General features: G+C 58.8%; 106 protein-coding genes, 5 tRNA genes, 1 other RNA gene and 1 pseudogene (2 of these 113 cut by a window edge). 71 read left to right on the top strand and 42 right to left on the bottom strand.

Annotation, left to right across the window (positions count from 1 at the left end; translation table 11 throughout):
* Positions 1-664, top strand: the 3' portion of a protein-coding gene (locus tag E0502_RS14345; RefSeq protein ID WP_137678653.1) for a type III PLP-dependent enzyme domain-containing protein. It extends 539 nt beyond the left edge of the window; only the last 664 of its 1203 coding nucleotides appear in the window; its start codon lies beyond the left edge, outside the window; it ends in the stop codon at positions 662-664.
* A 2-nt stretch (positions 665-666) separates the two neighbouring features.
* On the opposite strand, the gene E0502_RS14340 is transcribed toward E0502_RS14345, so the two are convergent.
* The 5 genes from E0502_RS14340 to murI form a co-directional block, all read right to left on the bottom strand.
* Complete coding sequence (locus E0502_RS14340; RefSeq protein ID WP_137678652.1) at positions 667-3072, bottom strand: outer membrane protein assembly factor BamB family protein; 2406 nt, start codon at positions 3070-3072, stop codon at positions 667-669.
* A gap of 225 nt (positions 3073-3297) precedes the next feature.
* Positions 3298-3987 carry a nitroreductase gene (locus E0502_RS14335; RefSeq protein ID WP_240049129.1) on the bottom strand — a complete coding sequence of 230 codons (690 nt, stop codon included), beginning with the start codon at positions 3985-3987 and terminating at the stop codon, positions 3298-3300.
* Between the two features lie 60 nt (positions 3988-4047).
* Complete coding sequence (locus E0502_RS14330) at positions 4048-6225, bottom strand: putative bifunctional diguanylate cyclase/phosphodiesterase (protein ID WP_240049127.1); 2178 nt, start codon at positions 6223-6225, stop codon at positions 4048-4050.
* Between the two features lie 101 nt (positions 6226-6326).
* Entirely contained in the window at positions 6327-7547 is a 1221-nt protein-coding gene (hemA, locus tag E0502_RS14325) for a 5-aminolevulinate synthase (protein WP_137678650.1), read from the bottom strand.
* Between the two features lie 108 nt (positions 7548-7655).
* A complete protein-coding gene (gene murI / locus E0502_RS14320; protein WP_137678649.1) occupies positions 7656-8465 on the bottom strand; it encodes a glutamate racemase in 810 nt (269 codons plus the stop codon).
* A gap of 98 nt (positions 8466-8563) precedes the next feature.
* On the opposite strand from murI, the gene plsY reads away from it, so the two are divergent.
* From plsY to E0502_RS14295, 5 genes are all read left to right on the top strand, one after another.
* Entirely contained in the window at positions 8564-9163 is a 600-nt protein-coding gene (gene plsY, locus E0502_RS14315) for a glycerol-3-phosphate 1-O-acyltransferase PlsY (RefSeq protein WP_137678648.1), read from the top strand.
* On the top strand, positions 9160-10275 hold the full coding sequence (gene dprA, locus E0502_RS14310) for a DNA-processing protein DprA (RefSeq protein ID WP_137678647.1): 1116 nt from the start codon (positions 9160-9162) through the stop codon (positions 10273-10275). The genes plsY and dprA overlap by 4 nt, the downstream gene beginning before the upstream one ends.
* Before the next feature lie 19 nt (positions 10276-10294).
* On the top strand, positions 10295-10966 hold the full coding sequence (locus E0502_RS14305) for a hypothetical protein (RefSeq protein ID WP_137678646.1): 672 nt from the start codon (positions 10295-10297) through the stop codon (positions 10964-10966).
* A 108-nt stretch (positions 10967-11074) separates the two neighbouring features.
* Positions 11075-13645, top strand: a complete 2571-nt coding sequence (gene topA / locus E0502_RS14300; RefSeq protein WP_137678645.1) for a type I DNA topoisomerase — start codon at positions 11075-11077, stop codon at positions 13643-13645.
* On the top strand, positions 13645-13827 hold the full coding sequence (locus tag E0502_RS14295; RefSeq protein WP_137678644.1) for a hypothetical protein: 183 nt from the start codon (positions 13645-13647) through the stop codon (positions 13825-13827). Before topA ends, E0502_RS14295 begins: the two co-directional genes overlap by 1 nt.
* 42 nt (positions 13828-13869) lie before the next feature.
* On the opposite strand, the gene era is transcribed toward E0502_RS14295, so the two are convergent.
* The 3 genes from era to lepB are packed head-to-tail and all read right to left on the bottom strand — an operon-like array spanning position 13870 to position 16282.
* Positions 13870-14745: a GTPase Era gene (gene era, locus E0502_RS14290; protein ID WP_137678832.1), complete on the bottom strand. Its 876-nt coding sequence runs from the start codon at positions 14743-14745 to the stop codon at positions 13870-13872.
* A 26-nt stretch (positions 14746-14771) separates the two neighbouring features.
* Entirely contained in the window at positions 14772-15443 is a 672-nt protein-coding gene (gene rnc, locus E0502_RS14285; RefSeq protein ID WP_240049125.1) for a ribonuclease III, read from the bottom strand.
* Positions 15440-16282: a signal peptidase I gene (lepB, locus tag E0502_RS14280; RefSeq protein ID WP_137678642.1), complete on the bottom strand. Its 843-nt coding sequence runs from the start codon at positions 16280-16282 to the stop codon at positions 15440-15442. The genes rnc and lepB overlap by 4 nt, the downstream gene beginning before the upstream one ends.
* Before the next feature lie 107 nt (positions 16283-16389).
* On the opposite strand from lepB, the gene pgi reads away from it, so the two are divergent.
* Complete coding sequence (pgi, locus tag E0502_RS14275) at positions 16390-17925, top strand: glucose-6-phosphate isomerase (protein ID WP_137678641.1); 1536 nt, start codon at positions 16390-16392, stop codon at positions 17923-17925.
* On the opposite strand, the gene E0502_RS14270 is transcribed toward pgi, so the two are convergent.
* Entirely contained in the window at positions 17918-18304 is a 387-nt protein-coding gene (locus E0502_RS14270) for a response regulator (RefSeq protein ID WP_240049123.1), read from the bottom strand. The two genes, pgi and E0502_RS14270, sit on opposite strands and share 8 nt — an antisense overlap.
* Before the next feature lie 86 nt (positions 18305-18390).
* Positions 18391-18666, bottom strand: coding sequence for a hypothetical protein (locus tag E0502_RS14265; RefSeq protein ID WP_240049121.1), 276 nt, complete (start codon positions 18664-18666; stop codon positions 18391-18393).
* Between the two features lie 322 nt (positions 18667-18988).
* On the opposite strand from E0502_RS14265, the gene E0502_RS14260 reads away from it, so the two are divergent.
* The 12 genes from E0502_RS14260 to E0502_RS14205 all read left to right on the top strand — a co-directional run bounded on the left by E0502_RS14260 (position 18989) and on the right by E0502_RS14205 (position 32620).
* The gene (locus E0502_RS14260; RefSeq protein ID WP_137678640.1) at positions 18989-20371 is read left to right on the top strand and encodes a DEAD/DEAH box helicase; all 1383 of its coding nucleotides are present in this window, start codon (positions 18989-18991) and stop codon (positions 20369-20371) included.
* Positions 20372-20484: 113 nt separating this feature from the next.
* Positions 20485-21837 (top strand): glutathione-disulfide reductase, encoded by a 1353-nt coding sequence (gene gorA / locus E0502_RS14255; RefSeq protein WP_137678639.1) that lies wholly within the window; start codon positions 20485-20487, stop codon positions 21835-21837.
* Positions 21838-21888: 51 nt separating this feature from the next.
* Positions 21889-22914: an NAD-dependent epimerase/dehydratase family protein gene (locus E0502_RS14250; RefSeq protein ID WP_137678638.1), complete on the top strand. Its 1026-nt coding sequence runs from the start codon at positions 21889-21891 to the stop codon at positions 22912-22914.
* Complete coding sequence (locus E0502_RS14245; RefSeq protein WP_137678637.1) at positions 22914-23636, top strand: SDR family oxidoreductase; 723 nt, start codon at positions 22914-22916, stop codon at positions 23634-23636. The genes E0502_RS14250 and E0502_RS14245 overlap by 1 nt, the downstream gene beginning before the upstream one ends.
* A 102-nt stretch (positions 23637-23738) precedes the next feature.
* Positions 23739-25271, top strand: a complete 1533-nt coding sequence (locus E0502_RS14240) for an acyl-CoA carboxylase subunit beta (protein ID WP_137678636.1) — start codon at positions 23739-23741, stop codon at positions 25269-25271.
* 8 nt (positions 25272-25279) lie between these two features.
* Positions 25280-25771 carry a hypothetical protein gene (locus E0502_RS14235; RefSeq protein ID WP_137678635.1) on the top strand — a complete coding sequence of 164 codons (492 nt, stop codon included), beginning with the start codon at positions 25280-25282 and terminating at the stop codon, positions 25769-25771.
* A complete protein-coding gene (gene mce / locus E0502_RS14230; RefSeq protein WP_137678634.1) occupies positions 25768-26217 on the top strand; it encodes a methylmalonyl-CoA epimerase in 450 nt (149 codons plus the stop codon). The genes E0502_RS14235 and mce overlap by 4 nt, the downstream gene beginning before the upstream one ends.
* 170 nt (positions 26218-26387) lie before the next feature.
* Positions 26388-28544, top strand: coding sequence for a methylmalonyl-CoA mutase (gene scpA, locus E0502_RS14225; protein WP_137678633.1), 2157 nt, complete (start codon positions 26388-26390; stop codon positions 28542-28544).
* Entirely contained in the window at positions 28541-29401 is an 861-nt protein-coding gene (locus tag E0502_RS14220; protein ID WP_137678632.1) for an alpha/beta hydrolase, read from the top strand. The genes scpA and E0502_RS14220 overlap by 4 nt, the downstream gene beginning before the upstream one ends.
* A 94-nt stretch (positions 29402-29495) precedes the next feature.
* Positions 29496-30227 (top strand): heme-dependent oxidative N-demethylase family protein, encoded by a 732-nt coding sequence (locus E0502_RS14215; protein ID WP_476704104.1) that lies wholly within the window; start codon positions 29496-29498, stop codon positions 30225-30227.
* Positions 30228-32249, top strand: a complete 2022-nt coding sequence (locus E0502_RS14210) for an acetyl-CoA carboxylase biotin carboxylase subunit (protein ID WP_137678631.1) — start codon at positions 30228-30230, stop codon at positions 32247-32249. It abuts the gene before it with no gap.
* Positions 32249-32620 (top strand): tRNA-binding protein, encoded by a 372-nt coding sequence (locus tag E0502_RS14205; protein ID WP_137678630.1) that lies wholly within the window; start codon positions 32249-32251, stop codon positions 32618-32620. Before E0502_RS14210 ends, E0502_RS14205 begins: the two co-directional genes overlap by 1 nt.
* A gap of 269 nt (positions 32621-32889) precedes the next feature.
* Here E0502_RS14205 and E0502_RS14200 read toward each other — a convergent pair whose 3' ends face one another.
* From E0502_RS14200 to E0502_RS14190, 3 genes are read right to left on the bottom strand one after another with little or no spacing between them, the layout of a single operon-like run.
* Positions 32890-33660, bottom strand: a complete 771-nt coding sequence (locus E0502_RS14200; protein WP_137678629.1) for a cyclase family protein — start codon at positions 33658-33660, stop codon at positions 32890-32892.
* Between the two features lie 33 nt (positions 33661-33693).
* Positions 33694-34803, bottom strand: coding sequence for a 3-dehydroquinate synthase (gene aroB, locus E0502_RS14195; RefSeq protein WP_137678628.1), 1110 nt, complete (start codon positions 34801-34803; stop codon positions 33694-33696).
* On the bottom strand, positions 34794-35378 hold the full coding sequence (locus tag E0502_RS14190; protein WP_137678627.1) for a shikimate kinase: 585 nt from the start codon (positions 35376-35378) through the stop codon (positions 34794-34796). Before E0502_RS14190 ends, aroB begins: the two co-directional genes overlap by 10 nt.
* Positions 35379-35578: 200 nt before the next feature.
* On the opposite strand from E0502_RS14190, the gene E0502_RS14185 reads away from it, so the two are divergent.
* The 4 genes from E0502_RS14185 to E0502_RS14170 all read left to right on the top strand — a co-directional run bounded on the left by E0502_RS14185 (position 35579) and on the right by E0502_RS14170 (position 40846).
* Complete coding sequence (locus E0502_RS14185) at positions 35579-37414, top strand: hypothetical protein (RefSeq protein WP_240049118.1); 1836 nt, start codon at positions 35579-35581, stop codon at positions 37412-37414.
* A 24-nt stretch (positions 37415-37438) separates the two neighbouring features.
* Positions 37439-38317 (top strand): tyrosine recombinase, encoded by an 879-nt coding sequence (locus tag E0502_RS14180; protein ID WP_137678626.1) that lies wholly within the window; start codon positions 37439-37441, stop codon positions 38315-38317.
* 10 nt (positions 38318-38327) lie between these two features.
* Positions 38328-39275, top strand: a complete 948-nt coding sequence (locus tag E0502_RS14175; RefSeq protein WP_137678625.1) for an acetyl-CoA carboxylase carboxyltransferase subunit alpha — start codon at positions 38328-38330, stop codon at positions 39273-39275.
* A gap of 110 nt (positions 39276-39385) precedes the next feature.
* A complete protein-coding gene (locus E0502_RS14170; protein WP_137678624.1) occupies positions 39386-40846 on the top strand; it encodes a M48 family metalloprotease in 1461 nt (486 codons plus the stop codon).
* Between the two features lie 77 nt (positions 40847-40923).
* Here the strand turns inward: E0502_RS14170 and E0502_RS14165 are convergent, their stop codons facing one another.
* Positions 40924-41100 carry a Flp family type IVb pilin gene (locus tag E0502_RS14165; RefSeq protein WP_137678623.1) on the bottom strand — a complete coding sequence of 59 codons (177 nt, stop codon included), beginning with the start codon at positions 41098-41100 and terminating at the stop codon, positions 40924-40926.
* A gap of 117 nt (positions 41101-41217) precedes the next feature.
* On the bottom strand, positions 41218-41583 hold the full coding sequence (locus tag E0502_RS15355) for a Flp family type IVb pilin (RefSeq protein WP_240049170.1): 366 nt from the start codon (positions 41581-41583) through the stop codon (positions 41218-41220).
* Between E0502_RS15355 and E0502_RS14155 the strand changes: the two genes are divergently transcribed.
* From E0502_RS14155 to folE, 4 genes are all read left to right on the top strand, one after another.
* The gene (locus E0502_RS14155; protein ID WP_137678622.1) at positions 41485-41907 is read left to right on the top strand and encodes a (deoxy)nucleoside triphosphate pyrophosphohydrolase; all 423 of its coding nucleotides are present in this window, start codon (positions 41485-41487) and stop codon (positions 41905-41907) included. The two genes, E0502_RS15355 and E0502_RS14155, sit on opposite strands and share 99 nt — an antisense overlap.
* 45 nt (positions 41908-41952) lie before the next feature.
* A tRNA-Arg gene (locus E0502_RS14150) sits at positions 41953-42029 on the top strand.
* Between the two features lie 199 nt (positions 42030-42228).
* Entirely contained in the window at positions 42229-42939 is a 711-nt protein-coding gene (locus E0502_RS14145; protein ID WP_338047329.1) for a hemerythrin domain-containing protein, read from the top strand.
* A 104-nt stretch (positions 42940-43043) separates the two neighbouring features.
* Positions 43044-43652: a GTP cyclohydrolase I FolE gene (gene folE / locus E0502_RS14140; RefSeq protein ID WP_137678621.1), complete on the top strand. Its 609-nt coding sequence runs from the start codon at positions 43044-43046 to the stop codon at positions 43650-43652.
* Between the two features lie 61 nt (positions 43653-43713).
* Here folE and E0502_RS14135 read toward each other — a convergent pair whose 3' ends face one another.
* The 3 genes from E0502_RS14135 to E0502_RS14125 all read right to left on the bottom strand — a co-directional run bounded on the left by E0502_RS14135 (position 43714) and on the right by E0502_RS14125 (position 45061).
* Positions 43714-43986 carry a hypothetical protein gene (locus E0502_RS14135; RefSeq protein ID WP_137678620.1) on the bottom strand — a complete coding sequence of 91 codons (273 nt, stop codon included), beginning with the start codon at positions 43984-43986 and terminating at the stop codon, positions 43714-43716.
* Positions 43987-44111: 125 nt separating this feature from the next.
* Entirely contained in the window at positions 44112-44483 is a 372-nt protein-coding gene (locus tag E0502_RS14130) for a hypothetical protein (protein ID WP_137678619.1), read from the bottom strand.
* 98 nt (positions 44484-44581) lie between these two features.
* Positions 44582-45061 carry a peroxiredoxin gene (locus E0502_RS14125; RefSeq protein WP_137678618.1) on the bottom strand — a complete coding sequence of 160 codons (480 nt, stop codon included), beginning with the start codon at positions 45059-45061 and terminating at the stop codon, positions 44582-44584.
* 179 nt (positions 45062-45240) lie between these two features.
* On the opposite strand from E0502_RS14125, the gene ahcY reads away from it, so the two are divergent.
* From ahcY to trxA, 8 genes are all read left to right on the top strand, one after another.
* The gene (gene ahcY / locus E0502_RS14120; protein WP_240049116.1) at positions 45241-46653 is read left to right on the top strand and encodes an adenosylhomocysteinase; all 1413 of its coding nucleotides are present in this window, start codon (positions 45241-45243) and stop codon (positions 46651-46653) included.
* 121 nt (positions 46654-46774) lie between these two features.
* Positions 46775-49114, top strand: coding sequence for a PAS domain-containing sensor histidine kinase (locus E0502_RS14115; protein WP_137678616.1), 2340 nt, complete (start codon positions 46775-46777; stop codon positions 49112-49114).
* Positions 49111-49554, top strand: coding sequence for a tRNA (adenosine(37)-N6)-threonylcarbamoyltransferase complex ATPase subunit type 1 TsaE (tsaE, locus tag E0502_RS14110; protein WP_137678615.1), 444 nt, complete (start codon positions 49111-49113; stop codon positions 49552-49554). The genes E0502_RS14115 and tsaE overlap by 4 nt, the downstream gene beginning before the upstream one ends.
* A complete protein-coding gene (locus E0502_RS14105; protein ID WP_137678614.1) occupies positions 49551-50540 on the top strand; it encodes an aminoglycoside phosphotransferase family protein in 990 nt (329 codons plus the stop codon). The genes tsaE and E0502_RS14105 overlap by 4 nt, the downstream gene beginning before the upstream one ends.
* Positions 50537-51253 (top strand): nucleotidyltransferase family protein, encoded by a 717-nt coding sequence (locus E0502_RS14100; RefSeq protein WP_137678613.1) that lies wholly within the window; start codon positions 50537-50539, stop codon positions 51251-51253. The genes E0502_RS14105 and E0502_RS14100 overlap by 4 nt, the downstream gene beginning before the upstream one ends.
* A 16-nt stretch (positions 51254-51269) precedes the next feature.
* On the top strand, positions 51270-54203 hold the full coding sequence (locus tag E0502_RS14095) for a PD-(D/E)XK nuclease family protein (protein ID WP_240049115.1): 2934 nt from the start codon (positions 51270-51272) through the stop codon (positions 54201-54203).
* Positions 54200-57676 carry a double-strand break repair helicase AddA gene (gene addA / locus E0502_RS14090; RefSeq protein ID WP_137678611.1) on the top strand — a complete coding sequence of 1159 codons (3477 nt, stop codon included), beginning with the start codon at positions 54200-54202 and terminating at the stop codon, positions 57674-57676. The genes E0502_RS14095 and addA overlap by 4 nt, the downstream gene beginning before the upstream one ends.
* A 48-nt stretch (positions 57677-57724) precedes the next feature.
* Positions 57725-58045 (top strand): thioredoxin, encoded by a 321-nt coding sequence (gene trxA, locus E0502_RS14085; protein WP_137678610.1) that lies wholly within the window; start codon positions 57725-57727, stop codon positions 58043-58045.
* Here trxA and E0502_RS14080 read toward each other — a convergent pair.
* Together E0502_RS14080 and argJ are read right to left on the bottom strand one after the other, a co-directional pair.
* Complete coding sequence (locus tag E0502_RS14080; protein ID WP_137678609.1) at positions 58042-58842, bottom strand: inositol monophosphatase family protein; 801 nt, start codon at positions 58840-58842, stop codon at positions 58042-58044. The two genes, trxA and E0502_RS14080, sit on opposite strands and share 4 nt — an antisense overlap.
* Positions 58839-60065: a bifunctional glutamate N-acetyltransferase/amino-acid acetyltransferase ArgJ gene (gene argJ / locus E0502_RS14075; protein ID WP_137678608.1), complete on the bottom strand. Its 1227-nt coding sequence runs from the start codon at positions 60063-60065 to the stop codon at positions 58839-58841. The genes E0502_RS14080 and argJ overlap by 4 nt, the downstream gene beginning before the upstream one ends.
* Before the next feature lie 87 nt (positions 60066-60152).
* Here argJ and E0502_RS14070 point away from each other — a divergent pair, with 87 nt between their 5' ends.
* The 4 genes from E0502_RS14070 to E0502_RS14055 all read left to right on the top strand — a co-directional run bounded on the left by E0502_RS14070 (position 60153) and on the right by E0502_RS14055 (position 64795).
* Positions 60153-60884, top strand: coding sequence for a TonB family protein (locus E0502_RS14070; RefSeq protein WP_137678607.1), 732 nt, complete (start codon positions 60153-60155; stop codon positions 60882-60884).
* 53 nt (positions 60885-60937) lie between these two features.
* Positions 60938-61210, top strand: coding sequence for a hypothetical protein (locus tag E0502_RS14065; RefSeq protein WP_137678606.1), 273 nt, complete (start codon positions 60938-60940; stop codon positions 61208-61210).
* A gap of 98 nt (positions 61211-61308) precedes the next feature.
* On the top strand, positions 61309-64059 hold the full coding sequence (secA, locus tag E0502_RS14060) for a preprotein translocase subunit SecA (RefSeq protein ID WP_137678605.1): 2751 nt from the start codon (positions 61309-61311) through the stop codon (positions 64057-64059).
* Between the two features lie 16 nt (positions 64060-64075).
* Entirely contained in the window at positions 64076-64795 is a 720-nt protein-coding gene (locus tag E0502_RS14055) for an FkbM family methyltransferase (protein WP_161593788.1), read from the top strand.
* Between the two features lie 38 nt (positions 64796-64833).
* Here E0502_RS14055 and E0502_RS14050 read toward each other — a convergent pair.
* Both E0502_RS14050 and E0502_RS14045 read right to left on the bottom strand, forming a co-directional pair.
* Positions 64834-64908, bottom strand: a tRNA-Asn gene (locus tag E0502_RS14050).
* A 92-nt stretch (positions 64909-65000) separates the two neighbouring features.
* Positions 65001-65789, bottom strand: coding sequence for an NAD kinase (locus E0502_RS14045; RefSeq protein WP_137678603.1), 789 nt, complete (start codon positions 65787-65789; stop codon positions 65001-65003).
* A 115-nt stretch (positions 65790-65904) separates the two neighbouring features.
* Here E0502_RS14045 and E0502_RS15480 point away from each other — a divergent pair.
* A pseudogene (locus tag E0502_RS15480) lies at positions 65905-66366 on the top strand (diguanylate cyclase domain-containing protein); the annotation flags it as partial.
* A 21-nt stretch (positions 66367-66387) separates the two neighbouring features.
* The gene (locus tag E0502_RS15345) at positions 66388-67224 is read left to right on the top strand and encodes an EAL domain-containing protein (RefSeq protein WP_240049111.1); all 837 of its coding nucleotides are present in this window, start codon (positions 66388-66390) and stop codon (positions 67222-67224) included.
* Here the strand turns inward: E0502_RS15345 and mfd are convergent.
* The gene (mfd, locus tag E0502_RS14035) at positions 67221-70700 is read right to left on the bottom strand and encodes a transcription-repair coupling factor (RefSeq protein ID WP_137678601.1); all 3480 of its coding nucleotides are present in this window, start codon (positions 70698-70700) and stop codon (positions 67221-67223) included. The two genes, E0502_RS15345 and mfd, sit on opposite strands and share 4 nt — an antisense overlap.
* Positions 70701-70722: 22 nt before the next feature.
* Positions 70723-70989 (bottom strand): FAD assembly factor SdhE, encoded by a 267-nt coding sequence (locus E0502_RS14030; RefSeq protein ID WP_137678600.1) that lies wholly within the window; start codon positions 70987-70989, stop codon positions 70723-70725.
* A gap of 55 nt (positions 70990-71044) precedes the next feature.
* Between E0502_RS14030 and recG the strand changes: the two genes are divergently transcribed.
* Positions 71045-73105 carry an ATP-dependent DNA helicase RecG gene (gene recG, locus E0502_RS14025; protein ID WP_137678599.1) on the top strand — a complete coding sequence of 687 codons (2061 nt, stop codon included), beginning with the start codon at positions 71045-71047 and terminating at the stop codon, positions 73103-73105.
* Here recG and E0502_RS14020 read toward each other — a convergent pair.
* Positions 73102-74283, bottom strand: a complete 1182-nt coding sequence (locus tag E0502_RS14020) for a GGDEF domain-containing protein (RefSeq protein WP_161593786.1) — start codon at positions 74281-74283, stop codon at positions 73102-73104. The two genes, recG and E0502_RS14020, sit on opposite strands and share 4 nt — an antisense overlap.
* An 86-nt stretch (positions 74284-74369) precedes the next feature.
* On the bottom strand, positions 74370-74843 hold the full coding sequence (locus E0502_RS14015) for a low molecular weight protein-tyrosine-phosphatase (RefSeq protein WP_137678597.1): 474 nt from the start codon (positions 74841-74843) through the stop codon (positions 74370-74372).
* 67 nt (positions 74844-74910) lie between these two features.
* Here E0502_RS14015 and E0502_RS14010 point away from each other — a divergent pair, with 67 nt between their 5' ends.
* Complete coding sequence (locus E0502_RS14010; protein WP_137678596.1) at positions 74911-76674, top strand: DUF885 domain-containing protein; 1764 nt, start codon at positions 74911-74913, stop codon at positions 76672-76674.
* On the opposite strand, the gene E0502_RS14005 is transcribed toward E0502_RS14010, so the two are convergent.
* A complete protein-coding gene (locus tag E0502_RS14005; RefSeq protein ID WP_137678826.1) occupies positions 76671-77957 on the bottom strand; it encodes an ABC1 kinase family protein in 1287 nt (428 codons plus the stop codon). The genes E0502_RS14010 and E0502_RS14005 overlap by 4 nt on opposite strands.
* An 83-nt stretch (positions 77958-78040) precedes the next feature.
* On the opposite strand from E0502_RS14005, the gene E0502_RS14000 reads away from it, so the two are divergent.
* The gene (locus tag E0502_RS14000) at positions 78041-78514 is read left to right on the top strand and encodes a DUF3429 domain-containing protein (RefSeq protein ID WP_137678595.1); all 474 of its coding nucleotides are present in this window, start codon (positions 78041-78043) and stop codon (positions 78512-78514) included.
* Between the two features lie 5 nt (positions 78515-78519).
* On the opposite strand, the gene E0502_RS13995 is transcribed toward E0502_RS14000, so the two are convergent.
* A tRNA-Pro gene (locus tag E0502_RS13995) sits at positions 78520-78596 on the bottom strand.
* A gap of 111 nt (positions 78597-78707) precedes the next feature.
* Between E0502_RS13995 and E0502_RS13990 the strand changes: the two genes are divergently transcribed.
* The 4 genes from E0502_RS13990 (at position 78708) to E0502_RS13975 (ending at position 83404) form a co-directional block, all read left to right on the top strand.
* Positions 78708-79664 carry a thymidylate synthase gene (locus tag E0502_RS13990; protein WP_137678594.1) on the top strand — a complete coding sequence of 319 codons (957 nt, stop codon included), beginning with the start codon at positions 78708-78710 and terminating at the stop codon, positions 79662-79664.
* 77 nt (positions 79665-79741) lie between these two features.
* Complete coding sequence (locus E0502_RS13985) at positions 79742-81040, top strand: 3-methyl-2-oxobutanoate dehydrogenase (2-methylpropanoyl-transferring) subunit alpha (protein WP_137678593.1); 1299 nt, start codon at positions 79742-79744, stop codon at positions 81038-81040.
* 59 nt (positions 81041-81099) lie between these two features.
* Positions 81100-82098 (top strand): alpha-ketoacid dehydrogenase subunit beta, encoded by a 999-nt coding sequence (locus E0502_RS13980; RefSeq protein ID WP_137678825.1) that lies wholly within the window; start codon positions 81100-81102, stop codon positions 82096-82098.
* Positions 82099-82102: 4 nt separating this feature from the next.
* Entirely contained in the window at positions 82103-83404 is a 1302-nt protein-coding gene (locus tag E0502_RS13975) for a dihydrolipoamide acetyltransferase family protein (protein WP_137678592.1), read from the top strand.
* A 3-nt stretch (positions 83405-83407) separates the two neighbouring features.
* Here the strand turns inward: E0502_RS13975 and E0502_RS13970 are convergent, their stop codons facing one another.
* Entirely contained in the window at positions 83408-83833 is a 426-nt protein-coding gene (locus tag E0502_RS13970) for a hypothetical protein (protein WP_137678591.1), read from the bottom strand.
* Positions 83834-84033: 200 nt separating this feature from the next.
* On the opposite strand from E0502_RS13970, the gene E0502_RS13965 reads away from it, so the two are divergent.
* A tRNA-Asp gene (locus E0502_RS13965) sits at positions 84034-84110 on the top strand.
* Between the two features lie 27 nt (positions 84111-84137).
* On the opposite strand, the gene E0502_RS13960 is transcribed toward E0502_RS13965, so the two are convergent.
* The 6 genes from E0502_RS13960 to E0502_RS13935 all read right to left on the bottom strand — a co-directional run bounded on the left by E0502_RS13960 (position 84138) and on the right by E0502_RS13935 (position 87493).
* Complete coding sequence (locus tag E0502_RS13960; protein ID WP_137678590.1) at positions 84138-85568, bottom strand: MFS transporter; 1431 nt, start codon at positions 85566-85568, stop codon at positions 84138-84140.
* Positions 85569-85622: 54 nt separating this feature from the next.
* A complete protein-coding gene (locus E0502_RS13955; RefSeq protein WP_137678589.1) occupies positions 85623-85841 on the bottom strand; it encodes a DUF2842 domain-containing protein in 219 nt (72 codons plus the stop codon).
* Positions 85838-86413, bottom strand: coding sequence for a 5-formyltetrahydrofolate cyclo-ligase (locus tag E0502_RS13950; protein WP_137678588.1), 576 nt, complete (start codon positions 86411-86413; stop codon positions 85838-85840). The genes E0502_RS13955 and E0502_RS13950 overlap by 4 nt, the downstream gene beginning before the upstream one ends.
* Before the next feature lie 22 nt (positions 86414-86435).
* A non-coding RNA gene (gene ssrS / locus E0502_RS13945) (6S RNA) lies at positions 86436-86605 on the bottom strand.
* Between the two features lie 10 nt (positions 86606-86615).
* Positions 86616-87302, bottom strand: coding sequence for a cell division protein ZapA (locus E0502_RS13940; RefSeq protein WP_137678587.1), 687 nt, complete (start codon positions 87300-87302; stop codon positions 86616-86618).
* Complete coding sequence (locus tag E0502_RS13935; protein ID WP_137678586.1) at positions 87299-87493, bottom strand: hypothetical protein; 195 nt, start codon at positions 87491-87493, stop codon at positions 87299-87301. The genes E0502_RS13940 and E0502_RS13935 overlap by 4 nt, the downstream gene beginning before the upstream one ends.
* Positions 87494-87701: 208 nt before the next feature.
* On the opposite strand from E0502_RS13935, the gene tkt reads away from it, so the two are divergent.
* From tkt to E0502_RS13910, 5 genes are read left to right on the top strand one after another with little or no spacing between them, the layout of a single operon-like run.
* Positions 87702-89702 (top strand): transketolase, encoded by a 2001-nt coding sequence (gene tkt, locus E0502_RS13930; RefSeq protein WP_137678585.1) that lies wholly within the window; start codon positions 87702-87704, stop codon positions 89700-89702.
* A gap of 15 nt (positions 89703-89717) precedes the next feature.
* The gene (gene gap / locus E0502_RS13925) at positions 89718-90725 is read left to right on the top strand and encodes a type I glyceraldehyde-3-phosphate dehydrogenase (RefSeq protein ID WP_137678584.1); all 1008 of its coding nucleotides are present in this window, start codon (positions 89718-89720) and stop codon (positions 90723-90725) included.
* Between the two features lie 10 nt (positions 90726-90735).
* Entirely contained in the window at positions 90736-91935 is a 1200-nt protein-coding gene (locus E0502_RS13920; RefSeq protein ID WP_137678583.1) for a phosphoglycerate kinase, read from the top strand.
* Positions 91932-92390, top strand: coding sequence for a PaaI family thioesterase (locus tag E0502_RS13915; protein WP_137678582.1), 459 nt, complete (start codon positions 91932-91934; stop codon positions 92388-92390). Before E0502_RS13920 ends, E0502_RS13915 begins: the two co-directional genes overlap by 4 nt.
* Positions 92391-92392: 2 nt before the next feature.
* Positions 92393-93037 carry a 2OG-Fe(II) oxygenase family protein gene (locus E0502_RS13910; protein ID WP_137678581.1) on the top strand — a complete coding sequence of 215 codons (645 nt, stop codon included), beginning with the start codon at positions 92393-92395 and terminating at the stop codon, positions 93035-93037.
* Here E0502_RS13910 and E0502_RS13905 read toward each other — a convergent pair.
* Positions 93034-93792: a flavodoxin family protein gene (locus E0502_RS13905; RefSeq protein WP_137678580.1), complete on the bottom strand. Its 759-nt coding sequence runs from the start codon at positions 93790-93792 to the stop codon at positions 93034-93036. The two genes, E0502_RS13910 and E0502_RS13905, sit on opposite strands and share 4 nt — an antisense overlap.
* Positions 93793-93917: 125 nt before the next feature.
* Here E0502_RS13905 and E0502_RS13900 point away from each other — a divergent pair, with 125 nt between their 5' ends.
* Entirely contained in the window at positions 93918-94808 is an 891-nt protein-coding gene (locus E0502_RS13900; RefSeq protein WP_137678579.1) for a fructose bisphosphate aldolase, read from the top strand.
* Positions 94809-94812: 4 nt separating this feature from the next.
* On the opposite strand, the gene E0502_RS13895 is transcribed toward E0502_RS13900, so the two are convergent.
* Positions 94813-95223, bottom strand: coding sequence for a hypothetical protein (locus tag E0502_RS13895; RefSeq protein ID WP_137678578.1), 411 nt, complete (start codon positions 95221-95223; stop codon positions 94813-94815).
* Between the two features lie 69 nt (positions 95224-95292).
* Between E0502_RS13895 and thiE the strand changes: the two genes are divergently transcribed.
* The 4 genes from thiE to E0502_RS13875 all read left to right on the top strand — a co-directional run bounded on the left by thiE (position 95293) and on the right by E0502_RS13875 (position 98541).
* Positions 95293-95907, top strand: coding sequence for a thiamine phosphate synthase (gene thiE, locus E0502_RS13890; protein ID WP_137678577.1), 615 nt, complete (start codon positions 95293-95295; stop codon positions 95905-95907).
* Positions 95904-96479 (top strand): YdcF family protein, encoded by a 576-nt coding sequence (locus tag E0502_RS13885; protein WP_137678576.1) that lies wholly within the window; start codon positions 95904-95906, stop codon positions 96477-96479. Before thiE ends, E0502_RS13885 begins: the two co-directional genes overlap by 4 nt.
* Before the next feature lie 260 nt (positions 96480-96739).
* Positions 96740-97837, top strand: coding sequence for a L,D-transpeptidase family protein (locus tag E0502_RS13880; RefSeq protein WP_338047328.1), 1098 nt, complete (start codon positions 96740-96742; stop codon positions 97835-97837).
* An 11-nt stretch (positions 97838-97848) separates the two neighbouring features.
* On the top strand, positions 97849-98541 hold the full coding sequence (locus E0502_RS13875; protein ID WP_137678574.1) for a peptidoglycan DD-metalloendopeptidase family protein: 693 nt from the start codon (positions 97849-97851) through the stop codon (positions 98539-98541).
* Between the two features lie 7 nt (positions 98542-98548).
* Here the strand turns inward: E0502_RS13875 and E0502_RS13870 are convergent, their stop codons facing one another.
* On the bottom strand, positions 98549-98932 hold the full coding sequence (locus tag E0502_RS13870) for a DUF4988 domain-containing protein (protein ID WP_240049100.1): 384 nt from the start codon (positions 98930-98932) through the stop codon (positions 98549-98551).
* A 115-nt stretch (positions 98933-99047) separates the two neighbouring features.
* On the opposite strand from E0502_RS13870, the gene efp reads away from it, so the two are divergent.
* The 4 genes from efp to E0502_RS13850 all read left to right on the top strand — a co-directional run bounded on the left by efp (position 99048) and on the right by E0502_RS13850 (position 100946).
* Complete coding sequence (gene efp / locus E0502_RS13865; protein WP_137678573.1) at positions 99048-99611, top strand: elongation factor P; 564 nt, start codon at positions 99048-99050, stop codon at positions 99609-99611.
* A gap of 20 nt (positions 99612-99631) precedes the next feature.
* Positions 99632-99979, top strand: coding sequence for a hypothetical protein (locus tag E0502_RS13860; RefSeq protein ID WP_137678572.1), 348 nt, complete (start codon positions 99632-99634; stop codon positions 99977-99979).
* 17 nt (positions 99980-99996) lie between these two features.
* Positions 99997-100818 (top strand): inositol monophosphatase family protein, encoded by an 822-nt coding sequence (locus E0502_RS13855; RefSeq protein ID WP_137678571.1) that lies wholly within the window; start codon positions 99997-99999, stop codon positions 100816-100818.
* A gap of 43 nt (positions 100819-100861) precedes the next feature.
* A tRNA-Leu gene (locus E0502_RS13850) sits at positions 100862-100946 on the top strand.
* A gap of 12 nt (positions 100947-100958) precedes the next feature.
* Here the strand turns inward: E0502_RS13850 and E0502_RS13845 are convergent.
* Positions 100959-102008 (bottom strand): zinc-binding dehydrogenase, encoded by a 1050-nt coding sequence (locus tag E0502_RS13845; RefSeq protein WP_137678570.1) that lies wholly within the window; start codon positions 102006-102008, stop codon positions 100959-100961.
* A 115-nt stretch (positions 102009-102123) separates the two neighbouring features.
* On the opposite strand from E0502_RS13845, the gene E0502_RS13840 reads away from it, so the two are divergent.
* Positions 102124-103923, top strand: coding sequence for an SLC13 family permease (locus E0502_RS13840; RefSeq protein WP_192895964.1), 1800 nt, complete (start codon positions 102124-102126; stop codon positions 103921-103923).
* 44 nt (positions 103924-103967) lie between these two features.
* Complete coding sequence (locus tag E0502_RS13835) at positions 103968-105302, top strand: amidohydrolase (protein ID WP_420813515.1); 1335 nt, start codon at positions 103968-103970, stop codon at positions 105300-105302.
* Positions 105303-105306: 4 nt separating this feature from the next.
* On the opposite strand, the gene E0502_RS13830 is transcribed toward E0502_RS13835, so the two are convergent.
* The 3 genes from E0502_RS13830 to E0502_RS13825 all read right to left on the bottom strand — a co-directional run bounded on the left by E0502_RS13830 (position 105307) and on the right by E0502_RS13825 (position 107754).
* Positions 105307-105804, bottom strand: a complete 498-nt coding sequence (locus tag E0502_RS13830; RefSeq protein WP_137678568.1) for a hypothetical protein — start codon at positions 105802-105804, stop codon at positions 105307-105309.
* A gap of 140 nt (positions 105805-105944) precedes the next feature.
* Positions 105945-106115, bottom strand: coding sequence for a hypothetical protein (locus E0502_RS15215; RefSeq protein WP_192895963.1), 171 nt, complete (start codon positions 106113-106115; stop codon positions 105945-105947).
* A gap of 40 nt (positions 106116-106155) precedes the next feature.
* Entirely contained in the window at positions 106156-107754 is a 1599-nt protein-coding gene (locus E0502_RS13825; RefSeq protein ID WP_137678567.1) for an isocitrate lyase, read from the bottom strand.
* Positions 107755-107903: 149 nt separating this feature from the next.
* Here E0502_RS13825 and E0502_RS13820 point away from each other — a divergent pair, with 149 nt between their 5' ends.
* The 6 genes from E0502_RS13820 to E0502_RS13795 all read left to right on the top strand — a co-directional run.
* Positions 107904-109283, top strand: a complete 1380-nt coding sequence (locus E0502_RS13820) for a helix-turn-helix domain-containing protein (protein ID WP_137678566.1) — start codon at positions 107904-107906, stop codon at positions 109281-109283.
* 75 nt (positions 109284-109358) lie between these two features.
* Entirely contained in the window at positions 109359-109646 is a 288-nt protein-coding gene (locus E0502_RS13815) for a hypothetical protein (RefSeq protein ID WP_137678565.1), read from the top strand.
* A gap of 134 nt (positions 109647-109780) precedes the next feature.
* Entirely contained in the window at positions 109781-111166 is a 1386-nt protein-coding gene (locus tag E0502_RS13810) for a TIGR03013 family XrtA/PEP-CTERM system glycosyltransferase (protein ID WP_137678564.1), read from the top strand.
* Positions 111145-113286, top strand: a complete 2142-nt coding sequence (gene prsK / locus E0502_RS13805) for an XrtA/PEP-CTERM system histidine kinase PrsK (protein WP_240049099.1) — start codon at positions 111145-111147, stop codon at positions 113284-113286. The genes E0502_RS13810 and prsK overlap by 22 nt, the downstream gene beginning before the upstream one ends.
* Positions 113286-114650 carry a PEP-CTERM-box response regulator transcription factor gene (gene prsR / locus E0502_RS13800; protein WP_137678563.1) on the top strand — a complete coding sequence of 455 codons (1365 nt, stop codon included), beginning with the start codon at positions 113286-113288 and terminating at the stop codon, positions 114648-114650. Before prsK ends, prsR begins: the two co-directional genes overlap by 1 nt.
* Positions 114634-115343: the 5' portion of a tetratricopeptide repeat protein gene (locus tag E0502_RS13795; RefSeq protein WP_161593785.1), read on the top strand. Its footprint extends 1069 nt past the window's final position; only the first 710 of its 1779 coding nucleotides appear in the window; its start codon is at positions 114634-114636; its stop codon lies off the right edge, out of view. Before prsR ends, E0502_RS13795 begins: the two co-directional genes overlap by 17 nt.

Below are 115343 nucleotides of genomic sequence, written 5' to 3'. Positions count from 1 at the left end.
CATCTGCTTCCATGTCGGCAGCCAGGCAATGAGCCCATTCGCCTATGTCACCGCGCTCGACCGCGTGCGCGCTGCCATTGCCGAGGCCAGTGTGGTGATCGACATGGTCGACGTGGGCGGAGGCTTCCCGAGCATTTACCCGGGCATGGAACCGCCGCCGCTGGAAGATTATTTCAAGATCATCCACCAGCACTTCTACGCGCTGCCGATCGCCTACAATGCGGAATTGTGGTGCGAGCCGGGCAGGGCGCTGTGCGCGGAATACAGCAGTATGATCGTGCGCGTGGACAAGCGCCGGGGCGACGAACTCTACATCAACGATGGCGCCTATGGTGCGCTGTATGATGCCGCGCATGTGGCGTGGAAATTCCCCGTCGAAGCACTGGAAGACGATTTGCGCGATGCCGATGCCGATTTCGCCTTCTACGGCCCGACCTGCGACGATGCCGATTACATGCAGGGCCCGTTCCCGCTGCCGTCGGACATTCAGGCCGGCGACTACATCGAGATCGGCATGCTCGGCGCTTACGGCACCGCGATGAAGACCGGCTTCAACGGCTTCGGCGATGCGGAACAGGTGCTGGTGGCGGACGAACCGATGCTGAGCCTCTACGACGGCAGCCGCGTGCGGCCCGAGGCGGACAATGTGGTGAGCTTGCGGTAGGGTTAGTCCTTGCTGATTGGCAGCCGAAAAGCGACGAAGCTGCCTCCGACCGTGACTCGATCATCATAAAGACGCAGAGTTCCGCCCCCGGTCGCGGGAATAAGGATATACTGCTGGCCGCGGTAAACATACGTCATCGGCGGTGCCGAACCGATATTGGGTAGTGAATGGCTCCAGAGCAAGCTGCCGTCTTTCGCATTGAAAGCGTGGATCATGGAGTCCTTGGTGCCGCTAGCGAATACGAGCCCGGAGCCTGTGGTCAACAAACCGCCAAAATTCTCTGTGCCTGTGCCATTTATTCCGCGACTTTCGAGTGTGCGATCAATCCCTAGCGGGACCTGCCAGACAATCCGTCCGGTGCTGAGATCGATGCGAGTCAACGTACCCCAAGGTGGGCGTGAACCGGGAAAGCCCTCCAGATCGTAGAGGCGTTCGTAGTCAGCCCTTCGATAGCGAGGCCATGCACTGTCGGTTGCTGTGCCCGACGTAAGGTACTCAATAACCTCGTTTTGCTTGGCCTTGGTTAGCGCGATCGCCGGCATGGCTTGTTGCCCATTTACAATAATCGCCCGTATTGCATCGCGGTCCATCGCATAGCCAACATCTGCAATCGCTGGACCGACTGACCCGTCGAGGTCCTTTCCATGACAAGCCGAACAGTTCTGGAGATAGGTCTGACGGCCAGGCAAGGATTCATCGAGCCTGACATCTCGTTCTGCTACCAGCCGCAGGATGGAAGGGACGTTGTTTGCTGCGACGAAGAAGGCGCCGGATCGCGGGTCAGTCGACGCGCCAGGCCATTCGGCACCGCCATGTAGGCCGTAGAAGACCAGCGGGCGCTTGTTCGATGGCGGCTCGAAGAAGCCGAACGCGGCACCACTCAAATGCTGGGTCACCGATTGCCGATTGACTTCCGCAATGTCGGTAACGTCAGATTCTGAAAAGACTTGCCGCGAAAATGGCTCGGGCAACACAGGCGAAGGCTGATAATCGGCGGTTCTTTCACCCGGCAGGCTGGAGGTCGGTGCACGTCGCAAACGCCAATCGAAGATTGGTCGACCGGTCAATCGGTCAAGCAGCAGTGTGTTGCCCGTCTTTGTCGGTGTTGCGACCACGTCGAATGTCGAACCGGCAATAGTGACAGTTGAAAGTGCTGGTGGCGCCGGAATATCCAAGTCCCAGAGATCATGCCGGATTTCCTGAAATCGCCAGACTACCTTACCTTTGTCGAGGTCGATCGCAATAACGCTTGAAGTCCCTGGATTGTTACCGGGACGCTCGACCCCCACCAAGACAGGTCCAGGATTGCCCGTGCTGACAAAGGCCATGCATCTTCCGGTGTCGATGGAGAACCCGCCCCACGGGTTGCCGCCGGTTTGCCTGGCAGGGCGACCACCGGTTCCCTGCGGAAGGTCGCGCGGGGTCAGCGGTACTGACCATTTCATCTTGCCGTCGATCAGGTCAAAGCTTTGGACGGTAGGGCTGTCGCTTATGTTGGCAGTGATGATCTGCCCGTTGCAAATCGCAGGAGCGACCTTCGATTCCCCGTCTAGCCTCACCGCCCCGCCAGAAAATCTGGCATCCTCCAAGCCTGTTGCTGCATCGAGCGCGTAAAGCGCATTGCCCGCAGTGAAATAAAGCTTCGGTTTCCCGTCAGTGTCTCGGTGAACGAGCAGCCCTCGCTTCGCTGGCGCTGCTGAAGGCTTGAATTCCCAAAGTTCGCGGCCATTCTCAGGGGAAAGCGCTGCGATCGTTCCGCTGGGTGTCACCAGATAAAGACGGTCGCCATCGAACACGGGCGTTGCTTGGATGTTGCCAGCTTTCGCATCCTTGTATTGCCACGCGATCTCCAACTGAGCGACATTTTCCGGTTGAATCTGATCGGCCAAGGAGAAGCGTGTTGCGCCCATGTCTCCAGTGCTTCTTGGCCAGATGCCGTCCAACAATGGCGGTGCTGTAGTTTGACGGGTTCGCTGCTCCGGAGGAACGGCGCGGATATAGGAATATTCCGGAAGGGTTCGTCGATCCTCCGCGCTCTCAATTGAAAATTCTTCGGGCGTCACCCGAGAGTCATAATAAAGGTCCGAGGCCGCAATATATTGTCTTTTCGTCAGGCGCTTGATGCCGTCCCAATAGTCGGGTGCGAATTGACTGATCAGAATGATCGCGGCGAACAGCAGAAGCGTGGCTGCAAGCAAAACACGGAGGAACAATTTCAGGTTGAGGGCCTGCCGAGCTTGCCTGGGTTTTACGCGCATGGTTATCTTTATAATTCCACAGTTTGAGTCGTTCAGGGGTGCACCATTTACTGGCTGGCAGCGGCCTTGGCATGAATGCCGAAACGAGGCTAGCCAGATGTTGAACCGTAGCTGCTTGTCGCTTAGCAAAGGAAAGCGTCGGCTCGGCATTCGAAGCACACAGGCGCGACGCCAAGACTAGATCCCTGTCCTGCAGACTCCCGCACGACATAATCCATCCGATTCATTCGCAACTATGGAGCAACGGATCATGTCCGCATTCGAGATTTCCCCTGCCACCCCCGAATTGCCAATCCAAGAGGCACAAGCCTCTCCCCGTCACCCCCGCGTACGCGGAGATGACGATGGGGTAAATCGGGGTGCTGACCGCGAAACCTAGTCGAACCCCACGAACCGCGCCGCTTCGCTAACCGCGCGGCGGGTGATCTTCACCGGATTGGCAGGAAAGTCGGGGTCGGGCCAGCCTAGCGCGACGGCCTTCATGATGACCTGGTCGTCCGGAATGCTGGCGTGTTCGCGTACGACGGGTGACTGCATGATGCCCTGCGAGTTGATCACGCAGCCGAGCCCGCGGCTCCACGCGGCGTTGACCAGCGCGGTTGTGACCGCGCCGCAATCGAAGGCGGTGTCGTCGCTGCCTGCCAGCTCCTTGTCGTAAGCGATGATCACGCAGACCGGCGCGTCGAACTGGCGGAAGCCGCGCAGGACCCAGTCCTGCCGCTTCTCCTTGTCGCCGCGTTCGATGCCCATGGCTTCGAACAGCTGCACCGCGCAGCCGATCTGGCGTTCACGGTGGACACCGGCAAAGGGCTCGCCGCGGCGGAACTCACGGCTATCAGGCACACCGGCGAGGATGTTTTCAGTGTTGCCCTTGCGGATCCGGTCGAGCGGTTCGCCGGTGAGCACATGAAAATGATAAGGCTGCGTGTTCATCGAGGAGGGCGAGCGCATGGCGAGCGCGAGGACTTCCTCGATCAGGTCCTGAGGGACGGGTTTGTCGAGATAGCCGCGAATGCTGCGGCGGCCGGTGACCACCTCGTCGAAGTTCATGTCCGTGCCTGTCATGCATGCTCCCAGGTTTCGTTTCGAGACTGGTTAGCATGCACGGGTACTGTGTCGAGTGGGTTAGGAGATTCCGCCCGCCGATACTTCCATGAATTTCGGTTTCGACTGGTCGCGCTTGCCCTCTGTCGGACTGGCGGTACCCGGTTTGGCCGGGAGCCCAGCAGCGGCAATAGCGTATTTGGACACGCGGTGGCGGGTGCACAGCCCGCCGGCTCCGTCATTCACCAGAGGCGTTTCGAATTCGACCGCGAACTCCGACCCGGAGGTGCGTCTGACCGAGCAAACCGCAAGCTGGCCTTCGCCCATATCGAGCACCAGCTGGGTTCCGGATTCGAGCCCGACGATACCTTCAAGTCCGGCACCGTTCTGCGACAGGTCGCGCATTACGGCGTTGTAATAATAATCCTCGTGGATCGCGCCAACGCGGCGGAAGACCGAGCGGCGATCGGGGCGGTAGGTTTCAGGCCCATCCGGCTTCATCATGAATTCGCCGCTGGCGATGTGTGCGTCGACCTGATCTTCGGGCAAGGGGCGCGAATAGATGAAGCCCTGAACCAGCTTGGCGCCCTTTTCCTTGACCACCTCGAGCTGGTCGAAAGCTTCAACCCCCTCGACAGTGGTTTCCATGTTGAGCGCGTTGGACAGGCCCACGATGGCGGCGATGATCTTCGCGCTGTTCTTGTCTTTCTGGGTACAGCTATCGACAAAGCTCTTGTCGACCTTGATCTTGTCGAACGGTGCTGCGCGCAAGTAGCTCAGCGAAGAATAACCCGTGCCGAAATCATCTAGCGCAAGGCGCACGCCTAGACCCTTCAGCGCAGCGAACATGCGCTCGGTCTCGTCGGTGTCGCCGACGAAGATGCTTTCCGTCAGCTCAAGTTCGAGCCGGTCGGGATCGAGGCCGGTGTGCGCAAGGGCGTTGGCGACAACGCTGGGGAAGCCCTGGTTGGCAAATTGCACCGCAGACACATTGACCGCCACGCGGACGCTTTTGGGCCATTTCAACGCGGCTTGGCACGCTGTGCGCAAAGCCCACTCGCCGAGATTGTTGATCAGATCGCTGTCTTCGGCGACCGGTATAAACTGACCGGGGCTGACGAAACCACGATCGGGATGTTCCCATCGCATCAGCGCTTCGAGACAAACCACATGGCCGGTCTTGATGGATACCACTGGTTGATAATGCAGGTAGAGCTGGCCCTCTTCGAGCGCGACCCGCAAATCATCAAGCATCACCTGACGGACTTCTTCTTCGTCCTTCAGATCGGAAGAATAAAACCGGAACTGGCCGCGGCCGCCGTTCTTCGCGGCATAGAGCGCGAGATCGGCGCTGCGGATCAGGGCTTCCCGGCCATCGCCGTCGAACGGTGCGATAGCGATGCCCACCGAGGCCCCGATAATGGCACGTTTGTCATCTTCGAGGGCGTAAGGCTGCGAGAGTATCTGGATGATTTTTTCCGCCAGCTCACCCAGGGCACCGCGGTCATCCTGGTCGGCCAGCATGACCTGAAACTCGTCGCCGCCAAGCCGCGCGACAAGTCCGCGCTTGCCGACAAGGTTGGTCAGCCGCTCTGCGACCTGTTTGAGCAGTTCGTCGCCCGCCTGATGCCCAAGTGTGTCATTGACCCGCTTGAACTTGTCCAGGTCGAGCATCAACAGCGCGCAACTGCGTCCGGATGCCTTGTAGGAGGCAAGCGTCCCATCGAGCGAGCGATTGATGTTGTGACGGTTGGCCAGACCAGTGAGCCCGTCGAATTCGGCAAGTTTGGAGTCGACGATCTTGCGTTCGTATTCGTTTGTGACATCGCTCGCGCTTCCGCGATAACCATCGAACTCACCGCTTGGCGTGTGAACCGGATAGCCTGTCAAATTCCACCAGATCTGGCGAACGTCCTGCGACGATTTGTTGAGTGCAAAGCGCACCACCTGCTCGCGGATCTTCTTGTGGCTCTTGACCTGAAATTTGAGCGGTCGCGCGGTCTGCTGGTCAGGATTGTCCTGGTCGATTTCGAAGACTTCCTCGATCTGGTGACCGAGGATGGAATCCGTTTCCTGGCCCAAAGCGTCGGCGGCCATCGGAGAAAGATAACTTATCCGGCCGTCCCTATCGGTCGCCCAGATCCATCCGATCCCTGCTTGTTCGAACTCGTCCAGAATGCGCTCGCGCAAGCGCGATCCGCTGAAATTGGCGCTGCCCTCTTCAGGGACGGGGGCGCGCGACTTGAGGAAACTCGCCATGGACATGGCTGTGCCTTAAGCCCGCTATGGTTACTTATTTGCTAAGCTTCGTGCGCCTGGCCGCGAAGGGCGGGGCCAGTGACCGGAACGGTTGCTTAGCCTCAAGCCGCTTTGCGCAACTCGAGGTCGAGCCGATCCCAGATTTCAACCAGCGCGTCCGTAACGCTGTCCATCATGGCTTCGGTATGGGCAGGTCCCGGTGTGAACCGCAGCCGTTCGGTTCCGCGCGGCACCGTCGGGAAATTGATCGGCTGCACATAAGCGCCGTATTCGGCGAGCAGTATATCGCTGATTTTCTTGGCACGTACAGGGTCGCCCACCATCAGCGGCACGATGTGCGTGACACTGTCCATCACCGGCAGGCCGGCGTCGCGGAATTTCTGTTTGAGCAAAGCCGCGTTGGCCTGCTGCGCATCGCGTTCTTCGGACGATGCCTTGAGGTGCTTTACCGCTGCCAGAACACCGGCGACAAGGGCCGGGCTGAGCGATGTCGTGAAAATGAAACCCGGCGCGTAAGACCGGATGCAATCGACGATCTTGCGATCGGCCGCAATATAACCGCCCATCACACCGAAAGCCTTGCCCAGGGTTCCTTCGATAATGTCGATCCGGTCGGCCGCTTCGTCGCGTTCGGATATCCCGCCGCCGTGCTCGCCATACATTCCGACCGCATGAACTTCGTCGATATAAGTCAGTGCGTTGTACTTGTCTGCCAAGTCGCAGATTTGGTGGATCGGAGCGATATCGCCGTCCATCGAATACACGCTTTCGAATGCGATCAGTTTTGGCGTTTCAGGATCTTCCTCGGCCAGCAATTCTTCGAGATGCGCCATGTCATTGTGGCGGAACACCCGTTTCTCGCACCCCGAATTGCGGATGCCGGCGATCATGCTTGCGTGATTGAGTTCGTCAGAGAAGATTACGCAGCCCGGCAGCAATTTCGAAATGGTCGACAGGGTCGCGTCGTTGGAAACATAGCCGCTGGTGAACAGCAGCGCCGCCTCTTTGCCGTGCAGGTCGGCCAGTTCGCCTTCCAATTCGACATGATAGTGCGTGTTGCCGCCAATGTTGCGCGTACCGCCCGAGCCGGCACCGACATCATGCAAGGCATCTTCCATCGCAGAGATGACCTTGGGGTGCTGGCCCATCGCGAGGTAATCATTCGAGCACCAGACCGTGATCGGCTTGGGCCCGTTGTGGCTGGCAAAACAGCGCGCGTTGGGGAATGCGCCCTTGTTGCGCAGGATGTCGATGAACACGCGATACCGGCCCTCTTCGTGAAGACGGTCGATCGCCTGGTCGAATACCTGATCGTAGTTCATGCAACACTGCCACTTGGCACCGCATAGGAGCGGCTTCGGATGGCGACGGGATTTAGGGCCGTTTGGCGCGCATTTCCACCGCGATCTTTGCGAACGATTCGCAGGAATTCAAAACCGCTCGATGCGATCGAGGCCATAACGACCCAGCGCATCCGAAAGTGGCATGAAATCATCGAGAAGGCCTGTGGTCACCGCCATGTCGGGTGCAGCGCGCTCAAAGTCCTGGCCGTCGAGCAAGCTGACGATCCGTTGCGCGATTCCGTGCGAACCGTCGATCAATCTGACCCTCTGACCAAATTCCCCCGAAAGCTCTTCGATCAAGAGTGGGAAATGCGTGCAGGCGAGCACGACAGTGTCGATCTTTTCGCCCTGCGGCTTTTCGCGGAGAGCCGCGACGGCGCGCTGGATAATAGAGCGGTCGACCGGCTTGCCGCGCAACTTGGCTTCAGCCGGATCGACCAGTTCCGGCGCCCCGTGACGCAGCAGCGTCTTGCCTTGGGCAAAGCGCGCTTCGAGCCGGTCCACATAGGGCTGACGTATTGTTGCCTTTGTGCCAAGAAGTCCGATCACACCGGTTTTCGTCATTGCTGCTGCCGGTTTGATTGCCGGAACTGTTCCGACAACCGGGATTTCCAGTACGTCTCTCACCATGTCGAGGGCAATCGTACTGGCTGTGTTGCAGGCGATGCAGGCGAGACGTGGGCGGTAGCGCTCGCTCATCCGGCCGAGCAAACCCGATACGCGCGCGGCGACTTCGGCTTCGGTTTTCTCGCCATAGGGGAGGCCGGCCTGGTCGGCGGCGAAAATCACCGGTGCTTCTGGCAGCAATTTGCGCAATTCGGCCAGCACGGTAAGCCCGCCAACGCCGGTATCGAAGATCAGGACCGGGGCAATTTTCTCGCTTCTTTCCAATTCCATCGGTCCCGCGCTTGTCCAACGACTGGTTTTGATACTAGGTGCCTAGATAGGAAAAACCCCGTTTCGACAAGCGCGGGGTTTATTGTGCGAGGGTTGGCATGGGAACCGAACTGACATTGAACGTCCTTTGGGCCGCCTTGCTCGGCTATGGTTTCGGTTCGATCCCGTTCGGCCTGATCCTGACCAAAATGGCCGGGATGGGTGATGTGCGCAGCATCGGCAGCGGCAATATCGGCGCGACGAATGTTTTGCGTACAGGAAACAAGGGGTTGGCGGCTGCGACGCTGTTGCTTGATCTGCTCAAGGGTTTCGTACCGGTCTATATTGCGAGCCAGCTTTTCTGGCAGGATATGGGCTGGACTGCATTGTTCGCAGTGATCGGACACTGTTTTCCCGTTTGGCTCAAGTTCAAGGGCGGCAAAGGGGTTGCAACGAATGCGGGCGTCGCCTTTGGTCTCGCATGGCCGCTCGGGCTGATTTATGCTGGCGTCTGGATCGCTATGCTGGCTATCTTCCGGATCAGTTCGCTCGCCGGAATGACCGCCGTTCTCGCTGCAGCGGTGGGCGCATTTGCGATGGGTTTTGTGACACCCGCTAAAGTGCTTGCGCTTATCGCGGTGCTGATCATCTGGCTGCATCGCGAGAATATCAGCCGCCTGTTCGCCGGGACCGAACCAAAGGTTGGCAACAAGACGTGAAAGCCGCAGCGCTTTCCCAGGAAGAGGCATTTGCTCGCATACGGCTGCTTCGCTCGCCTTACATCGGGCCGGTAACCTATCTTCACTTGCTGCAGCGATTTGGTGATGCGCGATCGGCGCTTGAAGGATTGCCGGACCTCGGCAAACGAGGCGGGCGCAGTTACCGTCCGATTGCAGCGGACAAGGTTGAGGCAGAGGTTCTGGCGACCCGCAAGGCCGGGGCGAAATACCTGTTCCATGACTCACCCGACTATCCGCCGCTGTTGCGTGAACTGGAAAGTGCGCCGCCGATCCTGACCTATCGCGGCCGGCTCGAATTGGTGAAGCAACCTTGCGTTGCCATTGTCGGCGCTCGGAACGCGTCGGCGGCAGCGATCAAGCTGGCACGCGAATTCGGCGCCGGGCTGGCGGCGGAGGGATTCGCGGTCGTCTCAGGGCTGGCGCGGGGGATCGACGGTGCCGCACACAAGGGCGCGCTATCGAGCGCGGATGGCGCGTCCACCATCGGCGTAATCGCGAGCGGCATCGAAATCGCTTATCCGCCGCAGCATGCCGAACTGCAGGAACGGATCGCTACTGAAGGGCTTCTCCTTGCGGAACAGCCGCCTGGTACCGAACCACGCGGCAGCCACTTCCCCAGCCGCAACCGGATCATTGCCGGCATTGCCGCCGGAACCTTGGTCGCCGAAGCCGCGCCCAAGTCCGGCTCGCTGATTACGGCACGTCTCGCGGGTGAAGCCGGCCGTGAAGTAATGGCAATTCCGGGTAGCCCGCTCGATGCGCGATCACAGGGCTGCAACAAGCTGATCCGGGACGGAGCGGTCCTGGTTCAGGCGGTCGATGACGTGGTCGAACTTCTAAGGGGGTTCGATGGCACACCCCGTTCGAGTTTTCGCGAGGCGAACGCCCCTGATTTCACTCCGCATGAAGAATTGGCAGAGGCCGATCCGGCCGACATCGCCAGTTTGCTAACCACCGCGCCGGTGGCGATAGACGAACTGATCCGCCAATCGGGCGAAAGCGCCGCGTCTGTGCAAATGGCACTGCTTGAGCTTGAAATTTCCGGCCGATTGCAGAGGCATGCGGGCGGACGAGTCAGTGTTCACAACTGACCGCTGATGGGGCGCATTGATGGCATTGAATGAACCAAGGCAGGCAAACATCGGCGACTTTCTCGGCGGTGCTTTTCTGGAGCTTGGGCTGATCAAGCGCGAGATCGGGTTATACTTTGCAGGTTTCGGGTTTCTTGGCTTGCTTGGTTATGCAGCAAAGTCGCAAACCGTCGGCCTTGGCGGGCTCATCGGGCTAGCCGGCTTTGTCGCCTATTGGGTCGCGCACTACTGGTTGTTTCAGCAACTGATGCAGCGGCACGGCATTGTCGAAGATGACCGATTTCGCGTTTTCCAGCTGTTTTTCATGGCGCTGCTCATCGGGATTGCAGCGGGATTTGCGACCAATTTTCTGGTCGTCCCTGGCGTGATCCTGATGGCCAAATGGATCATGGCTCCAGCTTTTCTGGTCGCCAGAGACCGCAGTCTGTTCCAGGCGATGGGGGACAGCTGGAGCGCCAGCGACGGTAGCACACTGCAACTCAGCCTGGCTGTGTTCGTCATCCTGTTCGGGTGGTTGATAGCCTATGGCGCAGTGTCAGGATTGGCCGGTGCGCTTGGACGCAATTCTCCGCTTACGGTCCTGCCAGGACTGGCGCTTCACATCTTGCCGATAGTGATGATGGGGCTCTCGGTCGCGGTATATCGCATTCTGACCGAGCCGACGTCCGAGGTCGCCGACGTGTTTGCCTGACCTGCAATCCTCCGACAGGACTTGACCAAACCGGCTTGACCAACGCAAAGGGCGGCACAAAATCGCGCGTACGTACACGTATACGCGTAAGGGACAGTTCCAGCAGACATGCAACTTGTAATCGTAGAATCGCCCGCCAAGGCGAAAACAATCGAAGGCTATCTCGGCAAGGACTTCAAGGTTCTCGCTTCTTATGGCCATGTTCGTGATTTTCCGAAGAAGGACGATGCAGTCCGTCCGGAAGAGGATTTCGCGATGACCTGGCAGGTCTATCAGGACAAGCGGAACAAGGATCAGGTCAAGGCAATCGTCGACGCGGCGAAGCAATCCGACCGTCTCGTCCTCGCGACTGACCCTGACCGCGAAGGCGAAGCGATCAGCTGGCATGTTCTGGAACTGCTCAAAAAGCGCAAAGCGTTGCCGGACAAGGTCGATCGCGTGACCTTCAACGCGATTACCAAGGCTGCCGTTACCGGAGCGATGGGCAAGCCGCGTGATATCGATATGGATCTGGTGGATGCCTATCTCGCGCGGCGTGCACTCGACCGTCTGTTCGGGTTCACTCTTAGTCCGGTGTTGTGGCGCAAGCTGCCCGGCGCGAAATCGGCCGGGCGCGTACAGTCGGTTGCCCTGCGCCTGATTTGCGAGCGTGAACACGAGATCGAGATTTTCCGGCCTGACGAATATTGGTCGATTGTCGCCAAGCTGGAACAGGACGGGACCGGCTTTGATGCACGGCTGGTCAAATATGATGGCAAGAAGCTCAAGAAGCTTTCGCTTGGCGAAGCGGGCATAGCAAACGAAGCCAAAGCCAAGATCGAGAACGCTCCGTTCACGATCGAAGAGATCGAGACCAAGCCGCTCAAACGGCATCCTTCGCCACCATTCACCACCTCGACCTTGCAGCAGGAGGCCTCACGCAAGCTTGGCTTCAACGCTAGCCATACGATGCGCTGCGCTCAGAAGCTGTACGAAGCGGGTCTGATCACCTACATGCGGACCGACGGCGTTCAGATGGACGGCAGCGCGATCTCCGCCTGCCGCAAAGCCATCGCTGACCGCTATGACGGGCATTACTTGCCCGAGAAGCCGCGGCACTATTCGAGCAAGGCAAAGAATGCGCAGGAAGCGCATGAGGCCATCCGCCCGACAAACTTTACGCAGGCCACTGCAAGCTCCGGCGACGATGCCAAGCTTTATAGCCTGATATTCAAGCGCGCCATGGCAAGCCAGATGCAGTCGGCCAGCCTTGAGCGGACCACCGTGACACTGCGTGATCCTGCGGGACTGCATGAATTGCGGGCCACTGGCCAAGTTGTGAAGTTTCCCGGCTTCCTCGCCGTCTATGAAGAGGGGCGGGACGACAGCAAGGACGATGATGAAGGCTTGCTGCCGGTCATGCACAAGGGCGACGCGCCAGGAAAGAAGGCGGTCGAGGCGAACCAGCATTTCACACAGCCACCGCCGCGTTTCTCCGAGGCCTCACTGGTCAAACGGCTTGAAGAGCTGGGGATCGGGCGACCGTCTACCTATGCGTCCACGATCCAGACCCTGCGCGACCGCGACTATGTGCGAATGGAGAAAAACCGTTTCTTTGCAGAGGAATCAGGGCGATTGCTGACAGCGTTTCTCGAGCGCTTCTTTCCGCAGTATGTCGCATATGACTACACCGCAGGCTTGGAGGACGAGCTGGATGTCGTCTCCGACGGGCGGGAGGCCTACAAGGATTTGCTGAGCAAATTCTGGAAAGACTTCAAACCGAAGACGGATGAGGTCATGGAGCGCCAGCCGTCAGAAGTGACCGAAGTGCTTGATGAGTATCTGTCGGACTTCCTGTTCCCGCCGCGCGAAGATGGCAACGATCCGCGATACTGCCCGCTGTGCGACAAGGAAGGCCGCAAGGATGGCCGTCTGGCTCTGCGAGGCGGCAAATATGGTGCGTTTGTTGCCTGCGCCAATTATCCCGAGTGCAAATTCACCCGCCGTTTTGCCCAGCCGGGCGCCGATGGCGATGATGGTTCACAAAATTCGGTGATGGGTGAACACCCCGAAACCGGGCTTGAGATTCATCGCAAATCGGGCCGCTTCGGTCCTTATGTCCAGATGGGCGATGGCAAGGATGCGAAGCGTGCGAGCATTCCCAAAGACATCGACGATTTTGACCTTGAATGGGCGGTCAAACTCCTCGGCCTGCCGCGAATAGTCGGTGAGCATCCCGAGACAGGCAAGGAGATCGAAGCGGGATTGTGGCGTTATGGTCCCGCCGTTCGTTCGGACGGCAAATACGGCAAGCTACAGAATACGCAGGAAATATTCGAAATCGGTATGAACCGTGCGGTCGACCTGATCGCGCAGGCGGCCGACCGGAAGGGCGGCAGCCGCGGTAAGGCTGAGCCGATCAAAACGCTCAAGGAACATCCGACCAGCGGCGGCGAGATGAAGGTTATGCCCGGGCGCTATGGTCCTTACGTCACTGACGGCACGACCAATGCGACCATTCCGAAGGATATCAAACCAGAGGACCTGACCGAGGAACAGGCGATCGAACTGATCGATGCCCGCGCCGCGAAGGGGCCCGCGAAGAAAAAACGGAAGAAGGCAGCGCCGAAGAAGAAAGCGCCTGCGAAAAAGAAAACCGCCGCTAAGAAGAAGCCAGCAGTCAAAAAAACGGCTGACTGATGGGCAAGGAACGCTTCGAGCGGCATAAGCAGCCATGGAAAGCAGACGAGGCCGGTCAGCTTCGTCTGCTTGCAGGTAAGGGCAAGGGCCTGAGGGAAATTGCCAAGGCTATCGGTCGCAGCGAGGAATCGACGAAGGACTTCGCCAAGAAGAACAAGATCGAAATTCAGAAGAAGCGCTGAGATGGGCCGGGGCGCGAGGGCCTATCGCCTGGACTGGTCTTTTCACTTTCCGAACTCCAGCCCGATCTCCTCGTAGATCTCCTTGTCATCTTCCCACTTCTCGTCGACTTTGACGTGGAGGAAGAGGTGGACTTTCTGACCGAGAATTTCTGACAGCTCAGCACGCGCGGCTTCGCCGATCGATTTGATCATGCTGCCACCTTTGCCGAGCACGATGGGCTTCTGGCTGGAGCGCCCGATGACGATTTGCTGGCGGATCTCAACGCTGCCGTCCGGCCGCTGGGTGTAGCTTTCGGGGCGAACCGCGCTGTCATAGGGCAATTCGTCATGCAGTTGCTGATACAGCTGTTCGCGGGTGATCTCCGTCGCAAGCAATCGTTCGCTGGCATCGCTGACCTGATCTTCGGGATACATCCATTCCGCTTCGGGCATCATCGCGGAGAGCGCATCTTTCAGTTCAGGCACGCCGTCGCCGGTCAACGCCGAGATGAAATAGATTTCCTCGAAACCTGCTTTTTCGCCAAGTTCTTGAGCCAGCGCCAGCAGCGGTTCCTTTTTGGCTTTATCAACCTTGTTGAGGACAAGGATCTTGCGCTCTGGGCGGTTGGCCAGGCTTTCGATCAACGGCTCAAGCTCGTGCCGTCGCTGTTTGAGGGGATCGACCAGCAGCAAAACTGCATCGGCCGCCTCCGCGCCTTCCCAGGCTGCACTAACCATTGCCCGGTCGAGCCGCCGCTTTGGCGAGAAAATGCCGGGCGTGTCGACAAGGATCATCTGGACATTACCATGCAGGGCAATGCCCAGCATCCGTGCACGGGTCGTCTGGGCCTTGGCACTGGTAATCGCGACCTTCTGACCAACCAGCTGATTGACCAGTGTGGATTTGCCCGCATTCGGCGCACCAAGCACGGCTACCATGCCGCATTTCTGTTGTGTGTTGTTGGTCAACCAAAACGCTCCATGAATTGACGGGCCGCTTCGGTTTCGGCCTCCTGCTTGCTGTTTGCGGTGGCTACCGCGTCGCCGACGTTGTGAACGGCCACTCGCACCGTAAAGCTTGCTTTGTGATCAGGTCCGGAGCGTTCGAGTAGATCATATTTGGGGGGGCGACGCTGGTTTCCGGCGGCCCATTCCTGCAACGCGCTTTTCGGGTGCTTTGCAATCCCTGCCGTTCCGCCAAGGAGCGGGGCCCACAGATGCAAAATTACTCCGCGGGTCTGATCGAACCCGTTTTCGATGAAGCTTGCGCCAAGTAGCGATTCCATCACGTCGCCGAGGACATTCTCGCTCTCCGCCGCACCATCATCCCGCGCTTGCTTTCCAAGGTAGATATGTTCGCTTGCTCCGATTTCACGCGCGACAGCCGCGCAAGCTCCCTTGCTGACCAATGCGTTCAGGCGTTGAGCAAGCTTGCCTTCGGCACCGTTGCTGTGGCGAAACAGCCATTCTGCGGTAGCAAGCCCGAGCACCCGGTCGCCCAGGAATTCCAGCCGCTGATAATCGCGTTCGGCACCTGTGCTGCCATGCGTCAGCGCTTCGAGCCAGATGGCTTCGCCGTGCAATTTGAAGCCGTGTTGCTCCAACCATGCGCGCGATTTTGCGCCGAGTTCACTCACAGGCCATCGCCCACGCGGCTGCCGCGCAAGGCTGTGAACCATGTCCACGGCAAGAGCCATTCAGCGCTTCCGTCGGTCGACCACATCAGCACTTCTGCCCGGCCGACAAGCAGTTCCTGGTCGATCAAGCCGACACCGCCGCCGGAAACGGCAGCGAAGCGACTGTCCTGCGAATTGTCTCGATTGTCGCCCATCATGAAGACCTTGCCTTCCGGCACAGCTATCGGGCCGAAGTTGTCTTGCGGCGTTGGACCGAAGTCGAGAACATTGTAGCTCTTGCCGCCAGGTAACGTTTCGCGGAACTGGGTATAACGGCATGCATCGCCGTCTTCGGTGGTGATCTGCTCTCCCATTGGATTGCATCTTGTGTTGGGCGAAAGCGGGATGACGAAGTCCTCGATCTGCTCTTTGGGAACAGGTTCACCATTCAGGATGACCTGCCCCTCGCGCATTCCGATCATGTCTCCCGGCACACCGATTACGCGCTTGATGTAATCGGCTTTGTCGACCGGGTGTTTGAAGATAGCGATATCGCCGCGTTCGGGTGTGCCGCCAAAGACCCGGCCTGGTATCAGCGGGGCGCTGTAGGGCAGCGAGTGCTGCGTGTAGCCGTACGCCCACTTCGACGCGATCAGGTAATCACCGTTCATCAGACGCGGGAGCATGCTCTCGGAAGGAATGTTGAATGGCGAAAAGAAGAAGCTGCGGAAAACCAGCACGATAACGGCCAGCTTCAGCAGGAAAACAAAGAAGTTGTCCTCTTTCTTCTCGGGCTTGTCGCCCGATCCCGATTGGGTGGGATCGTCCGCGTTGGCTGCGTCGGCTGTCGCTTCAGTCATCGAAGGGTCTCAGCGCGGAATTCGTATCCGTGCACGTTCTTGGTCTTTGCAATCATGGCGCTGTTCCCTACTCGCCGAAGAGCAAGAGGGAAAAGGAAATTTTGCGCATGGCCGATACCGCCGCGATCTGGAAACAACTGGCTGACCATAGTCGGCGGACTCTTTCGGCCTTGTTCGAGGAAGATGGCCGGCTTGATCTACTCAGCACCAGACTGGAATGGGGGGAAGGGGACCTGGCTGGCGGTATCCGCTTCGATTGGTCCAAGACCCATCTCGATGCCAAGCTGCTGGCGCTGTTCGAACAGCTTGCCAGCGCCTCCGGCTTTGCTGAGCAGCGTGACCAGTTGCTGACTGGTGCCAAGATCAATGTCACAGAAGGCCGCGCCGCCGAGCATATCGCGCAAAGGGGCGTGGGAGCAGAGGCTTCTGTCGAAGAAGCTGCCGCGCTGCACTTGCGGATGAAGATGCTGGTCGAGGCTATCCACCAGGGAGCACTCGGTGAAGTCAATCATCTGATCCATATCGGGATCGGCGGCAGCGCGCTGGGGCCGGCGATGGCGGTCGATGCGCTGACACGAGATCTCGAATTGGTCGATGTCCATGTCGTATCCAATATCGACGGGCTGGCGCTGGAGCAGGCGTTTGCTGCATGCGATCCGCCTACCACGATGATCGCGGTCGCTTCAAAGACCTTCACTACGATCGAGACCATGACCAACGCTGACAGTGCGCTGAAATGGCTGGCGGACAGCGGTGTCAGCGATCCCTCTGGCCGGGTCGTCGCCTTGACCGCCAATCCGGAAGCGGCCGTGCTTTGGGGTGTCGATGAAACACGAATTCTGCCGTTTCCTGAGAGTGTAGGCGGGCGATATTCGTTGTGGTCGTCGATCGGTTTCCCGGTCGCGATCGCCGCCGGGTGGGACGAGTTCGAAGCGATGCTGGCCGGCGGTCAGGCGATGGATGAGCATTTTCGCGACACCGAAGGGCGAGCCAACCTGCCGCTCCGCGCAGCCTTTGCCGATCAGTATTATACGCGCATACGCGGATGCCAGACCCGCGCCTGTTTTGCCTATGACGAGAGGTTGTCGCTGCTCCCCGACTATCTTCAGCAGCTCGAAATGGAGTCGAACGGGAAGCGCGTGAAAACGTCAGGCGATCCGGTCGAAGGCGCGACCGCACCGGTCACCTGGGGCGGAGTGGGCACCGATGCGCAGCATGCGGTGTTCCAGTTGCTGCATCAGGGCACGCACCTGGTTCCGGTCGACTTCATCGCCAGCATTGCGCCCGGCGATGAGTTGAATCCGGCGCATCACCGTATCTTGCTGACCAATTGCTTCGCTCAAGGCGCGGCGCTGATGGCGGGTGGCAATATGGCCGAGGATGGGAAGGACCCCGCGCGCGCGTTTCCGGGTGACCGGCCAAGCGCGACAATGCTGTGCGATGATCTCGACGCAGCGACGCTCGGCGCGCTGATCGCCTTTCACGAACACCGCACATTTGCCAATGCGGTGTTGATGGGCATCAATCCGTTCGACCAGTTTGGCGTAGAGCTGGGCAAGAAAATGGCGAATGACATCGATACGGGCGATGTCAGTTTCGATTCGAGTACGGAAGCGCTGCTAGCGGCGGCGGGGCTTAAATAGCTCCGATCTTCTCCAGTTTTGCCTGCATGCTGGCCTTGTCGAACGGCTTGACGATCCACTCGGTTGCACCGGCGTCGATGCCTTTGTGGATATCGATCGCGTCGGAATTGGTGGTGCAGAACATCACTCTCGGTACGGCGTCGCCGTAAAGTTCTCGCAGCGCCTTTAGGGTCTCGATGCCGGACATGTTGGGCATGTTCCAGTCGAGCGTGATCAGATCGGGCATTCCGTCGGCCTTCACCCGGGCGAGGGCTTCCTGGCCATCTTCCGCTTCCGTCACTTCGTAGCCGAACTCCTGCAGGATCGCGCGGGATGCGCGGCGGACCATGCGGCTGTCGTCGACAATCAGTGCGCGGCGCGGCGCCTTCGGGGCGTGCACGGCGGGTGCTGCCGCAGGTTTTTCGTTGATGGTTCCTACCGTCCTTGCTCCCGACGGGGCGGGAGAGGATGGGGCCTGGCGTTTGATCAGGTTCTGAATGGGACGACCTCTCGCTCGTTCTCTTCGGCATCGTTGGCCGCCGTCGAAGCTTCGCTGTCTGCCGGTGTCATCCGGACATGGAGATAGGGCACCCAGACCTCGCCATATTCGGCTTTCTGGTACCACACATCGAGCACATCGTAAGAAGCCCAGAAGCCATTCGGCTCCTTCAGGCGAATCCCTTCACCAATGCGAGGAACAGCGGAGAACCGCAGGCGGTCCTGCGTTTGGCGTTCTTCATTCTGGATTTCAACTTCGATCACGACCGTCAGTCCTCTCGGGCCAGCTGCCCGGTTCCCTTGCGTGATGCTACGTAGCTGCAAAACCTTGCTGAATTCCCAACGTCCGGCGAATGATTGATTGACATTGCACTGCAGCACGACCACATGCGGCACATCGGAACGCATTGCAGCGTGAACTGGCGGACTGTTACAAAGACCGCCCCGGCAGCGTTTCGGTCGATTTTCCCAAGGACTTCCCTTTTCACGCGGGTCGTTTTGACACCCGCGCCGCGCGATGATTCCATCCGGAATCCGCCAGAATGCAAGTCGTGCGCCGCATATATTGCGAGTTTGATACAAACCAATGACTACCAATTCCGACGAGCTCGGCACTTTTGACCAGCTCGGTCTGTCGCAACCCGTGCTTCAGGCACTCGACCTGAAGGGCTATTCCGAGCCGACCCCGATTCAGGCGCAGGCCATTCCGCCAGTGCTGTCAGGTCGTGATCTGCTGGGTATCGCTCAGACCGGTACCGGCAAGACCGCTGCGTTCATGCTTCCGAGCATCGACCGTCTGCGCGACGCCGACAAGCAGACACCTTTCAAGAGCTGCCGCATGCTCGTGCTTGCTCCGACGCGTGAACTGGCCGGGCAGATTGCCCAGTCGGCCAAAGATTATGGCGCGATGGCGGGCCTCAAAGTGCATTCCATTGTCGGCGGCACATCTGTCGGCAAGGATCGCAACAAGCTGCACCGGGGGACCGATATTCTTGTCGCTACGCCGGGGCGCCTGCTCGATCTGATCGACCAGAAAGCTTTCAAGCTCGACCAGGTCGAAATCCTCGTCTTGGACGAAGCGGATCAGATGCTCGATCTCGGCTTCATCCACGCGCTCCGCAAGATTAACGAGCTGGTACCGAAAGAGCGTCAGACGCTGTTCTTCAGCGCAACCATGCCGAAGGCGATCAAGGAACTGGTCAGCCAGTATTGCCGCAATCCGGTGCAAGTCTCGGTAACACCCGAAAGCACGACTGCAGAGCGGATCGATCAATATCTGTTCATGGTTCAGCAGGACGAAAAGCAATCGCTACTCGAACTCATGCTGTCCGAACGACATCAGGTGCCCGGAAAGTTCGAACGCGTGCTGATCTTTGCCCGGACCAAACACGGTTGCGACCGCATTGTGAAGAAGCTTTCACAGCGCGGCATTCCGGCCAATGCAATTCATGGCAACAAAAGCCAGCCGCAGCGCCAGCGCGCGCTTGATGAGTTCAAGCGGGCGAAGACGCCAATCCTGATTGCGACCGATGTTGCCGCGCGCGGGATCGATATTCCCGGTGTGAGCCACGTGATCAATTACGAATTGCCCAACGTGCCGGAACAGTATGTTCATCGCATCGGCCGCACCGCGCGCGCCGGAGCGGACGGCATCGCGATCGCTTTCTGCGCCGAGGACGAGCGGGCCTATCTCAAGGATATTCGCAAGCTCACCGATGCAGAATTCGAACGGCTTCCGTTGCCGGACAATTTCCGTGCAGTGGTCGAAGGTGTCGGCCCGACGAAACGTGAGCAGAAACAGCGTACGCGGGTGAATCCCCGGCCGAAGAACGGCGCACCTCGCGCCGGCCGTCCGAAGCAAAAGCATCCTGCGCGCAAAGGTAACCCGGCAGCTGGCGGTCAGGGCAAACCCGGCGGTGGCAATCGCCAGCGCCGCGGCGGCCGGTCCGGCGGCACCGGGAACCGCTAACTTGTTTCAAACGCTGTAACCCGAAGCCCGGCTCCGCCGAATGATCGGCGGAGTGGGCGGTTGGCAAGGATCATTCGACGGTCCATATCGCCGCCGCAAACAGGAGTTCCAGCATGGCCGACGAATACGACTACGACCTTTTCACTATCGGCGCAGGATCGGGCGGCGTAAGGGCTTCGCGCGTGGCTGCCGCGCATGGCGCGCGGGTTGGCCTGGCGGAGGAACACCGGGTTGGTGGAACCTGTGTGATCCGCGGCTGCGTGCCCAAGAAGATGCTGGTCTATGGCGCACATTTTGCGGAAGATCTGGAAGACGCCAAGCAATTTGGCTGGGATGTCGGCGAATGCACATTCGACTGGGTCAAGCTTCGCGACAACGTTTTGAACGACGTCAGCCGGATCGAGGGCCTTTATACCGAAACGCTGGAAAACCATGACGTCGACATATTTCATGAGCGTGCAGAACTGACCGGCGCACATGAAATAACTCTGGCCAGCGGGAAGGTTGTCAGCGCGAAACATATCCTGATCGCAACCGGCGCGCGGCCCCATGTGCCAGGCTGCGATGGCCACGAACTGGGCATTACCAGCAACGAAGCTTTCCATCTGGACGCTATCCCCGAACGGGTCCTGATTGCGGGCGGCGGCTATATCGCCAACGAGTTTGCCGGTATATTCAACGAATTCGGAGCGAAGGTGACGATCATCAACCGCTCGGACACATTGCTGCGCGGATACGATCATTCACTGCGTGACCGCCTGCTTCAGATCAGTATCGCCAAAGGCATCGACTTTCGCTTCAACGCGGAATTTCGTGGCATCGAAAAAACCGACGAAGGCTGCCTCAACGTCTCGATGACCAATCATGATGATTTGGAAGTCGACTGCGTGCTGTTCGCCACCGGGCGTGTGCCCAACACGGAAGGGCTCGGCCTAGACGCAGCAGGTGTCCAGTTGGGCGACAAGGGCGAAGTGATTGTCGACCAATTCAGCAAAACCAACGTGGACCACATTTACGCGGTGGGCGACGTTACCGACAGGGTTCAATTGACCCCGGTCGCTATCCGGGAGGGGCAGGCGTTCGCCGACACTGTTTTTGGCGGCGGCGAGCCTGTGGCAGTCGACCATACAGTTATTCCCGCAGCTGTGTTCAGCCATCCACCGATTGCCGCTGTCGGCATGACCGAAAGCGAGGCGCGCAACAAGATTGGTGACATTGAAGTGTACCAGTCGGACTTCAGGGCCATGAAGAATGTCGTCGCGGGACGGAACGAACGCAGTCTTTACAAGATGATCTGCGAAGCCGGCACAGGCAAAATACTCGGGATCGGGATGATCGGTCCCGAGTCCCCGGAGATCATGCAAGCCGCCGCAGTGGCGGTGAAGGCCGGCCTGACCAAAGCCGATTTCGACGCCACGACCGCGATCCACCCGACCATGGCCGAAGAGTTGGTTCTGCTGAAGTAAGTTGCCGCTAGAAACCGTTCCGGCTAGCCTTTCGCCCAAGGGAGAAAAGGCATGGCTGGAACGGTTCTTGTAACGGGCGGCACGGGATATATTGCTGGCGAATTGATCCGCCAATTGTTGTCGAAGGGCTGGAAGGTCCACGCGACAGTGCGCAACAAGGCCAAAAGCGAAGACGCCCTGCGCCAGCGGGTCGGCGATCCGGACGATGACAGCTTCAAGGTCTTCGAGGCCGAACTGATGAGCGACAAGGGCTGGGCCGAAGCGATGTCGGGCTGCACCCACTGCGCGCATGTCGCTTCACCCATCGCTGTCTCCACGCCAAAGCATGAAGACGAAATGATCGTGCCCGCTCGCGAAGGGACACTTCGGGCCCTGCGCTTCGCCAAGAGTGCTGGAGTGAAGCGGTTCGTGCAAACCAGCTCGATGGCGGCAGTCGCTTACGGGCGTGACGAGAAAGTCTACACCGTAGACGAAAATGACTGGACCGACGTCGATCACCCCGATGTCTATCCCTACGTAAAATCCAAGACAATCGCCGAACGAGCTGCCCGGGACTGGGTCACTGCGGAGGGCGGCGACATGGAATTCGTGTCGGTCAATCCGTCGATGGTACTCGGTCCGGTCGACGATCCGGATTTCTCGCCTTCGGTGGAGGCGGTCAAACAAGTGCTCGACGGGTCCATGCCGATGGCTCCCGATCTTGGCTTTGCCATCGTCGATACGCGAGATTGTGCCGAGCTCCACCTGCGCTGCCTCGAAGAACCGGGCCTGATCAATGAGCGTTTCCTGGCCTCGGGCCGGTTCATGAAAATTATCGAGATCGCCGAGGTCATCCGCAAAGCCTTGCCGCCGGAGCAGACGAAGAAAGTTCCGAAGCGGATCATGCCGAACTGGATGGTCTCGGTCCTCAGCCTGTTCAACCCGGGCGTGAAATCGATCAAGGGAGAGATCGGCAAGACCCGCAACACCGATGCTACGCATGCGAAAGAGCGTCTCGGCTGGGAAACACGCTCCGCTGAAGAGAGCATCATCGATTGTGCAAAGAGCCTGATCGAAAAAGGCGTGGTGAAGGTCTGATGGATATCACTGCCAAGACCATTTTGCTGACAGGCGGGACAGCGGGGATCGGGCAAGAACTGGCGCGCCAACTCAAGGCAAAGGGCGGGACAGTCGTACTGACAGGGCGCAATATCGAGCGGCTCGATGCGATGCGGGGCGAGGGATTCGAAACAATCCGTGCCGATCTTTCCAATGCCGCGGGTGTTGATGCGCTGGTCGCGGAACTGGGTGAGCGTGAGATCGACATCCTGATCAACAACGCGGGCCAGTTGATTGCCTACGATTTTCGCAAGGGCGCTCCCGATGCCGATGCGACGGACGACGGCATATACGCCAATTTGCAGGCGCCGATCCGGCTGATTACCGCGCTGATGCCAACCCTCAAATCGCGGCCCGAGGCTGCGATCGTCAACGTGACTAGCGGGCTGGCGATTGCCCCGGCAAGCCGCCAGCCAATCTACTGCGCGACGAAGGCCGGACTGCGGTCCTACACGCTTGCGCTGCGCCACCAGTTGGCCAGGACCGGCATTCATGTGATCGAGGCGCTGCCGCCTGTGGTCGACACGCAGATGAATGCCGACAATGATTTGAGCAAGATGCCGGCTGCCGAATGCGCGCGGCAGATCGTCACCGCGATCGAGAAGAACAGCGCGGAAGCGAATATCGGGCAGGTCAGAATGCTGCGGGTGGCCGAGAGCATCTCTCCGGCGCTTGCCCGCAATCTGATGATCCGCTTCTAATCAGCTCTTGACCCGGCCTCCACGCCCTCCCGCTTGACCCTGCGGAATGGTCGCGGCAAGGCTCCGGCGAGCAAACATAACAACCAGAATGCAGGGGGCTGAATGTCCGCCAATATCGCCGAAATGGAACGCCGCCGCGAAGCCGCCAAACTGGGCGGCGGAGAGAAACGGATCGCCGCGCAGCACGCCAAGGGCAAGCTGACCGCGCGCGAACGGCTTGACGTGCTGCTGGACGAAGGTTCGTTTGAAGAACTCGATACCTATGTCGAGCATGATTGCGTCGATTTCGGGATGCAGGACCAGAAAATCCCCGGCGATGGTGTCGTCACCGGATCGGGCACGATCAATGGCCGGCTGGTCTATGTGTATTCGCAGGATTTCACTGTCTTCGGCGGCAGCCTGTCGAAACGCCATGCTGAAAAAATCTGTAAGGTGATGGATACGGCAATGAAGGTCGGCGCGCCGGTCATTGGCCTCAATGATTCCGGTGGCGCGCGCATTCAGGAAGGCGTGGCGTCACTCGGCGGCTATGCCGAGGTGTTCCAGCGCAACGTGCTCGCCAGCGGCGTCGTGCCGCAGATCAGCCTGATCATGGGGCCGTGTGCGGGCGGGGCGGTATATTCGCCTGCGATGACTGACTTCATCTTCATGGTGGAGGACAGCTCCTACATGTTCGTGACCGGCCCCGATGTGGTGAAGACGGTGACCAACGAAGTCGTGACTCAGGAAGAACTGGGCGGGGCGAAGACGCACACCACAAAGACTTCCGTCGCCGACAACAGCTTCGAGAACGACATCGAGACACTGCTCGCGACGCGGAACTTCTTCGATTACCTCCCTCTCTCGAACAGAGAGGAAGTCCCCGAACGTCCGACCTCGGACGCATGGGACCGCGAAGAGCCAAGCCTCGATACGCTGATCCCCGACAATGCCAACCAGCCCTATGACATGCACGAAGTCATCCGGAAGACGCTGGACGAGGGCGATTTCTTCGAGATCCAGCCGAACCATGCGGGCAATATCCTGGTCGGCTTTGGCCGTGTCGAAGGGCGAACCGTAGGCGTGGTCGCGAACCAGCCGATGGTGCTCGCCGGCGTGCTCGACATCAATTCTTCGAAAAAAGCCGCGCGGTTCGTGCGTTTTTGCGATGCGTTTGAAATTCCGATCCTGACCTTCGTCGATGTGCCCGGCTTCCTTCCCGGCACCGATCAGGAACACAATGGCATCATCAAGCACGGCGCGAAGCTGCTGTTCGCCTATGCCGAGGCGACCGTGCCCAAGATCACCGTGATCACCCGCAAGGCCTATGGCGGCGCCTATGACGTGATGGCGTCAAAGCACCTGCGCGGCGATCTGAACTACGCGTGGCCCACCGCAGAAATCGCCGTAATGGGCGCGAAGGGCGCGGTTGAGATCATCTTCCGCCAGGACCGCGACGATCCCGACAAGATTGCCGAGAAAACCAAGGATTACGAAGACCGCTTCGCCAACCCCTTCGTGGCGGCGCAGAGAGGCTATATCGACGAGGTGATCTACCCGCATTCGACCCGCAAGCGGATCGCGCTGGGGCTAAGGAAGCTGCGAGGGAAGCAGCTTGAGAACCCGTGGAAAAAGCATGACAATATTCCATTGTGAGGACAAAAATGAGCAAGACCCGCCTAGTGGCAGAGCGCATTCGTCGGCATGTTAGAGAGAACTTTGAATTCGTCGATTTGAATGACGCTCATTTCCTATGGCATCACGAACCGAATGAAGGAGGCAAGTGGCTAGAGGAAGCTTTCGTTGTGTTGCCACACACGGTTGACGACAAAGTCGTGGCTCGGCTCGGACTAAATGAGCTTTCAAGCTCTGCCGGTGCTGATGGATCTGGTTGGCCAACCAGTATCGCACAGAATCCCGGTTTTCTGTTTGGCCAAGTTTTGGCCATGGAATGGCTAAGCGAGTTGGAGAAAATCGAAGCCATCGCCGAGTTTGGCAAGGTGCGCGAACTCGATTGGGCGAGAGAACACCTGCGAGGCATGGGATACCAACATGGTGCATTTGAGGATCAAGAAATAGGACCACTGCGCCAGCCTATGAACTCAATCGCGGAAGTCGAGGCGTTCAGGGATAAATTAGTCGAGCGAGCAACATGAAACTAGGCCGTCTCAACCATATCGGCGTCGCGACACCCTCGATCGCGGAATCGCTGCGCTATTACCGCGATGTCATGGGCTCGACGATTGCGCATGAACCGTTCGATCTTCCGGAGCAGGGGGTGAAGGTCTGCTTCATCGATACGCCCGGGCTCGGCGGCACCCATGGCACGCAGATCGAACTGATCGAACCGCTGGGCGAGCAATCCGCGCTTACAACCTTTTTGGCCAAGAACCCGCTCGGTGGGCAACATCATGTCTGCTACGAAGTCGAGGACATCGCTGACGCCCGCACGTGGTTCGAAGGTCTGGGCAAGCGCATTCTTGGCCCGACGCGGATCGGTGCGCATGGCACTCCCATCTTCTTCCTCCACCCCAAGGACATGATGGGCCAGCTGACCGAAATCATGGAAACGCCCAAGGATAACGCGCACTGGTCGAATTGATGATTTCCTCTCCCTCCACGGGAGAGGATACGAAGGCTTGCTGGTTGGCCAGCTAGCCGCAGTTGGAGAGGGCGGTTGGCGCTTGCCACCCCTCTCCAAGCTTCGCTAGGCCACTGGCGTGACCAAGCTGCGCTTTCCTCTCCCGCAAGGGGGGAGGAGTGAGGAATACAATGACTTACAAGCCCACATATGACGACTGGAAGCCCCTTGCCGAGAAGGAAGTGAAGGGCCGCGACCTGACCTGGCACACGCCCGAGGGCATCGCCGTCAAGCCGCTCTACACCAGCGATGATATGGAAGGTTTCGACCCCGGAGTGCCCGGTATCGCGCCATTTACGCGCGGGCCCTATGCCAGCATGTACACCGGCCGTCCGTGGACCATTCGCCAGTATGCGGGCTTCTCCACTGCCGAGGAATCGAACGCCTTTTACCGCCGTAATCTGGCAGGCGGCCAAAAGGGCCTGTCGGTTGCTTTCGATCTGGCCACCCACCGCGGGTATGACAGCGATCACCCGCGCGTGGTCGGCGATGTCGGCAAGGCGGGCGTCGCGATCGACACCGTGCGCGACATGGAAATCCTGTTCGACCAGATCCCGCTCGACACGATGAGCGTGTCGATGACGATGAACGGCGCGGTGATCCCCGTGCTGGCGTTCTACATCGTCGCGGCAGAGCGGCAGGGCGTTTCGCAAGCGCAACTCGCCGGGACCATCCAGAACGACATCCTCAAGGAGTTCATGGTCCGCAACACCTATATCTATCCGCCCGAGCCGAGCATGCGGATCGTCTCCGACATCATCGCATATACCTCGGCCAACATGCCGAAATTCAACAGCATTTCGATCTCGGGCTATCACATGCACGAGGCCGGGGCGACGGCTGTGCAGGAACTTGCCTTCACCATTGCCGACGGCAAGGAATACGCCAAGCGCGCGATAGAAGCGGGCCTCGATATCGACGCCTTCGCGCCGCGCCTGTCCTTCTTCTGGGGCATTGGCATGAACTTCTTCATGGAGATCGCCAAAATGCGCGCCGCGCGTGCGCTTTGGCACGACGTGATGGAAGGGCTGGGGGCGCAGAACCCCAAGTCGAAGATGCTGCGCACCCACTGCCAGACCAGCGGTGTGTCGCTGCAGGAGCAGGACCCCTATAACAACGTCATCCGCACCACGATCGAGGCCATGGCGGCGGTGCTTGGCGGTACGCAGTCGCTCCACACCAACGCGCTCGACGAAGCGATCGCACTGCCGACCGACTTCTCCGCCCGAATCGCGCGCAACACGCAGCTGGTGATCCAGGAGGAAACCGGCATCACCAATGTCGCCGATCCGCTTGGCGGCAGCTATTACATCGAGAGCCTCACCGCCGCACTGGTGGAACAGGCCAAGGCCATGCTGGACGAGGTCGAGGCCGCAGGCGGGATGACCGCCTATGTCGCCAGCGGAAAGCCGAAAGCCGCCATCGAAAGCGCTGCCGCCGCCAAGCAGGCAAGCGTCGACCGGGGCGAGACGGTGATTGTCGGCGTCAACAAATACCGGCGCGAAAAGGAAGACGAAATCGACACGCTCGATATCGACAATCACGCCGTGCGTGACAGCCAGATTGCGCGACTGGAGAAAGTCCGTGCAGGGCGCGACGAACCGGCCTGCAAGGCAGCGCTTGAAGCGCTTGCTTCCGGCGCGGCGCAACGTGAGGGCAACTTGCTCGAACTGGCGGTGGAGGCCGCGCGTCACGACGCGACTTTGGGCGAAATCAGTCAGGCGATGGAAGATGCCTATGGCCGCTACAACACGCTGCCCCAGCCGGTGCGCGGCATCTACGCCGAAGCATATGAGGGCGATGACCGCTATGAACAGGTGCTGGAGGGGGTGAAAGCGGTTGAACGTCGCCTGGGTCGCAAGCCCAAGCTGTTGGTCGCCAAGATGGGTCAGGACGGCCATGATCGCGGAGCCAACGTGATCGCATCCGCCTTTGCCGACATGGGTTTTGATGTCTTGTCCGGCCCGCTGTTCCAGACTCCGAGCGAGACGATGGAAATGGCGCTGGCCAATGATGTCGACGCGGTGGGGGCAAGCAGCCTTGCGGCTGGCCATAAGACGCTGATCCCGGAACTCATCGGTCATTTGCGCGACGCAGGGCGGGCCGATATCAAGGTGATCGCCGGCGGCGTGATCCCGCAGAAGGATTACGACTTCCTGCGCGATGCCGGGGTGCAGGGCATTTACGGCCCGGGTAGCAATGTGGTGGAGTGCGCGGCGGATGTGCTGCGGCTGCTGGGCCACAATATGCCGCCTGCAGGCGAAGAGGTTGGTGAGGCGGCGGAATGAGTAAATGGCTTCTCGCATCGATCGGCATGGCAGCCATCCTGAATCTTCCTGCTGCAGCGCATGAACCCGTTTCTGCTGAGCCGATCGTAATCGGGGAGTCCTTGACGCTGACGACACATGATGCCGAGCGGCGTCTCAACGTCGTTCTGCCGCGCGGCTACGAACAAGGCGAGAGCACCTATCCGCTGATCCTGATGCTCGATGGCGGACTATCGCAGGACTTTTACCTCGCGCTCGGCGTCGAACGTTGGAATCAACTTTGGGACCGCAGCCAGCCGGCAATTTTCGTCGGCGTGGAGACCGTCGACCGGCAACGTGAATTGCTGCCGACCACTGCGGATCCAAATGAGATTGAGCGCTATCCGACTGCAGGAGAGAACGAGCAATTCCGGACTTGGCTATTGGAGGCAGTCTTGCCGCTGCTACGCAAACATTATCGCGACGATGGGCGCGTATTTCTGGTCGGAGAAAGCGCGGCGGGCCACTTCGTTGCCGAGACCTGGGCAAAATACCCTGATGCTTTCGACGGATATGCGGCACTGTCGCCGAGTATGCAGTGGAACGATCAGCAATTGTCGCGCGATGTCGTGGCTGTTGCGGGGCAACGCCGGCCACCGTTTTTCCTCTCGCTGGCAGACGAAGGCGGTGCGACCGAGGAGGGCCTACTTCGCTTTAAGGAAACAACAGGGAATGAGACCTGCTTCGTCGACGGGCGCAAATTGGGCGTGCATCACGCAGATGCGCTCCATCGGCTGCTTCCGCAGGCGCTGCAATTCCTCGTGCCAACGCCGGCGGACTGGCTGGCAGAATATGGGTTGACGACAGGCTGCGAAGCGAACGGCGATGATGGCCCGTGATATTAACGGGGGTGAACAGACTGCAATGCCGCTCGGTTTCTCTGTTGACAACCTTCTCCCCAAATCGCGCGGAGGCGGACGGCTTGCAATTGGATTGTCAAAGCTGACCGAGGACGATTGGCTCCAGCCCAATCCCGACCTTGCTGCGCGCGCGGAGGGTTTTGCTGCTTATCCCGAGGGCATCCAGCTTTCGCCTGAAGGCGAGGCTCCCGGCGCGGAACTTGCCGCCATGCTCGGTCTTTCCGGCGGCCTGCCCGAAGCGGCCCGCAACCATCACGAGGACATGTGCCTCCTGACCCTCCGCGAGGGCGAGGAGCAATACCGCCTCGTCGGCGCGGCCGTGGCCTGGCCCTCCGACTGGACGCCTGCCGAGAAGCTGGGCCTGCCGCTGCGCGCGCTTCATGCGCCGATCCAGGGGTACGAAGAGCAGCTCGCGACCGGCGTTGATCACTTCATGGCCAAGCTGAAGCCAGGCGCGATCTATGGGCGCGCCAACTGGTTCATCGCCGCAACCGGCGCGCGGCGCTGGGTCGCCAAGCCGCCCGAAGTTGCATTCGCCCATGTCACGCCAGAAAACGCAGGTCAGACGCTGTTCGTCCGCTCCGAACGCCAGACCCTGCGCCGCCTGCCTGAAACCGGAGCGATCCTGTTCACCATCGGAATTTATATCGCATCGCTGGGCGAGCTTTCCAGCCCGAATGTCGCGCGCCTCGCCGGGGCGATGGAGGACCTTCTGGCCGGTGAAGGCGAACGACGCGGGGCAGGGGCTTACGCGCACGCGCTTATCGGCTATGCGAAGCGTCGAGAGTCGGAGAGAGCTCAATAGATGTTCAAGAAAATCCTCATCGCCAATCGCGGCGAAATCGCCTGCCGCGTGATCAAGACTGCCAAACGGATGGGTATCGCGACGGTCGCGGTCTATTCCGACGCCGATGCCCGAGCGCCATTCGTAAGCATGGCGGACGAGGCAGTCCACATCGGCCCTTCGCCGGCCGCTGAAAGCTATCTGATAGCCGAGAAGATCATCGCTGCCTGTAAGCAGACCGGCGCAGAAGCGGTGCATCCGGGCTATGGCTTCCTGTCCGAACGCACCAGCTTTGCCGAAGCGCTTGCTGCTGAAGGGATCGAATTCATCGGCCCACCGGTTGGCGCGATTGCGGCAATGGGAGACAAGATCGAGTCGAAGAAGTTGGCCAAGGAAGCCGGTGTCAACACAGTGCCGGGCTCGGAAGGCGAAGTCGAAACCACTGCAGACGCGCTGATGTGGGCGAACAAAATCGGCTATCCGGTGATGATGAAGGCCAGCGCCGGTGGCGGCGGCAAAGGCATGCGACTGGCACATAGTGACAAGGATGTCGAAGAAGGCTTCGAGGCAACTCAGCGCGAAGGGCTCAACTCTTTCGGCGACAAGCGCGTGTTCCTGGAAAAGTTCATTCTCAACCCGCGCCATATCGAGATTCAGATCCTCGGCGATAAGCACGGCAATATCCTCTATCTGAACGAGCGCGAATGCAGCATCCAGCGGCGCCACCAGAAGGTGGTCGAAGAGGCGCCCTCTCCGTTCGTCACGCCCAAGATGCGCAAAGCGATGGGGGAGCAATGCGTCGCCCTTTCGCGCGCCGTCGGCTACTACAGCGCCGGTACGGTTGAGTTGATCGTCAGCGGGGCCGATCCATCGGGCGAGAGCTTCTATTTCCTTGAAATGAATACGCGGCTTCAGGTCGAACATCCGGTTACCGAAGCGATCACCGGTATTGACCTGGTCGAACAGATGATCCGTGTCGCGGCTGGCGAGAAACTGGGCATGACCCAAGACGACATCGGGATTGATGGCTGGGCGATCGAGAACCGCGTCTATGCCGAAGATCCCTATCGCGGTTTCTTGCCCTCCACCGGGCGGCTCGTGCGCTATCGGCCGCCGCTTCAGGGGTGGACCGATGATGGCAGCGCCAACGGTCGCCGGGGTGTCGATGGTACTCGCGTCGACGACGGTGTGTTCGAAGGCGGCGAAGTGTCGATGTTCTACGATCCGATGATTGCCAAACTGGTGACATGGGGCGAAACGCGCGATGAAGCAGCGGATTTGCAAATCCAGGCACTCGACGCGTTCTACATCGAAGGCCTCGGCCACAATGTCGATTTTCTCAGCGCAATCATGCAGCACGAGCGTTTCCGTGCAGGCGACCTGACGACCGGATTCATCGAGGAGGAGTATCCCGAGGGCTTCAGCGGAGCGCCCGCATCCGATGATCTCCAGCGCGGTCTTGCCGCGGTGGCAGGCGTCATTGCTACCGCCGATGCGGACCGTGCGCGGCGGATCGATCAGCAGCTCGACGGTGAGCTTTATGCACCTGGTGACTGGACTGTTTGGATTGGTGGCACTGCTTTCGCAGTTGCCTTGGAAGAAGACGCGATCACTGTTGATGGTGAGCCGCTAGAGCTTTCCATGGAATACACTCCGGGCGACACGATGGTCGATGTCGGAATCGAGGGTGAAGATCTGACGATCCAGCTCAAGCCGACGCGCACTGGCTATGCGGTAACAACACGTGGGGCGTCGCATCAGCTGCGAATACTTCCGACCCGAGTCGCGCATCTGGCCGATCATATGATCGAGAAAGTTCCACCTGATCTTTCGAAAATGCTGATCTGTCCGATGCCCGGGCTGCTGATGAAGCTGCATGTAAGCGAAGGCGATGAAGTCCAGCCTGGTCAGCCACTTGCGACAGTCGAAGCGATGAAGATGGAGAACATTCTTCGCGCGGAAAAGCAGGGAATTATTGCGACGATTAACGCCGAAGAAGGGGAAAGCCTCGCGGTCGATGCGGTAATTCTCGAGCTCGAATAATGCATCTTTTGCACGCTCCCGACGCTCCAGCAGCACCGGAGATTGAGTTCGATGGTTTCCTCAAGGTGGACATCCGCATCGGGACCATTGTTGCGGCCGAGGAGTTTCCGGAAGCTCGCAAGCCATCTTACCGGTTGCGGATCGATTTCGGGCCTGTGATCGGCGAGAAGAAAAGCTGCGCGCAGATCGCGGCGAACTATCACATCGATGAACTGCCCGGCAGGCAGGTCGCCGCGGTGGTCAACTTCCCGCCGCGCCAGATTGGACCGGCAATGTCCGAGGTGCTTACCTTGGGATTTGCGGACGAGAATGGCGAAGTCGTGCTATTCGCGCCGGATGTGAAAGTTCCGGACGGCTCGCGTCTGTTTTGACGGTCTGGCTTGACAGATGCTTGACGAAATTGACACCGTGTCAACTTCGATGTTTTCGCTTAGATCATTGAAAAATAGATATAAAACACGCTCTTATTGTCTGGCGGGTATAAAGAGAGCCCCCCGGGGTATCCAAGCCGCAAAGTGTCGCTATGGCGTGGCGCGCCAGACCTGCGTTGTTTCTCCATACATGCCATTCCGTGAGTGAACCAGAATTTGCGCTTGTAGGAAAACGTTTCGTGCGCCGGCAGATATCGCAAGACGATTGATCAATCCTCGACCATTGCAACCGCTCTGATCCAGCCCGCGCTCGCGCGCTCGATTTTCACCGGGAAACAACTGACGGTAAAGCCGTGGCTTGGCAGCGCAGCAAGATTGGTGAGCTTCTCGATCTGATAATATGGTCTGATGCGCCCCGCTTTGTGGCCTTCCCAAATGATCCCGGGGTCGCGCGTTTCGGCCCAGCGCTGGGCGGTAAGGCTGAACGGAGCATCCCAGCTCCATGCATCGGTTCCGACGACTTCGATGCCTTGCTCGGTCAGGTATAGTGTCGCTTCTTCTCCCAGGCCGACGCCCTGATGGATGAACTTCTCCGTCCCGTAGATTGCGCCTGACTGCACCAGAACGATATCGAGGGGCTGAAGCTGATAAGCGATCCGATCTAGCTCGGCCTCGACTTCTGCCGCTGTCACGACATGGCCGTCAGCCATTGCGGAGAAGTCCAGCTTCACCCCCGGTCGCAAAAAACGATCCAGTGGCGCTTCATCAATGCTGGGTGCAGGCCTCGCGCCATCGTCGGTCGTCGAATGATAATGCCATGGTGCGTCCATGTGCGTGCCATTGTGCGTCGACAGCTCGAGCATTTCGACCGCCCAGCCTTCGCCATCGGGCAAGTCCGCCTTTTCCAGACCGGGGAAGAAGGCTGCAATCTGCTGCCACGTGTCCTGATGCGTCATGTAGGTGATCTTGGGACGCATCACGTCCGGATCGGAGACGACGTTGTTCGTGATCGGAATCGAAAGGTCAATAAAGCGTGTCATGCTGCGAAGCATTGTGCGCAGCAAAACTCCACGTCAATGCACCTGTAGTTGCTCGTCGAGGAATGCTGCGACATCGCTCAGATCGACATCCTGCGCGAGAAATGCTGCGCCGATTCCGCGCAGCAAAACGAAAGGAAGTGTGCCGGCGTCCATTTTCTTGTCGTGCAACATGTGGCTGACAAGGGTGGCCCCGTCGCATTCAAGACCAAGCGCTGAAACCTCGCCCGGCAGACCGGCTTGCGCGATCGAAGCAGCAATGCGCTGAGCGTCCGATGGCGTCAGAAGATCGCGCCTTGCCGAGTATCTTGCGGCCAGGATCATGCCCATAGCAACGCTTTCCCCGTGGAGGAGGCGGTCGGAAAACCCGGTCTCTGCTTCCAGCGCGTGGCCGAATGTGTGGCCAAGATTCAGCAAAGCTCTGACCCCGCTGGTCTCGCGCTCATCTTGCGCCACGATCCGCGCTTTTGCCGAGACACTTGTTGCGACGGCGTATTCCAGCTTGGCCGGATCGCGCTGGAGCACATCTGTGCCGTTCTTTTCGAGCCAGTGGAAGAAAGCCTCGTCGCCGAGGATGCCGTATTTGATTACTTCTGCGTAGCCCGCTCGCATTTCCCGGTCGGGCAGTGTGGACAGCGTTGCAAGATCGGCGAGGACTAGCGATGGCTGATGAAATGCCCCGATTAGATTCTTGCCCGCCGGAGTGTTGATTGCGGTTTTGCCACCGACTGAGCTGTCAACTTGCGCGAGCAATGTGGTGGGTATCTGAACGAAGCCGCAGCCGCGCTTGAGGATGGCGCAGGCGAAGCCGGTCAGATCGCCAACAACGCCGCCTCCAAGGGCAAACACGTGATCGCCGCGCTCCACGCCGCGCTCAAGCAGCCAGCCGGTCAAGTCTTGCAGGCCTTGCCAGCTTTTAGATGATTCACCCGATTCGACATCGAACCAATCGACCTGCTTGCCGGAGTCTGCAAACGCCTGTTCGATTACAGATCCGTGAAATTTGCGCGCGTTGCGATCGGCCACAACAGGGACGCTCTGCTTGCGATCGAAATGCGCCGCTTCGACGGCAATGTTTTCGAGCAGGTTGGACGCTACACGCACGTCATAGCTGCGCCCGGCCAATTCGACTTTAACTACAGCCATCGGTCGATCGCTTCTATAATCGCATTGGCTGTTTCCAAATGCGGGCCGTCGTCACTTGCAATACGGATTGGTGCCTGTGAATAGGCTGGCTCTCTTTCCGCGCGCAGTCGGCTCAGTATTTGCGCGGGATCGCCCCCTTGAAGGAGCGGCCGGGTGTTGCGTCGACCGGTTCTCTCGACCAGCGTGTCGATCGAGCAATCGATCCACACTGCGATCGCCTTATCCAGGATCAAGGCGCGTGTTTCATCGTTGACGAAGGCACCGCCACCGGTCGCTATGACGCCATCGGATTCGCCTATCAAACGAGCGATCACGCGGCGTTCGCCATCGCGAAAATACTCTTCGCCGAACTCGGAAAAGATCTCTGCGATGCTCAGCTGCGCTGCATCTTCTATCTCGTCGTCGGCATCGACGAAATCTGTGCCAAGCAGATTTGCCAGTCGTCGTCCGACTGTCGATTTGCCAGCGCCCATCAGGCCAACAAGCACCACGGGCCGATCGATCCGGCGGGCGATCCCGGCAATCTCCGCATCGGTCAATCGAGTTGCGCGGTGGGTTGAAGCATCATCTTGCATTGCCGCTCCGCCTATAGATGGGCTAGGTGGTGCGCAACTGTGCTGGTTTCAGGATTTTTCGAGTTGACCGTCTCTGCAACAAGAATTGGCTTGTACGCTGCCTTGGCAATCGGGCTTGTTGTCCTCGTCGCATGGGTCGACGGAGGAGAAGAGCCGCTGCGTGAAATAGCCCAGCCTGTGCCGCTGCCCGAGGATGCGTTGTGAAGAAGTTTGTATTTATCGGTGCGGCAGCCATTGCCATGACATCAGGGCTGGTTCTTGCGGAGGAACAGCCCGAATCGCTTCTGCCGCCGGGATTTGACGATCCTGCGCCAGCACCGAGCCCGGCGCCTGCACCCCGGACGACAGCAACGCCTGCAACCCCCGCTGTGCCATCAGGGGGCGGGGCGGTTGTTCAGCCAATTCCCTCGGCACCGTCCGCGCCGATCGGCCCAGCCCCGAATTTGCCGTCAGGCTTTCCTACGGTCGAAGAACTTGAAGGTCTGGAAGGTGAGGAACTCGACGAACTCCTGGGCCTGAAGCCCCGTTACGATATTCCGCCCGCAGCGCGGCGCTCGATGGAGCGTGTGGGTGTTCTGGCAAAGGACGAAGGGGGATTTCCCGCGGCTTCTCTGGCAAAGCAGCCAGCAGGATTGGTGCGCGCGGCACTGGCCGGCACGAAAGGGCCGGTGGTCTCACGCTGGGGGCATATCTTGCTGCGTCGGGCGCTCGCCAGCCGGCTTGAGACTCCTGCCGGAATGGCTCCTGCAGAGTTTGCGGCCCTGCGTGCAACGGCGCTCAACAATCTCGGCGAGTTCGGGGTCGCTCGAAGCCTTGTGCAGGATGTCGACACAGGCAACTGGAACCCTGCGCTGACCGACGCGGCAATTGATGCTTATATTGGTTCAAGCGATATTGCCGGGGTCTGCCCATCGGTTCAGCTTCAGGGCGGCAAGCGCGAAGATTCGCAATGGAAGCTGCTGCAGGGCATCTGTTATGCCTATGCCGGGCAGACCGTCCGATCCAACGCAGTGCTTAATCGATTGGCACCGGAAGGGCCTGTCGAACGAATCGATATTTTGTTGGCTCAGCGTTACGCAGGGGCAGCCGGCGGTGGACGCCGCGCGGTCAATCTCGAATGGGACAATGTCGAGGAGATCACGCCGTGGCGGCATGCTCTGGCGCTAGCGGTCGGGGCGGAATTGCCGGACAATTTGGCCGATTCCTCCGATCCTTATTTCCAGCGGACCATTGCAGTCGCGCCGATGCTGACGCCGGCAGAGCGGGCGGACGGGGCAGAGCGTGCTGCCCGTGAAGGTATCCTGTCTGCGCAAGCGATGGTCGACTTGTTCAGCCAGATCCATGCCGAACAGGGCGTCGATGGCCCACATCGCGTCGCCGCCGCGCGACTACGCGATGCCTATGTGGCCAACGATGCGATGGTCCGTGCCGAGGCAATCCGTGAAATCTGGGGCGGGGCGGAGGCAGATCCTTTTGGCCGTTATGTCCTCACGGCCTATGCGTCGGCGCGACTTGAGCCAAGCGAGGACTTGCTCGAAGGAGCCGAAGATTTGATTGCTTCGATGCTTTCAGCCGGCCTCGATGCGAATGCCATGCGGTGGGCGTCGGTGGTTCCCGACGGCAGTCTGGCCTGGGGGCAATTGGCTCTCGCACAGCCCAATCGCACCAATCCTGTGACGGAAGGACAGATAGAGTCGTTCCGCAGCAATGATGAAAGCTCCGGGCAGATCAAATCGCAATTTCTTGTCGCAGGACTTGCGGGACTGGGCCGCGTTTCGCCCGCTGTTCGCGATGAAATTGCCGATGAGCTCGGCTTCTCGCTGAGTTCTGAGACGCGTTGGGCACAGCTGATTGACCGTGCAGCCGAAGTGCGAAACCCGGTGCTGGTCGCCTATCTGGCCGGTGTCGGAATGCAGGGAGAAGGGTGGAGCAAGATGACCCCGCGTCATCTCTACCACATCGTTTCCGCACTGAACCGTGCCGGGATGCAAGCAGAAGCAAGGATGATCGCCGCGGAGGCGGTCGCAAGGGGCTGACGTGATTGCGGGACCGCTTGGTGCATGAGTGCGGCAATCGACGATTTTCTGGCGATGCTTGCCGCCGAACGCGGTGCCGCTGCAAACACATTAGCCGCTTATCGGCGCGACCTTGAGGGCGCTGAACAACTGGTTGGGCAACTTGATACGATTTCCTCCGAACGGCTGGGCAAAGTTGCCAAGGCGTGGGCGGAATTCGCTCCGTCGACGATAGCGCGCAAGTCATCGGCTCTGCGGCAATTCTTCAGCTTCCTCGTCGATGAAGGCCATCGCAATGATGACCCGAGTCATGCCCTTCCGCGCCCCTTGCCGCGACGGCCATTGCCCAAGATTCTCTCCCACGCGGAAGTGGATCAGCTGTTCAGCCGCGCGGAATCAGATGCCGGGACCAATAGTCCGGCACGGGTGCGAATGCTGGTCTTGCTTGAGCTGCTGTATGGTTCGGGTTTGCGCGCGACGGAACTGGTCTCTCTTCCTGTATCGGCTGTTCCGCGCGATGCGCCATTTCTGACGGTCACCGGCAAAGGCGGGCAAGCCCGGATGGTTCCTGTGAGCAATCGCGCGAAGCAGGCCATTTCGAAATGGCTTGCACTCAGCGGCGGAAATTCGGGATACCTTTTCCCTTCGGGTAAGGGACATCTCACGCGAATCCGGCTTTACCAGCTGCTCAAGGAACTGGCTGTACGGGCCGAGCTCGACCCGTCCAAGGTCAGTCCTCATGTTCTGCGGCACGCGTTCGCGACGCATTTGCTGGAAGGCGGTGCCGATCTACGCGTCCTGCAGACCATGCTCGGCCACGCGGACATCGCGACCACGCAGATATACACCCATGTCGACAGCGCCCGGCTCGTTTCACTTGTAAACGAACGGCATCCGCTTGCAGAGCGCGGAACATCGGACTAGCGCAGCCAACATGATTTCCTACCTCGAATTCGAGAAGCCTGTCGCTCAACTTGAAGCTCGCATTGCTGAGCTGCGCTCCGCCGCCGATAATGATGACGTCGATATTTCGGCAGAGTTGCTGCGGCTGGAAAAGAAAAGCGCGGATTTGCTTGCCAGCACCTATTCGTCGCTGACGCCGTGGCAAAAGACACAGGTCGCGCGACATCCTTCCCGGCCGCATTTTCGCGATTTCGTCGAACATATTTTTGACGACTTCATGCCGCTGGGCGGTGATCGAGCGTACGGAGACGATCAGGCGATCCTTGGCGGGTTCGCCCGACTAGGTGACAGGCGCGTCATGCTGATCGGGCACGAGAAAGGGAACGACACCGAAACGCGCATCCGGCACAATTTCGGCATGGGCAAGCCCGAGGGGTATCGCAAGGCTATCCGCCTGATGGAACTGGCGGGGCGTTTCGGCATTCCGGTGGTTACATTGGTCGACACTTCCGGTGCCTTTCCCGGGATCGAAGCTGAAGAACGCGGCCAGGCCGAAGCGATCGCCCGCGCAACCGAAGCATGCCTTGCATTGCCGGTGCCCATGATCGCAACGATCGTGGGCGAGGGCGGCTCTGGCGGGGCTGTCGCATTGGCCAGTGCAGAACGTGTCCTGATGTTCGAGCACGCGGTCTACTCGGTCATTTCGCCGGAAGGTTGCGCCTCGATTCTCTGGCGCACATCGGAAAAAGCGGCTGATGCGGCAGAAGCGATGAAGGTCACAGCGCAACATTTGCTGAAAATCGGCGTGATCGACCGGATCGTGAAAGAACCGGTTGGCGGTGCCCATCGGGACCCGGAATTTGCGGCCAAGTCTCTCGGCACAGCCTTGCACGACGAACTTGATGCGCTTGAAGGGCTGTCGTCCGATGCTCTCAAGCGCTTGAGAGAAGAACGTTTTTTGCAGATGGCAGCAAACTGACGCTTTTTGGAACCACTCGCCCTTTCCAGTCATTTAGCATCTGAAACATGCGCGCCATCTCTGCCCAGAGAAGGTTTCGGCATCGGAAATTTGGGAAAGAGGAGTTCACAATGGCTCGTATCAAGTCACTCGCATATGCCGGGGTTGCCGCCGGAAGTCTTGCTCTGGCTGGCTGTATGGGTGGCACCATACCCAGCGCGTCAGCGCCGATCACTCAGCAGGAAGCGCAACAAGGCTCTGAGTATCACCCGCAATTGTTGCAGGAATTCGGTGGTACCTACCAAGGACCGCAAGCTGCCTATATTGAGTCGGTCGGCAAGAATATCGCTGTGCAGTCGGGCCTCGGAAACGCGCGCGAAGATTTCACGGTGTCAGTACTCAACAGCCCGGTAAACAACGCTTTTGCGATACCAGGCGGCTATATTTACACGACGCGTCAACTCGTCAGCCTGATGAACAACGAGGCGGAACTTGCCGGCGTGCTGGGTCATGAGGTCGGCCACGTTGCCGCGCGTCACTCGCAGCGGCGCCAGGCGAAGGCGCAGCAAAACGCGCTGCTCGGTCTGCTTGGCCAGGTGGTCGGTTCAGTGATTGGCGGCGATTTTGGCGGGCTGATCGCTCAGGGGTCGCAATATACCCAGCTTCTCACGCTCAAATTCTCGCGCACGCAGGAACTCCAGGCCGATGAGCTTGGGATCCAGTATCTCAACGCTGCAGGTTACGACCCGCGTGCCATGGCAACTGTTCTTCGAAGCCTTGCAGCGCAAAACGCGCTCGATGCGCAGTTGCAGGGGCGCGCAAATGCCAGCATCCCGGAGTGGGCATCGACCCACCCTGATCCGCAAAGCCGGGTCCAGACAGCGATGCAGAAGGCAGGGACCGGTACCGGTACGCTAAATCGGGACATCTTTCTTAGCCGGATCGACGGCATCATGTATGGTGACGATCCGCAGCAGGGTGTGATTGAAGGCAACCAGTTCATCCACCCGGACCTGAGGCTGAAGTTCAGCGTCCCCAACGGCTATTACATGGTCAACAGCACGAGGGCTGTGTCGATCAACGGTCAGCAGGGGAAGGCGCAGTTCAGCACCGGACCTTATTCGGGTGGGCTCGACAGCTATGTCCGCTCGGTGTTTACAGCTCTCGGGGGTCAGCAGCAAAGTATCGCCCCGTCATCGATCCAGCGGACAACCGTAAACGGGATTCCCGCCGCTTATGGGACGGCTAGAGTCAACAATGGCCAAAGCCAGGTCGATGTGACTGTGTTCGCTTATGAATTCTCGAACAATCAGGCATTCCACTTCGCGGCTGTCACGCCTGCGGGCCAGTCGGGCACATTCAATTCGATGTTCAATTCGATGCGCCGCATCTCGACAGTGGAAGCTGCGGAAATCATCCCGCGCCAGATTGACGTCGTAACCGTCGGACGTGGCGACACGGTTCAGTCGCTCGCAAGGCGAATGGCTTTCGACAACGGTCAGGTGGAAAGGTTCCGCGTCCTGAACGCGCTTGGTGCCAACGAAGCATTGCAGGCTGGCCAGAAAGTGAAGATCGTCGTCCGCGGGCGATGATCGCGACTGCTTCGGGCAAAAAGAAAGGCGGCGGGATTGCTCCCGCCGCCTTCTTTATGCGTAGTATCGAACGTCTATCAGACGGTGTTCGATTCACCCATCTTCGTCGACACGGTCGAGAAAGTGGTGGTCAGCTCGTTACCGAGGCCCTGCATGGCGGTGATGGCAGCAACTGCGATCAGAGCAGCGATCAGGCCATATTCAATAGCGGTAGCGCCCTGTTCGTCGCGAAGCAGATTTTTGAAGAAAGTCATTATTGGTCTCCTGGTTTGGTCTTCTTACCCGCTCTTCCCATGGTCATTCTCGGGAAGAGTGAATGCTTGGATACGAGGGAGAAATTGACAAAATGCTAAGCAAGGATGCTTAAGATTTTATTCTCCCAGATTGTTTGCAACCTTGTCTGAAACAACCGCCCACAGGCCGGTGTTCTCGTTGGCAACCGCCTCGAACGCACCAATGGATGCGATGACAATTAAGGAAGCGATCAGCCCGTATTCGATTGCCGTAGAGCCACACTCATCGTGTGCGACCCGTTTGAGAAATGGCAGAAGCTTCATCGGAAAACCCCGTCGTTCCGTGACTGATCCATCGGGTTTTCCCGCGAAATGCTTAAGAATTGATTGAAATGGACCCAAGGAATGGAAAATATCCCGACATGGATTCCGGTTGTCGCAATCGCGCTGAATCGAAGTGATGGTCGATGGCTGATGCATCGCCGCCCGGCTGACAAACAACATGGGGGCTTGTGGGAATTCCCTGGCGGCAAGGTTGAACCCGGCGAACTTCCGATGGACGCATTGGCCCGTGAAATTGACGAAGAACTTGCGATAGGGATCGAAGTGGGAGATTTGCAGCCAGCCGCATTTGCCCAGACAACGGAGGAGGCAACGCAACCGCCGATTGTCATTCTTCTTTACACATGTTGCCGGTGGACGCGCGACCCGGTGCCTCAGGAACGCGGCGATATCGGCTGGTTCACACCGGACGAGATCACTTTGTTGGACAAGCCGCCACTCGACATCGAGCTTGCCCGGCAACTCTTCGCAAAAAGCCCGGGATAGGGCTTGCCAACCGCAAATAGCCCGCCTAAGTGCCGCCCTCCAAGCGCGCCCGTAGCTCAGCTGGATAGAGTACCTGACTACGAATCAGGTGGCCGGAGGTTCGAATCCTTCCGGGCGCGCCAATCGAGGCCATCCTTCAGGTGAAGGGTGGCCTCGATTGGTTTTGGCTATGCCACCGGTACTGCAGCTGATGCTGATCAAGACCGGGCGCGGGGCCCGGCTGGATGCGGCTCGAAGCCAGTCATTGAGCGATCGACTCCCCAAGAATATGCATCTGTTCTCGATGCCAACCGCAGCCAGTTGTTCTGAGCTGGCAAACCTGTGACTTTGAGCGCCCAATCCTGCACGCGGCAGCTTCGACTGCTCGGGTCGCTCACCAAGCGTCGTCAGAGCGCTAGACTGCATATTTGCCAAGTTGGGTGGATGGATCATTGTACCCAGACGGAGCGCGGTGACCCGAAATCAAAGGAATGGTCGGAACCCGAAAGCGACCGCTACGTTGAAACAGGCAGACTATCCTCTCGACTTGAAGGTGACACGATGTCCGGATCAGAAGCTATTTTCTCACGTCTCAAGGAAGATCACGACAAGCACCGTGCCTTGTTGGATCGCCTGCTTGAGACCGAAGGCGACAGCAGCGAGCGCGAAGAGCTTTTCACTGAACTGACGAAAGAGCTGAAAGGTCACGCCGCAGCAGAAGAACAGGCGGTCTATTCCACAATGCTGCGCAAGCCGGAAACCACTGATGATACGCGCCATTCGGTTGCAGAACATCACGAGATCGATGAGATGCTCAACGATCTTGCGGCAACGGATATGTCATCGGGTGCGTGGCTGCAGAAATTCAAGTCGTTTGAACATCGCTATCGGCATCATATCGAAGAGGAAGAAGAAGACCACTTCCCTGAATTTGCCAAGCACCTGTCTGAGAATGACGAGAAGCAGATGGCTGAGGTCTTTGCGCGCCGGAAAAGTAGCGAAAAGGCCGATGCTGAAGTTACGCCTGAGAAGAAGGGCGAAGCAAAAGAGTGAGATTGGCCGCACGGTCTGCTTAACTGTCCGTTGCCATCCCGGCATTCGGCCCTATCTCTAGCCTGTAGGTCGCGAGCGGCGTCCGCGCAGCAGGGGAATGACAGATGAGTATGCCGGTGGCTTCTGAGGACAATCGATCAGAAAAGCCCGATGTGCCAGAGCACGTGCAGGAAGCAATCCGCACTCTCATCGAATGGGCGGGCGATGATCCGGCACGTGAAGGATTGCTGGATACGCCCAAGAGAGTGGCGCGCGCATGGAAAGAATATTGCGTTGGCTACGGTGAAGACCCGTCAATGCACTTGGACCGCGTGTTCGAGGAAGTTGGCGGCTATGACGAGATCGTCTTGCTCAAGGATATCCCCTTCCAAAGCCACTGCGAACATCACATGGCGCCGATCCACGGCAAGGCCGCGATTGCCTATCTGCCGGACCAGCGGGTCGTAGGGATCTCGAAACTGGCCCGCGTGCTGCATGGCTATGCCCGGCGATTGCAGATTCAGGAACGCCTCACTGCAGAGGTGGCCGAATGTATCTGGAATCACCTCGAGCCGCGCGGCGTTGCTGTGGTGATCGACGCAACCCATGCCTGCATGGCGGCGCGCGGAGTTCGAACACCGGGCGTATCCATGGTCACCAGCCGGATGATGGGCACATTCCTGGAAGACCAACGAAGCCGGAAAGAAGTGCTCAGCCTGATGGGCTATGGGTAAGAGACTGGAGGAAGCGGGCGATCTCGCCGACCGCCTCACTCCAGAAAGATCGCTCAGGGCTTCAGTTGATCGAGCGGAAGAAGCTCACACAATCGCCGCGGTTCTTGAAATTGAAGAACACGAGAAATCCTGTGTCATAACCCTTGCAGATATCGGCAGGGGCGGAGCGCAGGAGTCCGACACAATCACCAATCGAGTCGAATAATTGTGCGTCAACCAGGCTGCGGCACAGATCAACTTCGTCGTTGGCGCGGGCATTGGCTTGCTGGGGCACGGCGAGGCCTGCTGACATGGCCAGCGCGGCAGACGCGCCAATTGCGGTCAATTTCTTCATGGTTTTCCTCCTGTCGAAAATCGGTTCAAACGACCGGTCAGGAGTATTTCGGTCCCGCAGCAGATTCGTAATGCCATGGATGTGGGGCTTCAGGACCTGTCACACCTCAATACGCGTGCGACGGGCTAGGCCTGCCCGAGCAACTTCCTCAGCCACGCTGGCTTTGAAGGCTTGGGTGCAGTATGTCCGGACACCCGAAACAGGAAGTTGCCGAGCAGGACAGCTTGGTCCTTGTCGATGTAATAGTGATACTCTTCGATATCTTCGGGCGATTTTGGCGTTGAGCGGGTGCTTTGCATTCGCAGCCGCAATCTATTGCCCAGATCATCTGTCGCCCATCCAACCAGCACGCCGTAAGGAATGTCCGGCTCTTCCGTCTGCTTCTTGGTTGGCGCCTTTTTCCCGCTGGCCGCTTTGCGGGCGCGGGTCTTCTTGGCTGCGGCACCATTCTTCGCGGTCTTAGAGGTGCCTGATGAGGTTTTCTTTGGCGTTGCCATCGGCCGAGAATTAGCCAACTTGCCCTTCTGGGCAAGAGCGCAGCCGTATTTGTCCCGAAGTTAGACCGGGTACCGAATTCGGCACCCGGCCAATTTGTTCAGAGTTGGCCGAGCAGGTGTTCGGCGCTGGATACCGAGAAGTCCCCCGGTGCTTCGACGTTAACCTCGCTGACGACGCCATCCTTGACGATCATCGAGTAACGCTGGCTGCGTGTGCCCATGCCATAACCGCTCATGTCACCTGCCAGCCCGACTGCTTCGGCAAATTCACCGTTGCCGTCGGCCAGCATCGTGATGTCTTCGCTGCCATCGGCCTTGTTCCAGGCGCCGAGGACGAACGCGTCGTTGACCGAAGTGCAGATGATTTCATCGACACCTTTGGCTTTCAGCTCATCCGCCTTTTCAACATAGCCGGGAAGGTGGCGCGCCGAACAAGTAGGCGTGAACGCGCCTGGAACCGAAAAAAGCGCGACGGTCTTCCCCGCAAAATAATCCTGCGCATCAACCTGTTCCGGTCCTTCTGCACCGGCTTTGACCAGTTTGGTATTGGGGAGCTTTTCTCCAACTGAGATTGCCATCGCGTAATATCCTTTCGTTTTTCCGTACCGTTGGGTCCGATATAGAGGCTCTGAAGGCCGCCGCAACAAGGCATCATATAAAGATGTCTTTATATTTGCTTCGCGTAGCTGTGATCGCTACATGCGCCACGCAATCGAGCCGCGCGATCCGCGCGGAAAACGACTTCAGGAGAACACCCGTGGCCGATGCCAAGCAAGACTACATCATCAAGGACATTTCGCTCGCTCAGTACGGTCGCGACGAAATCGAGATCGCTGAAACCGAAATGCCGGGCCTTATGGCACTGCGCGAAGAATATGGCAGCGAACAGCCACTCAAGGGTGCCCGCGTAACCGGTTCTCTCCACATGACCATTCAGACCGCGGTTCTTATCGAGACGCTGGTCGCTCTGGGTGCTGAAGTGCGTTGGGCGACGTGTAACATTTTCTCGACGCAGGATCACGCCGCCGCAGCAATTGCCGATCAGGGTATCCCGGTTTTCGCCATCAAGGGTGAAACGCTGGCTGAATATTGGGACTATGTCGGCAACATCTTCGACTGGGCGACCGATGATAACCCGGACCAGACAGCCAACATGATCCTCGACGATGGCGGCGATGCGACCATGTTCGCTCTGTGGGGCGCTCGCCTCGAAGCGGGCGAAACCATGCCCGAGCCGCAAAACGCTGAAGAAATCGAGATGCAGAAAGCGCTCAAGGCCTTCATCGCCAAGCGTCCCGGCTACCTCACCAAGTCGGTCGAGAACATCAAAGGCGTTTCGGAAGAGACGACCACCGGTGTGATGCGCCTTTATCAAATATCGAAGCAGGGCAAACTTCCGTTCCCGGCGATCAACGTCAATGACTCTGTCACGAAGTCGAAATTCGACAATCTTTATGGCTGCAAGGAATCGCTGGTCGATGCGATCCGTCGTGCAACCGACGTCATGCTGGCCGGCAAAGTCGCATGCGTCGCCGGTTACGGCGATGTCGGCAAGGGATCGGCAGCTTCGCTGCGTGACGGCGGTGCCCGCGTAATGGTCACTGAAATCGATCCGATCTGCGCCCTTCAGGCTGCGATGGACGGCTTCGAAGTCGTGACCATGGAAGAAGGCGTGAAGCGCGCCGATATTTTCTGCACGGCGACGGGCAACGAGGACGTGATCACCGCCGAGCACATGAAGGCGATGAAGAACATGGCGATCGTGTGCAACATCGGTCACTTCGATTCCGAGATCCAGATCTCCGCGCTCGACAATTACGATTGGAAGGAAATCAAGGAAGGCACCGACCTGGTCACCTTCCCGGATGGCAAGTCGATCCTGATCCTCGCGAAGGGCCGCCTGGTGAACCTCGGCTGCGGCACGGGCCACCCCAGCTTCGTCATGAGCGCCAGCTTTACCAATCAGACGCTGGCTCAGATCGAATTGTACAAGAATACCGACCAGTACGAGAATGACGTTTACGTGCTGCCGAAGCACCTCGACGAGAAGGTCGCCGCGCTCCACCTCGACAAGCTTGGCGTTATGCTGACGCAGCTTAGCAACAAGCAGGCCGACTATATCGGTGTGCCGCAGGAAGGGCCGTTCAAGCCGGACCATTATCGCTACTGATTTTGTGAATTTTCAGAAAAGCGCCGTTCCCGGATCGGGGGCGGCGCTTTTTTGTTGCCTAATCGTCAAATTCGCTCGGCTGCCGTTGCATAGTGACCGCCACACGCATAGCTGAAACGCCATGGGATTTTCGCAAACCGCGCTTGCTTTGATTGGGCTGCTGCTGGCCGCATGGACGGCCGGTGCAGCGTGGTTGATGATCGTTGCCGGCGGACGCATGCGAAAGGCAGAGGGCAGCAGAAAAGCGGCCCGTAGAATGGCGCGCATGATCGATGAAGCTCCGGCAATTCCGCTGCTGGTGCGTACAGATGGCAGGATTGAAGGATCTGACCGGCTTGCAGGCTGGCTAGGCATGGAGGCCTTGCCGCAGTATCTTTCCGAGCTTGATGGTGGGCCGGGCGTGGGATTATCCTCCAGCCAGCTCGCTGAACTTTCCGCACTGGTCACACGCGCACAGAAGACCGCTGCCCCGTTTCATCTGACCGTGACCGTACCGGGTTCAGAACGCAGCCTTGCGCTGCGCGGTGTACTGGCCGACCCGCAGGTCTCTCCTGGTGGTGCAGCGCTGGTCTGGGTGTTCGACTTCAGCGAAAGTCAGAGCGAGATGGCCAAGCTGCGCGAAGATGCCTCGCGAGCTCGCGGCGATTTTGCTGCACTGGTCGGCTTGATCGAAGCGGCTCCGCTCCCGATGTGGTTTCGTGGTCCGGATACGAAGCTGCGCCTGGTGAATCAGGCGTACGTAGACGCTGTCGGAGCAGCCAGTCCCGATGCCGCTGTTGCTGAGCAGATGGAGCTGATCGAACAGGTCGATGGCCTGACTGCCGCGCAAATCGCGAGACAGGCTGCTGAGCAAAAAATGCCGTTCGAGCGGATTGTCGCGACAACCGTGGCAGGCCAGCGCAGGACGTTTCGTGTCAGCGACCTTCCGCTCGGCAAGGAAGGGGTTGCAGGCTATGCGGTCGACATCGAGGAAATGGAGGAGCAAGCGCGCGAATTCCGCGCTTTCCGCGAGGCTCAACGATCCATGCTCGATCAGCTTTCCATCGGGGTGGGCCAGTTCGACGGAAAGCGCCGGCTCGTTTTCGCAAACCAGCCATTCCGGCGCATATTCAAACTCAATTCCGGCGTAGTCGCTCAGGGTCTTGGCTTCGAGCAATTCCTTAGCGACGCCCGAGAGACCGGGCGAACGCCTGAAGTACGGGACTTCCCGAACTGGCGGACCGAACATGCAGACTGGTTCGCGAGTGACAACACGTCGGAAGAAGCCTGGCCGCTATCCGATGGCACTCATCTGCGCATTGTTGCGCAGCCCATGCCGGATGGCGGGCTGGTTCTGATTGCGGAAGACCAGACCGAACAGCTGGCACTTTCCGCGACCCGCGACACCTTGCTGCGCACGCGGACAGCGACGTTCGACAGCCTGTTCGAGGCTCTCGCGGTGTTTGCTCCAGACGGGCATTTGCAATTGTGGAACCGGAGTTTTGCCGGGATGTGGGGCCTCGACCCCGAAATGCTCGATGCTCACCCGGCGGCTGAAGATCTGCTAACCGCGGTCGGACCGAACCTTGCCCGGCCCAAGCAAACCAAGGGCATCGGCGATGTTATCCGCTCAGCTACGCTCGACCGAAAGGAGAAGGGCGGCCGGATCGACATGGCCGATGGCAGGACTTTGGAGTTCGCCGGAGTGCCGCTTCCTGATGGCAATGGCTTGCTGACCGTGCTCGATGTGACTGCCAACGAGCAGGCAGAGGCAGCCTTGCGTGAAAGAGCGGTCGCGCTGGAAGAGGCGGACGCGGTCAAAACCCGTTTTCTTGCGAATATGTCCTATGAATTCCGCACGCCGCTCACTTCGATCGGCGGCTTTGCCGAGCTTCTGCAAAGCGGCATCGCCGGAGACCTCGGCGAGCAAGGGACAGAGTATGTGCAGGCGATCCTCGATTCGGTCGAGCGATTGACCGAGCAGGTCGAAAACGTGTTGGACCTGTCGCAAAGCGAAGCGGGGCTCCTGCCGCTGGTGAAAGAAGACATGGCGCTCTTCGCTTTCGCGACGGACATCGTGCGCGCGCGCGAGAAAGCAATCCTCGAACGAGGGATCAGCCTCGACCTGCGCGGCAGCAAGGCAAGCGGGCGGGTTAAGGCCGACAGACGCCAGCTGGGCCGCGCCGTCGGCCACTTGCTGGATAATGCGATCGGAGCGACTCCCAAGGGCGGCAAGATTCTCGTTGATCTGGGCAAGCGCGACGGGGTCGCTCGTATTGTTGTGTCCGACAACGGTTGCGGGATGACGAAAGAGCAGCTGGATAGAGCGCTCAGCAAACTGCCGCCGAGCGATCCGGATAAGGATCAAAGGCAGGGTCTGGGTATCCCGCTGGCAAGGCAATTAGTCGAAGCGCACGGAGGTACCTTGGAAATTGTATCGCGCCGCGGTGCCGGTACCACTGCAACGGTCTCTATCCCTTGAGAATCGAACTCCCTGACCTGCCCGCGATGGAGGAGTTCGGGCAACGCATCGCTGCCGGGTTGCAAGCCGGCGATGTTGTGGCTTTGTCGGGCGGCCTGGGTGCGGGCAAGACAACGCTGTCGCGCGCCATGCTCGCCGCCTTGGGATATCAGTCTGAAGTCCCGTCGCCGACCTTCACAATCATTGAGACGTACGACCCTCCTGCAGTAAAGCTACCGGTGGTGCATGCTGATTTCTACCGCCTCCAATCCCCTGCCGAGGCCGAAGAGATCGGTCTGGATGATTATCGCGATGGTGCGGTTCTGTTGGCGGAATGGCCTGAGAATGCCGGTGGATTTTCGCATGAGCCCGGTTGTCTGTCCGTCCGACTGGAAATTGCGGGTAACGGCAGGATTGCGATTGTCGAGCAGGGGGCCGATTGGCTAACCCGCTGGCGATGAACGACTTGCCCGAAGGCCTTGATTCCTTTCTTGCATCCGCCGGCTGGCGTGGCGCAGAGATACATCCAATTCCCGGGGATGCGTCTTTCCGGCGATACTTCCGCCTGCGCAAAGCGGGCGAACCGGCGATGCTGATGCATGCACCGCCACCGCACGAAGATCCCAAGCCTTTTCTTCATGTTGCGCGCTGGTTGAGCAATTCTGGCCAACGGGCACCGGACATTATCGCTTCCGATCCTGAAGCGGGCTGGGTGCTCACAGAGGACTTCGGCGACGACCGGATGCGCGACTGGCTCGATGACAATCCGGCCGGCGAAGAAGGGGCGTACGCCGAGGCAGTCGATGCGCTGGTCAGACTGCACAGAGCCGATGCCGGGCCATTCGAACCGTATGATATGGCGGTCTATCAGCGTGAAGCAGGGCTGCTGACGGAATGGTATTGCCGCCATATGGGTCTCGATATCGATGAAGTCGGGTATCAGCAGGCATGGGATACAGCGCTTGCCCCCTTGATGGCGCGCCAGCAGCCGGGGGTTACCGTGCTGCGCGATTACCATGCCGAAAACATCATGCTGTTATCACCGCGCCGGGATGGCAAAGGCGAGCAGGGCCTGATCGATTTCCAGGACGCGCTGGTCGGGCATCCGGCCTATGATCTCGTCAGCCTGTTGCAGGACGCACGGCGCGATGTCTCACAGCAACTCGAGCGCTCGATGTTGAGCCGCTATTGCGAACACACCGGTGCTGGAGAAGAGTTCCTTGCCGACTACGCGCGGCTCGGTGCCCAACGAAACGCCAAGATTGTTGGCATTTTCACTCGGCTTGCAAAGCGCGATGGAAAGCAGCGCTATCTCGCGATGATACCCCGCGTTTGGCATGCCATGGAACGCGATCTTGCGCACCCTGCGCTGGAGCCGGTTGCGGCTTGGTTCGCGCAGAACATTCCGCAGAACATCCGCGATGCGTCTGGCGGAGAAATTCGATGAAAGCGCTTGCGAGCGATACAGCCATGGTAATGGCGGCAGGTCTTGGCAAACGGATGCGACCACTCACGGCAAGCCAGCCCAAGCCTCTCGTACGCGTGGCGGGCAAGCCGCTTGTCGATCATGCGCTGGACCGCTTGGCGGAGGCGGGGATCGCCAAAGCGGTCGTGAATGTTCACTACCTCGCCGACGCGCTTGAAGCGCATGTCGGCGGACGAAAAGATCCGCAGGTTTTGATCTCCGACGAGCGAGCTGATCTGCTGGAAACCGGTGGCGGAATGGTCAAGGCGCAGGACCAGTTGCCGGACCCGTTTTTCTGCCTGAACTCGGACAATATCTGGCTCGATGGTCCGCGCGATGCATTCCATGATTTGTCTCAACGCTGGAACGCCGATGAGATGGATGCATTGCTGTTGCTGGTCCCCCACGCGAAAGCGGTAAACTTCACCGGCAAAGGTGATTTTCATATGGATCCGGTCGGGCGCCTGTCGCGGCGAAACACTGGCCGGATCGCGCCGCATATTTTCACCGGCATTCAGCTTGTGTCCCATCGCCTCTTGCGCGATGCGCCCGAAGGCAAGTTCTCGACCAATATTCTGTGGGATCGTGCAATTCAGGAGGGGCGTTTGTTTGGCGCTGCGTTTACCGGCCTCTGGCTGGAAGTTGGAACGCCGCAGGCGATAGGGCCGACAGAAGAAGTGTTAAGGCGTGCCTGAGCGCACTGCGCCTAAAGTGTATTCAATCGCCGCTCATCGCGGCTTCGCCGATGCTCTGGTTGCCGGACTTGTGCCTCGATATGAGGAGGACGATTTCGGTCTTGCGCGCCTAACCTTGCTGCTGCCCAGCGCACGCGCGATGAGGACAGTCAGCGAGGCCTTCGTCAGGCACTACGGTGCGCAGGGGAAGCAGGGCTTGTTGATGCCGCGGATGGCGGCGGTTGGCGATCTCGATCTTGATGAAACGCTTGGTCCGATGCTCGATCCGCTGGGCGCGAACGGCATTCCCCCATCGGTCGACCCGACGTACAGATGGTTGCGTCTGGCGCAGATCATTCAGGAAGAGCAGGGCGACAAGATCAGCGGCGCAGCCTTGATGCGTCTGGCGGCCGACACCGCACGGACGATGGACCGCCTGTTGATCGAAGACATTGCTCCAGAAAAACTGCTCGAAGAAGACGTCCTGTCGATCTTCGGAGACCTGTCGGGCCACTGGCAGGATTCGCTGCGTTTATTTGCCCGCGTGCAGAGCCGCTGGATTGCTGAACTGCAATCGATGGGCAAGGTCGATCCGGCAAGCCGGCGCAACCGCCTGTTCGACTTTGCGCGGCGGGAATGGCGCCAGCGTCCGCCCGCCTATCCAATTGTGGCAGCAGGTGTGACCAGTACCGCGCCGGCGCTCGCCAAATTGCTGCGGACAATATCGGATTTGCCCAATGGCTCTGTGATCTTGCCCGATTTCGACCACACGATCGAAGAGGTCGTGTGGGAAGAGCTGGGGGCCGCCGGTGCAGATGCCGAAAAGCCCTTCGAGCGCGGCGATGCCGTGACCCACCCGCAGTACCATCTTAAACTCTTGCTCAACCGCATGGGGATCTCGCGGCAGGAAGTCCGGCCATGGCATCGCAAAGGTCTGGCTGCCGGTCCGCCGGAACGCAGTCATGCGATTTCGAGCCTGTTCCTGCCGCCGGAAGCGAGCAAGGCCTGGGTCGGATTGGCGCCTGAGAAACGACGCCTGGCGGGCGTTCGTATCATGGAAACCGTCAATCCGGAGGAAGAGGCGCAGGCCATCGCACTACTCGTGCGGCAGGCCCTTGCCGAGCCTGAAAAGCGGGTCGCAGTGGTGACGGCCGACCGAGGATTGGCGCAACGTGTCGTGCAGCATCTCCGGCGCTGGAATATCGAAGCCGACGATTCTGCAGGCCAGCCCTTGTCGCTAACTCCGGCCGGGAGGCTGTTACTCTTGCTGGCAGACTTGCTGGGGGAGGGGCCTGCACCTGTTCCTCTGATGGCTCTGCTCGGTCACCCTCTGGTCCGTTTCGAGGCGGAACGCGGGCAATGGCTAGAGAGCCTGCGTGCGCTGGAACGGCACATGAGAGGGCCGCGCCCTGCACCCGGCCTTGAACCGATCCGCAAGCTGGCAAACGAAGCCAATGTTCCGGAATGGTGGGCCGAGGTCGAAGCCATGATCGGTCCGCTTGTCGACACTGCGGAAACTGGCCAATTGGCTGAAATGCTCGATGCGCTGGCGGTTGCAGGAGAGGCCTTGTGCGGCGAGCATCTATGGGCCCGCGAGGATGGCCGGGCGCTGTCTTCGTTCATTGAGCAATTGCGCACCGAAGCAAGGGCGACCGGCACAAAAACAGGCAAGAGCGATCTCTCCAATATCCTGAGGGACCGTATGGTGCTGCAGGCTGTTCGCCCGCCCTATGGCGGACATCCTCGTGTGTCGATTTACGGATTGCTCGAATCGCGCATGACCCGAGCGGAACTGGTTATCTGTGGCGGGATGAACGAAGGCTCGTGGCCGGGTGCGCCCGCGGTCGACCCTTTGCTCGCGCCTCCTGTCTTGCGCGCGCTCGGGGTGCCCGGTGCCGATTTCCGCATCGGCCTTGCTGCGCACGATCTGGCCGGGGCTCTCGGTGCGCCGGAAGTGGTACTCAGCCGTGCGGCCCGAGACGTTTCCGGCCCGGTTATCCCGTCGCGTTTCTTGCTCCGGGTGAAAGCCTTGTTGGGCGAAGATCTGATCAAGCGGCATATGGAGACTGATGCCGTTTTGCTCGCGCGTGCAATCGACATGAGCAAAGACGAGTTTAGGACGTATCCCAGACCTCAGCCGATGCCGTCCGACCAGCAGCGCCAGGTGGATATTGCCGTGACAGCGCTCGACCGTCTCAGGGGCGATCCTTATCAATTCTACGCTCAGGCTATTCTCGGATTGCGCTCACTCGATGCGCTCGATGCAGAGCCATCACCTGCGTGGCAGGGCGAGGTCGCGCACGATATTCTCGAACGCTGGCACAAGCAGGGTGGTGATCTGACTGTTCGCGCGCATGAAGTCTTGGCTGAAAGCAATGCCCACCCGGTCATGCTTGGTCTGTGGTTGCCACGTCTGCTCAAGGGACTCGAATGGGTTGAGGTTGAAATTGCCGCAAATCCGGATCGCGAGCCCATCGCGGTGGAACAGAAGGGGTCGATGCTCTTTACCGGCGTCAGGCTGCACGGGCGGGCTGACCGGATCGATCGTATGCCGGATGGTTCGCTCGCGATTGTCGACTACAAGACCGGCAAGCCGCCGTCGACCAAGCAGGTGGTCGAAGGCTTTTCGCTTCAGCTTGGCTTGATCGGCTTGATCGCCGAGGACGGTGGTTTCAAAAATGTCTCCGGAAAAGCTGGCACATTCGAATACTGGTCTCTCGCAAAGCATGGTGAGAAGTTTGGCAAAGTTTCAAGCCCGGTGAAGGCCGGGAACAACCGTGCAGAAACCGAACCGGAAGACTTTCTACCTCTGACCGAAAGTTTCCTCGCCGATGCGATTGACCGGTTCATCAAGGGCGAGCATCCGTTTACCGCCAAGCTCAATCCGAATTTTCCGGGCTATGACGATTATGACCAGCTGATGCGCCTCGATGAGTGGCAGGTGCAGCTCGATGCCGAGGACCACGCATGAGCGCCAAAGTGTTCCCGCTCCACGGGGAGCAGCGCGACGCGGTCGAGCCAGAGGAATGCGTGTGGCTGTCGGCCTCGGCGGGCACCGGCAAGACCCAGGTGCTTTCCGCAAGGGTGCTGCGACTGCTGCTTCAGCCCGGCAATGATCCCTCTCAGATCCTGTGCCTGACTTTTACCAAGGCAGGGGCGGCGGAAATGGCGGTCCGGGTGAACGAAGTCCTCGCTCGCTGGGTCAGGCTTGATGACGCGCGGCTCGGCAAGGAACTGCTCGATCTCGGGGCACGCAACACGCCGGAAACGATCGCTCGTGCAAGGACGCTTTTTGCCAGTGTGCTTGATAGCCCGGGCGGCGGACTGCGGATCGATACGATCCACGCCTTCGCCCAATGGCTCCTGTCCGCTTTCCCGCAAGAGGCAGACATCCAGCCCGGATCGCGCGCGATGGAAGATCGCGACCGCGACCTCTTGGCGCGCGAGGTTCTGGCCGATTTGCTGGTGTCGGCAGACCGCGAAGGCGACACGGCCACCAATAAAGCAATTGCTCAGCTGAGTATCGACAAAGGCCCGGATGCCGTGATGGGCTGGCTGATGAAATGCGCGTCAGCCAGTGATTTGTGGTACGGGCAAAGCGCGTGGCGGCCACCCATGCGAGGGCGCCTTTGCCGCGCACTCGGGCTACCTTCGGATGCGTCGCAGGAAGATGCCGCAAGCTTATGCTCCGACGAAGAGTTCAATCTTGATGCGCTCCGGCAATGCCACGCGATATTTGCCGCGTGGGATACGAAAACAGGCCGCGAAGGCGGTGAGACGATCGCCGGTTGGCTGGCAGCAGCGCCGCTCGATCGGCTGGCTTTGATCGACGGGTTTTCTGGCAAGATCATGACCAAGACAGGCCAGCCGCTGGCTAACGTCGTGAAGCGCGACGACAGTTACGCGGGTCACCTGTCGCTGGTTCGGGCATCGATCTGCCGAGTGCAGGATTTCAGAACGCTCGTGCAGCTTGCCGACAGCCTTGCGCCTTTGCTGGAAGTGGGCCGCAAGTTCGCTCTGCGTTGGGATGAAGCGAAGGCGCGCGAGGGGTTCGTTGATTTCGACGACCAGATACGCAAGGCGGCCGAGTTGCTTCAGCGCCAGGAAATGGCTGCGTGGATCCGCTACAAACTGGACCGGCAGTTCGACCACATCCTCATCGATGAGGCACAGGACACGAATGCCGAGCAATGGGATATCATCTTCGCTCTGATCGACGACTTCTTCAGCGGTTCCGGTGCGCGCGACGATAAATTGCGAACAATCTTCACGGTCGGTGACTACAAGCAGGCGATCTTCCGTTTCCAAGGCACAAGCCCGGAGAATTTCGACGCGGCAAAAGCGCGCGTTCGCGCTGCGATGGATGCAGCCGCAGACAATGCGGAACAATTGCGTGAAAATATCCGGCCACGCCGCTTGCAAGAGCATGGGCTCGATCAATCCTTCCGTACAGCGAAGCCTGTGCTGGAATTCGTCGACAAGGCAATTGCCGCGATTGGTTGGCAACGCCTCGGGCTGAAGGAAGAGCCGAAGGATCATGTTGGCCAGGATCGTCCTGGCCAAGTGACCTTGTGGAACTACGTCACAGCCGAAAATGACAGTGACGGGGCTGAAGACGACGACGATAGCTGGCTTGCACGTCATGACCGGAAACTGGCTGACAAGATTGCCCGGCAGGTCAAGCAGTGGATAGACGAGGGTTATGCGCTGGCAAAGCCTGACCCTGCGCGCCATGCCACGCCCGGTGATGTCATGATCCTTGTTCGCAAGCGCAAGGAGCTCGCAAGCCTGATCGTTGCACGGCTGTACGCGGCCGGTGTGCCGGTCGCAGGGGTCGACCGATTGCGGCTCGGGAATCCGCTGGCGGTCAAAGACCTCATGGCTGCCTTGCGGTTCGCTGCCCAGCCGCTCGACGATCTCAGTCTCGCCAATGTGCTCGCTTCACCGCTGATAGGGTGGAGCCAGGAAGACCTGCTCGAATACGGTTACCGCAAGAAGGGCATGCGGCTGTGGGATCACTTGCGGCACAGTGATGCCCCGAAAGCTGCTGAAACGGCTGAGCGCTTGCGTGATCTGCTAAGGCTCGCGGATTACGAACCTGCGCAGGCGTTGCTCCACTGGATACTGGTCGGGCCGTGGCACGGCAGACGCAAGCTGATCGAGCGGTTGGGCCGCGAAGCGAATGATCCGATCGATGAACTTCTCAATGCCGCGCAAGCCTACGCCGCCGATCATACCGTCAGTTTGCAGGGGTTTATCCAGTGGTTTGACGCAGGGGATGGCGAACTCAAGCGAGAAGCCGGCGAGAACGCCGATCTCGTGCGGGTCATGACCGTTCATGGATCGAAAGGATTGCAGGCCCCGATCGTGATCCTGGCCGATGCGGCCGGAAAGCCGGGCGACCGTCCGGAATTCAGTCTGACAGAGGCGATTGCGGGCGACAAGCCGCGCTCGGTCCCGTTACCGGGCCTGAGCAAGGAATCGATCGTCGGACCATTGGCCGATGCGCGCGAAGCGGCGCTGGCTGAAGAACTGGAGGAGCATTGGCGGCTGCTGTATGTGGCCATGACCCGCGCAGAGGAAGCCTTGTTCATCGGCGGTTCGCTCGGCCCACAGGAGGTGAAAAAGGGTCCGCATGATGACAGCTGGTTCGCGCGCCTGAAGCCGCTCTTTGGTGACGATGCGCTGGCGGATGATCTGTGGGGATCGCGCTGGGAATGGGGACAGCGGCCGGTGTTGGCAGCAAATGCCGAAAGCAAGGGCAAGCAGGTTACCGAGCTATCTTTGCCTGTCTGGTTACGTGAATCCATCGGCCCTGAACCCAGGCCCCCTAAACCGCTGACCCCATCACGTGCCGGTGATGATCAGGCGGCGGATCCGCCATTGCCGCCGGAAGAGCTTGGCATAGCGGCGAGGCGCGGTGTCATCATGCACGCCTTGCTCGAACGCTTGCCCCAAGTGGAACCGGGGGTGCGCTTGGACCGGGCCAGCGCATGGCTCGAAAAGCAGGCTGCCGATTTTGCCGCGGCAGATCGGGAGGAAATTCTCGATCGAGCTCTGGCGGTGCTTGATACACCCGGGTTCGCGCCGATTTTTGGTCCTGAGGCGCTGGCAGAAGTCCCGCTGGCCGCGACAGTCGACGGTCAGGTGATTGCAGGAACAGTGGACCGCTTGCTCGTGACTGGTGAAGAAGTCCTGGTGGTTGATTTCAAGACATCACGTCGACCGCCCGATAGCGCCGCTTCGATACCCCGATCCACAATGCGGCAAATGGCGGCCTATGTCGCCGCCTTGGAAGCGATTTACCCGGGCCGAAGCGTGAGAGCTGCCGTTCTCTACACTCAGACCCCGGAGCTTTTCGCGCTGCCGCCGGAGATGCTGGCGGCAACCAAGGCGCGATTGTCCACAAGCGAGGAAAGCTTTTATCCCCTGGCCGTTGAGTAAATGGCCAGCTTTCCTAGATTGATGGCAACAGCTTTTAGGAGAATTTCCATGGCGACGATCAATGTCACCGATGCCAGCTTTCAGTCCGATGTCCTTGACTCGGACACGCCCGTCCTTGTCGATTTCTGGGCCGATTGGTGCGGGCCCTGCAAGATGATTGCTCCCGCGCTCGAAGAGATCAGCGAAGAGTTGGATGGCAAGGTCAAGATCGCAAAGATGGACATCATGGAAAGCCCCGGTGTTCCGGGTGAACTTGGCGTTCGCAATATTCCGTTCATGGTCCTGTTCAAGGATGGCAAGCCCGTCGCGCAAAAATTGGGTGCGGCACCGAAGAACCAGCTCAAGGGCTGGCTCGAAAGCGAACTTTAAGTCAGCTTGGCCATCCGCGCCGCCAGCGCGTCCCACAGGGCGGGCGAGGCGGCGCCGATGAGTCCCGGGCGCTCCCATTCGTCGACGCGATAGGGTGAGCCATCAGGTCGTGCGACTTTGCCGCCCGCTTCGTTAAGCCACAGCACGCCTGCTGCGTGGTCCCACGGCAACGTGCGCTCGAACAGCGACACGTCGTTCGTCCCTAACGCCAAACGGGGGTATTGTTCCGCAGCACAGCGCGGAATGTCGACGAGCGTATAGTGCGGAGCGATGTGTTCCTGAACCTTCTCCCGCCTGCCTTCTTGCATGAAAAGTGTCGAGATACCGGCAATCGGCGGTTCTTCACCCGTCGTGCGCGCGGCGACCCGCTCTCCATCGACAAACGCGCCCTTACCAAGATGCGCGTGGCAAAAACGGTCCTCGAGCGGATCGTAGATCCAGCCGGACCGGGTCTCTCCGCCTTCGGCCAGAGCGATCAGAATGCCAAACGGCGCGTGCCCACTGGCAAAATTTCCGGTTCCGTCGATCGGATCGATGATCCAGCAGCGTTGCGACAATCCAGAATAAATCTCCGGATCTGCGTCGCAAGCTTCCTCTCCGACAATTGCCAACCCCGGCTCGAACGAAGCGACCCCTTCAGTCAGCATGATTTCCGCTTCGCGGTCGGCAATCGTGACAAGCTCGTTCTGGCCCTTGTCGGCGATCTGGCTTGTTTCGAGATTGCGGTAACGGGGTAGGATGACTTCGCGCGAAACACGCTGAAGCAATTGCCGCATTTCTTTGTCGAGAGCGTTCATGAGCGGTAGTCCGCGTTGATCGAAATGTAGCCATGCGTCAGGTCGCAGGTCCAAACAGTGGACCGCCCGTCACCCATGCCGAGGTCCACATCTATGGTGATGTCTTGCCCTTGCAGATGCTTGGCCACCGGACCCTCGTCATAGTCTTCGACCGGCAAGCCGTTTCGTGCCGTCCATACGCCGCCGAACGCGATGGAGAGTGTGTCCCGATCTGCCGGTTCGCCTGCTTTGCCGACAGCCATCACAACGCGCCCCCAGTTGGCATCCTCGCCCGCGATTGCGGTCTTGACCAGCGGAGAATTGGCGACCGACAGCGCGACGCGTCGGGCGCTTTCATCCGAAACGGCTCCGCTGACGCAAATTGCAATGAACTTGCTTGCGCCTTCACCATCGCGCACGACCAGATGGGCAAGCTGGCGGCAAACGTCCCGCAGAGCAGCGGCAAAGGCATCGGCGCCTTGGTCTTCGAAGCTGGCTAGTGGCGGGTTGCCAGCCTTGCCGGTTGCGAAGGCGAGAACAGTGTCACTGGTTGAAGTGTCGCTGTCGACAGTGATGCAGGAGAAGGTGTCGCGATTGGCCTCGGTCAATAGCTTTTGCAAGAACGCCGGTTCGACAGCCGCGTCGGTAAACACGTAGCCGAGCATGGTCGCCATGTCCGGCGCGATCATTCCGCTGCCTTTGATGATTGCTCTGATCTCTACGCGTTTTCCGGCAACAATGGCAGCAGCAGACGCGCCTTTGGGGAAGGTGTCGGTCGTGGAGATCGTCTCGGCCGCGTCTTCCCAACTGGCCGGATTGGCAGAGAGCACGGCTTCGATCCCTGCCTTTGCCTTGTCCTTCGGCAAAGGCACGCCGATGACACCGGTCGAGGAAACAAAAACCTGTTTTTCATCGCAGCCCAGATGACCCGCGACCTGCGCCATGATTTGTTCAACAGCCTCCCGCCCGCGATAACCGGTGAATGCGTTGGAGTTGCCCGCATTGACGACAAGCGCTCGGGCTTTGCCGGCTTTGACCTGTTCGCGGCCCAGCTCGACTTCGCTGGATGGGCAGGCGCTTTGCGTGAAGACGCCTGCTACTGACGTACTTTCGGCCAATTCGACGTAGGTCAGATCCGCCCGGTCCCATTCCTTGTAACCGGCGCGGGCCGTGCGCAATTGCACGCCGTCAATCATGGCCATTTCAGGAAAGGGCAGGGCGAGGGGGGAGCGTTCCAGATCCATGCAGTCTCCTATGAGCGGAAAATCCGCGCTGCAAGCTTGTGATATCGGCAAATTCAAGGAATATGTGAAGCAGGTCACGGGACGCAGATGATTTCAATTCTAACTTCGACTTTGGTGATAGCCGCCAGCTGGCAACCGGCACAAATGCCGCCGCCTCCACCCCCGATCGCGCCGCCGCCAGTGCGTGCCACGCCTCGACCAGCATCCCCTCCTCAAGTGAGGTATGCCGTACCGCCAACTACAACAGTTAGCCGTCCTCCGCCGCCGAAGCCCGCACCCCGCGCACGCAATCCGGGCAGATGGATCACCAGTTCCGACTATCCTGCAATTTCAATGCTGATGAATGAAGAAGGAAGTTCGACATTCCGTTTGACCGTTGGGCAAAACGGGCGAGTTCAGGATTGCCGTATCACCCGCGCGAGCGGCTTCAAAAGGCTGGACGACCTGACATGCCGACTGGTTGAGCGCCGCGCCCGTTTCTACCCCGCCTTAAGCCCTGATGGGCATGCAGTTGCCAGCGAGTATACGCAGACCGTCCGCTGGATGATGGCGGAAGCGGGGCCGTTGCGCGCAACTCAATTCGGTTGGAGGAAATCCGCGGCCTCGCGTGAACAACGTGCGGCAGGCACAGTGCGGTTCGAGTTCTGGATCGGAAAAGACGGCAAGGTTTTCAATTGCCGGGTGATGGAAGGTTCGGGATTCGAAAGCCTGGACCGCGATACCTGTGCTGCATTGAAATCGATGCCGAAGCAGGTACCGGCTCGTGACAGCGATGGTAGTTTGGAGGCTCGGCGCGTGGTGAATTCAGTCCGTTGGTAGTGGAACGCGCGGATAGTAGACTTAGCAACCTATAGGCCATATATACCTCTGCCATGCTCCGCCGTCTCCTAACCTGCCTTGCGCTGATTACCGGCCTTGCCGCCGTAGGCGCACCTGTTTCGGCAGCGGCGGCGGAGGCGATGAGTCAGCAGGTTGCCAACAGTTCCTGCGTGACGGAGGCTGGTAAGGACCAGCGCTGCGAATGCGAAGATCGCAAGGAAGCACGACCATTCGGCAAGAAGAAGTCAAGCGGCTGCAAACCGCGCAGGCCGATAATTGTTTATCTTCCGCCACTTTATCTGGGTTCTGACCGCGCGCTCGAATAGCGCTGGCCATTCCGATATTTCCCCGACTTTCGTTCGTAAAGCGCGTGTTATTACTCGCTGCGAATTTCCCATAGAATCCGTATTTTGAAAGCTCGCCCATGCTCAAGGCACTTACCAAGTCCATTTTTGGCTCGGCCAATGATCGCTACGTCCGCACCATCGGCAAGGTGGTTGATCAGATCAATGCCCTCGAACCGCAAATTCAGGCACTGAGTGACGAGGAACTGAAAGCTCAGACCGACAAGTTTCGTACGAAGCTTGCCGATGGCTCGACGCTCGATGATATTTTGCCGGAAGCTTTTGCCACGGTACGCGAAGCTTCGGTTCGCGTACTGGGGATGCGCCACTTCGATGTTCAGATGATTGGCGGCATCGTCCTGCACAGGGGCGAGATCGCGGAAATGCGGACCGGTGAAGGCAAGACGCTTGTCGCGACTTTGGCGACCTACCTCAACGCGATCGAAGGCAAGGGCGTTCATGTTGTTACCGTCAACGATTACCTTGCTCGCCGCGATGCCGAGTGGATGGGGCAGTTGCATAAATTCCTTGGGCTAAGCATCGGGGTGATCGTGCCCAATCTGAACGAGTTCGAGCGGCGCGAAGCTTACGGCTCGGACATCACTTACGGTACGAACAACGAGTTCGGCTTCGACTATCTGCGCGACAATATGAAGCATGAGCGCAGCCAGATGGTGCAGCGCCCCTTCAATTTCGCAGTCGTGGATGAAGTGGACTCCATCCTGATCGATGAAGCGCGGACACCGTTGATCATTTCCGGTCCGACCGAAGACAAATCGGACCTCTACGTCGCGCTCGACGAGATCGTGAAGCAGGTGCCGGAAGACTGGTACGAAAAGGACGAGAAGTCGAAGAACATCTCATGGACCGAAGACGGCAACGAAGCCATCGAAGAACGGCTCAAGGAAGCAGGGCTGCTGCAGACTGACAATCTGTATGATGTGGAGAACACGCTGGTTGTCCACCACATGGATCAGGCGCTCAAAGCGAACATCATGTTCAAGCGCGACACCGACTACATCGTGAAAGACGAGAAAATCGTCATTATTGACGAATTTACCGGCCGCATGATGGACGGGCGCCGTTGGTCGAACGGCCTCCACCAGGCGGTCGAAGCCAAGGAAGGCGTCAAGATCGAGCCTGAGAATCAGACCATGGCGTCGATCACGTTTCAGAACTATTTCCGCATGTATCCCAAGCTTTCCGGCATGACCGGTACCGCAGCGACGGAAGCGGGGGAATTCTGGGACATTTACAAGATGAATGTCGTAACGATCCCGACCAATGTTCCGGTCGCGCGTATCGACGAGGAAGACGAGTTCTACAAGAACACGCTCGATAAATTTGCCGCCATCGCAAAAGCCATCGCTGAAAAAAGCAAGATTGGCCAACCGGTCCTGGTCGGCACGGTTTCCATCGAAAAATCCGAACTACTCAGCCAGTTTCTCGACAAGGAAGGTGTGAAGCACGAAGTTCTCAACGCCCGTCAGCATGAGCGGGAGGCTCATATCGTGGCACAGGCAGGTCGCATCGGTGCAGTGACCATTGCCACGAACATGGCCGGTCGAGGCACCGACATCCAGCTGGGCGGCAATATCGAATTTCGTATCGAGGAAGAATTGGCTGGCCTTCCAGACGGCCCCAAGCGCGAGCTGGAAATTGAACGCATTACCGCTGAAGTGCGATCCGAAAGGCAGAAGGTAAAGGACGCGGGCGGCCTATTTGTTCTAGGCACCGAGCGCCACGAAAGCCGCCGGATCGACAACCAGTTGCGCGGCCGTTCAGGCCGACAGGGCGACCCGGGCCTGTCCCGCTTCTATCTGTGCCTCGAAGACGATTTGTTGCGCATTTTCGGGCCCGATACGCTGTTTGCCAAGATGATGAACTCCAATCTGGAAGATGGAGAGGCCATCGGATCAAAATGGCTGTCGAAGGCCATCGAGACGGCTCAGAAGAAGGTCGAAGCGCGCAATTACGACCAACGCAAGCAGGTTGTCGAATATGATGATGTGATGAACGATCAGCGCAAGGTCATCTACGAACAGCGCGCTGAAATCATGGACAGCTCTGCGGTGGATGATGTTGTGGTGGATATGCGCCACGATGCCATCGAGTCGATCGTGAACGAGCATTGCCCGCCCGGCTCCTATCCCGAACAGTGGAATATCGAAGGATTGAAAGAGCGCGTCGACGAGGTTCTGGGAATCCAGCCGCCGTTCGAAGAATGGCTTCAGGAAGATCAGGTCGAGCCGGAAATCATCGAGGAGCGGCTGAAGGCGCAAGCTGACGAGATCATGGAAGCAAAGATGGCCAACGCCGACGCGGGCATCTGGCGGAGGGTTGAAAAGAGCATTTTGCTCGAGCGACTCGACAATCACTGGAAAGAGCATCTGGCCACGCTCGATGCCCTGCGTCAGGCGGTTTTCCTGCGGGCCTATGCGCAGAAGCAGCCCATCAACGAATATAAGCAGGAGGCATTCAGCCTGTTCGGGAGCATGCTCGACAAACTGCGTGAAGATGTGACCTCGATCCTCGTGAAGAGCGAACTTCGGATCGCCGAACCGCCTCCGCAGGACAGATTGCCCGATCTTCCGGATTTCCTGACCGGCCATATCGATCCGCTGACAGGCCTTGAAAATTCGAACGATGGTGACGGTTCGGCAAACCGGGAGGCTTTGTTCGGTTCGCTTGCCGGTAGTCCTGAGGCGGCGGCCGGTCCTGGCGGTCACTTTGCAGACAATCCGTACAGGGACCAGAATATCAGCCGCAACGCGCTGTGTCCGTGCGGCTCAGGCAACAAATACAAGCATTGCCATGGTGCAATGGGCTGAATGACGCATGCGCGGTTTGGCCAGAAAATGGGTAAACCGCGCGCTCGGCAAATTCGGGCTGCAACTGGTCAGCGCAGGCGATGATCAGCGCCTTGCGCTGGTCGATCTTCTTCGCCAGCGCGGAGTTGACCATGTCATCGACGTAGGCGCCAATACCGGGCAATTCGCTCAGCAGTTGCTCGATAAGGGATTTGCCGGCACCATCCATTGTATCGAACCACTCAGTGATGCGCATCGCTTGCTGAGCCAAAGGTTCGCCGGGAACTCTCGGGTTCATGTGCTTGCGCGAATGGCCGCAGGCGCAGAAAGCGGAGAGGCTTCCATCAACATCGCAAGAAACTCCGTATCGTCTTCGCTGCTCCCGATGGAGGATGCGCATGTGGATGCGGCACCCCGGTCCGTTTACGTGTCTGAGGAACGCGTATTTGTCGAACCGATCGCCAGCATTTTTGCGCAAACGCTTGGTTCGCAGGAGCAGCGCATTCTACTCAAGATCGATGCGCAAGGGTATGAAGGCGAAGTGCTGAAAGGGGCTGCCGGTTTGCTGCCGCACATCGACGCAGTTCTTGTCGAGATGTCCACGACGGAACTGTACACCGGGCAAGTGGACTGGACGATCATCCATCAGCGCCTTGCCGGTGCAGGCTTCGCGCTTTGGAACCTCTTGCCGGATTTTCGTGATCGGCAAACAGGACGCTTGCTGCAATTCGACGGACTATACGTGCGGCCCGATTGACCGGTGCTGCACGGAAAACAAATCTGCCAGGTGAAAAATGGCTCCCCGAGTTGGATTCGAACCAACGACCAAGTGATTAACAGTCACCTACTCTACCGCTGAGCTATCGGGGAGCAGCCCTCCAAGCGGTATGGAGGAGGGCGAGGGCGAGCCTATATGGGCGGCGAATTGGCTTTGCAACCCTGTATTGTGGGCAAAGCGGTGCTTATGTCATGAATTGTTCGGCAACAATGCGCTCATCGAGCGAATGGCCGGGATCGAACAGCAGCGTCAGCTCGGAATCACGGGCGATTTCGATGCTGACTTCGGCAATGTCGCGCACTTCTTTCTGGTCGGCCACTGCGGCAACCGGGCGTTTGGCAGGTTCGAATACGGTAAACTTGATGCTCGACCTATCGGGCAAGATCGCGCCACGCCAGCGGCGCGGACGGAAGGGGCTGATTGGAGTCAGCGCGAGCAACTGCGAATCCAGCGGCAGAATCGGTCCGTTCGCGGAGAGGTTATACGCGGTTGAACCGGCCGGTGTGGAAACGAGCACACCGTCGCCGACCAGTTCCTTGATCCGGATCTTGTCATCCACGATAACTTCCATCTTGGCTGTTTGCCGCGTTTCACGCAGCAATGAGACCTCGTTGATCGCACATTCGACATGCCGCTCGCCGTCTTGTGTCACAGCTTCCATGCGCAAGGGCGAGATTCCCATGGATCTCGAACGATTGATCTTGTCGAGGATCTTCACGCCCTGGCGGTATTTGTTCATCAGGAACCCTACCGTACCGCGATTGACCCCATAACATGGCAAGATACGCCCATCGTCCAGCATCTTGTGCAGGGTCGCCAGCATGAAGCCATCACCCCCCAGAGTTACGACTGCGTCCGCCTCCGCCATGGGCACCCAATCGTGCGCATCCTCGAGTTCGCGGGCTGTCTCGACCGCTTTCGCGGTATCAGAGATCGCCAGTGCCAATTTGCGAAAGCCGTGATTGCTGCTCATCGTCCCCTCGATCCCGCCAGACGGCGCGAGCGAACCCTATGGGCGGCTGTGCCATTTGGCAACGCATCCAATTTGTCGCGGGATTTAACGCGGCAACAATTTTACACGGTGAAGCATGCTACAGCGCGCAACTATGTGGGACGAGTCCCTTCGCGATGAATTGACCGGACTTGGTGGCCCGGGCCTGGCCCGTGCGACCCTGCGCTTGTGGCAGGATGGTGCGGCGAAGGAGGGCGTGACAGCACCCATCCATGCGATGTTGCTGGAGCTGGGGCGGTTCGAGACGGTCAACATTGCTTTCGGAGAAGCGACCGGTGACGGCGCTCTGGTCGAAGTCGCCAAGCGCATCCAGCATTTCGCCGATGACGAATTCGACCATTCGCGGCTCGCCATTTGCCGCATGGGGGGAGGGCAATTCCTGGTTCTGGCGCATGAGCTCTGCAGCCGTGAGCGTTGGCAATGGCTGGCAGAGGCTTTGGCTGACGCAGTCGCGCATCCCATTGCGGATGCGGGAGACGGTGGAACGGTCCGTTTGTGGCCGCGCATTGCGCTCATGCGAGCTCTGCCCGGGGAGAGTCCGGACCTGATTTTTGACCGGATGGCGGAGACTCTGGATAGCGCGCGGCACCGCAAGGGCAGGCGGATACTGTGGGCTCACACCGAATGGTCAATGCCCGGTATCCGTTCTGCGCAACTTGAAGCAGACTTGCTAAGCGCGCTGGATCGGGGCGAAATTTCAATTCTATATCAACCGCAATATTCTGTCGACGGGGCGGATTTGCTCGGTGCCGAAGCGCTGGCGCGATGGGATCACCCAACGCTCGGTCGAGTCGGGGGAGCGACATTATTCGCGATTGCCGAGCGGGCCGACCATGTTGCACAATTATCCCGGCACATCGCCGCCAAGGCTCTAGCCGGTGCCCGAGAGTGGCCGGATAGTTTGCGGCTGTCGCTGAACGTGACGCCCGCAGACCTTGCAGCCCCAAGTTTCGCCATTGAGCTACTGTCGTTGATCCGGAAGTCAGGCTTTGCAGCGGATCGTTTGACGCTTGAGATCACCGAACAGGTGCTGATTGGTGATCTCGATCTGGCGAAGACAACGCTGGAGACACTGAAGGCATCCGGCGTGAAAATCGCGCTGGATGATTTCGGCGCCGGCTTTTGCAATTTCCGTTACCTGAAGATCCTGCCGCTCGATTACCTGAAGCTCGATCGCGCGATGATCGATGGAATTGGCGACGACACCAGGGATCTTGCCGTGCTGCAAGGTATTGTCGCCATGGCCAAAGCCTTGGGTTTGGAGGTCATCGCCGAAGGCATCGAATGTGAGAAACAGCGTGCTTTGATTGCCGCCGAAGGTTGCCACAGCTTTCAGGGCTACTTTGCAGCTGGCCCGATGACGCAAAAAGAGTTCGTCAGACTCGCTGAAGCTTAACGCTTTGCCGCTGCCTTTTGCACAACTGCGCTTAGGCCTTTGGTCAGTTGAAACAGGCCGTTCAGGCGGCTATTTGGATCGCCCCAAGCGCGATTGATCACCAACTTCATATCCGGGCGCAGCTTTGCTGTGCCTTGCAAGCGATCGACGTAGGCCAGCAATCCGGCGGGATCCGGGAAATCATCATTGTGGAACGTGACAAGAGTTCCCCGGGCCCCAACGTCGATCTTGGCGATATTGGCTGCGATTGCCTGGTGCTTGATTTCGATCAGACGAACCAGATTGGCCGTGGCATCCGGCAAAGGACCAAACCGGTCGATCATCTCGGCGGCCATCGCCTCGATCTCTGCCTTGTCCTGCGCGTCGTTCAACCGGCGGTATAGCGCCATGCGCACGGCGAGATCCGGCACATATTCCTCCGGGATCATGATCGGCGCATCGACGGTGATTTGCGGACTGATGCTTTCAGGCTTGGCCGCGAGACCGGCGGCACCCGCCTTCGCGGCCAGGATCGCGTCTTCCAGCATGGACTGGTACAATTCGAAGCCTACTTCGCGAATGTGCCCCGATTGTTCGTCGCCCAGCAAATTGCCCGCGCCGCGTATATCCAGATCGTGACTGGCGAGCTGGAAGCCGGCACCCAGGCTGTCCAGATCGCTGAGCACCTTGAGCCGCTTCTCCGCGACTTCGGACAGCTGTGTATCCGCTGCATATGTCAGATAAGCATAGGCACGCAATTTCGCGCGTCCGACCCTGCCACGCAACTGGTAGAGCTGGGCAAGGCCGAAAATATCGGCACGGTGGATGATAATCGTGTTGGCACTCGGCAGGTCCAGCCCTGATTCGACGATCGTGGTGGATAGAAGAACGTCGTACTTGCCCTCGTAGAATGCGCTCATGCGCTCTTCTATCTCGCCTGCGCCCATCTGGCCGTGCGCGGCGACGTGTTTCACTTCCGGCACATGCTCATGCAACCAGTCTGCGATGGCATCCATATCGGAGATGCGCGGCACCACGATGAAGCTTTGTCCGCCGCGATGGTGTTCGCGGAGCAATGCCTCGCGTATCACCATGTCATCCCAGTCCATGACATAGGTCCGCACAGCAAGCCGGTCGACCGGGGGTGTCTGGATCGTGGAGAGCTCGCGCAGGCCGGTCATCGCCATTTGCAGCGTACGCGGGATCGGGGTCGCGGTAAGTGTCAGCATGTGCACGTCGGCCCGCAATTGCTTGAGCTTTTCTTTATGCGTTACGCCGAAGCGCTGCTCTTCATCGACAATCACCAGCCCGAGATTCTTGAATTTGGTATTCTTGGACAGGATCGCATGCGTGCCGATGACGATGTCGATGTCGCCCGTCTCCAGCCCTTCGCGGGTTTCGCTGATTTCCTTCGATGGAACAAGGCGGCTGAGTCGCCCTACCTTGAGCGGGAAACCAGCAAAACGCTGTGCAAAGTTGGTATAATGCTGGCGCGCGAGGAGGGTCGTCGGCGCGACGAGCGCAACTTGCTGGCCGTTCATGGCGGCAACGAAGGCAGCGCGGAGTGCAACCTCTGTCTTGCCGAAGCCGACATCGCCGCAGACCAGCCGGTCCATTGGCTTGCCGCTCTCCAGGTCGCGCAATACGTCAGCAATGGCGCGTTCCTGATCGTCGGTTTCTTCCCACGGAAAGCGATCGACAAACTGGTTGAGGCTCGCTTCATCCACTTCAAATACAGGTGCTTTACGCAAGGCCCGCTCGGCGGCGACCTTGAGCAGTTCCCCAGCGATTTCCCGGATGCGCTCTTTAAGCTGAGCGCGTCTTTTCTGCCAAGCTTCGCCGCCTAGCCGATCAAGCTGAACCGCTTCTTCCGAAGAGCCGTAGCGGCTTAGAACATCGATGTTCTCGACCGGGATGTAGAGCTTATCACCGCCGCGGTATTGCAGCATGACGCAGTCGTGCTTGCTTTGCCCAACCGGGACCGGTTCCAGCCCGAGATACTTGCCGATCCCGTGCTCGACGTGAACCACCAGATCACCGCGGTTGAGTGCTTGCAGTTCGGCAAGAAAGGCATCGGAATCCTTCTTGCGCTTCCGGCGGCGGACGAGGCGGTCACCAAGAACATCCTGCTCGCTGATGAGCTCCAGCTGATCGTTCGAAAATCCGGTTTCGACTGGCAGGACAAGCGCGACCGCATTGCCTTTGGCGGCAAGGCCCAGCGCTTCCTGCCACCCATCGGCAAGCCGGGTTTCGGTCCCGGCCTCGGTCAGGATCGATGCGATGCGCGCCCGGCTGCCGGTCGAGTAGGCGGCGAAGACCGGCTTGCGGCCCGATTTGGCGACATTCTTTAAATGCTGTGCCGCAGCTTCGTAGACATTGTCGTTGCGTGCCCTTTCTGGGGCGAAATCGCGTGCTGACTGAAATCCGAAATCGACGGCACCCGGACTTTCCGGCGCGGCAAAAATCGAAGCGCGATGAGCCGGCGCTGCGTCCAGCGCAGCAGCGAATTCTTCCTTGCGAACATAGAGCGCATCCTGCGGCAGAGGCCGGTAGCTGCCCTTGGCCTGCCCACTCGCTGCCACGCGCTGTTCGCAATAGTCGGCGATATCGCTCAGTCGTTCCTCGCCAGCCTGCAGTGATGCGCTGTCGACAACGACAATATCGGCCTCTCCCAAGTGATCGAACACAGTCGACATGCGCTCTTCGAACAGCGGCAGCCAATGCTCCATTCCGGCCAACCGCCGGCCTTCGCTGACTGCTTCGTAAAGCGGGTCCTGGGTTGAAGCAGCGCCGAACAATTCGCGGTAGCGCCCGCGGAAACGCTTGATGCTGTTTTCGTCCAGCAGCGCTTCGCTGGCGGGCAAGAGAAGATGCGATTTAAGCACGCCGGTGCTCATCTGGGTCGAAGGGTCGAAGCTGCGCAGACTTTCCAATTCGTCGCCGAAGAAATCGAGCCTCAGCCCTTCCTCCATGCCGGATGGAAAAATGTCGACGATTGATCCGCGAACGGCGTATTCGCCTTTGTCGACCACCGTATCGGATCTGCTGTAACCCTGTCGCTGCAGGAGAGCCGAAAGGCTTTCGCGGCTCATCTCGCTCCCGGGCTTGAACTCACGCACGCTTTCTCGAACGCGAAACGGCGTGAGAACGCGTTGGAGCACGGCGTTGACGGTCGTTACGAGGAGTTGTGAACCGGCCTTGCCGGCTTGTAGGCGGTAAAGCGCTGAGAGACGCCGGGCGCTGACCGATAGCGCAGGACTGGCGCGATCGTACGGCAAGCAATCCCATGCAGGGAATTCCAGCACTTCCAGTTCCGGAGCGAAGAAATGCGCAGTGTCCGTAACAGTGCGCATTGCTGCGTCATCTGCGGCGATAAAGACTGCGCGACCATTCGAGGCGCGCGCGAGGTCGGCCATAACCAACGGCTGCGCGCCGCGCGCAACGGAAGATAGCGTGAGCGGCTCTCTCGCCGCGAGAATACGGTTCAGGTCTGGCATCGTCTGTCGATTGGTTGGCGCTTCAGCGAGGTATGTTCACGTAGTCGAGCTTCTTCATCAATTCCATTTGCTCGCTTTGAAAGCGTTCGGGCACGGGCTGGGTTCCGAGGGCCCACGCCATGACATCGACATCGTCCTCGTCCAGCAAGTTTTCGAACCATAGCAAACCTGCTTCGTCCCAGCCTTGGCTGTAACGGTCGAAGAAGCCGCCGATCATGTAATCGGCTTCCCGCGTTCCACGGTGCCACGAACGGAATTTTGCTCGGGAAAGGCGGGTATTTTCGGACATGAGGCGCGGGTAGGGCACTCGCATTGGCTGCGCAAGCAGCTATAGAAAAGGCACTATGCGGCCGGACATCCTCAATCCGCTCTTTGCTGAGAGCGAAACGCTCGACGGTGTCGGGCCCAAGCTCAAGAAGCCGCTCGAAAAGCTCGGCCTCGCGCGGGTAAAAGACATTGCGTACCACCTGCCGGACCGATTCGTAACGCGGCGCCCTGTCGACACGCTCGATGAAGCGAGCGAGGGCGAACAGATTGTAATCGCCCTGACCACAACCGAGCATCGCGCACCGCGTTCGGGCCGAGGACCGTACCGCGTTCTTGCACAGGACAGCATCGGAAACATTTGCACGCTGACATATTTCGGCCGCGCATCATACACCGCAAAAAAGCTACTGCCTGTCGGCGAACGGCGGTGGGTGGCGGGCCGGCTCGATCGCTATGGCGATATGCTGCAGATCGTGCATCCCGACCATGTCGAGAAGGAAGGCGGTGAAACGCTGTCTCGGCTGTCTGAACCGGTCTATGCGTTGTCGGATGGCCTGACCCAGCCGAAGATCGCAGGCCTCGTGACGCAGGCGCTTCAAAAGCTGCCCGAGCTACCCGAATGGATCGAGCCGACCCAGTTCGAGAAACAAGGCTGGCCTGTCTGGTCGGATGCCCTCAACCTCGCGCACAAGGGTGAGCATGGCCCTGCGCGGGAGAGGCTCGCCTATGATGAGCTTCTCGCCAACAGTCTCGCGTTAATGCTGGTTCGTGCGGCCAACCGGCAGCGGAAAGGGCAAGCACTGGTCGGTGATGGCTCGCTGCGCGGCAAGCTTGATCTCCCCTATCAGCTTACCGGTGCACAGGCACGCTCGGTCCGGGAAATAGAAGATGACCTCCGGCAGGAATCGCCCATGCTGCGGCTGCTGCAAGGTGACGTGGGTGCGGGCAAGACTGTGGTTGCGCTGGAAGCGATGCTGGTCGCGAACGAAGCAGGCAAACAGGCCGCGCTGCTGGCACCGACAGAGATTCTCGCCCGGCAGCATTTTGAAACCCTGCGTGATATGGCGCGCCCGACCGGGGCCGAAGTCGCGTTGCTGACCGGGCGTGACAAGGGCAGGGCGCGGGAAAGCACTTTGATGGGTCTGCTGGACGGCAGCATCGATATTGTCGTCGGAACCCATGCGATTTTTCAGGACAGCGTAAATTACAAGGATCTCGCGCTGGTGGTCATTGACGAGCAGCACCGGTTCGGTGTTGCTCAGCGGCTACAACTTGCGAGCAAAGGGCGGATGAGTCCGCATACTTTGGCGATGACCGCGACACCCATCCCGCGCACGCTCACCCTGGCGCAATATGGCGAGATGGAAGTCAGCCGTCTTGATGAAATGCCGCCGGGACGCCAACCGATCGACACAAGGGTTGTCGCCCTCGACCGGCTCGCGGAAGTGGTCGAAGGCGCAGGTCGCCACATGGCAAGCGGGCAGCAGGCCTATTGGGTCTGCCCCATGGTGCGCGAGCACGAAACCGAAGACATTGCCGCTGCAGAGGCGAGATATACGCTGTTGAAGGAGCGTTTCGGCGACGATGTGGTTCTCGTGCACGGCCAGCTTAAGCCAGAGATGAAAGACGCGGCGATGCAGCGCTTCGCCAGTGGCCAAGCAAAATTGCTGGTCGCAACGACAGTGATCGAAGTCGGCGTCGATGTTCCTGCCGCCACTTTGATGGTGATCGAACAAGCCGAACGTTTTGGATTGGCCCAGTTGCACCAACTTCGCGGACGTGTCGGCCGGGGCAGTGAGAAATCCACCTGTCTGCTGCTGCGCGGTGACACGCTTTCAGAGACCGCACGCGAACGTCTCGCCCTGATGCGGGAGAGTCAGGACGGTTTCCGGCTTGCCGAGGAAGATCTCCGCCTGCGCGGCGGAGGCGAGCTGCTCGGCACAAGGCAATCTGGCGACACGCCTTTTCGTGTCGCGAGTCTGGAGCAGATCACAAGGCTGCTACCGCTCGCGCATGACGATGCACGGCTGCTGATGGATCGCGACGGCGGCCTTAACGGGCGGCGGGGTGAAGCCGCGCGGATCCTGCTGTATTTGTTCGAGCGCGATTGGGGCGTACAGATGTTGCGCGGAGGTTAGGCCGCCAGCAAGACGCGGTCACGTCCACCGTGCTTCGCCTGGTATAAGGCAGCATCGGCAAGGGCGATCATCTGCTCGGCTGTGTCATTCGGGGCGAAGGTAGCTATGCCGGTGCTGAGGGTTACCGATACGTGCTCGCCGGTCTCCATCTCCAGATCGGCGGCGCGGATTGCGAGGCGCAATCGTTCGCAGGCTGCGTAGGCGTCCGCACTCGAACAGTCGGGAAGCACGATGGCGAACTCCTCTCCGCCAATCCGTCCCACGGTGTCCTGTCCACGCATAAGGTCCACGGCAGTCGTGGCAACTGTTCGTATCACGGCATCTCCCGCGGGATGGCCAAAGGTGTCGTTGATCCGCTTGAAATGATCGATGTCAAGGATGGCTAGCGAAAGTGGCCGACGGCTGCGCCGGGCGGATGCCATAGCTCTATCGAGCGAAGCCATGAACTCGCGCCGGTTGGCCAACCCTGTCAGCTCGTCGGTCATCGCCCGCCGTCGAAGTTCGCTGCGGACACGAGCCTCAGCCGCAACTGCGCGACGAACTGCACTGACCGCGAAAGCCGCCAAGATCATCAATGCAATGCCAACACCCGATAACAGATACTGATAGTTCTGGTTTGCCTCACCGTGCTTCTGAGCGATGAGTGTCCTCTTCGCGAGCCGCGAGTTTTCGTACCGTTCAATTCGCTGCAGGTCGGCGACAATTGTCTCGACAGCATCTCTGTCTTCCGCATTACGCACGCGTTTGTGGGCTGCTGCTCGATCTCCTCGTCGATGCAACTCGACGATCCGGTCAACCCGGAAAATCAGCGCATTGAATTCGGCTGCGACACGCTTAGCGGAGGCGGCTTGCTCGGGATTGTCGGCAACCAATTCTTGCAGCTGCTCGATCAGGAACCTTCCCCGCAGTTTCGCATCGTTGAGCGGTCGTAAAAATTCCGGATCGTCGCTCAGCAGATAGCCACGCTCGCCGCGAATTGCATTGAGGGCCGCGATCTCTATTTCGTCGGCGGTGCCCAGCACTGCAAATGCGTGATCTCTGCTCGCTTCCGCGTTTTCGCGTTCGAAAGCTGTGGTTGTTGCGAACCAGCTCGCACCGGCTAGAAGCAAAGCGAGCAAAAACACGCTGGCGATCAGGAAATTGCCCCGCCAGCTTGCTGTCCGACTTTTCCGTGCCACGGCCCCGATGAGCCACATGCGCTGCACTCCTGCAAAACAGGAGCGCAATTAGCCGGGAAAGGTTAAAATCCTGGGAAGTCCGAACATTAACCAATTGGCGCAGACAGCTGCGTGACAATTGCCAAGCCTGCCTCGCTCACATCCTGCCACGTCTCCGCAAAGCCCTCTTCATCGCCGTAATACGGGTCGGCTACAGAGACGCCCATCTTGTGCGGCAGGGTATCGAGCAGCAGTGCCAACTCCGCAGTGGAATTGACCGGCTGGATTGCCCGCAGATCGTGCAAGTTTGACTGATCGAGCGCGAAGATATGGGTGAAGCGGAAGAAATCGTCTTCGTCGATCTGTCTGGCGCTGTACCGCGCGATGTCGATGCCATTCTTTGCGGCCTCTCGCACGCTTCGCGGATCTGGTGATTTGCCAACGTGATAGGCAGCTGTTCCGGCGCTGTCGGCCTCTGCATCCAGTCCAGCATCGGCGGCGTGTTTGCGAAAAGCGGCTTCCGCAAGTGGCGAACGACAGATGTTTCCAAGGCAAACGAAGAGCACACGCGGTTTGAACATTCCATGCGCCTACTGGACCCAGGCGAGTGGGCGCAATAGGTAGATGGAAACTTCGGAGAGCTCGCCAATGAAACGCCTGATCGTCGCACTAGCACTGGGGCTTGCCGCTATTCCGCAAGCGCAAGCGGAACCAGCCGACGACTACCGCGAACTGCGGGAGGAAATTTGGCAATGGACGCTGGACAATAGCCCCGGTCTGGCGACGAGCGTTGGTGACCGGCGAGGGGACGGCAAGTTGGGTGATTGGTCACTGGAGGCGCACCGTCGCAATCTTGACGAAGCGAGGGCATTCTTTGCCCGGCTCGAAGCCATCGACGTGGCTGGGCTGCCAGAAGAACTCGCAATCGATCGGTCAGTGCTCCGCACCAGTCTGAGCGACACGATCGAAGCGTCCGAGCACGAACATGATGCTTATGTGCTATTCACCAATCGCGGAGGATGGTTCCGCTGGGTGGCCGGATTGCCATATTCCTCGCCGCTCTTCACCAAGGCCGACTACGAAAGTTATGTCGGCAGATTAGCCGCGTACCCGCAGGTCAACCGCGATGCCATTGCCCGTTCGCGGACAGCGGTCGATCTTGGTTTGACGCAAGCGTGCGGCCCGATGGAAGGGTTCGACGAGCGTATCGCTGCGCAAATTTATCCATCAGCGGAGACATCGCCTTATTGGGCACCATTCGCTGAGCGACCGAATACGATTTCCGAAGCGGAATGGGCCGACTTGCAGTCTCGCGCCCGGACAGCCTTGGAAGCTGGTGTTTTTCCAGCGTTTTCGGAGTTTCTCGAGTTCTATCGCGAGGATTACGCTCCGAACTGCCGCGATGGAGCGCCGGGTGCTCTTGGCACGCCGGGAGGTGAGGAATTCTACGCCTATCGGGTGCGCAGCTATACCACCACCGACATGACTCCCGACCAGGTTCATCAGCTTGGACTGTCGGAAGTCGCGCGGATTCGGACGGAAATGGAATCGGTGGCGCTTGATGCCGGTTTTGCCACGCGCGAATCGTTCATCGATCACCTTCGCACCGATCCGCAATATTATGCGGCAACGCCTGATGAGCTGATGACCGCAGCGCAATCGTTGGCCAAGCAGATCGACGGCTGGATGCCCAAACTTTTCGGCACCTTGCCGCGCCAACCCTATACCGTCTTGCCAATCCCCGACGCGCAGGCCCCAGGAAACACCACAGCCTATTACGAGCGCGGTTCACTCAACACAGGGCAACCGGGCATCTACCGCGTCAACACAACTGAATTGAACCAGCGCCCGCTTTGGGAATTGCCTGCGCTCGGCGTGCATGAAGCCGTCCCGGGCCATCATCATCAGATCGCCCTGCAGCAGGAGCTCGATATGCACCCGCTACGGGCGAATGGCACTTTCTTCACCGCCTTCGTGGAGGGCTGGGGTCTTTATTCCGAGCGTTTGGGCATCGAGATGGGGCTGTATGACACGCCGGCCAAGGAAATGGGGCGGCTGAGCTACGAAATGTGGCGAGCGACCCGCCTCGTCGTCGACACCGGCCTCCATGCCAAGGGTTGGAGCAAGCAACAGGCGGTCGATTATATGCTCGACAACACGGCACTTTCACCGGGCAATATCGACGCGGAGGTCAATCGCTACATCACCAATCCCGGTCAGGCAGTTGCTTACAAGATCGGCGAGCTCAAGATCCGCGAATTGCGTGCGCGAGCAGAAGAAGAGCTTGGTTCATCGTTTGACCTGCGCGATTTTCATGACGCAGTGCTCGAGAACGGAGCAGTGCCGCTCAACGTACTCGAAGAGCATATCGATGGCTGGATTGCGGAGAGGAAAAGCCGGCAATCCGCCTAGGCCGGGTTTGCATCGAAAACGTCTTCGATAACGCGCCTGACGTTTACCACGGCCTTTAGCCTTGCGCCGAGCAAAGCCGTGCCGCTCACCTTGCGCTGTACGAACAGTGTCTCGACAGGCGGTATGTGCCAGCTTTGCTTGTCCTCTGCGATGGCCATACCTTCATCACGCAACAAGGGTACGAAGGACCGGTCGCCAAAATCAAACGGTGCATCGCGGGAAATTTCCGTAGCGATCAGCTCGATCATTCTGTCGATCCGTTCCCGGTGCCGCTCGATTGCTGCGGGGGCTACAAAGCCTGCCGCCAACGCTTCTTCGCGGATGCGATCCTTGTCGCCATCCAGTCCCGCGGCAAGCAAGCGGCGATAGGCATTCGATACTCCAGGGTCGACCGCACGAGCCGCACCGAAATCGAGCAACACGATCTTTCCGTCGTCGCGGCGATAGCGGAAGTTGGCGAAATTGGGATCGGTTTGCATCAACCCCAACTCGAAGAGTTCCCGCGACACCAAGCGAATAAGGTGCTCGAACACCGTGTTGCGGAGGTCCTGCGGTTCACTCTCCAGCGACTCGATCGCGATCCCATCTTCGAAGCTCATCGCCAGAATTCGCTCGCGCGTCAGTTCCTTGTCGAGTTGAGGCACGACAAACTGCGGCTGGTCTTGCAACAATTGCGCGTACTGCTGCATTTGCTCGCCTTCGCGCAAATAATCGGCTTCCTCGTGAAGCTGGTCCTTTGCGGCCTTCAGCAGCGGCGCGATGTCCAGCTCTTTTGGTAAAAGGCCAGACATCCTCAGGAAAGTGGCCACGTTATCGACATCGGAATCGATGCTCTTGGCGATACCGGGATATTGCACTTTGATCGCCAGGACTCTGCCGTCCTTCGTAAGCGCGCGGTGTACTTGCCCGATACTCGCTGCGGCGATGGGGCGCGGCTCGAAGCGGCGAAAGCGCTTTCGCCAGTCGCTGCCCCATTCCTGCGTGAGCACTGTATCGAGCTGCCGCGCAGGCATGAAATTCGCTTGATCGCGCAGCGTCGCCAGAATGGCAGACAGCTCGGGCGGCAGCATATCGCCCGCGTCCATGCTGATCATTTGCCCCAGCTTCATCGCCGCGCCGCGCAAATGCGCCAGGCGCTCGGCAAGACGCTTTGCGTTGCCCGGAGTTAAAACCATCTGGTTCATCGAAGGAAGTTCGCCTAAAGCGATGCGTCGCGCGCCTTCCGCAAACATACCGCCGGCAATTCCTCCGGCCAGGCGTCCGAAGCCGCCTAGTCGGCCCATCCGGCTGCTGGGAACCGACCGCTCGCGCCGCGGATTGTCGGATTGACTCACGCGATCACGCAGTAATTGGAAAAATGCTGGGCATGAAAACACAACCCACCGAGTCGGAACATGTTCCGACAGAAGCGCATTGGCTCGGCTACGCGGGATTGCTCCCGCAACTGCTTGCGGTCGCAGGCGCTCTGCACGAAGGTGAGTGGCGCTGGATGGCGCAGGCGGCCGGATTTGCTTACGCAGCCCTGATCTTCAGTTTTTTGGGCGGAATATGGTGGGGGCAGGCAATCACCAGCAAAAGGCCCCCGAAATGGGTGTTCGCAATATCGGTGATTCCAAGCCTGATTGCGCTCGCGCTTTTCCTCCCTTGGGTCATGGGTTGGAACTGGCCTGGGCCGTCCTTGCTATGGCTTGGGCTGCTGATCGCTCTGTCGCCGATTGTCGACCGGCGGCTCGGCCTTTCCGCACCCGGCTTCATGCGCCTGCGGGTGCATTTGTCGATCGGCCTAGGCGCACTGACCATAGTGCTAGGCGCAGTGACGCTAGCTACCGCGACATTTTAGATAATTGGTCGGGGAGAGAGGATTCGAACCTCCGGCCCCTGCCTCCCGAAGACAGTGCTCTACCAGGCTGAGCTACTCCCCGACCGTGTCGGTCCCGCGGTGCAAATACGCCACGCGGGTCGAGGCAAGGCGCGCGCTATAGGCAGGTGCACGCGGGGTGGCAAGCGGGCAATTGCGGGTCTAGGGACTTGGTATGGCCAGTGCCGCGATTCCCGCTGATTCTTCAGACCGCTCACATCCAGAGTGGCAATATCTCGACCTTATGCGCCGCATATGGAACGAGGGAAGCGAGCGTGTCGACCGGACCGGTATCGGCACGCGATCCGTCTTCGGGACCATGCTGCGTTTCGATCTGGCCGATGGCAGAATGCCTCTGATCACAACAAAGCGGGTTTACTGGAAAACCGCGACGCGCGAGATGCTTTGGTTCCTTACCGGAGAGACCAACATTCGGCCCCTGGTGCTACAGGGCGTAAAGATCTGGAACGAGTGGCCTCATGCCAATTATGTCCGGCAGACCGGAAACACGATCGCGCTGGACGAATTCGTGCAGCGGATTGCCAACGATGCTACTTTCGCCGAAAAGTGGGGTGATCTTGGTCCTGTTTACGGCAAGCAATGGGTAGACTGGCCGACGTATCGCTATGGCGCTGACGGGAAGTACGAGCGCGGCCCCGGTATCAACCAGGTTGCCGAGGTTGTGGAAAGCCTTCGCTCCAATCCGGGCAGTCGGCGTCATATCATCGAAGGCTGGAATGTCGCGCAACTCGATCGCATGGCCTTGCCGCCGTGCCACAAGACTTACCAGTTCCACGTTGGCGACGGGAAACTGAATTGCGCGCTTTACCAGCGTAGTTGCGATGTCGCGCTTGGTCTTCCTTTCAACCTGTGGAGCGGTGCGCTGCTTCAGCGGATGATCGCGCAGCAAGTAGACCTTGAGCCGGGCGAGTTCGTGTGGATGGGCGGTGATACTCACCTTTATCGCAATCACGAGGACCTTGTGACCGAACAGTTGACGCGGGAACCCTCAGGCAGTCCGAGGCTTGAGATCAGCAGAAGGCCTGACAGCATTTTCGGCTATCGCATCGAAGATTTTCTCGTCGAGGGGTACACGCCTCAGGGCGCTCTGAGCGCGCCGGTCGCGGTTTGATGGGGGGTAACTTGACCATTTCTTCGCTGTGAAATAATATAACTCACGATTAAAAGATTACGTCTGGGAGAAAGTATATGGCCGACAGGCCCGGAGGAGCAGGGGGCAGCAACAAGCCGAAGCTCGCGCTCCACATTCCCGAACCCAAATACCGTCCCGGCGACGTGGCCGATTTCTCCCACCTCAACGTTCCGCCTGCAGGTGAACAGCCCCGTCCCGACGAAGCAGCCGATCCCAAAAGCTTTGCGCCGCTTGCCTATGATCTCATCCGCGTCCTGGGGGACGATGACCAGGCGCATGGCCCGTGGGATCCTAAGCTCGATCCAGATACGCTGCGCACGATGTTGTATAATATGGCCTTGGTCCGCGCGTTCGACGAGCGCATGTTTCGCGGTCAACGGCAGGGCAAAACCAGCTTCTACATGAAATGTACCGGCGAAGAGGCAACTTCGGTTGCTGCCGGCATGGCGCTGGCCAGCGACGACATGGTTTTTCCCAGTTATCGCCAGCAGGGGATATTGATTTCACGCGGCTATCCCTTGGTCGAAATGATCAATCAGATTTATTCCAACAAGGGCGACAAGCTGAAGGGCCGCCAGCTGCCGATCATGTATTCGAGCCGCGAGCACAGCTTCTTCTCGATTTCCGGAAACCTCGCGACGCAAACCCCGCAAGCGGTGGGCTGGGCGATGGCCAGCGCGGCAAAAGGCGACAGCCGGATTGCAGCGACATGGGTGGGTGAAGGCAGCACGGCAGAAGGTGATTTCCATTCTGCCTGCACTTTCGCGACGGTGTATAATGCGCCGGTGATCCTGAATGTGATCAACAATCAGTGGGCGATTTCGAGCTTTTCGGGTTTTGCCGGGGCAGAGCGCACGACATTCGCAGCGCGTGCGCTTGGCTACGGACTGGCGGGACTGCGGGTCGATGGCAATGATGCGCTGGCGGTCTATGCCTCGCAGCAGTGGGCGGCCAATCGCGCGCGTGCGAATGCGGGGCCGACCTTGATCGAGTATTTCACCTACCGGGCAGAAGGTCATTCCACGTCGGACGACCCGAGCGGCTATCGCTCTGCGCAGGAACAGGACGAATGGCCGCTGGGTGATCCGGTCAACCGGCTGAAGAACCACCTGATTGCGCTGGGCGAGTGGGATGAGGACCGCCAGGCTGCGATGGACAAGGAATGCGCTGATACGGTCAAGACTGCGACGAAGGAAGCCGAGAAGAACGGCATCCTTGGCCATGGTATGCATCAGCCATTCCACACCATGTTCGAAGATGTGTTCGAGGAGCTGCCGTGGCACCTCAAGGAACAGGCCGATCAGGCCACCCGGGAGCGCAAGATTAAGTTCGACGGTGGGAGGCCCAAGTCGTGAGCAAATCCGCTACCGAAGGGCAGACAGTTGCCGACGTGGGTTCCGAGCGCCGTCTGAACATGATCGATGCCATCAATGATGCGCTCGACATCATGCTGGAACGCGATCCCGACGTGATCGTGCTGGGCGAAGATGTCGGCTATTTCGGTGGCGTGTTCCGCGCCACTGCCGGCCTTCAGGAGAAGCACGGCAAGACCCGCGTATTCGACACGCCGATTTCCGAATGCGGGATCATCGGCGTTGCTGTGGGGATGGGCGCATATGGATTGCGACCGGTCCCTGAAATCCAGTTTGCCGACTATATCTACCCCGGCCTCGATCAGCTGATCTCCGAAGCTGCGCGGCTTCGCTATCGCTCGGCAACTGAGTATATCGCACCGCTGACGGTCCGTTCGCCATTTGGCGGCGGCATATTTGGCGGGCAGACCCACAGTCAGAGTCCGGAATCGATCTTCACTCATGTATCTGGCTTGAAGACGGTGATTCCATCGACGCCTTACGATGCGAAGGGTCTGCTCATCTCGTGTATCGAAGACAATGATCCGGTCATCTTCTTCGAGCCAAAGCGAATTTATAACGGCCCTTTCAGTGGCTTCTACGACAAGCCGGTCGAGCCGTGGAAGCGGTTTGACGCGAGCATTGTCCCCGAAGGTCACTACAAGATCCCGCTCGGCAAGGCCCGTACAGTGTCCGAGGGCGATCAGCTGACCATTCTGGCATACGGGACTATGGTCCATGTGACCGAAGCCGTGTGCAAGGCGAAGGGCATCGACGCGAATATCCTCGATCTGCGCACTCTGGTCCCACTGGATATCGAAGCGATTGAAGCGTCGGTCGAGCGAACCGGGCGGTGCCTGATCGTACACGAGGCGACCCGTACCTCGGGCTTTGGTGCCGAATTGTCTGCGCTCGTGACAGAGCGTTGTTTCTATCATCTCGAAGCGCCGGTCGAACGTGTGACCGGCTTCGATACTCCCTATCCTCACAGCCTCGAATGGGCCTATTTCCCAGGCCCCGTCCGCATCGGCGAGGCTATCGACAAGATCCTCAAGGACTGACGCCATGAGCAAGTTCACATTCAACCTGCCCGACATCGGTGAAGGCATTGCCGAAGCTGAGATCGTCGAGTGGTACGTCAAGGTAGGCGACAAGGTCGAGGAAGACGACCAGCTTGCCGGCATGATGACCGACAAGGCTACCGTCGAGATGGAGAGCCCGGTTTCGGGAACCGTAGTCGAAGTGGCCGGGGAGGTTGGCGATACAATCGCTATCGGTTCGATGCTGGTGGTGATTGAAATCGAAGGCGAAGTGCCAGACGAAGTGCTGGAAGAGAGCGAGGCTTCGGCCGAGACAGCAGCAGTGGCTAAATCGGACGAGGTCGAACAGCGGATCGAGGTCGAAAATCCCGATGCGTCCGATGCCGATGATGCGATGGCGGCAGATCCGCAACCGGCACCGGTTCAACCGGTCGGGCAGGAAAAAACATCGACCGGATCGTCGAAAGTTCTAGCAACTCCTGCGGTCCGGAAACGCGCGCACGACCTTGGCATCGATCTCTCTCAGGTGAAGCCTGCAGAAGATGGCCGCGTGCGCCACGGTGATCTCGATCAGTTCCTGTCATACAATTCTGCATTCACCGGCGCGGCAAAAACGCGCGCGGACGAAGAGCGGAAAGTGATCGGTATGCGTCGCCGGATTGCGGAAAATATGGCCGCATCCAAGCGCAATATTCCGCACTTTTCCTATGTCGAGGAAGTCGATGTTACGGCGCTCGAGCAAATGCGTGCGCAGTTGAATGAGAGCCGCGGTGACAAGCCGAAATTGACTATCCTTCCGCTGCTCATCACCGCCATGTGCAAGACCTTGCCCGATTTCCCGATGATCAACGCTCGCTATGATGATGAAGGCGGTGTGGTCACTCGCTATGGCTCTGTACACATGGGAATGGCGACGCAGACCGATGCCGGTCTCATGGTTCCGGTAATCCGCGATGCACACGCGAGAAACCCGTGGCAGCTTGCGAACGAGATTGCTCGGCTCGCCGAGGCTGCACGTAGCGGCAAAGCGAAGCCGGAAGAAATGTCGGGTGGTACGTTGACCGTCACGTCGCTTGGTCCGCTAGGCGGCGTAGCGACAACTCCGGTCATCAATCGTCCAGAGGTCGCCATCATCGGTCCCAACCGGATCATCGAGCGCCCGATGTATGTGCCAGACGGCAGAGGCGGCGAGCGGATCGAGAAACGCAAGCTGATGAACATCTCGATCAGCTGCGATCACCGCGTGGTCGATGGCTGGGATGCGGCGAGCTTTGTTCAGCAGCTCAAGAAGCTGATTGAGACCCCGGTGTTGTTGCTGGCTGATTGACCGTCAGCGCACGATTGCGCTGTAGGTAATCCGTCCGGTGCGGGTCCCGGTCACGCGCATCCGCAGGTGTGTGACTTCCTCTGGCCATGCCATGCGTTCGCCCATACGCAGTTGGCCGATCCGTCCCCAGTTGCGCCCGCCATCGACGGAAACTTCAATCGTTTCTAAGCTGCTGCGTTGGTATTTCAACGCAGAGGGGATTGCGCTCTGCACCATGGTGCCTTTGCGCGCCTCTGCTCCGCTCCAGTCGATCATCAGGACGACGCGGTCGCCCCTGCGAAGCTGGGCTGCCGGTTCAAGAGTGCGCGACCCGTCATTCCCGCCTATGCTTTCGACATAGATAGCATGCGTTAAGGCGATCCGGTCCTGCGCCTGAGCGGAGGGTAGCACGGCGAACAACGCCGCAAACAAGAGTGTCGTCCTAACCATAGCCCACGTTCCTCAATCCCGGCGTCGAAGCCGGCGACCGGTGTCGCAGCGAGAGGCGAAAATATGGTTAACGAGCCGGGTAGGATTGCTGGCACACGCGCATTTCGGCGAAGTGCGTTTTTTGGCACGTTTCGCCGTTGACACGAATCCCGCTAGGGCTTAGTGGCGCTGCTCCCAAGAGGCGCTAGCCGCTTAAATGCGCGGGTGTAGCTCAGTTGGTTAGAGTATCGGCCTGTCACGCCGAGGGTCGCGGGTTCGAGTCCCGTCACTCGCGCCACTTGGGACCTTTTTTGTCGGAGCGGGATCATCCTTCGCGCAGTTTGCGCAGGTTCTCCTCATGCCCGGCCCGATCGATTTTGTACCGCGAAACGAAGTAGAGAGCGGACATCCACAGGATCAGCAATGAGGGCGCATAGAGCGCTCCAAGCCACCACAGCGTGTCTGGGTCCACCGTTCCGGGTTCAGCCCCTTCGGGAAATGCGATCAAAGAAAGGATCGCGCCCGCGGCCAATACGCCGAGCCCCTGTGTCGTTTTGCGGGTAAAGGTCATCGCTGCGTAATAGACCCCTTCCGAACGCCGACCTGTCTTCACCTGATTGGCTTCGACCAGATCTGCGATCATCGAGTAGGCTACGGCTTGCACCGCAATGATGAGGCCCAGGTCAATGACATTGATCGACGCGACGATCGGGAACAGCAGCGGGTCTCCGTTTTCCGGCATTGCGCCGACCAGCCTGAGCAAGACCGGTGCCGGTTGGATGGTGAATGCGAGCAGTCCCAAAATGATCGTGGCGCGCTTCTTGCCCAGCCTGCGCGTGGCCCAAGGCGCAACCAGAAAGCCGAGGAAGGCAGATACGAACACGAAGCAAGTCCAGATGAAAATCTGAAACGGGCTGAATTCCCAGAAATAATTGAGCATGAGAAACGCAAGAGCGGCTGAGAGCCCGGTCGCCACGGCGAAAATCACTGTCGAGAGAAACAAGGCAATGAAGCTCTTCTCACTCAGTGTCTCGATCATCTCCCGGAAGATCCGAGCGACACTGTATCGTTCGGTCGGTGCCGGTGGGCGGTGAAGATGCGGAATGCGCGAATGCGTCCCGATCGCAGAAATCATGATGACTACGAGAATGAGCGCTGATCCGATCATTCCATAAGTTTGGTAAGCGGCACGATCCTGCATGCCGAGGGGGCCGGTGAGCAGAACACCGAACATGAGCACACTCATGATGTTGCCGCCTGACCAGCCGAAGAACAGGCGATACGACTGGAGGCTTGCCCGCTCGTCATAATCCTGCGTCAATTCAGGGATCAGCGCTGAACTGGGCGTTTCATAGAACGTGATGAATGTTCGGATCAGGATGGCGAGAAGTGTCAGGTACAGAAACAGACCCAGGTCGCTCCAGTCCGGCGGATTCCACAGCAGGAAATAACTGAACGCTACAGGTAAGGCGGCAGCGTACATGAAGGGATGGCGCCGTCCCCATTTCGACCGGAAATTGTCTGACCAGTACCCTACGAGCGGATCGCTGACCGCGTCGAAGACGAGTGCAATGAGGATAGCCAGACCGACCAGTCCGGGCTCGAGCCCAATGACGGTTCCGTAGAAGATCAGCAGGAAATAGTCGAAGCCGTTATTCTTGATTCCGAATGCCGCAGCGCCAGAGCCATGGGCGAGCTTCAACCAGACAGGCGGCTTGTCGGCCGTGGCCTCGTGCGACGCAGTATCGGTGACCATCGGCTCTCTCCCAGAAAGGGAGGCTAGGCAGAAGGCTGTCAGATTGCAATCGGACTAGCGCCAGCTGCCGGTTTCCATCCATTTGAGGAATCTCTTCAGTGGCAAGAGCCAGATCAGTCCGAAAAACAGGTAGACGATCGTCTGGAACAGGGCGTGCCACGTCGCGACGATTTCCGGAACATACCGGGCAACAACCAAAGCGTAAGCAGTCAGTGCACCGATAAGCAGCAGAATTCCAATTGGTATGCGCCAGGTTGGTTCTGTGCGTTTCATCGCTCGCTCCAAATGATGCGGCTCGGAGTGACGATCGCGTTGAGCGACTGATCGTGATCTTCAAGCGGTAGATCTTCGACCATCTGGCAGTCCCATGCCAGCCCGATGGACTTCGTTGGCCCGTTTGCCTCGAGCCATCGGTCGTAATAGCCGCCGCCCTGGCCCAGCCGCTTTCCCGTGTCGGTATAAGCCAGAAGGGGAACGATGAGCGCTTCAGGTGTCACAGCAGAAGCCCCCGGGCTTGGTTGAGGAATGCCGTGAGGACCCGTTTCAAGCTCATCCTCCGCCCATGGGTTCTCCCAAATGTGAAAATGCATTGTGCTGCTGGATGGATCGATCCGAGGTAACGCAACGGTCTTGCCGCTTTCATGAAACCATCGCAGCCAGCCCAGCGCGGGCGCCTCGTCCTCCATCGGATAATAAAACCCGATCGCCTGTGAAGATTTGAAGAAGTCGTCAATCTCCTGCGGAGGCCGGCTGAAAACCAAGCCGCGCACCTGCTCGGGGAGGGTTGCGACGAATTCGCGACGTTTCGACCGCATCTGACGGCGCAGAGCATGTTTTTCTCGCATGTTTTGCTCCTGCGCGCGAAGTGACGGAACCACCATGGGTCGTTGCCAATGAAATCCTCTGACGCGAAAACGTCAGGTGGGCGCCGTATGCCCTGGAGCCCAGGACGAACCCGTTATCCAAGGCAGGGACAGCTCCCTAGGATAGCTTATAGCCTCAGGGATATTCGAACGGCTCGTGCCGGGCAGTCCCGCCGACTCTTACTTAGGGTGCCGTGGACGTGCGCTCAAGCTTTTCAGCACAATCTTCCAGCAAATCGGCAAACCTCTCCAGTGCGGGGGCGAGATCGCCCTCCGTCGCTTTGCCACCATTGGATGCGACCACCGCAGACATGGATCCCAAACGCTCAACCTTGGCGTTCAGAGAGGCATTCTTTTCCTTAAGCGTTTCGGTGGCGGTGTTTGCCGCTTCCAGTTCCCGCTCCAGGACAGCGAGACGCTCGGTCATAACGGCCTTGCCTTCGTTCGCTTCCATGGCTTCCTGTCGGCGATTGCCCAGTTCCTTGCGCATATCGTCGACTTCCAAGCTATGGCGTTGCTGGGCCGACTGCAGACCGTCCAGTTCGCCTTCCAGTTGCGATATCTTCAGTTGGAGTTCTTCTCGCATGCCGATTGCAAGGTTCGCTTCGCGTTGCTGGGCTGCATGGGCTTCGTCCGCCTCTCGTTTCTCATCCAGCGCCTCAGCGAGCTTTTTGTGCGCCTCGTGCACATCGTCAGCAACGAACAGTCCCGCGAACAGGAGGTTTTGCGATTCCTGCGACGACAGGCTGCCGCCAAGCTGATCAAGCTTGTCGTTGAGCATTTGCCCGAGGCTGGCAACATGGCTTTCCTCACCCTCGGCACAGGCGACGGTGTAGTTCCGGCCTGCAATTGCGATGCTGACTTCGCTCATGCCTCCAGCTCCTCGATCAGAGCAGCCAGCTGTTCGAGCTGGGTGGAGACGGTTGCGCGTAACGCCTCATTCGCGGCACCATTGTCCGCATTCGCAGCCTGTTCGGCGGTATCGCGCTCTGCGACCTTGGCAATTCGCGCAAGCGCAGCCTCGATCCGTTGCACGGCGTTCTCTGTACGGTCCCCATTCATGGCATGAATATTATCGCATTTGCCAACGGACGCAAAGGCTTGGTGGGGCCTGTTGATAACTGACCTCATCTGACCATACGATGGTAAAGGGGTGGACTGCCCGATGGACCGTCCTTGACCTCTCACTGCCTGTCCGCGAAGGGGTTCGCGCGCCCGAATCATGTCTGTCGCAGTCGGTCGGCAGACCCCACGCAAGGAGCCTTTCCGAATGACCATCGACCCGTCGCGCATGGCGCCAATGGCGAACGCCATCAGGGCCCTTTCCATGGATGCGGTACAAGCGGCGAATTCGGGGCATCCCGGAATGCCGATGGGTATGGCCGATGTGGCAACCGTGTTGTGGTCAAAATATCTCAAGTTCGATCCCAAAGCTCCCGGTTGGCACGATCGTGACCGGTTCGTGCTGAGCGCGGGCCATGGCTCGATGCTGATCTATTCGTTGCTCCACCTGAGCGGATACGATGCACCCACGATGGAAGACATCCGCAACTTCCGCCAGTTGGGAAGTCCTTGCGCCGGCCATCCGGAGAACTTCCTGCTCGATGGAGTGGAGTGTACCACGGGTCCGTTGGGTCAGGGCGTGGCTATGGCAGTCGGCATGGCAATAGCCGAACGCCAGCTCAATGCGCATTTTGGAGACGATCTCGTCAGTCATCGGACATGGGCGATTGCCGGCGACGGGTGCCTGATGGAAGGGATCAACCACGAAGCAGTGGGTCTCGCCGGGCACCTTAAGCTCGGACAGCTGATTGTCCTGTGGGATGACAACAACATCACGATCGATGGCTCGGCGGACCTCTCGACGAGTGAAGACATCGCTGCGCGCCATCGTGCGGCGGGATGGCATGTGGTCGATTGCGACGGCCACGACCACGCCGACATTGCCCGCGCAATCGAAGACGCCATGGCGGATCCGCGCCCCTCGCTGGTCGCCTGCAAGACTGTCATCGGCAAGGGAGCTCCGAACAAGCAAGGCACATCGGCAACGCACGGCGCACCGCTTGGCGCTGACGAAATTGCCGCTGCCCGCCAGCAGTTGGGCTGGGACCATGCGCCTTTCGTTATTCCAGACGAGATACTTGCCGACTGGCGCTCGACCGCCGAGCAGGGCGAAGCCGAACATGCTGCCTGGCGCACTCGCCTGGCGAGCGATGCGGACAAACAGGCTGAATTCGAGAACCGCATGATGAGTGTGGCCGATTTGGCAGGGCCTGCGATTGAGCAGCACATTGCAGAGCTGGCGCGCGAGCCGAAAACGGTGGCGACGCGCAAAGCCTCGGAAATGGCGCTTGGTCCTTTGACAGAAAAGCTGCCCCAACTGATCGGCGGATCCGCCGACCTGACGGGATCGAACAACACGAAAACGCCGAGCACCGCACCGTTCAGTGCGGGCGACTATTCCGGACGCTATCTTTACTACGGCATTCGCGAATTTGGCATGGCTGCCGCTATGAACGGGATGATCCTTCACGGAGGTGTAGTGCCTTACGGTGGTACCTTCCTGATTTTCAGCGATTATTGCCGCAACGCGATCCGCCTATCGGCGCTCCAGCAGGTCGGCGTTGTGTATGTGATGACGCATGACAGCATCGGGCTTGGTGAAGATGGGCCGACCCATCAGCCAATCGAACAGGTGATGAGCCTGCGGTTGATTCCGAACCTCAATGTGTTCCGCCCGTGCGACACGATAGAAACGGCGGAATGCTGGGCGCTGGCCCTCCAGGCTGCTGAAACGCCCTCGGTACTCGCACTGTCGCGTCAGAATCTGCCTCAGTTGCGGGGCGAGGGTGATGCGGACTGGTCTGCAACTTCAAATCGCTGTGCCAAGGGCGCTTACCGTCTGCGAGCCGCATCGACTGAACGCAAAGTGGTGCTGATCGCTACCGGTTCGGAAGTCGCGCTGGCGGTTGAAGTGGCGGAAGCTCTCGAAGCGAAGGGCGTTGGTGCCGATGTGGTGTCGATGCCGTGCGCTGAACTGTTCGATGCGCAGGATCAGGCATACCGTGCCGATCTGCTCCCTGCCGCGGCGCTGAAAGTTTCGATAGAAGCGGGCGCAACTCTCGGCTGGGAGCGCTATACCGGTACGGACGGGATCAATATCGGACTCGACCGCTTTGGCGCCTCTGCACCAGCTGGTCAGCTATTTGAAAAATTTGGCTTCACAGCGGACGCGATTGTCCCGAAAATAACGAACAAACTCAATTCGTAAGCAGGAGTTTTGAACATGGCGACTAAGGTTGCAATCAACGGTTTCGGTCGTATCGGACGCCTTGTGGCACGGGCAATTCTGGAACGTGACGATCACGATCTGGACCTGGTTTCGATCAACGATCTGGCAGATACCAAGTCGAACGCGTTGCTTTTCCAGTATGACTCGACACATGGCCGGTTCCCTGGCTCCGTCGAAGTTGGCGACAATGCCATCATCGTGAATGGCAAGTCGATCGCTGTGACCAGCGAGCGGGACCCTGGCAATCTGCCGCATGGCGATCAGGGGGTCGATATCGTCCTCGAATGCACCGGGTTCTTCCAGTCGCATGAAGCTGCTGAGCCGCATCTCAAGGCTGGAGCAAAGCGTGTCCTGATCTCGGCTCCGGCCAAGAACGTCAGCGCGACCATCGTTTATGGCGTGAATCATGATGTTCTGACGTCGGATGATGTGATTGTCTCGAACGCCAGCTGCACCACCAACTGCCTGTCGCCCATGGCCAAGGTGCTGCACGATACCGTCGGTATCGAGCGCGGGTTCATGACTACCATTCACAGCTACACCAACGATCAGCGCATGCTCGATCAGATGCATAGCGACATGCGCCGGGCCCGCGGTGGTGCGCAGAACATGATCCCGACCACCACCGGAGCGGCCCGCGCCGTCGGCCTTGTCCTGCCTGAACTCGCCGGCAAACTTGACGGATCTTCGGTTCGGGTCCCGACACCGAACGTCAGTCTTGTCGATCTGGTGTTCACTCCGGGCCGCGATACCAGTGTCCAGGAATTGAACGCAGCGCTTAAGGCCGCAGCCGACGGCCCGATGAAAGGCGTGCTCGACTATACCGACCAGCCGCTCGTCTCCAGCGACTTCAATCACTATCCCGCCAGTTCCACGATCGACAGCCTGGAAACTTCCGTCATTGAAGGCAAGCTGTGCCGTGTGGTTTCATGGTATGATAATGAATGGGGTTTTTCGAACCGCATGATCGACACCGCCGGAGTGATGGCCGGCCTGCTGTAAAGGCTCAACAATGCCGAATTTCAAAACGCTTGATGATCTCGGCGAAATCACCGGGAAAGTGGCTCTTGTCCGCGTCGACCTGAATCTGCCGATGCTGGGCGGATCGGCGACCGATGTTACGCGGGTCGAGGCGGCCAAGCCGACGGTTCTGGAGCTGTGCGAGCGCGGGGCGAAAGTCTTGTTGCTGGCGCATTTCGGGCGGCCCAAAGGCCAGCGTCACTCGACCATGAGCACCAGCTTTGTCCAAGGAGACGTCGAAGAAGTTTTCGGCAAGGAAATCATGTTCATTCCCGAGGTCACCGGTCCTGTCGTCGAACAATCGATCGGCATTCTGGGGAATGGCGATATCGGCCTGCTCGACAATGTTCGCTTCTGGCCGGGCGAGGAAGCGAACGATCCGGAATTTGCCAAGGGAATTGCTGCGTACGGTGATTTCTACATCAATGACGCATTCTCCGCCGCCCACCGCGCGCATGCCACGACAGAGGGTCTGGCACATATCCTGCCGGCCTACGCGGGGCGCGCGATGGAGAGAGAGCTTGCTGCGCTTGATGCCGCTCTGGGCAATCCGGAACAACCCGTGGCGGCAGTCGTCGGTGGGGCGAAGGTCTCCAGCAAGCTTGCCGTACTCGAAAATCTTGTCGGCAAAGTGCAGCATCTGATCATTGGCGGCGGAATGGCGAACACCTTCCTCGCCGCGCGCGGCGTCGATGTCGGCAAATCCTTATGCGAACATGACCTGACGGCCACCGCCAATGCGATAATGGACAAGGCCGACCACGCCGGATGCACTGTTCATCTGCCTTATGACGTCACGGTGGCCAAGGAATTCGCTGCCAACCCGTCAAGCGTGCGGACCTGCAATGTTCACGAAGTGGCCGATGACGAGATGATCCTCGACGTGGGCCCGCAGGCGGTCGAAGCGCTGGGCGATGTGCTCAAGACCTGCCGCACACTTGTCTGGAATGGACCGATGGGTGCGTTTGAGATGGAGCCATTCGATTCCGCTACAGTTGCGCTCGCCCGCATAGCGGCCGCGCTTACACAGGATGGTTCACTAATTTCCGTGGCTGGCGGCGGTGATACAGTTGCGGCACTCAATCATGCCGGGGTCGCGGACGATTTCACCTATATCTCGACCGCTGGCGGAGCCTTCCTCGAATGGATGGAAGGCAAGGAACTGCCCGGTGTGGCAGCGCTGAGGGTATGAGCGAGAACGAAGCAGTTGGCGGCAGTGGCGGCCTGGCACCTGTCACAGAGGGCGAGTGGGCAGGCTGGTCGACGTGGCAAAGCGACGCTTTCGAGCAGCGCGCTGGTCCTTTCTACGAGCGTCAGGAGGACAATGGCGGATATGTCAGCGCCTTCCGCGCTGAACCGCGCCACATGAACGGCGCGGGTTTCATGCATGGCGGGTGCCTGATGACATTTGCCGACTCCGCGATATTTGCGATTGCGCGTAAGGAATTGGCAGGCGGGCATGGCGTCACGCTCAACATGACGTCGGATTTCCTCGACCCGGCGCGTGTCGGGCAGCTGATGGAGGCACGGGGCAGGGTCGTCAGGGCAGGGGGCAAGACAATCTTCGCGGAAGGTCTGATTACTGCCGATGGCCAGCCGGTCCTGCGTTTCAACGGCATCATCCGAAAAGTGCGGGGCGACCGGTAGCTGTGCCAGAAACTCGCGCGCTGTTTTCGACACCTTTTGTGATCGATACGCTGCAGAGTGAGGAAGGGCTGCGGATGCTGCGGGAGGCAATCGTGGCTGAACATTCGCGCGACAAGGCAGGCATCGATATCTCAAACATCGGCGGTTGGCACTCCAATACTCAAATGCTCGCGTGGGGCGGCGAAGCCGCCCGTGCTCTGGCACTGAAAGCGATGACGATGGCCGACGAACAAACGGTCGATGCCAAGTCGGTCGATGAAAGCCGCTTTACCTGGCATCCCGAAATGTGGGCCAATGTGTCTGCCAAGGGCAATGCAAACCAGTATCACTTCCATCCCGGCAGCTTCTGGTCGGCCGTCGGCTATGTCGACGATGGCTATGAAGGGGACAATGACCCTTCGCTGGGCGGTGAGCTGCAATTGCTTGATCCGCGTATGCCGATGGTCCGCATGACTGCTCCGGACTTGCGGTTCCGCGACGCGAGCGGGGAACCGCAGCAAAACGAAATCTCGCTTCGGCCCAAGACCGGCATGATCGTGCTGTTCCCCAGCTGGCTTCAGCACGCAGTGCGGCCGTTCCATGGTTCGGGCACGCGGATCTCCATTGCCATCAATCTTGTGCCGGTGCTGAAATCCGCCCCGTCTTAGCGGTATTCCGGATTTGGCGCGTCGAAGCGGCGCCCATCATTCCATAAATCGACCGAGTTTCCGTGGCGTGGAATACCTCCGGCATCTTTGAGCATGCGGGCCATATGCATCAGGTTCCAGGTCATGAAAGTGACATTGCGCCGGGTGAAATCGTTGTCGTACCCGACGTAGCCATCGCCGCTCTCCTTGGCATCGCCATAGCTCGGTCCCGGGCCAGCTTCGCCGATCCAGCCGGCATCAGCTTGCGGCGGGATCGTGTAACCGACGTGCTGCAATGAATAGAGCACGCCCATTCCAACGTGTTTGATCCCGTCCTCGTTGCCAGTGACGATCACACCGCCTGTCTTGCCGTAGAAAATGTACTGGCCTTTGTCGTTGGTCTGACCGGAATGCCCGTAGAGGCGTTCGATCAATCGCTGGCAAACAGAGCTTTTCTCACCCAGCCAGATGGGCGTACCAATGATCAAGATGTCAGCGGCTGAGACCTTCTCCCATATACTCGGCCAATCATCCTTTGCAGCGCCGTGCTCGGTCATGTCGGGATACACGCCGGGTGCTATGTCATGGTCGACCAGCCTGACCTGATTCAGTGCAATATCATTTTTGACCAGAATCGCCTCGACAAGGCCCAGCAGCTTGTCGGTGTGCGAGCCTTCGGGGCTTTTCTTGAGCGTGCAATTGATGGTCAGCGCAGTCAGGTCGCCGAAATCCGTGGTGGTCTCTGTGGAAAGTTCCTGCGGTGTTTTGTTCGGCATGATTCCTCCGATGGTAATGTCTGACAACGGGCCATATGCAGATAAGTTCAAACGCACTGTTGCGACCGATTTTCTGCGAGGCTAAACGCCCGCGCATACGAATTCACACGGCTCAGGATATGACCATGACCCACGACGAGATGACTGCCCGGATTGCCACCGGCGAAGGCTTCATTGCCGCGCTTGATCAATCCGGCGGTTCGACCCCTAAAGCGCTTAAAGGCTACGGCGTTGATGAAGCTGCCTGGACCTCTGAGGATGAGATGTTCGGTCTGATCCACGAAATGCGGCAGAGGATCATCGAGAGCCCGTGTTTCGGCAATGGCAAGGTCATTGGCGCAATCCTGTTCGAAAAGACAATGGACGGCGAAAGTGGCGGCAAGTCGGTTCCCGCACGTTTGAAAGAGCGGGGCATCGTGCCTTTCCTGAAGGTCGACAAGGGGCTCGAGGAAGAGCGCGACGGGGTGCAGCTGATGAAGCCGAACCCGGGTCTTGAAGAGATGTGCGCGAGGGCGAAGGAACTTGGCGTTTTCGGCACCAAGATGCGTTCGGTTATCAAGTCCAACAATCCAGTCGGCATCAAGAACGCCGTGCAGCAGCAGTTCGCCGATGGCGCGAGAATCATCTCCAGTGGCCTGATGCCGATGCTGGAACCTGAATATGACATCACAGCCGATGACCGCGTCGACGGTGAAAAGGTCCTGCTGGAAGCGATCAAGGAAGGTCTTGATGCACTTCCCGCAGGTCAGCAGGTCATGCTGAAGCTATCTATTCCCAAACAAGCCGGGCTTTACAGCGAATTGACCAGCCACCCGAAGGTGCTGCGCGTCGTTGCGCTGTCTGGCGGCTATTCCACGGACGAAGCTTGCGCGGAACTGGCCAAGAATTCCGGGATGATCGCAAGTTTCAGTCGCGGTCTGCTGCAGGATTTAAGGGCGCAGCAAGATGACAATGAATTTGACGGAACACTGCAATCCGCAATCGACCAGATCGCCGAAGCATCGGCAGCGGGCTGATAAACTAACGCAATTCGTAGACCAACCGATACGAGCCGGGCGGAATTTCTGACTGCGTGGTCTTGCCCGGCTCACCGGACACAAGTGCGATGACATAGCCATGCGTTCCGAATGTTTCGCCGAGGCTGATGTTCGCTGTATCTCGCCATCCGCTGCCGGAAATGCGCGTCTCAATGACCAGTCTGCCCGCCCTGACGCAGCGTGCATTGACCGGACAGCGGCTATCCTCAATCACTTTGATCGGCGTGACCACGACCTCTCCGACTGCGACGGGTTGGCCAAGTGCGACCGCCGTGCCTTCGGCCATCGGGCTGCTCGCAACATTGGGCGCGTCTGGAATGATCGTGCACGCCGCCAGCGATAGCGACATCGCGGCAATTATTGTCGTGGTGTTACGATGAATCATGCCGGTCATTAGCTACCATTGCTGTTGCCGTGTGATGAATGTCGACGAATCTCGAAACGGAGTCTACCAAGCCCCGCAATGACCCAGTGCCAACTCTACCTTATCTCTCCGCTCGACGTTTCGGGCGCTTTTCCGGCTCGTCTGGCAAAGGCGATCGACGCGGGAAACGGGCTTGTGACCGCCTTTCAATTTCGTGTGAAAGATGTCGAGCAGCATGAGGCAGCGGGTTTTGCCGAGCCGCTTCAGGAGATCTGCGCGGAGCGCGATGTCGCCTTCATCGTAAACGACAGTATTCCACTCGCCAAACGTCTCGGAGCGGATGGCATACACTTGGGGCAACAGGACGGTTCCCCGAAGGATGCGCGTGAGGCGCTGGGCCTTGAAGCGCAGATCGGTGTTACCTGCCATGCATCCAGACACCTGGCGATGACGGCTGGCGAGCAGGGTGCGGACTATGTGGCATTCGGCGCATTCTTCCCGAGTTCTACCAAAGAAACCGAGCACCGGGCCGAACCGGAGTTGATCGAGTGGTGGAGCAAGATTTTTGAAATTCCCTCCGTTGCAATAGGCGGGATCACGCCGGAGAACTGCGCGCCATTGGTGGAGGCGGGGGCTGATTTCCTCGCCATTTGCGGAGCTGTCTGGAAGGGTGATGAGCAAGCCGCGATCAAGGCGTTCCTGGAACGGCTTTGATCCGCCGGCTTGGCTTCATCGCGATCAGCGCTGCGGTTTGGTGGATTGGTGTCGCGATCTGGATTGGTATCGGGCCTCGCGACGATACCGAGCCGAAAGCAGGCGCTGCTCTGGTCCTCGGCGCCGCGGTTGACGGCGGCACTCCTTCTCCGGTGTTTCAACAACGCATCGCTCACGCCATTTCGCTCTACAAAAGCGGGCGGGTTGGCCGGATTATCTTTACCGGCGGAAAGTCACCGGAAGATTCACTGGCGGAAGCTGAGGCCGCGCGCCTGTGGGCGATGGCACGCGGTGTGCCAGCGAATGTCATTCTGACAGAGCAACAATCGCACACAACGTTTCAGAATTTCTCCGAGGCTTTGCCGGTTATGCGCGACGCCCGCATCAAAGGGGTCATAGTGGTCAGTGACCCGCTCCACATGAGGCGAGCGATGGTCATGGCCAGATCCTTGGGCATTGAAGCGTCAGCGTCGGCAACACCGACATCCCAATATCGGTCCGCGAGAACGCGCGTGCCATTCCTGCTGCGCGAGACATACTTCATCCATCATTTTTGGTTTTTCGGCGCCTAATTTGCACCGAGATGCAGAGACTTATCGCGCCTCAATCCAGCATTTTCGGAAATATCTCGCTGTCCGTTCGTTCAAAAGCAATAGGGCGCCAATCGCCCGCGCGAACTACGAGGTTTTCGACCATGCGCTTATTACTGCTATCCGTTTCAATCCTTTCGCTGGCCGCGTGCTCGTTTGAGCGCGAGGATGATAATGCCGACCGTGTGGCAACGGATGCAGACAGAAGCGCGAATTCTACGACCGAAAACCTTGCCGACAGTATGGCCTCTAACGATGCCGAAGACAGCACGGTCGACACTTCGCTCGACATTGATGATCCGGAGGAGCGTCCGATCATGCAAGCGCAGGTTGTGCTTGATCGTCAAGGATTTGGGCCAGGCGTGATTGATGGCAAAATGGGTATGAGCACTGAAAACGCGCTACGCGGCTTTCAGGAAGCCAACTCGCTCGACATCACCGGCGAGATGAACAGCGAAACCGAAAAGAAACTCGCACAATGGAGCGATATTCCCGCAACCCGCGTCGTTCGCATCCCCAAAGAATGGGGCGAAATCGAATTTGCGAGCATTCCCGATGACGCCGCAGAACAGGCCAAGATGGACCAGTTGGGCTACACGTCTCTGGACGAGAAGCTTGCTGAACGCTTCCACACGACGACCGATGTGCTCAAAATGCTGAACCCTGGTGGTCAGCCGGCAGGCGCAACTGTGCGATCATCGTCTGGACCGGACAAGCCGGCAACGAATTCCAGTTCTGCGCCCAAGCCATCGCCATCCAAATCACCGGCAAGCTCCGACGCCGCCGAGGGATCGAATTCGTTGTTTGCGGTTGGGCAAATGATACGCGTCCCCAATATCGGTGCCGACAGGATCGCTCCCGATGCATTAATAGAAGAGAGCTGGCAGCAGACACTCAAATCCCTCGGCGTTGGTACCGAGCAGCCTTCAGTCGCAAAAGTTGTCGTCAGTGAGAAAGCAGGCACGTTGAAAGGCTTCGACGCAGCGGGCAAGTTGGTGGCTTTGTTCACCGTGACAACGGGTTCCAGCAACGACCCACTACCGATTGGCGATTGGAAGATAAATGGCGTGGGTCACAACCCGCCCTTTGCTTACAATCCGGAACTGTTCTGGGACGTGCCGGATGATAAAGAGAAGCAGCAGCTCCCGCCAGGGCCCAATGGACCGGTCGGGGTGGTCTGGATCGATTTGAGCAAGGAACATTATGGCATCCACGGAACGCCAGAGCCGCAGACGATTGGACGCGTGCAAAGCCACGGCTGCGTGCGTCTGACGAATTGGGACGCTGCGAGGCTTGCAGAAATGGTATCGACGAGCACCAGTGTGGTGTTCGAAGCGTGATGTGTTAGGCTATGCCCGTGAATGCAGTCGATCGAATCCTGACAATAGTGGTCACCGCCACGCTCACATCCGTCGTATGGATCGTGGCCGGTGGCAGCCTGATCGAAAACGCGAGCGCGGATAGCCAGCGTGACGTGACGCGGCCCGCCGAGGCGGCCCCCAGTCCATTGCCGACGCCTCCGGAAGTAGGCGAGGAAGGCAGTGAGCCGGTGCCGGCGGCTGCGCCGCTTGATACCGCTACTGTGATGTCGCCTTCGGAGCAGGAAACACGCAACCTCATTGTTCCAGTCATGAATGTCCGGCGCAGTGACCTGACGGACACATTTTCAGACGCGCGCGGTGAAGGAACGCGCTTGCATGAGGCAATAGACATCATGGCGCCCAAGGGCACCTCTGTCGTTGCTGCAGGACCCGGTATCATCGAGAAGATATTCACGTCCGACGCAGGGGGAAAAACGCTCTATGTCCGCTCGCTGGACCGCAAAACCATTCATTATTATGCGCATCTTGACGAGTATTCGAGGGGGCTGAAAGAAGGTCAGCAAATTCAGGGCGGGCAGCGGCTTGGCACCGTAGGCAGCAGCGGCAACGCTTCTCCCGAAGCGCCGCATCTGCATTTTGCGATTTTGCAGACAACGGCCGATGCGAAATGGTGGGAACCGGCCAATGCGGTCAATCCCTATCCCTTATTGGTAGGGAAATAAGTCTCAACTAGCCGCTGACGGGTGTACCGCCCCTTGTGCAGCGTACTTTGGTTCGTTTCCCGTCGTCATCCAACCGGACCAATGTGCTGTTTCCCACCCGCTCGAACCGTACGCCCTTCATCGGTCCGCGCGTGAAAACGACCTTCTTTCCTGTCATCAGATAAATTCCGGAGCCATCGCTTGTCCGGTAAGTCGAAGCATTCTCGATTCTGAAACTTGCGTCCGGAAGTTCGCGCCATGCTGCCCCGCCTGCGTCACCGGGCAATGCGCAAACGTACCTCCCATGTGGCAGCGTGCCAAGCATGCCCGGGGTTGCCTCCGCAGATGAACCGATGCCCAGAACTACCAGGATCGTCAGCAAAATCGTGTTCCAGCGCATGCTATCTGTCATAGCCCCAAATCGTGAATAGTGCCACCCGCCTTGCTCGTTGTGCATGGGTGGGCTAAAGGCGCGCCCCAGTTCAGCGGATGCGATATGCCATCTGCCCCGATAAAAGGCCTTATCCATGAAAATCAGCGGCGTGGACATTCGTCCTGGCAATATCCTCGAATATGAAGGCGGCATCTGGAAGGTCGCCAAGATCCAGCATACTCAGCCGGGTAAGGGCGGGGCCTACATGCAGGTTGAAATGAAGAACCTGCAGGACGGCCGCAAGACCAATGTGCGTTTTCGCAGCGCCGATACAATTGAGAAGGTTCGTCTCGACACCAAGGAATTCCAATACCTTTACGAAGACGGCGAAATGCTCGTGTTCATGGACCAGGAAAGCTTCGAACAGATCATGCTCCCGTCCGACCTGGTCGGAGATGCCAAGGCATTCCTGCAGGACGGTATGCAAGTGACGCTGGAACTCTGGGAAGAAAAGCCGATATCGGTCGCTTTGCCAGAGCACATCGAAGCTGAGATCGTTGAAGCTGATGCAGTCGTCAAAGGACAGACCGCGTCTTCAAGCTATAAACCTGCCGTATTGGAAAACGGTGTGCGTGTAATGGTGCCGCCGCATATAGAAAGCGGAACGCGCATCGTGGTGGACGTGTATGAAAGGACCTATGTCGGCAAAGCCGGCTAAGCAAATTTACGGGGGCCAAGATGGCAGGACATCCAAAGCTGGAAGGGATCGAGATCGAATCCAGCTATATCCTGGGCGTGATTTACGACGACGAGTCTCTCACGCTCGAGATGGATTTCCATCTGCTCGAACGGCATCCAGCATATCAGGCTCCGACTGATGGCGAGGAAGCCTGCTATCGGCAGGGGTTCATCCGGTTCGCCGAGATGGACGACCTGAGGCTTCGCAAGGCACAGCCTGAGGGCGGCAAGGAAGTGGACTATAGTGATGTCTATTCCGCGACGTTCGACGGCGATTACGCAAACATCTCCAGTGGTTGGGGCGAAATTGAACTGACAGCGCAATCGATCCAGATTGCGCTCGACTGACAGGAAGTATTTGAAAGATGGCAGCCCTTTCGGGTCTAATTCGCGTGATGGAACGCGCTGCGCGCAAGGCCGGCGGCCGGTTGCGCCGCGACTTTGGTGAAATCGAACACTTGCAGGTCAGCCGCAAGGGCCCAGCCGATTTTGTTTCAAAGGCAGATATGCGCGCAGAGCGAATTCTTTATGACGAACTGCTCGCAGCGCGCCCCGATTGGGGTTTTGTTCTGGAAGAAGCAGGGATCATCGAAGGCAGTCCTGACATGCCGCGCTGGATTATCGATCCGCTCGATGGAACCAGCAACTTTCTCCACGGCATTCCGCATTTCGCGATCAGCATCGCGGTCCAGGAACCGAAGCTTGGCGGTGGCGGTTGGGGTGATGTCACCGCAGCTGTGATCTACCAACCGATCAGCGATGAAACCTTTTGGGCGGAGAAGTCGCGCGGCGCTTGGCTGCATGATGGACGGCTCAGAGTGTCATCGCGCGGGCGCCTGTCCGATGCGCTTATTGCGACCGGCATTCCGTTTCAGGGCGTCGGTAACTTCGCTGAATGGACCAGGATTTTCAGCGCCATCGGACCGGAAGTTGCAGGTACTCGCCGTTTTGGGGCCGCATCGCTCGATCTCGCCTGGGTCGCCGCCGGGCGTTTCGACGGGTTCTGGGAGAGTGGTCTGAACCCGTGGGATACGGCAGCGGGATGCCTATTGGTCCGCGAAGCCGGTGGCTTTGTTACTGACTTCCGCGGTCGCTCTGAACCAATTCACGACAAGCAGGTTCTGGCAGCGAACGATGTATTGCACTCCAGGCTTCATAAACTCCTTGTCGGTGCTTTGAAGACTTGAAGCGAGCGAGCGGCACGGCTATCCGCCGCTGACCGCTTGCAGTGCCCCTGTGGTGGAATTGGTAGACGCGCTCGACTCAAAATCGAGTTCCTTACGGAGTGCCCGTTCGAGTCGGGCCAGGGGCACCATCAAGCACTCGGTCAATTGACACTGATCCGTACTTTGACGACGCCATCTTCACGGCTGTCGAACAGGCGATAGGCTTCTGCGCCTTCGCTCAGATCGAAGTCATGGCTGAATAACCCTTCTCCTTTGATCCTTCCTTCGCGCACCAGCGGGATCAAATGGGGCCACATATTGGGGACGTCACAAACTCCGCCGCGCACAGTAATGTTCTTGAACATGATCAGCGGCATCGGCAGCGTATCGTGTGGCTCGGGTATACCGATGAAGCTTGCATTGCCTCGATGGGCGGTAATCGGCAGAGCGCTTGCGATTGCGCCGCTCGCCCCAGATGCTTCGAAGACTGACTGTGCACCGGACCCGTTTGTCAATTCGCGCACCTGCGGCACAAGATCATCTCCTGGTGCAAGAGCCGTTGCACCAAGTTTCTCTGCCATAGTTCGGCGGGTCTCGACCGGGTCGATGGCGATGACCTGTGCAGCGCCGAGGGCATATGCCAGTTCCACTCCGATCAGGCCGATCGGGCCGAGCCCAACCACTGCAACGGTCCCGCCCGGCTTGGGTTCGGCGCGGGTCAGCCCGAAATAAGCTGTGGCCATCGCATCCGTGTGCAGAATGGCCTGATCGTCGTTCAGCCCGTCCGTCGCATGCAGCGTCGCGTCAGCATTGGGAATACAGACATATTCGGCCTGGCCGCCTTCAAGCGTCGGGCCGATACCAAAGGCCGTTGCAACCGAACAACGGCCTGCGTTTCCGGTCCTGCAATCGGGGCAATTGCCGCAACCGGTCCCGCCGGCGGCCAACACCTTGTCGCCTGTCCGGAACCGATGAACGTCCGGCCCGGCTTCGACAATTTCACCAATGAATTCGTGGCCACAACAGAAGCGTGGGCTATCCGTCCCATACTGCGTGTTACCGATATGCGCGCCGTGGTACATATGCAGGTCGCTGCCGCAGATCGAACAGGTGCGAACCTGCAGGATCACGCTGTTCGGGCTGCGCAGCTCAGGATCGGCATAATCCTCGAAACGGATGTCGCGCGGTCCGTGGAATACCAGGGCTTTCATGAAAAATTCCTCTCTCAGGCGGCAACTTAACGAAGGCCCGCACGGTGTCTATGGCTCATGTCGCGCCGAATTCGCTTGTAATTGCCGCGCAGCTTTGAGAACCCCTGTCTGACAAATGATAGATGTCCCTTCTCCACACGCCGTTGCCGCAATGGTCGTCACGATCGCCATGTTCGTCGGCTTCGTAAGAGGGCGGATGAGTGTGGAAATGGTTTCGCTTTTGACCATCGCGGTCATCGCGGTTGGTCTGTATTTCTTTCCGCTTCCCAATGCCGGTCCGACTGACGGGCTGCAACTGGCTTTCTCAGGATTTGGCCACTACGCGCTGATCACGATATGCGCGCTCATGGTGATGGGGCGTGGCCTCGTAGTTACCGGCGCTCTTGAACCTGCGGCGCGGTTTCTTGAAGGCGTGTTCAAATGGAATTTGCAGATGGGGCTGCTGTTGTCCCTGACGCTCGCATTTGTGCTTTCGATGGGCGTCAACAACACACCAGTGCTGGTTTTGTTGATCCCCATTTTTGCAGCGCTGGCTGCCAGAGGCGCACTTCCAACTTCCAAGACGCTGATGCCGCTGAATTCCGCATCTTTGATTGGCGGAATGGCCACCACGATTGGCACATCGACAAATATTCTTGTCGTATCGATTGCGGTAGACTTGGGAATGCCGCGAATGGGGGTGTTTCACTTCACACCCATAGTGTTGGTCGCAGCTTTCGTTGCCTTGCCATATCTGTGGCTCGTCATGCCGAGAATGCTTGATGACAACCGCGTGGAGGCGACCCACGGTCCACGCCGTTTCCAGAGCCGTCTGCGGATCGGCCCAGAGAGCCAGCTGGTTGGCAAGGATTTATCGGCGGTTCTTCCGCTTCTGCCAAAAGGCATTGAATTCCACGATCTCGGTCCCGGGAAAATCGAGCAGGAGCAGCGACTGAAGATTACCGGTACGCATGAAGCCTTGGAAGAGGCAATGCGGACCTTGCAAGGGGAAGTCGCGCCGACCTGGGTGCTTGATCGTATTCACCGCAAATCCACCGAAGCCCGTGAAGACATTGTGGTTGTCGAAATGACAGTTACTGCGGATTCCCGGCTTGTCTCCCGCAGCCTTCCGACGTCAGGCATAGCTGACCTTCATGGCGTCGCCGTGCTGGGTATCCACCGCCCTGAACGATTGATCGGAGAGAAGAGCGAATACAGCATGGGCGGTGATATGCGGATGCGGGAAGGCGATGTCCTTCTAGTCATGGGCTTGACGGAGGACCTGCAGGAATTCTCTCGCAGCGACAGCTTGCTGATGCTCGAGGGCGCTCGTGAATTGCCACGCCGCTCGAAGGCTGCGCTAGCGGCAATCATCATGGGGGCTTCGGTTGGTGCCGCATCAATAGGGCTGTTCCCGATCGCAATCTCGGCCTTGGGCGGCGCGATCCTGATGTTCCTGACCGGTTGCGTGAAATTCGATCGCGTAGGCAAGGCTCTATCGGGACAGGTCATTGTCCTTGTCGCGGCCAGTATTGCAATCGGCCGGATCATTGACGAAAGCGGCGCTGCTGAATGGCTTGGTACCGTCCTTGCCCAAGGCTTGGGAGCACTGGCCCCGGCTGCGGTGCTTGCAGCCATCATGTTGTTTGTGACTGTGCTGACCAACTTCGCATCTAACGCAACAGCGGCGACAGTTGGAACACCCATTGCTTTCAGTATCGCTTCGAAGCTCGGGCTCCCGCCTGAACCGTTGATCCTTGCCGTGCTGTTCGGCTGCAATCTGTGCTACGCTACGCCGATTGCTTACCAGACCAACATGTTGATCATGGCAGAAGGCGACTATGACTTTAAGGACTATGTCCGAACCGGTGTGCCGCTGGTCTTGCTAATGGTGGCATCCCTATCGATCCTGCTGGTGATCACCTACGATATGTAAAGACGTCACCAGGGATTTTGAGAGAGAATGAAGGTGTATCGCAAATGATGAAATTTCGGCTTCCTGCTGTTTCCGCGGTTGCGGCCCTGATCCTTGCCATGCCAGCGTCCGCCAACGAGCTGCGAGACGATCTGGCAAAGGATTTGCCGGACTTGATGGAGTTCTACCGCGATCTCCATGCAAATCCGGAGCTCAGCTTCATGGAAGTCGAAACGGCGGCGAAGCTTGCTGAACGTATGCGAGCGATGGGTTTCGATGTGACCGAAGGTGTTGGCAAGACCGGCGTTGTTGCGGTGATGGAAAATGGCAGCGGGCCGGTTGTAATGCTGCGGGCCGATATGGACGGTTTGCCGGTGATTGAGCAAACTGGTCTCGATTACGCGTCCAAGCGGGTTTCCATCCCGGCCTCAGGAATTGAGACCGGCGTCATGCATGCGTGCGGCCATGATACGCATATGGCTGGGCTGATCGGCGCTGCTCAGCTTCTGGTCGAGCGGAAGGATCAATGGTCCGGCACGCTTGTCTTGATTGGACAACCGGCGGAGGAGCTGGGCGAGGGCGCGCTAGCGATGCTTGAGGATGGGCTGTTTACGCGTTTTCCAAAGCCCGACTATGTCCTGGGCTTCCACGATGCGGCTCAGTTCCCCGCTGGGATGATCGGCTATTCTCCGGGCTTTGCGCTGGCGAATGTGGACAGTGTGGACATTTCGGTTCCAGGCGTCGGGGGCCATGGTGCTTATCCTCACACGACCAAGGATCCAATCGTGCTCGCAAGTGCGATCGTGATGAAATTGCAAACCCTGGTCAGCCGCGAAAGCAGTCCGCTCGACCCTGCGGTGGTTACAGTCGGCAGCTTTCATGCCGGCGCGAAACACAATATCATTTCTGACGAGGCCAAGCTGCAACTGACGGTGCGGTCCTATTCCGATGAATCCCGCAAGCTCTTGCTCGACGGAATTGCGCGTATAGCGAAAGGCGAAGCGATGGCCGCTGGCATGCCGCAAGACAAAATGCCTACCGTAACAATCGCAGATCCTTACACGCCATCGACTTACAACACCCCGGAATTCACTGAAAAAGTCATGAGCGAATTTCGAACCCGATTTGGTGACGGCCAGGTGATGCAGGTCCCGTCAGTCATGGGCGGCGAGGATTTTGGACAGTTCTATCGCGCAGATCCCGACAATATCGAGTCATTGATCTTTTGGGTTGGCGGAGTGCCGCAGGAACAATTCGATGCCGTACAGGCGGGAGAAGGCAGTCTTCCTTCCTTGCACAGCCCATTTTGGGCACCTGATGCAGAAGCAGTGATTGCCACCGCAGCGGAAGCCTTATCCAGCGCAACGCTTGAACTGCTGGCCCCTCAGTCCGGAAGCTAAGCGCCTACATATCTGCGCCAGTGCCGCCACCTGAGCGTTCAAGGGAATCCAAAGATACATTGCGGATCATGGTTTCTTCATCTGCATCGGTACCATTGGCCCGAAGCATCTTGAGCAGCGATTCCTGCTTGTCTCTTGGCAGCGCCTGAAATTCCTCGAGCGTGTAGCCGAGCAAATGCAGCCTGCTGACCCACGCAGGAGTGCCTCCGGTCCGGAGAGAAGACTGGCTGAAAGATGGACCCGAAGAAGCGGTGGATCCGGAATTCGGATCGGAATAGTTGGCAGAGGCCGCAGAACGCTTTGGCTGCTCTGTCAGGGTAATTCCTGAAAGCTCGGCTTCTTCGACTGCTTCTGCAGCCTGCGCTGCCCCGTCGATCATGGCATCGCGGTTGCCACCGTCGGAGAAAATGGCAAGCGCGGCAGTTATCGCGACCGTAGCTATCGCGAAATGGCGGTACATCTTGAGGTCGATCGCCTGCTTTTTCTTTGATCTCCGGGCCATGGTTACGCTCTACTCCGGATGAGTTAACCACGGCATCGCGCTTATGGTTACCATCGTCTTTCCGGACAAAATAACGGCCGCCGGAGCATATTGCGCTCCGACGGCCGCTTTCTCCTCCCCAGGAGACTCGTTGGCTGAATTCAGCCGTAATTGCCCAAGCGGTGATGCAGCGCGTTGATCTTGGCCAGTTCTTCGCGGTCTTCCGTCGCCTTCGCATGGCTTTCAAGCGCGCGACGCAGCAATTTGAAATCTGCTGTCGAGAGCAGCGCGCGTGCCCGGCCAGGTTCGCGATTGTTGGTTTCAGTGGTCATTTGGGGGCCTCCTTTCGGCTCCAAAGTTGTGGGTTCGCTCTTAAGCGGCCTCAAACTGATTCATCGTGTTGTCTTCACCGCCCGCTTTGAGCGCCGCTTCACCGGCAAAATATTCCTTGTGATCGTCTCCGATGTCGGAACCCGCCATGTTCTGATGTTTCACGCAGGCGATGCCCTGCCTTATCTCTTCGCGCTGGACGTTGCGCACGTAGCCCAACATGCCTTCATCACCGAAGTAACGCTTTGCAAGGTTGTCTGTGCTCAGCGCGGCTGTGTGATAGGTTGGCAGGGTAATCAGATGGTGGAAAATGCCAGCCTGTGCGGCCGCATCGCGCTGAAAGGTCCTGATGCGCTCATCCGCTTCGATTGCAAGGTCGCTGCTGTCATAGTCGATGCTCATCAGCTTTTCGCGCTCGTAGCCCGAGACATCCTTGCCTTCCTTTTGCCAGGCATCGAACACCTGCTGGCGGAAATTCAGAGTCCAGTTGAAGCTGGGCGAGTTGTTATAGACAAGCTTGGCATTTGGAATGACCTCGCGAATGCGATTCACCATGCCGCCAATTTGGCCAATGTGCGGCTTCTCCGTTTCAATCCACAACAGATCGGCTCCGTGCTGGAGCGAGGTGATGCCGTCCAGGACGCAACGATCCTCTCCGGATCCTGAGCGGAATTGGTAGAGATTGCTGGGCAGACGTTTCGGGCGAAGCAACTTGCCTTCGCGGCTCAGGAACACATCGCCGTTCTTGATATCGGTCGGATCGACTTCTTCACAATCAAGGAAGCTGTTGTACTGATCGCCAAGATCGCCTTCCTCCTTGGTATAGGCAATTGACTTGGTGAGCCCCGCACCGAGGCTGTCGGTGCGCGCGACGATGATACCGTCTTCGACACCGAGCTCGAGAAACGCATACCGGATGGCACGAATTTTCTGCAAAAACTCCTCGTGTGGGACCGTCACCTTTCCGTCCTGGTGACCGCACTGTTTTTCATCCGAGACCTGATTTTCTATCTGCAGAGCGCAGGCACCGGCTTCGATCATCTTCTTCGCCAAGAGGTACGTCGCCTCGGCGTTGCCGAAACCGGCATCAATGTCGGCGATGATCGGCACGACGTGCGTCTCATGGTTCTCAATCAACATCTCGATCCGTTTCGCTTCGACTTCGTCACCATTGTCGCGAGCTTTGTCCATTTCGCGGAATAGGCCGCCGAGTTCCCGCGAGTCGGCTTGCTTGAGGAAGGTGTAAAGTTCCTCGATCAAGGCTGGGACGCTGGTCTTCTCGTGCATGGATTGGTCGGGCAGCGGGCCGAACTCACTGCGCAGCGCCGCAACCATCCAACCGGACAGGTAGAGATACCGGCGTTTCGTAGTGCCGAAATGTTTCTTGATGCTGATCATCTTCTGCTGGGCGATGAAGCCGTGCCAGCAGCCAAGGGACTGCGTGTAATTCGCCGGATCGGCATCATACGCCTCCATGTCTTCGCGCATGATCTTGGCGGTGTATCGAGCGATATCGAGCCCGGTCGGGAAGCGGTTCTGGATCCGCATCCGAGCAGCCGACTCGGCGTCGATCGCGTTCCACGGCGACCCTTGTTCGGCAATGGTGTCCTTCAAGTCGGCGATTTTACCTTGGTAGCCCATGAATGTTCTCCTGAATCGGGGGAGGCTGTAATCTTTCAACGCCCTTATCCCGTCGCCAGCCGCCGATTCATAGGAAAACTTACATACAATCTTGTCTATTTTGGCCGCTTCTGCCAGTTTAGAATGTAAAGCTGAAAAGAAAGTGACAAATGACGGATACTGCCCTTTTTGCCGGACCGGTGATGCGCCGCCTCCGCAAACGTGAAGGATTAACTCAGGCGGCGATGGCGGAACGCTTGTCGATATCCGCGAGCTATCTCAACCTGATCGAACGCAATCAACGCCCGTTATCGGCTCGGGTCATGGTTCAAGTTGTCGATGTTTTCGACTTCGATCCGCGCAGCTTGCGCGAGGACGAAACCATTGGCGGTGTCGATGGGCTGATGCGCCGCCTGGCCGACAAGCGCTTCAGCGACTTCGGGATCGATAGGGAGGAGGCCGTCGAGTTTCTTGGCGCGGCACCGCAGATCGCCGCAGCCTTTGCGCGCCTGTTCGATACCGCAGGCAAGGCGGTCGCGAGAGAGGAAGATCCTCTCGTTCAGTCACGGATCGAGATAGAGCGCTGGCGCAACCATTTCGGTGATCTCGATGAAAAGGCGGAGCTTATTGCAGACGATTTGCGCCTATCGCATGGCGATCTGGGGGTCGCATTGGCAGAACGTTTGCGTGAGAAACACCAACTGGCGGTTCGCATTCTGCCTCGCGATGTGATGCCCGACGCAGTGCGAAGGCTCGATCTGCATGCGCGGCAATTGCAACTTTCCGAAATGCTGTCTCCGGCATCTCGAAATTTTCAAATTGCCATGCAGGTCGCGCTTCTGGAGGAGCAGGATGCGATTTCCGGCATCGTTGGTGGTTCCCGGTTGACCAGTGTCGCTGGCCGGAAACTGTTTGAGCGACATCTCGCCAGTTATTTTGCCGCAGCGCTTTTGCTGCCCTATGGGCGTTTCCTTCGTGCATGTGAAAGCACCGGGTACGATCTGCCGATCCTGCAGCGCCGTTTCGGTGCAAGCTTCGAACAGCTGGCACACCGCCTGACGACCCTGCAGCGTGTGGGTCAGCGAGGCTTGCCGTTCTTCATGGCGCGGATCGACCGTGCTGGGCAATTTTCCAAGCGATTTGCCGGAGCGAGCGGGACTCTGTTGCTTGAGGACGAGGCCAGTTGTCCGCTCTGGATCGTCCATCAAGCATTTGAACGTGCCGGTCAGATTTGTGTCCAACCGGTCAGCGTCGATACGCGTGGGGCCGGCAAGGGACACTGGCTGACGATCGCGCGTGCGGTGGACGGTAGCGGCACGGCGGGAGACGCGAGGTTTGCCGTCATCCTCGGTCTTGAGGCCAAGCTGGCAGGACAGCTCGCGCAAGCGCGCGGCTTTTCATTGCGTGAAGAGGACGCACAGCTCATCGGTATCGGTTGCAGGCAGTGCTTTCGCGCAGATTGTCGGCAGAGATCACTTCCTCCGGCAGGTGCGACGCTCGACTTTCAGAACACTGAAAGGGGCTTGACCCCGTTCAGCTTCGGCAGATGAGCACGCCGATTTATTTGCCTGGACGGAACGTAATCCTTCGCCAGCGATTCTGATCTCAGTCGAAGGAGTTGAGAAATGGTTGAAGAACGTACACGAATTACCCGGACGCCTGAAGGTGAAACGCACACGGAAACAACAGTCTACACCGACTCGAACTCGAGTGGCGGCGCTGGAAAATGGGTTCTGCTCATAATCATGGTGGTCGCTGTGATTGGCGGGATTATCGTTTTTGATCGACTTGGCGGTGCCGAGATTGCCAAGGATAACGCCATCGCCGGAGCAGCGGCTGATGTTGGCGACGCTGCCCAGAAGGTAGGAGACGCCGCCGAAGACGTTGCCGATGATGTAACGAATAACCAATAATCAATAACGCCTTATTCACTCTGGAACGCTCCGGAATCTGCGGGTTCCGGAGCGTTCTGTAAAATTTACCGACATTTCACATCTCGGTTGTAGTTCGGTCCCTCAATTGATGGGAATTTCCGGACCGGAACCTGATGATCCGCCTGTTCAAACATTACATTCCGCATGCGGTCATGCTGTTGGGGCTAGTCGATTTGGCCTTGCTTGTGTTGGCGGGAGAGGCCGCCTGGCAATTGCGTGCGGCCCAGATCGGGATGGATCCCGGAGCTTTGTCCGACCGGATAATTCAGATCGTCAGTTTCTCATTGACTGTCTGGATCGCCATGATTGCCGTGGGCGTTTATGGCAGCGAGGCTCTGCGTTCCTTGCGATTTGCCGGTGCGCGGCTCCTTGTCGCGGTCAGCCTTGGCATCCTCGCGGTTTCCTTGCTCGATTTCCTTATTCCCGGAGCCACTTTTTGGCGTTCCACTCTGATCTACGCGATGCTCTTTGCGATCGGCGTGCTGATCCTTGCGCGCCTGTTGATTGGTACTTTCATCGGCAGTGCAGCATTCCGCCGCCGAGTCGTAGTGCTAGGAGCGGGCCTGCGAGCGAAGCGCCTCAAAGCGCTGGCAGAACGCCCCGGATCCGGCTTTGCGATCGTCTCCTATATCGCGATGAGCGAAGCCGCGCGTGAAGTCGAAGAGGCAATCGCGCGCGATGCAATCCATGACTTGGGCCGTTTTGTAGACAACCTGGCGGCGAGTGAAGTGGTCCTGGCATTGGAGGAGCGCCGCAATGCGCTACCTCTCAAGGACTTGCTCCGGATCAAGACCATGGGGGTTCATGTTAACGACTTCAGCAGCTTCATGGAGCGCGAAACAGGCCGGGTCGATCTGGATTCAGTGAATCCCAGCTGGCTGATTTTCTCGGATGGTTTTTCCGGCGGAAGAATGGTTTCGAGTGCAGCCAAGCGCATATTCGACATCCTGGCATCCGGTCTCCTCCTGGCGCTCACTGCGCCGGTTATCGCACTGTTTGCGTTGCTCGTAAAACTCGACAGCAAAGGGCCGGCTTTCTTCCGGCAGCAGCGCGTTGGGCTCTACGGTCAGGCGTTCGATGTCATCAAACTGCGTTCGATGCGTACGGATGCAGAAAAAGACGGAGTCAAATGGGCCGAAAAAAACGACCCACGTGTGACCCGGCTTGGGCGGTTCATCCGCAAGGTCCGGATCGACGAACTGCCGCAGACATGGTCAGTGCTCAAGGGTGAGATGAGCTTTGTCGGTCCGCGGCCCGAAGTGCCCAAATTCGTGACCGATCTTGAAGAGCAACTGCCGTACTATGCGGAACGGCACATGGTGAAGCCCGGGATTACAGGGTGGGCGCAGATCAATTATCCCTACGGGGCAAGCATCGAAGATTCGCGCCACAAGCTTGAATATGATCTCTATTATGCGAAGAATTACACGCCGTTTCTCGACCTGCTGATCCTGCTGCAAACTCTCCGGGTCGTGCTTTGGCCCGAAGGGGCGCGTTGATGGAGGGCGGGCAGGACATTCTGCAGATGGTTGCATTCTTCCTGCACCTGAGCGGAGCAGCTGCATGCGTGGTCGCGCTGGCGTGGATCATGCGCCACGGCGACCGGGCACGGGCTGATCGGATTCCAATTCTGGCTGCATTGGGCTGCACTGCCGGATGGTCGGTAATGCATGCTGCTCTGGGCCCGTTGTCGCTTCTCACAGCTGCGATGGAGATTGTGCGCAATCTCTCCTGGATCTTCGTTCTCTATAGCCTCTTTGCCAATGATGGACGGCATGAGAGCATGAAGCCGATCCGGCCCGTGGTAATGGCGCTGGCATTCGTGGAGTTCCTCCAGCTTTGCCTCATCACGATTGCAGCAAACCTCGCCCTGACCAGCGACCTTCAGGTCCTGGTGCTGCAGATCGTAGTCATGTTCCGCATTCTGGTTGCGGTCGGCGCACTTGTTCTGCTCCACAATCTTTATGTTGGCGCGACGCAATCGACGCGGCAAATCCTGCGTTGGACAACTGCGGCGTTCGCAGCTTTGTGGGCCTTCGACCTCAACGTTTACACGGTTGCCTATCTCGGCGGAGCATTTCCGTTTGAACTTTCTGCAGTGCGCGGGCTGGTGGTGGCGGTAGCGGCTGTCCCGCTGGCGATCGGAGCCACCAGAGGGGCTGCATCGATGCGCTTGCGCCCGTCGCGAACGCTGGCATTCCAGACTTTGTCCCTGATCCTGATCGGGGCTTATCTGCTGGTGATGGTCGGTGTCGCCCAGTCGCTCAACATGCTCGGTGGAAATGTGGGACGATTGGCCCAGGTCGGATTTACCTTCGCTGCGAGTGTCGTTGCCCTTTTGTGGCTGCCGTCTGCACGGCTGAGGGGCTGGCTGCGCGTGACAGCGGTCAAACATCTGTTCCAGCATCGCTATGACTATCGCGCTGAATGGCTTCGTTTCACTCAGACGATCAGCCGCGGCACGGAGGACGGACAGTCGCTGCATGAACGCGCGATCAAGGCCATGGCCGATATTACAGACAGCCCTAGCGGGCTGTTGTTCCTGCGCGAAGAACTGGGCAGCCTTGAACTGGCGGCGCGCTGGAATTGGAAAGACATCGAAGTCCCGCGTGGATCAATCGGGACGGGCTTGTCTGATCTGTTCGAGCAAAGAACATTCATTGTTGACGCGGATGATGTTCGGGCGGGCAAAGATCAGCATGGTGAAGGGCAATTGATGCCAGCTTGGTTGCTGCAGGATGATAAGGCCTGGGCGATTGTTCCCTTGTTGCATTTCGACCGATTGACTGGCGTCATAGTGCTCGCGCGCCCCTCTGAACCGCGAAGCCTGGATTGGGAGGATTTCGACCTTTTGCGGGTCGTAGGTCAGCAGCTCGCGAGCTACATTGCCGAACACTCCGGCCAGAAGTCGCTGATGGAAGCGGCCCGTTTCGACGAATTCAATCGCCGGATTGCTTTTGTCATGCATGATATCAAGAATTTGGCGAGCCAACTGTCGCTCTTGTCCAGAAATGCCGAGAAGCATGCAGAGAACCCCGAATTCAGAGCGGACATGCTCGTGACCCTCCGCAACAGCGGCGAGAAGCTGAATACCTTGCTTGCCCGGTTGAACCGTTATGGTGGCAAGGGTCCCGACAAGAAGTCCCAGATCGATCTCCTTGAAGTCGTCGACCGGGTTGCCGTGCGTTACAAATCCCAAGCGCATATTTCGGTTATTGAGCGGAACAACGCCACGGTGCTCGCCGACAGCGAAAACCTTGAACAGGCTTTGGTTCACTTAGTGCAGAATGCAGTCGATGCGGGGACTGAGGATGATCGTGTTTATCTCAATGTCCTTCTGGAAGGCGTGAGTGCTCGCATAGAGATCCTCGACTCCGGATCGGGTATGAGCGCGGACTTTGTTCGCGACGGACTTTTCAAGCCATTCGTCTCGTCGAAACAGTCGGGCTTCGGGATCGGTGCATTTGAAGCGCGCGAGCTGATCCGGGCAATGGGCGGCCGGCTCGATGTTGACTCACGAGAGGGGCTGGGCACCCGCTTCACAGTAACCTTTCCACTATCACAGTTCGCCGGCGCTGAGCCGGGGGAAGTCAGCAAACCAGACAGCGAGGTGGCATGATGGCCAACGCCAAGCCCAAGCTCTTGATTGTCGAAGACGACGAGGGTCTGCAAGCCCAGCTCAAGTGGGCATACGACGAATTCGATGTCACTATAGTGGGTGACCGCGAAGCCGCGCTGACTGCATTGAGAGCTGAAGAGCCAGCAGTTGTCACCCTTGACCTGGGTCTCCCGCCCGATCCCGACGGAACGACTGAGGGATTTGCGCTGCTCGATGCCATCATGAGTCTCAAGCCGGACACGAAGGTTATCGTCGCTTCGGGCCACGGTGCGCGGGAGAGCGCACTACAGGCAATCGAGTCCGGGGCTTATGACTTTTACCAAAAACCGGTCGATATTGATGCTCTTGGGCTGATCGTTCGTCGGGCCCTCAATCTGCATGAAATAGAGCACGAGAACCGGCGTCTTGCGAACAAGGCGAATGTGGACAAGACCGTGCTCGGCAGCCTGGTCACCACTGCGCCCGAGATGGTCAAGGTCGCGCGAACGATCGAGCGTGTGGCCAACACCAATGCAACGGTCATGCTGCTCGGTGCGAGCGGAACGGGCAAGGAATTGCTGGCACGCGGGCTGCACGACGCCAGCAATCGAAAGGATGCCGCATTTGTCGCGATCAATTGCGCAGCGATCCCGGAAAACTTGCTGGAGAGCGAGTTGTTCGGTCACGAGAAGGGCGCGTTTACCGGTGCCGTGAAGACCACCGAAGGAAAGATCGAACAGGCCCATGGTGGCACGCTCTTTCTTGACGAAGTCGGCGACATACCGTTGCCATTGCAGGTCAAGCTTCTGCGCTTCCTTCAGGAACGGACAATCGAGCGTGTCGGAGGCCGCAAGGCGATTGATGTCGACACGAGGATTGTGTGCGCAACCCACCAGGACCTTGAAGCAATGATCACCCAAAAACTGTTCCGCGAAGATTTGTTCTATCGGCTTGCGGAGATCGTTGTGAAAATTCCGGGCCTTGCAGAACGGGCTGGCGACGCGACATTACTGGCAAAGCATTTTCTCAACCGTTTCTCTGCCGAGATGAACCCGCAGGTGAAGGGGTTTACTCCGGACGCGCTCGCAGCAATCGACAGCTGGGCGTGGCCCGGCAATGTCCGCGAACTTGAGAACCGGGTAAAACGGTCGGTCATCATGGCCGATGGCAAGCTAGTCGGTCTGGACGATCTTGACCTTGATGAGAGCGACGATGACCATGTCGAAGCCCTGAACCTCAAGAGCGCCCGCGAACAGGTCGACCGCAAGCTCATCCGTCACGCTATCGCGCGCAGCGAGGGCAACATCTCGCAATCGGCCAAGCTGCTCGGGATCAGCAGGCCGACGCTCTATGATCTACTTAAGCAGTATGACCTTCAGACTTGAAAAACGCCTGAATGGCCTGATCCTGGCAATGGGACTTCTGCTCGGGGCTTGCGCGCCGGAGCAAGCCGAACTTTCGCCAATGGAAAAGGCGCAACAGGCGCTTGCGCAGAACGATCCGATAACTGCCGAAGTCGAGCTGCGCGGAATGCTCGCAGACGGTACCGATCCCAGTGAGATCGCGGCCTATCTCGGTGAAGCCGAACTCCAGCAGGGCAGCCTTGCCGAAGCGCGAGAATGGCTGAAAGCTCGTGAATTTTCTGATGCCACCAAAGCGCACGGATATCACATGGCCGGACGGCTTGAGATGCTTGATGGCGAATTGCCGTTGGCCGGGCAGGCGTTCGACCGTGCGCTGGCTGCTGGCGGTGATGATGCGGAACTTTGGGTCGATATCGGCCGGCTCCGCTATCGCGGGGGCGAACAGGCGCAAGCGTATGCGGCCGGCATGAAGGCTGTCGAGCTTGGCCCTGAAAACCTCCAAGCGCTCATGTTCTACGGTCAATTGGTGCGCGACTCGGAAGGCATGCAAGCGGCTTTGCCATGGTTCGAGCAAGCTTTGCTCAGCCATCCGGATGACCTGCAATTGCTCGGGGAATATGCTGCGACATTGGGCGAGATGGGGCAAGCCAAGCTCATGCTTGAAGCAACCCGGAAGATGATGAAAATCGATCCGGGCAACCGCAAGGCACAGTT

It is taken from the genome of Parerythrobacter lutipelagi, assembly GCF_005434975.1.
Taxonomy (GTDB): domain Bacteria; phylum Pseudomonadota; class Alphaproteobacteria; order Sphingomonadales; family Sphingomonadaceae; genus Parerythrobacter_A; species Parerythrobacter_A lutipelagi.
Note: the sequence above shows the minus strand (reverse complement) of the source record. Positions and strands in the feature narration are given on the sequence as shown.

What these genes read in the sequence shown, in the direction of transcription:
- E0502_RS14200 (WP_137678629.1), bottom strand. Translation starts at nt 33,660, where the DNA reads ATGACACGCTTTATTGACCTTTCGATTCCGATCACGAACAACGTCGTC.
- E0502_RS13940 (WP_137678587.1), bottom strand. Translation starts at nt 87,302, where the DNA reads ATGAGCGAAGTCAGCATCGCAATTGCAGGCCGGAACTACACCGTCGCC.
- E0502_RS13990 (WP_137678594.1), top strand. Translation starts at nt 78,708, where the DNA reads ATGGCCAGTGCCGCGATTCCCGCTGATTCTTCAGACCGCTCACATCCA.
- E0502_RS14190 (WP_137678627.1), bottom strand. Translation starts at nt 35,378, where the DNA reads ATGCAAGATGATGCTTCAACCCACCGCGCAACTCGATTGACCGATGCG.
- E0502_RS13830 (WP_137678568.1), bottom strand. Translation starts at nt 105,804, where the DNA reads ATGGCCCGGAGATCAAAGAAAAAGCAGGCGATCGACCTCAAGATGTAC.
- E0502_RS14015 (WP_137678597.1), bottom strand. Translation starts at nt 74,843, where the DNA reads ATGTTCAAACCGCGTGTGCTCTTCGTTTGCCTTGGAAACATCTGTCGT.
- E0502_RS13825 (WP_137678567.1), bottom strand. Translation starts at nt 107,754, where the DNA reads ATGGGCTACCAAGGTAAAATCGCCGACTTGAAGGACACCATTGCCGAA.
- E0502_RS14005 (WP_137678826.1), bottom strand. Translation starts at nt 77,957, where the DNA reads ATGGGCCGACTAGGCGGCTTCGGACGCCTGGCCGGAGGAATTGCCGGC.
- E0502_RS14175 (WP_137678625.1), top strand. Translation starts at nt 38,328, where the DNA reads ATGATTTCCTACCTCGAATTCGAGAAGCCTGTCGCTCAACTTGAAGCT.
- E0502_RS14340 (WP_137678652.1), bottom strand. Translation starts at nt 3,072, where the DNA reads ATGCCGAGCCGACGCTTTCCTTTGCTAAGCGACAAGCAGCTACGGTTC.
- E0502_RS13905 (WP_137678580.1), bottom strand. Translation starts at nt 93,792, where the DNA reads ATGCCGAACAAAACACCGCAGGAACTTTCCACAGAGACCACCACGGAT.
- mce (WP_137678634.1), top strand. Translation starts at nt 25,768, where the DNA reads ATGAAACTAGGCCGTCTCAACCATATCGGCGTCGCGACACCCTCGATC.
- E0502_RS14260 (WP_137678640.1), top strand. Translation starts at nt 18,989, where the DNA reads ATGACTACCAATTCCGACGAGCTCGGCACTTTTGACCAGCTCGGTCTG.
- plsY (WP_137678648.1), top strand. Translation starts at nt 8,564, where the DNA reads ATGGGAACCGAACTGACATTGAACGTCCTTTGGGCCGCCTTGCTCGGC.
- E0502_RS13845 (WP_137678570.1), bottom strand. Translation starts at nt 102,008, where the DNA reads ATGAAAGCCCTGGTATTCCACGGACCGCGCGACATCCGTTTCGAGGAT.
- prsR (WP_137678563.1), top strand. Translation starts at nt 113,286, where the DNA reads ATGGCCAACGCCAAGCCCAAGCTCTTGATTGTCGAAGACGACGAGGGT.
- E0502_RS14180 (WP_137678626.1), top strand. Translation starts at nt 37,439, where the DNA reads ATGAGTGCGGCAATCGACGATTTTCTGGCGATGCTTGCCGCCGAACGC.
- addA (WP_137678611.1), top strand. Translation starts at nt 54,200, where the DNA reads ATGAGCGCCAAAGTGTTCCCGCTCCACGGGGAGCAGCGCGACGCGGTC.
- E0502_RS13870 (WP_240049100.1), bottom strand. Translation starts at nt 98,932, where the DNA reads ATGACAGATAGCATGCGCTGGAACACGATTTTGCTGACGATCCTGGTA.
- E0502_RS14155 (WP_137678622.1), top strand. Translation starts at nt 41,485, where the DNA reads ATGGAAAATATCCCGACATGGATTCCGGTTGTCGCAATCGCGCTGAAT.
- E0502_RS13810 (WP_137678564.1), top strand. Translation starts at nt 109,781, where the DNA reads ATGATCCGCCTGTTCAAACATTACATTCCGCATGCGGTCATGCTGTTG.
- E0502_RS13855 (WP_137678571.1), top strand. Translation starts at nt 99,997, where the DNA reads ATGGCAGCCCTTTCGGGTCTAATTCGCGTGATGGAACGCGCTGCGCGC.
- gap (WP_137678584.1), top strand. Translation starts at nt 89,718, where the DNA reads ATGGCGACTAAGGTTGCAATCAACGGTTTCGGTCGTATCGGACGCCTT.
- aroB (WP_137678628.1), bottom strand. Translation starts at nt 34,803, where the DNA reads ATGGCTGTAGTTAAAGTCGAATTGGCCGGGCGCAGCTATGACGTGCGT.
- E0502_RS14130 (WP_137678619.1), bottom strand. Translation starts at nt 44,483, where the DNA reads ATGGCAACGCCAAAGAAAACCTCATCAGGCACCTCTAAGACCGCGAAG.
- E0502_RS13970 (WP_137678591.1), bottom strand. Translation starts at nt 83,833, where the DNA reads ATGGTTAGGACGACACTCTTGTTTGCGGCGTTGTTCGCCGTGCTACCC.
- tkt (WP_137678585.1), top strand. Translation starts at nt 87,702, where the DNA reads ATGACCATCGACCCGTCGCGCATGGCGCCAATGGCGAACGCCATCAGG.
- efp (WP_137678573.1), top strand. Translation starts at nt 99,048, where the DNA reads ATGAAAATCAGCGGCGTGGACATTCGTCCTGGCAATATCCTCGAATAT.
- scpA (WP_137678633.1), top strand. Translation starts at nt 26,388, where the DNA reads ATGACTTACAAGCCCACATATGACGACTGGAAGCCCCTTGCCGAGAAG.
- E0502_RS14000 (WP_137678595.1), top strand. Translation starts at nt 78,041, where the DNA reads ATGAAAACACAACCCACCGAGTCGGAACATGTTCCGACAGAAGCGCAT.
- E0502_RS14235 (WP_137678635.1), top strand. Translation starts at nt 25,280, where the DNA reads ATGAGCAAGACCCGCCTAGTGGCAGAGCGCATTCGTCGGCATGTTAGA.
- E0502_RS13980 (WP_137678825.1), top strand. Translation starts at nt 81,100, where the DNA reads ATGATCGATGCCATCAATGATGCGCTCGACATCATGCTGGAACGCGAT.
- E0502_RS14335 (WP_240049129.1), bottom strand. Translation starts at nt 3,987, where the DNA reads ATGACAGGCACGGACATGAACTTCGACGAGGTGGTCACCGGCCGCCGC.
- E0502_RS14030 (WP_137678600.1), bottom strand. Translation starts at nt 70,989, where the DNA reads ATGTCCGAAAATACCCGCCTTTCCCGAGCAAAATTCCGTTCGTGGCAC.
- pgi (WP_137678641.1), top strand. Translation starts at nt 16,390, where the DNA reads ATGGCCGATACCGCCGCGATCTGGAAACAACTGGCTGACCATAGTCGG.
- E0502_RS14240 (WP_137678636.1), top strand. Translation starts at nt 23,739, where the DNA reads ATGTCCGCCAATATCGCCGAAATGGAACGCCGCCGCGAAGCCGCCAAA.
- E0502_RS14305 (WP_137678646.1), top strand. Translation starts at nt 10,295, where the DNA reads ATGGCATTGAATGAACCAAGGCAGGCAAACATCGGCGACTTTCTCGGC.
- E0502_RS14115 (WP_137678616.1), top strand. Translation starts at nt 46,775, where the DNA reads ATGGGATTTTCGCAAACCGCGCTTGCTTTGATTGGGCTGCTGCTGGCC.
- E0502_RS14125 (WP_137678618.1), bottom strand. Translation starts at nt 45,061, where the DNA reads ATGGCAATCTCAGTTGGAGAAAAGCTCCCCAATACCAAACTGGTCAAA.
- topA (WP_137678645.1), top strand. Translation starts at nt 11,075, where the DNA reads ATGCAACTTGTAATCGTAGAATCGCCCGCCAAGGCGAAAACAATCGAA.
- E0502_RS14065 (WP_137678606.1), top strand. Translation starts at nt 60,938, where the DNA reads ATGCTCCGCCGTCTCCTAACCTGCCTTGCGCTGATTACCGGCCTTGCC.
- E0502_RS13920 (WP_137678583.1), top strand. Translation starts at nt 90,736, where the DNA reads ATGCCGAATTTCAAAACGCTTGATGATCTCGGCGAAATCACCGGGAAA.
- E0502_RS13975 (WP_137678592.1), top strand. Translation starts at nt 82,103, where the DNA reads ATGAGCAAGTTCACATTCAACCTGCCCGACATCGGTGAAGGCATTGCC.
- E0502_RS13820 (WP_137678566.1), top strand. Translation starts at nt 107,904, where the DNA reads ATGACGGATACTGCCCTTTTTGCCGGACCGGTGATGCGCCGCCTCCGC.
- secA (WP_137678605.1), top strand. Translation starts at nt 61,309, where the DNA reads ATGCTCAAGGCACTTACCAAGTCCATTTTTGGCTCGGCCAATGATCGC.
- argJ (WP_137678608.1), bottom strand. Translation starts at nt 60,065, where the DNA reads ATGGATCTGGAACGCTCCCCCCTCGCCCTGCCCTTTCCTGAAATGGCC.
- E0502_RS13835 (WP_420813515.1), top strand. Translation starts at nt 103,968, where the DNA reads ATGATGAAATTTCGGCTTCCTGCTGTTTCCGCGGTTGCGGCCCTGATC.
- E0502_RS14245 (WP_137678637.1), top strand. Translation starts at nt 22,914, where the DNA reads ATGGATATCACTGCCAAGACCATTTTGCTGACAGGCGGGACAGCGGGG.
- E0502_RS13880 (WP_338047328.1), top strand. Translation starts at nt 96,740, where the DNA reads ATGGCCTCTAACGATGCCGAAGACAGCACGGTCGACACTTCGCTCGAC.
- gorA (WP_137678639.1), top strand. Translation starts at nt 20,485, where the DNA reads ATGGCCGACGAATACGACTACGACCTTTTCACTATCGGCGCAGGATCG.
- E0502_RS13815 (WP_137678565.1), top strand. Translation starts at nt 109,359, where the DNA reads ATGGTTGAAGAACGTACACGAATTACCCGGACGCCTGAAGGTGAAACG.
- E0502_RS15215 (WP_192895963.1), bottom strand. Translation starts at nt 106,115, where the DNA reads ATGACCACTGAAACCAACAATCGCGAACCTGGCCGGGCACGCGCGCTG.
- E0502_RS13955 (WP_137678589.1), bottom strand. Translation starts at nt 85,841, where the DNA reads ATGAAACGCACAGAACCAACCTGGCGCATACCAATTGGAATTCTGCTG.
- E0502_RS13915 (WP_137678582.1), top strand. Translation starts at nt 91,932, where the DNA reads ATGAGCGAGAACGAAGCAGTTGGCGGCAGTGGCGGCCTGGCACCTGTC.
- E0502_RS13895 (WP_137678578.1), bottom strand. Translation starts at nt 95,223, where the DNA reads ATGACCGGCATGATTCATCGTAACACCACGACAATAATTGCCGCGATG.
- E0502_RS14135 (WP_137678620.1), bottom strand. Translation starts at nt 43,986, where the DNA reads ATGAAGAAATTGACCGCAATTGGCGCGTCTGCCGCGCTGGCCATGTCA.
- E0502_RS14205 (WP_137678630.1), top strand. Translation starts at nt 32,249, where the DNA reads ATGCATCTTTTGCACGCTCCCGACGCTCCAGCAGCACCGGAGATTGAG.
- mfd (WP_137678601.1), bottom strand. Translation starts at nt 70,700, where the DNA reads ATGCCAGACCTGAACCGTATTCTCGCGGCGAGAGAGCCGCTCACGCTA.
- E0502_RS14070 (WP_137678607.1), top strand. Translation starts at nt 60,153, where the DNA reads ATGATTTCAATTCTAACTTCGACTTTGGTGATAGCCGCCAGCTGGCAA.
- E0502_RS14045 (WP_137678603.1), bottom strand. Translation starts at nt 65,789, where the DNA reads ATGAGCAGCAATCACGGCTTTCGCAAATTGGCACTGGCGATCTCTGAT.
- E0502_RS13935 (WP_137678586.1), bottom strand. Translation starts at nt 87,493, where the DNA reads ATGAATGGGGACCGTACAGAGAACGCCGTGCAACGGATCGAGGCTGCG.
- E0502_RS14010 (WP_137678596.1), top strand. Translation starts at nt 74,911, where the DNA reads ATGAAACGCCTGATCGTCGCACTAGCACTGGGGCTTGCCGCTATTCCG.
- hemA (WP_137678650.1), bottom strand. Translation starts at nt 7,547, where the DNA reads ATGAACTACGATCAGGTATTCGACCAGGCGATCGACCGTCTTCACGAA.
- E0502_RS14170 (WP_137678624.1), top strand. Translation starts at nt 39,386, where the DNA reads ATGGCTCGTATCAAGTCACTCGCATATGCCGGGGTTGCCGCCGGAAGT.
- E0502_RS15355 (WP_240049170.1), bottom strand. Translation starts at nt 41,583, where the DNA reads ATGTTGTTTGTCAGCCGGGCGGCGATGCATCAGCCATCGACCATCACT.
- E0502_RS13900 (WP_137678579.1), top strand. Translation starts at nt 93,918, where the DNA reads ATGACCCACGACGAGATGACTGCCCGGATTGCCACCGGCGAAGGCTTC.
- E0502_RS13950 (WP_137678588.1), bottom strand. Translation starts at nt 86,413, where the DNA reads ATGCGAGAAAAACATGCTCTGCGCCGTCAGATGCGGTCGAAACGTCGC.
- E0502_RS14080 (WP_137678609.1), bottom strand. Translation starts at nt 58,842, where the DNA reads ATGAACGCTCTCGACAAAGAAATGCGGCAATTGCTTCAGCGTGTTTCG.
- E0502_RS13985 (WP_137678593.1), top strand. Translation starts at nt 79,742, where the DNA reads ATGGCCGACAGGCCCGGAGGAGCAGGGGGCAGCAACAAGCCGAAGCTC.
- E0502_RS14220 (WP_137678632.1), top strand. Translation starts at nt 28,541, where the DNA reads ATGAGTAAATGGCTTCTCGCATCGATCGGCATGGCAGCCATCCTGAAT.
- lepB (WP_137678642.1), bottom strand. Translation starts at nt 16,282, where the DNA reads ATGACTGAAGCGACAGCCGACGCAGCCAACGCGGACGATCCCACCCAA.
- E0502_RS14210 (WP_137678631.1), top strand. Translation starts at nt 30,228, where the DNA reads ATGTTCAAGAAAATCCTCATCGCCAATCGCGGCGAAATCGCCTGCCGC.
- folE (WP_137678621.1), top strand. Translation starts at nt 43,044, where the DNA reads ATGAGTATGCCGGTGGCTTCTGAGGACAATCGATCAGAAAAGCCCGAT.
- recG (WP_137678599.1), top strand. Translation starts at nt 71,045, where the DNA reads ATGCGGCCGGACATCCTCAATCCGCTCTTTGCTGAGAGCGAAACGCTC.
- murI (WP_137678649.1), bottom strand. Translation starts at nt 8,465, where the DNA reads ATGGAATTGGAAAGAAGCGAGAAAATTGCCCCGGTCCTGATCTTCGAT.
- E0502_RS13840 (WP_192895964.1), top strand. Translation starts at nt 102,124, where the DNA reads ATGATAGATGTCCCTTCTCCACACGCCGTTGCCGCAATGGTCGTCACG.
- E0502_RS14105 (WP_137678614.1), top strand. Translation starts at nt 49,551, where the DNA reads ATGAACGACTTGCCCGAAGGCCTTGATTCCTTTCTTGCATCCGCCGGC.
- E0502_RS14250 (WP_137678638.1), top strand. Translation starts at nt 21,889, where the DNA reads ATGGCTGGAACGGTTCTTGTAACGGGCGGCACGGGATATATTGCTGGC.
- E0502_RS14295 (WP_137678644.1), top strand. Translation starts at nt 13,645, where the DNA reads ATGGGCAAGGAACGCTTCGAGCGGCATAAGCAGCCATGGAAAGCAGAC.
- E0502_RS13860 (WP_137678572.1), top strand. Translation starts at nt 99,632, where the DNA reads ATGGCAGGACATCCAAAGCTGGAAGGGATCGAGATCGAATCCAGCTAT.
- E0502_RS14100 (WP_137678613.1), top strand. Translation starts at nt 50,537, where the DNA reads ATGAAAGCGCTTGCGAGCGATACAGCCATGGTAATGGCGGCAGGTCTT.
- E0502_RS15345 (WP_240049111.1), top strand. Translation starts at nt 66,388, where the DNA reads ATGGCGGAGACTCTGGATAGCGCGCGGCACCGCAAGGGCAGGCGGATA.
- E0502_RS13960 (WP_137678590.1), bottom strand. Translation starts at nt 85,568, where the DNA reads ATGGTCACCGATACTGCGTCGCACGAGGCCACGGCCGACAAGCCGCCT.
- era (WP_137678832.1), bottom strand. Translation starts at nt 14,745, where the DNA reads ATGGTAGCCGTGCTTGGTGCGCCGAATGCGGGCAAATCCACACTGGTC.
- trxA (WP_137678610.1), top strand. Translation starts at nt 57,725, where the DNA reads ATGGCGACGATCAATGTCACCGATGCCAGCTTTCAGTCCGATGTCCTT.
- E0502_RS14165 (WP_137678623.1), bottom strand. Translation starts at nt 41,100, where the DNA reads ATGACTTTCTTCAAAAATCTGCTTCGCGACGAACAGGGCGCTACCGCT.
- thiE (WP_137678577.1), top strand. Translation starts at nt 95,293, where the DNA reads ATGACCCAGTGCCAACTCTACCTTATCTCTCCGCTCGACGTTTCGGGC.
- E0502_RS14330 (WP_240049127.1), bottom strand. Translation starts at nt 6,225, where the DNA reads ATGGCGAGTTTCCTCAAGTCGCGCGCCCCCGTCCCTGAAGAGGGCAGC.
- E0502_RS13875 (WP_137678574.1), top strand. Translation starts at nt 97,849, where the DNA reads ATGCCCGTGAATGCAGTCGATCGAATCCTGACAATAGTGGTCACCGCC.